Origin of the sequence: Plantactinospora sonchi, assembly GCF_036422035.1 — a bacterium.
Lineage (GTDB): Bacteria > Actinomycetota > Actinomycetes > Mycobacteriales > Micromonosporaceae > Plantactinospora > Plantactinospora sonchi.
In genome coordinates, this window is the sequence record NZ_JAZGQK010000001.1 from 229618 (window position 1) to 344960 (window position 115343).

Consider the following 115343-nt stretch of genomic DNA (forward strand, 5'->3'; position numbering starts at 1 on the left):
TTCGACCGTTACTACGCCTGCGGCAACGCCGTACTGGCGGTCGGTGGGGACCTGGACGTGGCGGAGGCGACCGCGCTGATCGAGCGGCACTTCGGGGACGTGCCGGCCCGGCCGGCTCCGGGGCGGCCGAGTTTCGCCGAGCCGGACCTGACCGGTGAGCGCCGGGAGACGTACACCGACGCGCTGGCGCCGCTGCCCGCGGTGGCGGCGGCCTGGCGGGTGCCGGACCCGATCACCGACTTCACCGGCTACCTGCCGTACGTGGTGCTGGCCGAGGTGCTCACCGACGGCGACGCGTCCCGGCTGGTCGAGCGGCTGGTGCTCCGGGACCGTACGGTGACCAGCGTCGGCGGCTACCTCGGCCTGATGGGCAGCCCGTTCGACGTACGGGACCCGACCGCCCTGGTGCTGCAGGCGCACCTGCCGCCCGGCGGCGACGTGGACAAGGTGCTCCGTACCGTCGACGAGGAGCTGGACCGGGTGGCCTCCGACGGGCTGGCCGCCGACGAACTGGCCCGTACCCAGGCCCGGATGGCCACCCATCTGCTCCGGGAGACCGACGCGGTGCTCGGGCGCGCGTTGCAGATGGCGGTGCTGGAGCAGCAGCGGGCCGATCCGGGACTGCTCGGCGAACTGCCCCGGCTGGTCGGCGAGGTCACCGAGGAGCAGGTGCGGGCGGCGGCCGCCACCCTGCGTCCGCAGCGTCGGGCCGCCGTCGAGGTCGTCCCCGGTGGAGGTGCCCGGTGACCATCCGTACGCTGCCCCCGCTCGGGCCGAACCGCAAGCTGAAGCTGCCCCGGGCGGTCGAGCGGACCCTGTCCAACGGGCTGACCGTGATCGCCATCCGCCGGCCCGCCGTGCCCCTGGTCGAGGTGCGGCTCTGGCTGCCGTTCGGCCGGGCGAACCTGGCCCGGGGGCTGATGCTCTCGCAGACCCTGCTCTCCGGCACCAGCACGATGACCTCGGTGCAGCTCGCCGCCGAGTTGCAGAAGGTGGGCGGCGGGCTGAGCGCCGGACTTGACGCCGACCGGCTGATGGTCTCCGGCACCGGTCTGGTCACCGGGCTGGACCGGATCCTGGAACTGCTCGGCGAGGTGCTGACCGGGGCGACGTACCCGAACGAGGAGGTCGCCACCGAGCGGTCCCGGCTGATCGACGGGATCCGGATGGCCCAGAGCCAGCCGTCCCACCTGGTCCGCCGGGCACTGCTCAAGCGGATGTACGGCAAGCACCCGTACGCGGTGCAGACGCCGGAGCCGGAGCAGGTGGCGGCGGTACGGCCGGCCGCGCTGCGTACCCTGCACACCGACCGGGTGCGTCCGACCGGGGCGATCCTGCTGCTGGTCGGCGACGTGCAACCGGCCCGGGCGTTGGACGCCGCCGAGCGGGCGCTGGCCGACTGGACCGGGGACGGCGCGCCCGGCGAGCTGCCCCCGACGCCGCCGCTGGAGCCGGGGCCGCTGCTGGTCGTCGACCGGCCCGGTTCGGTGCAGTCCTCGCTGCGGATGGCGTTGCCGGCGGTGCCGCGCACCCATCCGGACCACGCCGCGTTGCAGCTGTCCAACCTCGTCTTCGGCGGATACTTCTCGTCCCGCTGGGTGGAGAACATCCGCGAGGACAAGGGGTACACGTACGGGCCGCACTCCACGATCGAGCACTCGGTCGCCGGTTCCGCGCTGGTGGTCGCCGCCGAGGTGGCCACCGAGGTGACCGGCCCGGCGCTGCTGGAGACGGTCTACGAGCTGGGCCGGCTCGCCTCGCTGCCGCCGAAGGAGGACGAGCTGGAGCAGGCCCGGCAGTACGCTCTCGGCACCCTGCAGCTCGGCGTCTCGACCCAGGCCGGGCTCGCCGCCGTGGCCAGCGCGTACGCCGGTGCCGGGTTGCGGCTGGAGTACCTCGCCGAACACGCGGCGCGGCTGGCGAAGGTGACCCGGGACGACGTGGCGGAGGCCGCCGCGACGTACCTGGCCCCGTCCCGGGCGGTCAGTGTGGTGCTCGGCGACGCGGGTCGGATCGAGGCGCCGTTGGCGGTGTTGGGACCGGTCCGGACGGAGGCCGTGGAATCGTGACGTCCCCCGGGGCGCCCGGTCCGACCGCCGAGCCCGGTCCGGAGGACCACCCGCCGCTGGCCCGGTCCACCCTCGACCGGGCCGCCCACCGTCGGACCGACCAGCGCTGGCTGGCGGAGGCCTGGCAGCGGGCCCGGGTGCTCGTGGTGGACGTGGCGGCCGGCGGGCGGACGCTGGTCGGACCGTCGACCGACAAGCCGGAGTTGGTGCTCTTCGGTCCGGAGAACGTGCCGCCGAACGATCCGGAGGCCCGGCTGTTCCTCGGCGTCGAGCCGGACGGGGTGCCGGTGTTCGCGGTCGACACGCCGTTGCCGACGGTCGAGGGGGCCCGGCCGGCGGGGTTGCGCGAGATCGGGCACCTGCTCAGTGACCGGGACGCCGGGCTGCTCACCACCGCGATCGCGCTCTCCAACTGGCACGCGCGGCATCCGTACTCGTCGGTCACCGGCCTGCCCACGACGATCGGTGACGCCGGCTGGACGCGGCGGGACGAGGCGGGGCAACAGCTCTGGCCGCGTACCGACCCGGCGATGATCGTGCTGGTGCACGACGGCGTTCCGGGTCCGGAGGGGCGTTGCCTGCTCGGCAACAACGCGGCGTGGCGGGCCAGCGAGGGCGTACGCCGGTTCTCCTGCCTGGCCGGGTACGTCGAACCGGGCGAGTCGGCGGAGGACGCGGTGCTCCGGGAGGTGACCGAGGAGGTCGGCCTGGTCCCGCACCACATCGGGTACGTCGCCAGCCAGGCCTGGCCGTTCCCCGGGTCGTTGATGCTCGGCTTCTCCGCTCTCGCCGACCCCGACCGACCACTGCGACTGGATCCGGAGGAGATCGCCCACGCCGGTTGGTTCACCCGTCGCGACATCGGCGCCGTGCTGGCCGGGGGGCGGGTCGAGGTCGGCGAGGGGCTTCGACTTGGACTGCCGCCGCCGTCGTCGATCGCGTTGTTCCTGATCCGTCGCTGGCTCGACGAGGCGCGGTGACGCCGCCGCGCCGACGCGGGTCCGACCCGGCCCGATGACGCCGGTGCGACGGGTGTCGACCGTGGCGGGCCGGGGCCGCTGAGCGGGCCGGGGTCGGCGGCCGGACAATCTTGGCCCGCGACCGTCGTTGCCGCGACGATCACGGGCCAAGATCATGGGCCGTCGGGGGCCGGGTGTGGCGTGGTACGCGGCGGGGGAGCCGCCCGACCGACGACGGTCGTCTAGGTGGGTAGGCCGAGTCGTGGACCGAGGGTGCCGGGGCGGGGACCGACGTTCGGGCCGCCCGGCGGTGGGGGCAGGTGCTCGGGCTGTGGGCCGAAGTTGCCCGGCCGCGGGGTCCGGTCGCCCGACCCGGTACGGAGTGGGTCGTCGCGGTGCCGGCGGTCCGGCTCGCCCACCGGCAGCACCTTCACCCGTTGCCGCCCGGACCGTACCGCGCCCACACTGGACAACGCTCGGGCGAGGAGCAGGGCGGCGTCCCGGTCTTCGGCGCGGACGACCTGTCGGCGCTGCTCAGGGGTGGTCTGCTCGTCGCGGAGGCGCTCCCCTTGCGCCCATGCGGCGGCCAGCTCGTCGTCGGCGGCGGCACGGATATCCGTGCGAACGATGAGAAACCGCATGCGTGTCTCCGACAAGACGGTGACGGATGATGAGTCTCTGATTACCGAGTGAAGTCGGTTCGTGGAACTTCCACGTAGCCTCCTGGCCTATGTTCACCCATCCCGGGTCAACGGGCAAGTGAAACGCGCCGATTGGAGTAGTCGCTCGTCCGATCAGGTGACAGTCGGTCACGGTCGGTCCGGAAGCTCCAACGAGGACGGGGCCGCCGGCTCCCGACTGGGAGTCGACGGCCCCTCGGCCCGTGTGGCTGTCGCCCCGACCGCCGCTGGTCTCGCGGTCGGGACGGATGTCTCTACTGCTCGGTCAGCCGACCCGTACGGCGGCTGCGTTGGGCCGGCGGGATCGCCGGGGCCCGACCGGCCGGGTTGCGGTTCGGCCGGGCGGATCGTCGGGCGGCGTTCTCGGCCAGCCAGTCGAGTGTCTCCTCCGGACTGAGCGCCGCGCCCTGCAACCACTCGAAGATCAGGTTGTACGTGCCGATCTCGTTCTGGTCGGTGAGGATCAGGTTCTTCGACTGCCCCTCGATCGCCAGGGTCTCCGGATCCTGCAGTTCGGCGAACCGGTACAGCGAGAACCCGGTGTGCGGCAGGTACCAGTCGGCGATCGTGGTCTCGGCGAGCAGCACCTGGAGCGTGACGTTCGGCAGTACGGCGAGCTTGCGCAACTGGGCCAGCTGCCCGCGTACCACGTCCCGGGGACCGGCCCGGCTGCCCAGCGTGGCCTCCTCGATCACCGCCGAGTAGCGCGGCGGCTCACCGCCCCGGGTGAGCAGGGACTGTCGGGACATCCGGGCGGCCACCTCGGTCTCCGGGTCCTCGGTGTCGTCGTGCGCGGGATCGGTCACCAGCTTGCGTGAGGAGAGGATGCGCACCTTGGCGTACCCCTTGGTCTGCAGCAGGCCGGGGACGATCACCGGGCTGTACTCGCGGATCTCGGCGCAACCGGCCTCCAGCTCCGCGAAGACCTGCTGCCGTGGCGTCATCACCTGGTACGACCGCAGCCAGCTCCGGATGTCGCCGGCCTCGCCGACGATGTTGGCCAGTTCGTCCCGGAGTGGACCGGTCACCCGGTAGAGATCGAGCAGGTCGAGTACGTCCTTCAGGTCCGGCCGACTGCGGCCGTTCTCCAGACGGGACAGTTTGGACGCCGAGGCCCAGCCCACCGCCTCGATGACCTGGTCACCGGTGAGCTTGGCGTTCTCCCGGAGACGGCGCAGTTCCGCGCCGAGCCGGCGTCGTCGCAGGATCGGGCTGGGTTGAGGAGGCACTGGATTCTCGCTATCGATCGCGTCGGGCCCGTGGCGGGCTGGGTGTGGACGGTCCGTTGCGCGCCCCAGCGGAACAGTATGCCGCTGTCATGCACTGTCCGCTGCTGAATCGCCACGGCGTGTCGCAATGGGCGGTGATTGCCTGTTGAAGTGGCTCCGCGCCGTCCACGCTCGACAGCGGTCGGACATTGGGGTTCGGACCACTTTCGATGCCCATGCTCGACGACCTCGCCCCCAGCCCGAAGGGACCCCTCGATGCGAACCGTCCTGCGCCGCCGCGACTTCCGGCTCCTCTTCGCCGGCCTCGCCTTCAGCATGACCGCAGAGTCGATCATGTTGTTGGCGTTGGCCGTCTGGGTCAAGGACCTGACCGGTTCGGACGGCATGGCCGGCGCGACCATCTTCGCGATGATCGCGCCGATGGTCCTCGCCCCGATCGTCGGCTGGGTGGTGGACCGGTTCCGCCGCCGCCCGTTCCTGATCGTCGCCAACCTCGGCACCGCGGTCGTGCTGACCCCGCTGTTCCTGGTCCGGGACCGGGACGACGTCTGGATCATCTACGCGGTCGGCGCCCTCTACGGACTCGGGTACGTCGCGCTCAACGCGGCACTGAACGGACTGCTCAAGGAGATCATGCCCGAGGAGCTGATGGCCGAGGCGAACGGCGCGCTGCAGACCGTCAAACAGGGCTTGCGGCTGGTCGGCCCGCTGCTCGGCGCGGCGCTCTACACCGGGGCGGGAGGCTGGCCACTGGCCCTCGTCGGGGTGCTGGGGTTCCTGGCCGCCGCGATCGCGGTCACCGTGCTGCACGTCGAGGAGCCGAGGCCGCACCGGGCCCGGTTGCGCTGGGTGGCCGAGGTGGGCGCCGGCCTGCGTCACATGACCGCCGAACCCGCCCTGCGCCGGGCGGTGGTCGGTGTCGCGCTCGCCGTACTGGTGATGGGCTTCAGCGAGTCGCTGATCTTCGCGTACGTGGACCGGGGGCTCGGCCGGGAACCCGCCTTCGTCGGCGTGCTGGTGACCGTACAGGGCATCGGCGGGCTGCTCGGCGGCCTGCTCTCACCCGTGGTGGTACGCCGGTTCGGCGAGGTGGCCGCCCTCGCCGTCGGGGTGGCGGTCTTCGCGTCCGGGGCGCTGCTGCTCGCGTACCCGACGCTCTGGCTGGCCTTCGTCGCCCTGGTGCTGCTCGGCTTCAACCTGCCGATCGCCCTGGTCGGGATGGCGACGCTCGTCCAACGTCGTACCCCGGGGTTTCTGCTCGGCCGGGTCGGCGCGGCCTCGGCGGCGTTGATCAGCGGGCCGCAGGCGGTCTCCATCGGTACCGGCGCGCTGCTGGTCGGTGTGCTGGACTTCCGGCTGCTCTTCGTGGCGATGACGGTGGTGATGCTGGCGGCGGCGACCTACCTGTGGGCCGGTCGTCGGCTCAGCCCGCCGTCGCACGCCCGACCCGTCGCCATCCCCGCCCAGGCGGCGCTGGCCAACCGGCCCGCGACCCCCGCCCCGGCCGTGCCGGCGGGGGTGGCGCCGGGCGGCGGCGCGGCCGCCGACCGGTGTTAGGAAGGGCCCCCTCCTATCCAAAAACGATAAAAAGGGGCCCTTCCTTACACGTCAGTTTCCGGCGAGGGCGGCCAGCTGCTTCTTGACGTCGACGATCGAAGGGTTGGTGAGCGCGGTGCCGTCCGGGAACCGGACGGTCGGCACCGTCTGGTTGCCGCCGTTGACGCTCATCACGTACTCCGCGGCCGCCGGATCCTGCTCGATGTCCACCACCTCGTAGCCGATGCCCTCCCGGTCGAACTGCGACTTCAGTCGGTGGCAGTAACCGCACCAGGACGTGGAATACATCGTCAACATCGTCGGGACCTCCGCGGTGTGCGTTCGTCGGGCCAGGTCAGGCCGGTGGGGGCCGGCCGGACATCGGATCGGACGGGATGTCGATCACACAGGCTAAAGGTGCAACGTCGGCGGGGCCTGCCATGATTCCTACCTGTGGCGGCTGACTCAGAGCTGGAACGGATCCTGACCGGGCTCGACCCCGAGCAGCGGACGGCGGTGACCGCGCCGGCCGGGCCGGTCTGCATCCTGGCCGGCGCCGGCACGGGCAAGACCCGGGCGATCACCCACCGGATCGCGTACCGGGTGCGCAGTGGTGAGATCGCGGCCCGGCACGTGCTCGCGGTCACCTTCACCGCGCGGGCCGCCGCCGAGATGCGGGCCCGGCTCGGCGGACTCGGGGTGCCGGGGGTGCAGGCCCGGACGTTCCACGGCGCCGCCCTGCGCCAGGTCCGCTACTTCGCTCCCCGGCTGCTCGCCGGCCGGGAGATGCCCGAACTGCTGGACAGCAAGGTGCGGCTGGTCACCCTGGCCGCCGCCCGGGCCGGGCTGCGTACCGACCGGGCCGCCGCCCGCGACCTGGCCGGCGAGATCGAGTGGGCCAAGTCGTCGCTGGTCGAGCCGGGGGAGTACGTCGTCGCGGCGGCCAAGGCCGCCCGGGACACCCCGTTCGAGCCAGCCAAGGTCGCCGAGGTCTTCACCGCCTACGAGAAGGCCAAACGGGCCAACGGGGTGATCGACTTCGAGGACATGCTCCGGGCGGCGGTCTGGGGGATCGAGGAGCATCCGGACGTCGCCGAGCAGATCCGGACCCAGTACCGGCACTTCGTCGTCGACGAGTACCAGGACGTCAACCCGCTGCAGCAGCGGCTGCTGGACGCCTGGCTCGGCGGCCGGGACGACCTGACCGTGGTCGGCGACGCCAGCCAGACGATCTACTCGTTCACCGGTGCCACCTCCGGCCACCTGATCGACTTCCCCCGCCACCACCGGGACGCGGTGGTGGTCCGGCTGGTCCGCGACTACCGCTCGACGCCACAGGTGGTCGGACTGGCCAACGCGGTGATCAGGCAGGCCAGCGGGGCCGAGGCGCGGCTGCGGCTGGAACTGGTCGGGCAGCGCCCGCCGGGCCCCGAACCGGACGTGCGGATCTTCCCCGACGAACCGGCCGAGGCCGCGGCGGTAGCTGTCCGGTGCCGAGAGTTGATCGCCGCCGGCACGCCGGCCCGGGAGATCGCGGTCCTGTTCCGCACCAACGCCCAGTCCGAGGCGTACGAGAAGGCGTTGGCCGAGGCGGAGGTGCCGTACCAGGTCCAGGGGGCGGAGCGGTTCTTCGAACGGGCCGAGGTGCGGCAGGCGCTGGTCGCGCTCCGCGCGGCGACCCGCAGCACACCGGGGGAGACCCCGCTGGTGCCGGCCGTGGTCGAGGCGCTGACCGCGGTCGGCTGGGCACCGGACCAACCCCCGCCCGGCGGTGCCGCCCGGGAGCGGTGGGAGGCGCTCGCCGCGCTGGTCCAGCTCGCCGAGGAGTACGCCGCCACTCCGGTCGTCCTGCCGATCGGGGAAGCCGCCACCGTGGAACGGCCCTCCTCGCTGACCGACTTCAACAACGAGCTGGCCCGGCGGGCCGCCGCGCAGCACGTACCGACGGTCGACGGCGTGACGCTGGCCTCGCTGCACTCGGCGAAGGGGCTGGAGTGGGACGCGGTGTTCCTGGTCGGGCTCTCCGACGGCACCCTGCCGACCACGTACGCCCGGACAGCCGAACAGGTCGAGGAGGAACGGCGCCTGCTCTACGTCGGGGTCACCCGGGCCAGGGAGTGGCTCTGGCTGTCGTACGCCCTGGCCCGCTCGCCGGGCGGCCGGGCCCGGCGCCCGTGCCGGTTCCTGCCCCAGTTCGACCGCTCCGGTGGACGGTCCGACTCGGCGCGTTCCGGCGCGGGGCGGTCGGACCCGGCGCGTTCCGGCGCCGGCAGGGCCGACCGTCGACGGGTGGTCGTCTCCTGCCGGGTCTGCGGTGCGACCCTGCTCGCCGGTGCGGACCGCAAACTGGGCAGGTGCGCGGACTGCCCGTCGGACCTGGACGAGGGACTCTACGAACGGCTGCGCGAGTGGCGTGGCCGGGTCTCCGGCGCGCAGAAGGTCCCGGCGTACGTGGTCTTCACCGACGCCACCCTGGTCGCCCTGGCCGAACGGCGGCCGTCCCGGTCGGAGGAGCTGCTCGCCATCGCCGGCATCGGCCCCCGCAAGCTGGGCCTGTACGGCGACGCGGTACTCGCGCTGATCGCCGGCTCCGAGGTCGACGACGTGCTGATGGCGGCCGCTCCGGAGGACGGCGGAGAGCCCTCGGAAGAAACTTCTGTAATCCAGCCGTAAATCGTTTGCCCTCGCCCCCGGGTGAGGAATAGCCTCATGGCACACCTCGAGAGCGGCGGCTTTCCGGCTGCTCACGGGGGGTCTGAGTCCGATGTTGGTAACGAGTGAGAGTTAGGAGGCGAGTCCCATGGTGACGAAGACGTATCTCGTCGAGCGGCCGTGGGCGTTGCCTGCTGTCCTCGCTCCGATGTCGGAGGCCAGGTGCATCCTGACCGCCGACACCCCACGGGTTCCGCAGGTGCACCAGGTCCTCACCCAGGCCGAGCTGGGTCAGGCCCGCGTGTCCGCGGAGCGTCAAGGGACCAATGGATTCACGGGCAATGGCATCCAGGGCGCCGTCAAGCGGATGGATGTCAGCGGGGTTCCACCTCGAGGTAGACCGGTCTAACACAGACCAGCCGGCTCACCTCGAGGCCGCGGAACCCGTAAACCGGGATCCGCGGCCTTAGTTTTTTCCGCACTACAGCCGTACGTCGGAACAACGATCTACGAGATCGGAACGAGAGAGAGGTGACCGGGGATGAGTCTGGCGTTGGCCACCCTCGACGCGAACGTCGAGTGGGAGGCGAACCTGCCCTGCCGGAAGTTCGACCCTGACCTGTGGTTCGCCGACTCGCCTGCCGAGCTGGAGCTGGCCAAGTCGCTCTGCGGGGACTGCCCGCTGCGCGTCGAGTGCCTGGCCGGTGCGGTGGAGCGGGCCGAGCCCTGGGGTGTCTGGGGCGGCGAGATCTTCGAGCGTGGCGCGGTGGTTCCGCGCAAGCGGCCCCGTGGCCGTCCGCGCAAGGAGGACGTCGCCCGGGACGCCGCTCTGCGGGTCGAGGCCCAGGCGCGGATGGCGGCCAACGGGCTCGCCGAGTCGCGCAACACGGTCCGGCTGGCGGCCTGACATGAACCCGATCCGTACGTCCGCCGGATTCGCTCCGGCACCCCGCGTCGCCGAGATCACCGCGGCGACGTCGACCAACCCTGCACTGCCCACCCTGAGCGGAGTACCGAAGATGTATCTCATCCACGAAGCGTTGTCCCGGGCCCGAATGCGCCGGCCTCAGGCCGGTCGCACCATCACGAGCACTGAGGCAACCCGTTCTGCCCGTACGATCGCCATCGAAGCCCGTCGCCGGGCGGCGCGTGATCTGGGCAGCCTGTAAAAGACCGTGCCGGCGGGTACGCCGCCGACACTGACGAGCAGCCGAACCGATGTTGACGAAGGGCCCGTCGCGGTGGAGTGATCCACCGCGACGGGCCCTTCCGACGTCGGGGCGTGTCGTGGTCCCGGGCGGACCGGTGGGTTCGGGGCGACCCGCTACGGCACCGGGGCGAAACCGGGCAGCCAGCGTTCCACGATGCCGCGGTAGGGCGCCTTCGCCTCCAGCTGGCAGAGCACCCCGATCGAACCGAGGGTGACCCGGTGGATCAACATGTACGACGGGGGCAGGTTGAGCTGCCGACCGAGTTGGTAGGCAGGCGACCGGGGGTTGGCGATCCGGGCCGCCTCGACCCTCAGCCAGGCCCGGGTGAACCGGAACTCCTCGACAGAGAGCGGCTGCAGGATCGGCATCAGGAAGTCGAGCACCGCCTGGGCGTCGATCGGGTTTTCGACCCGGATGAAGCCCTCCTCGCGCAGACCGGCCACCACGGCGTCGGCTTCGCCCGCCAGGGCCAGCCGGACCAACCGGCCGATCGGTTCCGGATGCCCGCCGGGGAGCCGGGCCACCGCACCGAAGTCGATCACCCCGAGTCGGCCGTCCGGGAGCAGCCGGAAGTTGCCCGGGTGCGGATCCGCGTGCAGCAACCCGGCCCGCATCGGCGCCGAGAAGTGCAGGGTGGCCATCAACCGGCCGGCCTGGTCGCGTTCGGCCTCGGTACCGGAGTTGATGATCTGGGACAGCGGCTTTCCCTCGACCCAGTCCGTCACCAGCACCTGGGGCGCGGACGCCACCACACCGGGGACGAAGATCTCCGGATCGTCGGCGTACGCGGCGGCGAAGGCCCGTTGGCTCTCCGCCTCCAGCTGGTAGTCGAGTTCCTCGCTGATCCGTTCGCGTAGTTCGCTGAGGAGCGGCTTGATGTCCAGGCCGGGCTGGATCGCCCGGAACATGGCGCCGAGTCGGGACAGCTGCTTGAGATCGGAGAGCAGTGCCGGTCCGGCGCCCGGGTACTGCACCTTGACCGCCACCGGCCGACCGGCCGGGGTGCTCTCCGCCTGGGCGGCGGCGCCGGAACGGGCCTTGGTGGCCCGGCGCCGGCCGGCCGGGGCGACCGGGATGTCGGTCTTCCAGACCGCCCGGTGCACCTGCCCGATGCTCGCCGCGGCGGCCGGTTTGTCATCGAATTCGAGGAAGTACGACCGCCAGTCCGGTCCGAGCTGCTCGGCGAGCACCTTGTGCACGGTCGCGGCGGGCAGCGGTGGCGCCGCCTCCTGGAGCTTGGTCAACGCCTGCCGGTACGGTGCGGCGACCTCCTCCGGCAGGGCTGCCTCGAACACCGACAGGGCCTGGCCGAACTTCATCGCCCCGCCCTTGAGCTGCCCCAGGACGCTGAACAGCTGCTCGGCGGTGCGCTGCTGGATCTCGTTCGAGATCACCTCGGAGGCCAGCCCGGTCACCCGCTTGCCGACGCCCAGCACGGTCCGACCCGCGAAGCCGAGCGGCAGAGCGGCGAGCTTGGCGGTCCGGGAGACGGCACGGCGCGGGATGTCGGTCACCAGATCATTGTTACCGACGCGACGGCATTGCGGCCGCCGTCGGCGGGTGGCTCGGGCCACGTCCTGCCAGCGACGGTGCCCGTTTTCGCGGTTGGCCCGTCGCCGAAGGCCGTTTCGGTACGCCGTGGCCGGGATCGTGCTATTGCCGGAAGCCACCACCGCCCGCCCGGCGTGCCCGGACGGGCGGTCCGCCCGATCGGCCCATCCGCCTGTGACCCGGCCTGTGACCCGGGCTGCGGACCCCGCCTGTGACCTGGCCCTGTGACCTGGCCCTGTGACCTGGCCCTGTGGCGCGACCTGTGACCCGGGCTGCGGACCCGGCCTGCGGACCCCGGCCTGCGACTTGGCCTGCGACCCGGGCGCCCGGCGTCTGTCGGCTACCGGCCGTCGTCCGGGTCAGCGGCCGGGGCACCGTGCCGTGCGGGCCGGGATGCCGGGCGGCGGCGACCGCAGCCGCAGGCCGGGTGCGGCGGCCAGGTACGTCGCCGGACCCGACCCGGGCCGGGTATCTCCACCGCCCCACCCACGGTTTCCGGGCTGCCGCCCTCCAGGAAGGCGAGGACCTCGGCGACGCTGTAACCGACCGCGCTGATCAGGTTGGCGGTCAGGCAGGGCTGCGGTGCGGCACCGCCGGCCAGTTGGGCGGCCAGCCCGGGCCAGCCGGGGTCGCGGTCCTGTCTGTGCAGGTCCAGGCAATTCAGACAGGGGGAGCCGTGCGTCGGCACCAGGGGACCGACGATCGGCGTGCCGTCGCGCAGGTCCAGCAGCAGGTGTGCCTGCCGGCGTTGGGCGAAGCCGGTGGCGAGCAGCCCGGCGGGGCGGTCGGCGCCCACCTGGACCACCAGGTCGGCGTGGCCACGCCGGATGGGCCGGGTGTCGGTGCCGGGCATGCAGCGGGCGATCGCGTCCGCGACGGCCGCGGCGCGAGGTCGGCGTACGTCGGCGGCGGGCAGTCCACCGCCTGAGGCGTCGGTCGGCAGGACCGGACCGACCAGGTCGGGGTGGACGTGTCCGATCCCGGCCTGGGCCAGGGCGATCGCGACGGGGGCGGCGAGCCGTCCCGGACCGGTCACCACGACCCGGGCGGCGGCCCGGCGGCGGAGCAGTTGGGCGGGGGTGCCCGGCGTGTCCGGTTCGCGCAGGGCGAGGGCGGCGGCCTCGGCGGCGAGGCGCTGGCGTACCGGCTCGGCCAGGTCGGTGGGGAACAGGGTGTGCCCGGCGACGACCAGTCCCGCTGCCCGCAGGGTGTCGATCAGGGTACGGGCGTCATCCCGGGTGACGTTGACGGTGTCGGCGTGTTCCAGGATGGCCCGCTCACTCCGGGTGCCGTCGAGCAGGTCGAGGAGCCGGGCCGCGGCGGGGTTGGCCACTTCGAGCAGGACCGCACGGCGAGGGTCCAGGCCCAGTTGCAGGGTGTGCCGGTCACGCCAGAGACGGGCGAGGCCGGGCAGCAGGGTGGGGCGGGGAAGCGCGCTTCGGGTCATGGCGTGACACGCTGTCACCGCCGGCTCCGGGGCCGCCGGCTGTTGTCCACAGCACGCGAGCACTGTGCACTGCTCTATCCACAGGTTTCGCGGGTTTTCCACAACCGGCGGGTAACTTCTGTCGCCGCGTGGACATAACGTCCGGTGTCCGTACCGCGACAGCCGTTGAGCTGGAAAGCGGGAAGGGGTGGCGTGTCCGCCACCCCTTCCCGCAGTCTGCGTGCCTGTCGATGTCAGACCTTGGCCTTGCCGAGGATCCGGTTGACGGTCGTGCCACAGACCGGGCACTTGCCCTTGGCCATGTTCATGCCCGTCTTGGAAACCTCGACGTTGCCCTCGAAGTCACGCTTTTCCTTGCACTTGACGCAGTATCCGTTGTAGGTCTGGGCCTTTTCGGCCACGGTGCCCTCCTCGTCTCTTCCGCCGGCTCTCTCAAGCCTGACGTGCGCCCGGCGGCGGGCCACGTAGGCGCCAGCGCTGGGGTTTCTCCACGGTCACCGCTGTGACCGCCGGTCCGCGGACCCTACCCAGATCTGGGCAGTTCCATGTCAGCAATCTGTCGGCACTGTGAGGAAGCCGACGACCAGAGTGTGCATGCCGGAATAGGTCGGATAAGTCAGTTTCGCAGGGACACGCCGGATGAACCGCGTCGAACGACCACTCAGGGGGGCGGAAACACCGGGCCGACATGATCGTCTACCGTGGTCGAGGGCATCCGGCTGGAGTGCTCGGCGGAGCACCCCGGTCAGCCCGCTGTGTACGCGCGGGCGATCATCTTAATGAATTTTTTCCGGACGGTTCCGGGCTAACCGGTATTTTTCCGGCGGCAATCTCCGTGTTGACTCTTGCGGTCCCCTGGTTGGTAAGCATTAGTTTTCCATCGTGAACGAAACCCGGGGCGGCGCGGACCGGTAATGGCGGGGTTGCGCAAGCCGGTCGTCGAGGTACGGCGCAGTCAGCGCCGGCGCCGGACGGTGTCCGCCTATCGGGACGGCGAGCGGGTCGTGGTACTCATCCCGGACCAGTTCTCCCGGGCCGAGGAGAGCGAGTGGGTGGACCGGATGCTCGCCCGGCTGGCCGCCCGGGAGGAGCGGCTCGGCCGCTCCGACGAGGAACTCCTGCTCCGCTCCCGTCGACTCATCGACCGCTACCTCAGTGAACACGGGCGGGCCGCGATCCCGGCGAGCGTCCGGTGGGTGACGAATCAGAATGGTCGTTGGGGTTCGTGTACGCCCGCTGACCGGACTATTCGGATCTCCCACCGGATCCAGGAAATGCCGGACTGGGTGATCGACTACGTGGTGCTGCACGAGTTGGCGCACCTCGTGGTGCCGAGTCACAACGCGCGATTCTGGGCCCTGGTCGGCCGCTATCCGAAGACCGAGCGGGCCCGGGGCTACCTGGAGGGCGTGGCGGCCGCCGCCGGGATCGTGCTGGCCGACTGAACGCTCCGGCGGCGGGCCACGCAACCCGGCGGGCCGACCGCCGACCTCCAGTCCACCGGCGGGGCGTACTAGGGTCGAGCGGTGCCCCGCCGTGTGATCGTGGTGATGCTCGGACCGGTCTCCTGGACGCCGCCGGGGATCGAACCGCCGCGCTGGCGGTCCGCGCTCGCCGAAGACGTGGTCGACCTGGTCGCCACCCTCAACGAGGTGGACGCCGCGATCGGCGTGACCGCCGCCGACCGTGCCCTGGCCGACGCGATCGCCTGGCCCGGCATGCCCGTCTACGAGCTGTCGGCCAACCGGGTGGGCGCGGTGCTCAGCGCCGCCGCCGGGCACGGGTACGACCAGGCGGCGGTCGTCGCCGCCGACGTACCGGACGTACCGGGACTGCTCCTCGGCAAGCTGCTCCGCCCGCTGACCACCCGTACCGTCGCGGTCGCACCCGCCCTCGGCACGGCACCTGGCCTGCTCGGAGTGGCGGCCCGGCTACCGGCGCCGGACTGGCTGCCCGAGGTCGATCTCGACGTCGCCGACGTCCGCCTGATCCGCGGTGCCGCCCCGCGACCGGCCGAGGTCGCGGTCAGCCCGGGCTGGCGTCGGATCCGGGAAGCCGCCGACCTGGCCACACTCGACCCGGCCGTCGAGGGCTGGGACACCACCCGGATGCTGCTCGGCCGCTGAGTCGGCCCGGACCCGGGTCACCCGGTCGAGGACCGGTTCCGGCAGCGGGCCGGACCAGGCGTACCCGGACGGCTGGCCACCTCCGGGTGGAGGCGGCCAGCGACCGGAGGCGCGTGGCCAGCGGACCGGTTGTCCGGGCCTGCCGGAACCGGGACGTGCCCGGGCCTGCCAGACCCGGGACCTACTCGGGCTTACCGGAACCGGAGGCGCCCGGCCCGTCGGACTGGTCCGGGCGACCCTGCTCGTCGGACCGGTCACGACCCTGCTCGTCGGCTTGGTCCCGGCCCGGCTCGGCCGGCCCCGGCTCGCTGAAGTCGAAGTCGTCGAGGTCACCCAGTTCGAGCTGGGAGCGGGCGAAAGCGTCCGGGTCGGCGAAGTCCGACTCACCGGGCAGCAGATCCGGGTGACCCCAGAGGGCGTCCCGTCCGGCGATGCCCCGGTGCTCGGTCAGCGCCGCCCACAGCGCCGCCGCCTCACGCAGCCGGCGGGGACGCAGCTCCAACCCGACCAGCGCGGCGAACGTCTGCTCCGCCGGGCCGCCGGCGGCCCGGCGACGCCGGAACGCCTCACCGAGGCGGTTGACGTTGGGCAGCCGACCCGCGGCGGCGGTGTCCACGACGTGGCACACCCACCCCTCCACCAGGGCCAGCGTGGTCTCCAGCCGGGTCAGCGAGGCCTTCTGCGCCGGAGTGTCCTCCGGCGTGAAGATGCCCTCCATGGCCAGCGTCTGCATCGACTCCGGGTTCATCGGGTCGAGCCGGCCCATGGCCTCCTCGATCGCCTCCCGGTTCACCGTGATGCCGGCCGCGTACATCTCGACGGCGGTGAGGACATGGCCGCGCAACCAGGGCACGTGCTGGAAGAGCCGCTGGTGCGCCGCCTCACGCAGGGCGACGTAGAGGCGTACCTCGTCCTCGGGCAGCTCCAGGCCCTCGCCGTACTCCTTGATGTTGGCCGGCACCAGCGCGGCCGTGCCGGCCGGGCCGAGCGGCAGGCCGATGTCGCCGGCCGAGAGCACCTCGGCGGCGAGCGAGCCGAGCGCCTGCCCGAGTTGTCCGCCGAAGAGTGCCCCGCCGAGCGTGCTGAGCATCGACTGCATCGGCCCGAGCTGCGCCCTGGCCTCCGGCGGAACCAGGTCGCCCATCGCGCCCACCATCCGCCCGGCGACCGGGTCGCAGAGCTTCCGCCAGACGTCAAGGGTCCGGTAGATCCACTCGTTGCGGTTCCACGCCACCGAGAGGTGGATGCCGGAGGGATGCGCCGAGGCGGGCTCGAGCCACAGGTCGGCGAGGCGGAGCGCCTCCTCGACGGCGTTGCGCTCGTACGGCGTCACGGCCGGGTCGCCAGCCGCGGCGAGCTGGCTGGCCGCGACCTGGCGGGCCAGGTCCCAGTTGACCGGGCCGCTGCCCGGCGCGGCGAGCAGTTGCTGCAGCTGGGCCATGAACTGCTGCATCTGCCTCGGGTCGTTGGGGTCGGGCGGTTGACCACCCGGCAGGGCGAAGCCGAACGGAATATCAGGCACCCGTCCACGGTACGCGCGCCAACCCGCCGAGCGCCCGCCCCGGTGTTGCGCCGACGGAGAACCCGGGAAAACCCGGAGACTCTCCACGACCCGCCTCAGGGCAGGCCCGGGTTCACCCGGGGAGCGGATCCGCCCGGGGGAGAGGACGGGTTCACCCGGCAGGCGGCCGGCGGTCGCTCGGTACGCTTCCGCCTATGAGACGTCGCGGTGTCACGGTTCTGCTCGGTGCGGTGATCACCGCCCTGCTCAGCCTCGGTCTGCTCGCCGCCCCGATCCCGTACGTCGTGCTCGGCCCCGGCCCGACGGTGGACACCCTGGGCCGGCAGAACGACAAGGAGGTGATCCAGGTGTCCGGCCGGGAGACCTCCACCTCCGCCGGGCAGCTGCGGCTCACCACGGTCGGTGTCCAGCCCGACGTCAAACTGCTCACCGCGATCGCCGGCTGGTTCTCCTCCGACGAGGCCGTGGTGCCGTACGAGCTGATCTACCCGCCGGGGGAGACGCAGCAGGAGGTGGACCAGCGCAATGCCGAGGACTTCGCCGCCTCGCAGACCAGCGCCGAGACCGCCGCGCTGCGTGAACTCGGCTTCCCGGTGCAGGTGGCGGTCAAGAAGGTCACCGCCGGCGGCGCCTCGGAGGGCATCCTCAAGGCCGGCGACATCATCACCTCGGTCGACGACAAGCCGGTGCCGACCGCCGGTACCCTCACCGGGCTGGTGCAGGCCCGTCCGGTGGGCAGCACGCTCAAGATCGGCTACACCAGGGACGGCGCGGCGGCCAGCGCCACCGTCGTGACCAGGTCCACCGACGGCGGACCGCCCCGGATCGGCGTGGAGGTCGAGCAGCGGCAGCCGCACCCGTTCGAGCTGAAGATCGACCTGGGTGACATCGGCGGTCCGAGCGCCGGCCTGATGTTCGCCCTCGGCATCATCGACAAGCTCACCGCCGACGACCTGACCGGGGGGCGGGTCATCGCCGGCACCGGCACGATCAACGACGAGGGCGAGGTCGGGCCGATCGGCGGGATCCCGCAGAAGCTCGTCGGGGCGAAGCACGCCGGCGCGACCTACTTCCTCGTGCCGGCCGACAACTGCGCGGAGGCGGTCCGCAACGCCCAGCCCGGGCTGCCGATGGCCCGGATCGGCACCCTGCAGGACGCACTCAGCGCGCTGTCGACGATCCGGGCGGGTGGTCAACCGCCGAGATGCTGACCGGGCGCCGCCGTCGGTGTGCCCGGTCAACGGTCGCGGACCTGCCGGTTTCCGTCGTTCCGAACGGCCGTTCAGTGCCCGGCTCGACGGGGGACCGATCGTACTCAGGAATACCCCGTAGTCTAGGTGCCTGATCAGAGCCGGTCACTTCCGAACGTGCGGAGCCAACAGTGGTCATGCGTAGCAGCCCCCTACCAAGAATGAGCCGACGCGGCCGCGTCACGGTGGGCGTACTCCTCGGGGTGTTTCTGCTTCTCACCCTGCTCGGCTGGGGTGTGCAGGCGTGGACCGACTGGCTCTGGTTCCAGGAGGTGGACTACACCCAGGTCTTCTCCGGGGTGCTGGTCACCCGGATCCTGCTCTTCGTCGTGATCGGTCTGGCGATGGCGCTGCTGGTGGCCGGCAACATGTGGCTGGCCTACCGGCTCCGCCCGCTGCTGCGGCCGAACTCCCCGGAACAGGTGACGCTGGAGCGGTACCGTTCGGTCCTGGCGCCCCGGATCGGCGTCTGGCTCGCCGTGATCGGCGTGATCGTCGGACTCTTCGCCGGTCTCTCCGCGCAGACCCGGTGGGGCCAGTGGATGCTCTTCCGCAACTCCCAGAACTTCGGGGTACGGGACCCGGAGTTCAACATCGACGTCGGCTTCTACGTCTTCCAGTTCCCGTTCCTGCGTTATCTGCTCGGGGTCGGCTTCACCGCGGTGGTGCTGGCGGTGGTCGGCTCGCTGGCGATGCACTACGTGTTCGGCGGGGTACGGCTGCAGGGCGTCGGCGACCGGATGACCAACGCCGCCCGCGCCCACCTGACCACCCTGGTGGCGGTCTTCGTACTGCTCAAGGCAGTGGCGTACGTGCTCGACCGGCGGGCCATGCTGCTGGAGTTCAACGAGGGTGTGGGGCTCTACGGCGCCGGCTACGCCGACATCAACGCGTTGCTGCCGGCGAAGGAGATCCTGGCGTACATCTCGATCGTGGTCGCGGTCGCGATCATCGTCTTCTCCAACGCGGTGATGCGGAACCTGGTCTGGCCGGGCATCTCGCTCGCCCTGCTCGGCATCTCGGCGGTGGCGATCGGCGGGATCTACCCGTGGGCGGTGCAGACCTTCGAGGTCCGGCCGAGCGTCCGGGACAAGGAGGCGCTCTACATCGAGCGCAGTATCCAGGCCACCCGGGACGCGTTCGGACTCACCGAGAGCAAGTCGTCGCCGTACAGTGCGTCGAACCTGCGGCCGCCGGAGAACCTGGCCACCGACACCACCGTGCTGCCGAACGTCCGACTGCTCGACCCGCAACTGGTCTCCGAGACGTACACCCTCGCCCAGCAGGTGCGTAGCTTCTACGACTTCGGCGAGAAGCTGGACATCGACCGGTACCAGATCGCCGGCAAGACCCAGGACGTCGTGGTCGGCATGCGCGAGATCAACTATCTGAAGCTGACCGACCAGCAGGGCAACTGGATCAACCGGCACACCATCTACACCCACGGCTACGGCATGGTGAGCGCGCCGGCCAACCGGGTCGTCTGCGGCGGTCAGCCCTACTTCGTCTCCGGCTTCCTCGGCGACCAGCGCCAGGAGGGCTGCTCCTCGGCCACCGAGCAGATCGTCGCGGAGCAGCCGCGGATCTACTACGGCGAGCAGATGGACGACGGCGACTACGCGATCGTCGGCCAGACCGACCAGGACCGGCACGTCGAGTTCGACCGGCCCACGGGCGCGAACGGCGGCGAGCAGACCTACACCTACACCGGTTCCGGCGGGGTGGACATCGGCTCGTTCGGTCGCCGACTGCTCTACGCCGTCAAGGAGCAGGAGCCGAACTTCGTCCTCTCCGGGGCGGTGAACGACAACTCCAAACTGCTTTACGTGCGGAACCCCCGGGACCGGGTGGAGAAGGTCGCACCGTTCCTCACCCTGGACGGTGACCCCTACCCGGCGGTGATCGGTGGCCGGATCCAGTGGATCGTCGACGGGTACACCACCGCCGCCACCTACCCGTACGCCCACCAGGTGAACCTGCAGGAGGAGACGGCCGACGAGCTGACCGGCCTCGGCACCTTCGAGCTCGCCCGGGAGAACATCAACTACATCCGGAACTCGGTCAAGGCCACCGTCGACGCGTACGACGGCACGGTCAAGCTCTACGAGACGGACGACAGGGACCCGGTGCTGAGGGCCTGGAACAAGGCGTTCGGCGGCGACCTGGTGATCCCGAAGTCGCAGATTCCGGCCGACCTCGCCGCGCACTTCCGCTACCCGGCGGACCTGTTCAAGGTGCAGCGGAACCTGCTGGCCCGGTTCCACGTGACGAACCCGGCCGAGTTCTTCTCGGGGCAGGACTTCTGGGAGGTGCCGAACGCCCCGGACGCGCCGGACAGCGGCAAGCGGCAGCCGCCGTACTACCTGCTGACCCAGTTCCCGGAGCAGGAGGCGCCGCGTTTCCAGCTCACCTCGGCGGTCACCCCGGCCGGGCGGCAGAACCTCGCCGCGTTGATCAGCGGGTCGTACGTCGACGGCCAGCCCCGGCTGGAGGTGCTGGAACTGCCCGACCAGACGGCGGTCTCCGGGCCGGTGCAGGTGCACCAGAACATGACCAACAACGCGACGATCAGACAGCAGCTCAACCTGCTCACCTCGAACCAGGCGCAGGTGCAGTACGGCAACCTGCTGTCACTGCCCTTCGGCAACGGCATGCTCTACGTCGAGCCGGTCTACGTGAAGAGCAACCAGCAGAACGCCTATCCGCTGCTCCAGCGGGTGCTGATCTCGTACGGCGACGGTGGCCAGTACGTCGCGTTGGCCAACAGCCTGGACGAGGGGGTCAAGGAACTCGTCCGGCAGGCCAAGGCGGCCGGCACCGGCACGCCGCCGCCACCTCCGCCACCCGGCGACAACACCAACCCTCCGCCGCCGGCCGACGGCACGCCGCAGATGACGCCGGAACTGGCCGCCGCCGCGGCCAAGGTGCAGACCGCGATCGCCGACGTGAAGGCCGCCCAGACCTCGGGTGACTTCGCGAAGTACGGCCAGGCCCTCAAGGCACTGGACGACGCGATGAACGAGTTCCAGGCGGCTCAACGGGCCTCCACGCCCGCCTCACCGGCACCGGGGGGCTCCCCGGCGCCGGGCGGCTCCCCGGCCTCCAGCGGCGGGACGCCGAGCCCGCCACCGCCGTCGCCGGGCGGCTGAGTCGCGAGCGGACAACCCTCGACTGAACTGCGGAAGAGCCGTTGACTGAGCCGTCGGAGAACCTTCGGTCGAGTCACGGAAGAATCGCCACCGGCGGTCGCCCTCGGCGGCCGCCGGTGCCGTTTCCGAAACCGTTTTGCCAACGGCGGGCCGGCTGGGCTAACCTCTACGAGCCGACGCGGGGTGGAGCAGCTCGGTAGCTCGCTGGGCTCATAACCCAGAGGTCGCAGGTTCAAATCCTGTCCCCGCTACTGAACCCGAAACGGCCCCTCGGAATTGTCCGAGGGGCCGTTTTCTGTGCGGCTGTTCCGGCGGGGCGAGGCGATCCGGTGGATGGAGATCCGGGTTTCCTCCGGCAGTTCTGCCCTCGTTTTGCGGGCGATGGGCGGTGTGCGCTAGGGTTAACGAGCCGACGCGGGGTGGAGCAGCTCGGTAGCTCGCTGGGCTCATAACCCAGAGGTCGCAGGTTCAAATCCTGTCCCCGCTACCACGGAGTACAGCCCTTCAGGGATCACCTGGAGGGCTGTTCTCATGTCCTGGTCCGGTCGGACGGATGTGGTCGTCGTACCTGACCGCCGGCACCCTGCTTCTCCGCGATCCACCCGACTGTGGCCCTGATCGGACAGGATCGGACCGGTCGTGCGGAGGGGAGCGAGGCGTGGGCGGACGGTCGGAGACGCTGACCGAACTGGCGGGACTGATCCTCGCGGTGGTTCGGCCGCACCCGGTTCGGGTCGCCGTCGACGGCTGTTCGGCGGCGGGCAAGACGACGCTGGCCGACGAACTGGCGCAGGTGCTGCGTACCCGGACCGGACGGTTGGTGATCCGCGCCGGGATCGACCACTTCACACGCGCCGTCGAGTCGCGGGTCGACTATCCGCTCGATTCCCCCGAGAGCTACTACCTGGACTCCTGGGACAATCCGAAGATCCGGGACCAGCTACTGGTCCCGCTCGGCCCGGGCGGCGACCGCCGGTACCGTACGGCGATCATGGACCTGGCCGCCCGGACCGCGATCGACGCGCCGGTCCAGGTGGCGCCGGACGACGCCGTACTGATCGCCGACGGGGTGTTCCTGCAACGTCCGGAGCTGGACGCGTACTGGGACCTGCGGATCTACGTCGACGTCAGCTTCGACACCGTGCTGCGCCGTGGCATCGCCCGTGACCAGGAGCGGATGACGTCCGCCGCGGAGGCGGAGCGTCGGTACCGCACCAAGTACCTGCCCGGGGAGCGGCGCTACGTGACTGAGGTACGGCCCCGCGAGCGCGCCGAGATTGTCGTGGGCAACGAGGAACCGGCGGCGCCCACCCTCCTGGTACGTGTCCGCCCCGGCCCGCCGTCGTAGCCGCGCTGGCCGGCGTCCCGATCGTCGCCGGGCCGGGCCGGGTCGGGTCGGGTCGCGTTGAGACGTCGGTCGCCGGGTCGGGCCGGGACGTCGCGTACCGGTCGGGTCAACCGGTCTGGTCGCGTCGGCTGCTGTGCCGGTCGGTGAGCGGCTCGGCCGCCGGGGCGGCGTTCGGGGTCAGCAGGGAGGCGATCGCCCCGACCAGCGCCATCGCGATGGCGAGCCAGAACACCACGGTCAGCCCGTCGTGGAACGGTACCGAGATCAGGTTGGGGAAGAACTCCCGGCCGACCAGCGTGTGCGCGTTCGACTCCGGCAGTGCGTCGAGCAGTTGGGGGCCGAGCAGCTGCTGGATCGGGTTGTAGCCGAGGAAGGCGGCGAAGAGCGTACCGACCGGCGGCAGCCCGGCGATGGCGTGCGCGGTGTCGTCCGGCACCCCCTGCGCGGTCAGCCCGGACTCCAGGGTGCCCGGCAGGGAGCCGGCCAGTCCGGCCACCATCAGCGAGAAGAAGACGCCGATCGAGAGGACCATGCCGGCGTTCTGGAACGTCGCCCGCATTCCGGAGGCGGCACCCCGGAGCCGGGCCGGGACACTCGACATGATCATCGCGGTGTTCGGCGCGGCGAAGAGGCCGCCACCGAGACCGTTGAGGAAGACCAGTACCGCGAAGATCCAGTAGTTGAAGTCGCTCGGGATGAGCAGCAGGCCGGCGAAGGAGGCGGCCATCACCAGCAGGCCACCGGCGGCGAAGACCCGGGCGCCGAAGCGGTCGGAGAGCGCCCCGGACAGCGGGCCGGCGGCGAGGAACCCGATGGTGAGCGGCAGCAGGTAGATGCCGGCCCAGAGCGGGGTCTGCTCGTAGTTGTAGCCGTGCAGCGGCAGCCAGATTCCCTGCAGCCAGATGATCAGCATGAACTGCAGGCCGCCCCGGGCGATCGAGCCGAGCAGGCTGGCCGCGTTGCCGCTGGCGAAGGCGGAGATCCGGAACAGCCGCAGCGGGAACATCGGCTCGGCCACCCGGCTCTCGATCAGGCAGAACAGCGCGAGTACGACGACTCCGCCGATCAGCCCGGCCAGTACCCACGGATTGGTCCAGCCCATGGTGTGCCCGCCGTACGGCTGGATGCCGTACGTGATGCCGGCCAGCAGCGCGGTGAGGCCGACCGCGAAGGTGAGGTTGCCCCACCAGTCGACCCGCGCCTTGACCCGGACCCGGTTCTCCCGCAGCGAGCGGTATGCCCAGACGGTGCCGAGCAGTCCGATCGGCACGTTCACCCAGAAGATCGACCGCCAGTTCCACTCGGCGAGCAGACCACCGAGCACCAGGCCGATGAACGAGCCGGCGATGCCGGCGACGATGTTGATGCCGAGGGCGGTACCCCGCTGCCGGGCGGGGAAGACGTCGGTGATGATCGCCGCCGAGTTCGCCATCAGCATCGCGCCGCCGACGGCCTGGAGCACCCGCCAGCCGATCAGCCACAGCGCGCCGCCGCCCCCGTCGAACGGATCGAGGGAGAGCACGACCGAGGTGACGGTGAAGAGCGCGAAACCGGCGTTGTAGATGCGCACCCGGCCGTACATGTCGCCGAGGCGGCCGAGCGTGACCACCAGTACCGCGGTGACCAGCATGTAGCCCATCAGCATCCAGAGCAGGTAGCTGACGTTGCCGGGCTCCAGGGGGTTGAGGTGGATTCCGTTGAAGATCGCCGGCAGCGAGATCAGGACGATCGACGAGTTGATCGTGGCGAGCAGCATGCCCAGGGTGGTGTTGGTGAGGGCGATCCACTTGTAGCCCGGGTGGTCCGCCCCACCGCTCAACGCTCCCCGTACCCGCCCGTTCGGGCGACCGGTGCCGCTCCCGGATCCGGCGTCGGTAACCGATGTCATCGTGTTCCGCTCCCTGGCTCGACCGAAGGCCCGTACTCGACCGGGTTCCGTGCCGGTCCGGCGAGTCGGTCCAGTACCGCAAGTGACGTGACGATCGCCGCCCGCTCCTCGGGGGAGACGTCGGCGAGAAGACCGGCCAGGCGCTCCGCCCGGGCCTGACGACGGCGGGCCACCAGCTCCCGGCCGGCCTGGGTGATCGCCACCGCGACCACCCGCCGGTCGGCGGGGTCGCCGCGTCGCTCGGCCAGGCCGTCCCGTTCCAGTCGGCTGATCAGCTGTGTCATCCCGGGCTGGGTCACCCCCTCGGCGACGGCCAGGTCGGAGATCCGCTGCGCACCGGCCTCGTCGAGCAGGTAGAGCGTCGAGGCGGCGGTGAGACTCAGGCCGTCCGGGGTCGTCAGGCGCCGGAGCAGCCGTAGCAGGCGGTCGAAGCTGGTGACCGTCTGGAGCAGGTCCACCCCGGCGTTGGCGTCGCCTGGTAGCGGTCCGGCAGTGTCGGGCGAGGCGGTGCCCGGCCTGGCAGGGTCGGGCGAGGCGGTGCCCGGTCCGGCAGGGTCGGGTGAGGCGGTGCCCGGCCCGGCCCCGTCGGCGTGGGGCGCGGCGGTCCCGGTCGGCCGGAGGCGGCGCTCCGAAGATCGGTTCGTCACCGGACTTTTTTACATCACGGGCTTATAGAAGTGTCTTATGATCCGGGCCACACGCTGGTCACCGCATCGGCGCCGGTCACTGTCGGGTCGACCGGAGGCGCTGTCCGCCCGTACCGCCCGGAGGTTCCGACCGCGTCCTCGGCCGCGTCGCCAGCGGGACTTGCCCGCAGCACCGAGGATGGGGGTATGGAGATTTTCAGAAAGTGGTGGGTCCGGCTGACAACGGTGCTCGGCGTCGCGGCGTTGACGGTGTTCGTGCCGGCGATGGCCTGGGCCTCGACCGGTCCCGGCGAGCTGGTCCTGGAGGCGGCGCGCCGACGCTCCCGGGGCGGCTTCGGCATCTTCGGTCTGGTGTGCTGCCTGGTCGTGGTCGGCGTGATCGTGGTCGTACTTCTCGTCGTGATGCGCAACCGCCGATCGGGCCGCGACTAGCGGTCGGGCGCGGCAGCCGAGCGACGCGGCTGGCCGCGCGGTCGGGACGGTGACGCGGCTGGCCGGGCCCTCCGGACGGTTGAGGGTCGTCCGGGTGTCCGCGGTGAGCTGGCGGTCCGTCCCGTCCACCCGGACACGGTCGGCCGGCCGTCGGGACGATGGCGCAATCGGCCGGGACGTGACGCGGTCGGCCGGGGCGGCGGTCGGCCGCGATCGGGACGGTGACGCGGCGGCTGGTCGGGCCGTCGGGGACGCCCGGGGGCGTCCGGTCGGTCAGCCGGAGGGGCACGGGGGACGGGCGGCCGCCGGCTAACTGGTCAGCGCGGCGTTCGCCTGACTGATGAAGGCGGCGGCGGCCTCCCGGGGAGTGGCCCGCTCGAACTGGACGTTCTCGGCCGCCTGCAGCAGCAGGGTCTTGACCGTGGAGTGCCCCTTCGGCGGAGGCACCGGAGCCGACCCGAACCGGTCGGCCATCTGGACCCCGAAGGCCGCCGTCAGCCGCATGCTCTCGTCGGTCAGCGACTCCTGTACCACCTTGCGGACGTCGAGGTTGGCGCTCAGGCCGCGTTCGGTACCGAGGATGCTGCCGGCCGTGACGTCGTTCACCAGGAAGTCGATGACGTGCACCACGGTGTCCGGGTGTCGGGTGCCCCGGAAGCCGGCCCAGTAGATCGCGGCCCGGGCCCACTGGGCCTCCGGCTCACCCGGATAGCTGACCACCCCGAGCTTGTCCCGGGTCAGCTTCTGCAGCTCGGGCAACTGGTTCGACCAGACGAACGAGGTCGCCGCCCTGCCGCTGGTGACCAGTTGCTTGGTCACGTCACCACTGTTCGCCGGCTGGATGACCTTGGCGGGCGGGGCCGCGCCGCTGCGCCGGGCGCCCTGCCACATCTCGAACCACTCGGTGAGGTCGTCCTCGGTGAAGCCGACCTGTCGGCCCTCGTAGAGTTCCTTCTGCTGGGACCGCAACCACATCCACAGTGCCTTGTAGTCGCCGGACGGGTCCATGGTGCCCGCCACCTCGCCGCCACTGCGCACGGTCACCTGCTCGGCCCAGTCCAGATACTCCGGATAGGACATCCCGATGCGCGGCTCCGGCAGGTTGAGCCGTTGGAGCAGGCTCTTGTTGTAGATCAGGCCGGGGGTGTTCTCCGCCCCCGCCGCGGCGATGGTACGGCCGCCGACCTGGCTGGACTGGGCGAGCCCGCTCGGGAACTTGCGAAGATCGAGCAGGTCCGCCCGGACGTACTCGGTCATGTCCAGCAGGATGTCCCGCTGGGCGTACTCGGTCAGGTAGTTGTCGTCGATCTGGAAGATGTCGGGCGCGTTGCCGGCCGCGGCCTCGGTGGAGAGCCGGTCGTAGTAGCCGGCGTTCCCCTGCCAGGTGAACGTGAAGCGCACGTTCGGGTACCGCTGGCTGTAGACCTCCAGGGCCTGCTTGGTCAGCGCGGCCCGCTGGTCCCCGCCCCACCAGAAGACGGAGAGCTCGATCCGGTTCTGCCGGGGCGTGACCTTCTCGCTGGTGCAGCCGGTGAGCACGAGCACCGCGGCGAGCAGTGCGGCGCCGAGCCGACGCCGGGCCCGGCCGGCCGGGGTGGAAAGGGGGAGAGGCACGACAGCTCCTGACGGCACCGGTCATCTGCGACGGCAACTGGATCATTTACACAGCCGCCCTTGCCAGGTGTCAACGGTCATCCGGCCGGGATCGTCGACCCGGTTTCCGAGGCTGCGGCCAGGTCGGCGTCCGGGGCCGGCGGCCAGCGGGGTGCTGCCCGGACGGCTCGGGGCCACCCCGGACCCGGCAACACCCCGTGATGTACTTGGGCCCGTGGAACTGCTGCATTCAGGCAAGGTCAGGGACGTGTACGCCGACGGCGACGACCTGATCCTGGTTGCCTCCGACCGGGTGTCGGTCTACGACGTGGCGCTGCCTACCCCGATCCCCGACAAGGGCGCACTGCTCACCGCGCTGTCCCTCTGGTGGTTCGAGCAACTGGCCGACCTGGTGCCGAACCACGTCATCTCGGCGACCGACGTACCGGACGAGTTCGCCGGTCGGGCGATCCGGGTGCGCCGGCTCGACATGGTGCCGGTCGAGTGCATCGCGCGGGGCTACCTGACCGGTTCGGGCCTCGCCGACTACCAGCGGACCGGGACGGTCTGCGGCGTCCCGCTCCCACCCGGACTGGTGGAGTCCTCGATCCTGCCGGAGCCGATCTTCACTCCGACGACCAAGGCACCACAGGGCGAACACGACGAGTCGATCACCTTCGACGACGTCGTGACCAAGGTCGGCGCCGAGACCGCCGAGCGGCTCCGCCAGATCACCCTTGACGTCTACCGGCGCGGCGCCGAGCTGGCCGCCGACCGGGGTGTCCTGATCGCGGACACCAAACTCGAACTGGGCTGGGCGCCGGACGGCACCCTGACCCTCGGCGACGAGGTCCTCACCTCCGACTCGTCGCGGTTCTGGTGGGCCGAGAACTACCAACCCGGCCGCCCGCAGTACGCGCTCAGCAAGCAGTTCGTCCGGGACTGGGCGGTCGGCACCGGCTGGGACAAGACGGGTCCGGCCCCGGAGATGCCGCCCGAGGTCGTCGAGGCGACCCGGCAGCGCTACATCGAGGTCTACGAACGGATCACCGGTCGCCGCTGGTGACCGGAACGGCCGGCACGGCGGGCCCGGCCGGGAGCCCGGTCGCGGGCGGCCCGGCCGGCAGCCGGGTGGTGGGTGGCACGACGGGACCGGGCCCGAGCGGCAGGTCGCGGGCGGGTGGCCCGACCGGCAGGTCGTGCGCGGCGAGGAAACCGGCCACCGACGCCGACCACGGATAGCGTTCCGCCTGCTGGCGGGCTGCCGTGCGACGCTCTCCCGCCGGGCGGGCGGCCAGGGCCAGGACCGCGTCCGCGTACGCCGTCCCGGCACCGGTCGCGGCGAGCCCGGCGGCGCCGAGCACCTCCGGTAACGCGCTCTCCGCACTCGCCACCACCGGCGTACCGCTGGCCAGCGCCTCCAGGGCGGCCAGACCGAAGGTCTCCACCGGACCGGGCGCGATCAGCACGTCCGCCGTGGCGAGCAGCCGGGCGAGGCGGTCACGGTCGGCGACGTACCGGAGGAACCGGACCGGCAGGCCGTGGCGCGCGGCCGTGGCGCGCAGCCGGTCCCGGCGCGGCCCGTCCCCGACCACCAGCAGGACCGCCGGTACGCCCCGGGCGCGCAACTCGGCCAGCGCGGCGAGGGACCGTTCGGGGCGCTTCTCCGGCGACAACCGGCCACAGTGCAGCAGGAGCAGTTCGTCGGTGCCGGCGTGGGCGGCCCGGAGTTCCGGGTCGTACCGGTCCGGGTGGAAGTGCCGCAGGTCGACCCCGAGCGGCACCTGGTGCAGGTCGGGCGCGCCGATCCGGCGGAACTCGGCCGCCGCCCAGCCGGTCGTACAGACGATCCGGTCATGGCTGGCGACGGTACGGGTGTTGAGCCGGTCGGCCAGCCCAACGGCACCGAACCGCCCCCGGGTCGACAGCCGCAGCAGCCCGTCCAGGCTCTCGTGCGACACCATAACGGTCGGAATGCCCTGCTCGCGGGCCCAGCGGCCGGTCCAGCGCAGCGTTGTCCGGTCGGAGATCTCCAGCCGGTCCGGGCGGAGTTCCCGCAACAACCGGACGAGTCGTCGCCGGTCGAGCAGCACCCGGTAGCCACCCATTCCGGGTACGGCCGGGCTGGCCACGGTGACGACCCGACCCTGCCCGGTCAGCTCGTCGCTGTCCTGCCGACCGGGCACCACCAGCACCGGCTCGTGACCGGCCGCGGCGTAGCCGGCGCCGAGCTGCCGCAGCGCGGTACGCAGCCCGCCCGAGCTCTCGGTGACGAAGTTCGCCAGCCGTACGATCCGCCTGCCACCCGTCGTCGCGGACCGACCGTTCACGCGGCGGCCTGCCGGGGCCGGAAGAGCCGACCGGGGCGGACACCGCCGACGCCGGAGACGGGGCCGACGCCGCCGCCGTTCCCGGCCACCCCGGCCCGTACCGCCGCGTAGTGCCCGAGCAGTTCGTCGCCGATGACCGACCAGGTACGGCCACCGACCGCGTCCCGCCCGGCCCGCCCGTACGCCGTCCGGCGCTCCGGGTCGACGGCGAGTTCGGCGACCGCGGCGGTGAACGCGACCGGGTCGTCCGGCGGCACCAGAGCGCCGGTGCAACCCGGTTCGACCAGGTCCAGCGGCCCTCCGGCGGCCGGCGCCACCACGGGCAGTCCGCTCGCCATCGCCTCCTGCACGGTCTGACCGAACGTCTCGTACGGGCCGGTGTGCGCGAAGACGTCCAGGCTGGCGTAGATCCGGGCCAGTTGCCGGCCGTGCCGCGGGCCGAGGAAGAGCGCGTTCGGCAGGGCCCGCCGCAGCGCCGGGGCGGCCGGACCGTCGCCGACCACGACCACCCGGACCCCGGGCAGGGTGCTCGCCCCGGCCAGCAGTTCCACCCGCTTCTCCGCCGCCAACCGGCCCACGTAGCCGACCAGGACCTCCCCGTCCGGGGCCAGCGCCCGGCGCAGCGCCGCACTGCGGTGTTCCGGGTGGAACCGGACGCCGTCGACCCCGCGCTGCCACAGCCAGATCCGCCGTACCCCGTGTTCGTGCAGGGCGGTCGCGGTCGCGGTGGACGGGACGAGGGTCCGGTCGGCCGAGTTGTGCACGTACCGCAGCCACCGCCAGGCGGCCGCCTCGGTCACCCGGACCCGGTACGCCCGGGCGTACGCCGCGACGTCGGTCTGGTAGACGGCGACCGACGGCAGGCCGAGCGCCCGGGCCACCGCCACGCCCCGGGCGCCGAGCACGAACGGGCTGGCCAGGTGCACCACGTCGGTACCGTGCGCGCGCAGCGCCGTGGTCAGTTCACGGCCGGGCAGGCCGAGCCGGAACTGTGGATAGCCCGGTGTCGGCACCGACGGCACCCGCAGCACCGGGTACGGCAGCGCCGCGTCCGGAGAACGCTGACCGGTACGCCCCGCCGGGCCGGCCGCCGGCTGTGGGGCGACCACCATCGGGTGGTGACCACGGCGCACCAGATGCTCCGCCACCCGGACGACCGAGTGCGCCACTCCGTTCACGTCCGGCGGGAACGACTCCGTGACGATCGCGATCCGCATGGGCCCACGGTCGTGCAGGTCTCCGCCGTCCAGGCCACGACATCGTGACCGGCCGGCGAACTGTCATCGACGAAGCGAGACCCCGGCGGCGGTCAGGCTGTCATCGACGAAGCGGGACACCGGCGGCGGTCAGGCTGTCATCGACGAAGCGGGACACCGGTGGTCAGGACCCGGCGTCGGGTACGTCGTCGAGCAGGAAGGTACGCCGCTCGTCCGGAGTGAACGGTCGGGTCGCCCGGGTGTCCGCGGTGGCCAGGAGCCGGTCGACCGGACCGCAGACGTCGCAGCGCCAGACGCGTACCGAGCCGTCGGAGTGCACGGTGGCGATCCGCTCGCCGTCCGGGGCGAAGGTGAACCCGAGCGGCCCGGGACCGAGGGTGCGCAGGGTGACCGGTGTGGTGCCACCGGCGGCCGGCCAGAGCTGGATCCCGGTGAGTTCCTCGCCGCCGAGCAACGCCAGGTGCCGCCCACCGGGCGTGTACGCCAGTCGGGTGGTGGCGTTGCCCTGGCCGGCGGAGGCGAGGACCACGGTCGGGGCGCCGCCGGTCGCCGGCCAGATCCGGATCGTGCTGTCCCGCGCGAGGGCGGCGACCCGGGTGCCGTCCGGACTGAACGACACCGAACTCACCGGCTCGGTCGCGCCGGCCAGCGTCAGCACCGGTCGGTCGGTCGGCGGTCGCGGGTCGTCGCCGGTGACGTCGTGCAGTCGTACGGTGCCGTCGTCGGCGCCGGTGGCCAGCCGGCGGCCGTCCGGGCTGAACGCCGCACCGGTGCCGGCCGGCCCGAGGCGTACCGGCTCCGGCGGCTGGTTGTCGATCCGGTCCCAGAGCGTGATTCCGCCGCCGCCGCTGGTCAGCAACCGTCGACCGGTCGGGTCGAAGGTGATCCGGCTCGCCGGACCGGCCAGGAAGGTGTTCCTGAGTTGGCCGCCGGGCCAGCCCCAGAGTCGTACCGTGCCGGCCGCGTCGAGGCTGGCCAGCCGGGTCCCGTCCGGGGCGAAGGCGACGTCCATCGTCATCCCGGCGTGCCCGGCCAGCACCGCCGGGCCGGTGCCGTCCGGCGTCGGGGAGGCGGTGCCGGTCGGCGAGCCGTTCTCCGGTGGCGGGGAGCCGGCTCCGGAGCTGCCCGGGTCGGCCCTGTCGGTGGCGGGCCAGACCCGGACCGTACCGTCGTAGATGCCGGCGCTGGCCACGTGCCGGCCGTCCGGGCTGAACCGGGCGGCGTGCACGAGACCGGCGTGCGGGCGGAACACGGACGGGTCGTAGGCCCCGCCGACGTCCCAGACCCGGACCGTGCCGTCCTCGCCGACGCTGACCAGCCGACCGTCCGGGGTCAGGGTGAGCGCGCAGACCGCGCCGGCGTGCCCGCGCAGCGGCAGCGGGTCGTTCGTTCCGGCGGTGTCCCAGACCCCGATCACGCCGTAGCTGTTCTTGGTGATCAGCCGACGCCCGTCCGGGCTGAAGACAGCCGGCAGCACCCCCCGGAGCCGGCCGAGCAGCACCGGGCGGTCGCCGCCGGTCACATTCCAGATCCGCAGGCTGCTGCCCTCACCGGCGACGTTGTCGGTGGCCGCCACCCGCCGGCCGTCCGGGCTGAACAGCAGCCCGTCGGCGCTGCCGGTGGAGTCGGCGAGTTCGGTGGGCGGACGCTCCGGTGCGGTCAGGTCCCAGACCCGGGCCGGCCCGGCGACGGTGGCGGCGGCCAGCCGCCGCCCCTGCGGTGACCAGGCCAGCGAGTAGACCCCGCCGCGGCCGGCGTGCGGCAGGACCCGGGCACGCGGTCGCCGGGAGACGTCCCAGATCCGGACCGTACCGTCGCCGTCCCCGGTGGCCAGCCAGCGGCCGTCCGGACTGAACCGGACGTCGAGGACCGCGCCCCGGTGACCGGAGAGCAGGACCGGGCCGCCGCCGAGGTCGGCGGTGTCCCAGAGCCGTACCGCCGGATCCCGGTGCCCGCTGGCCACCCAGCGGCCGTCCGGACTGATCGCCAGGGCGTGCATGTCCCGCCCCGGGTCGGGCAGCGGCACCGGTCCGGACGGCTCGGTCCCGTCCCACCACCACACCGTGCCGTCCGGCGCGGCGACGGCGACGTACCGGCCGTCCGGGGTCAACGCGGCGTTCTTCAGCCGGGTGACCAGGACCCGTCGGGTGTCGAGGATCTGCCGGCTGCCGAGGCCGCGCCAGTGCAGCGTCGCCTGCCGGAACACCGTCTCGGCCTCGGTGTCCGGACGCAGGTCGTACGCCATCCGGGCCAGCATGAACGCCAGTTGCGGATCGCGTGGCAGCTGCGCCCGCGCCCCGGCGACCAGTTGCCGGTGTACGGCAAGATCCCGCTGGTCACGGGCCTGCCCGGCCTGTACGACCGCGACCCCGGCCAGTACGGTCACCACCGCGACGACGCCGGCCAGGGCGCCGCCGACGAGCCGTCGCCGGTTCCGTCGCCGACGTGCCACGGCGTCCTCGGCCGCCCGGCTGGCGTCGAGGAACTCCCGTTCCGGGCCGGTGAGGCTCTCCGGGTGCGCCTGTGCCCAGGCTCGGGCCCGGGACAGCGCCAGCCCCCGGTACAACCCGCCCGGATCGTGGTCGAGGGACCGCCACGACGCGGCGGCCTGGGTCAACCGCCGGTGCACCCGTACGCCGTCGAGGTCCTCCTCCAGCCAGCGGCGCAGTCGGGGCCAGGCGTCGAGCAGCGCCTCGTGGGCCAGCCGGACCGACCGGTCGTCCACGGTGACCAGCCGGGCCGCCGCCAGCCGTTCCAGTACGCCGAGCGTCGGCGGGTCGGTCTCGTCCAGTTCGGAGCGGCCCATCCGGCGGGCGGTGGGCAGTTCGGTCCGGTCCACCCGGTGTGCCGCGTCCGGCTCGTCCCCGGTGCCGATCTCCACCAGTCGGAGCAGCAGGTGGCGGGCCACCCGGCGCTGGTCGACGGTGAACTCCTGCCAAATCCGTTCGGCGCTCTGTGCGACGGCACCGTCCACCCCGCCGGCCGCCCGGTAGCCGGCCAGCGTCACCGCGTTGCCCCGCCGCCGTCGCCACGTCTCCAGCAGCACGTGCGAGGCGACCGGCAGCGCACCGACCCGGCCGGCGACCTGGGCGACGATGGTGGAGACCAGGGCACCCTCGACCATCGCCCCGGCCCGCTCGGCCGGCCGCACCACGGCGTCCCGGATCTGGGTGGCGGTCATCGGACCGATCAGGACCTGGGCGTCGGCCAGCGCGCCGACAAGTTCCGGCAGTTCGGCGCAGCGGCCGTAGAAGTCGGCGCGGACCCCGAGCACCACCCGCAGCCGGCTCCCGGGGGTGTGGACAGCGGTCAGCAGGGCGGCCACGAAGCCGGCCCGGCCGTCGGCGTCCCGGCAGAGTGTGAAGATCTCCTCGAACTGGTCGACGACCAGCCACAGTTCCGACTCCGGCGACGCGTCGGCGAGGAGCTGACGGACGACCAGGTGCAGCCGGGACGGATCGGCGGCCAGGTCGGCACGGAGCGTACCGGCCGGGATCCGCAGCGGCCGGCCGAACTGCACCGCCAACTCGCCGAGCGGGTCCGGTCCCGGCGTCAGCACCAGTACGGCCGGCGCCGGGCCGCCCGCCGCCACCGCGGACGCTCCCGGCGCCGATCCGTTCACCGTCGTTCCCGGCGTCGGGTCGTCCGCCGTCGCTGCCGGGCCGCATGTCGTCGTTCCCGGCGCCGACCCGTTCGCCGTCGCTGCCGGGCCGCCTGTCGTCGCTCCCGGTGTCGGGCCGCCTGTTGTCGCGGCGGGTACCAGACCGGCCCGGAGCACAGAGGACTTGCCGCTGCCGGAGGCGCCGAACAGTGCCACGAACCGCCGGTGCGCCAGTCGGTGCCGCAGGTCGGCGACGACGTCCTCCCGGCCGAAGAACCACTCGGCCCGCTCCGGCCCGTACGCCAGCAGACCCTGGTACGGCATGTCGTCCTCGCCGGCCCGGACCGGATCGGACGGCCCGCCGCCGGTCTCGGTACGGGCGAGGTCCTGCCACCGTGCCGTCCACTCCGCCGGATCCCCGCCGCAGGCGTTGACGTACGCCAGGGTGACGGCGAGGGTCGGCAACCGCCGCCCGCCCGCCGCCTCGGAGAGCGTGGTCGCCGAGAAGTGCGCCCGACGGGCCAGCTCCCGGTAACCCGGGTGGCCGGCCTTCTCCCGGAGCAGTCGCAGCCCGGCCGCGAACTCCATCACCGCGGGGCTGCCCGGCCCCAGCTCACCCTCGGGTCTCGGCACGGCACCCATCCATCCGTACGTCGGTTTGTCCGGGGTTGATTGTCCGGTCCGTCGGCCCGAAGCCGGACAACGAGTCGGCGACTAGACATTGCCTCAACCGGGGTGCGGCAGGCGCCCCACCAGCGAAAAGATCAGGTGATCAGAAATGCGGTTCATCCGTACATCGGTCGGCGGGGTACGGACCCTGGCGGTCCTGCTCGGACTGACCACGGCCCTGCTCGTCGGGACGGCGGCGCCGGCCAGCGCCGCGATCATCACCGTCCAGGACGGCTTCGAGGGGGCCCAGGCGGCGAACTGGAGCTTCACCCACGTGGGTGACGGTGCCGGCGGGATCAGCACCCTGCAGGCCCGTACCGGGGCGCAGGACGGGTTCATCTCGATGCGCAGCGCCGGCTTCTCCTCGGTCGGACGGCGGGTCTCGCTGCCCCCGACGACCAGCTGCACGGCGGGCATCTGGGTCAACCCGGTGCTGGCCAACCAACAGATCAACTTCGAGATCATCGAGCCGAACAGCTTCACGTACGTGGCGCTGAAGACGGTGGTGCTCAGCGGCAGCGCGCCGTACACCTTCATCTCCACCTCGTGGAACCACGGCCCGACGGACGTCCTGGTCCGGGTCTCGCAGATCGGGGTCAACGGTACGACCCTGGGCGCCTGGGTCGACGACCTCGGCATCCTCTGCACCACCTGACTGGTGCAAGGAAGGGCCCCTTCTTATCGCATTCTGTAGAGGAAGGGGCCCTTCCTAACATCCGGGGCGCGCGGTGCCGGGGAGGGAAGTGGTTCAGGGGTGGACGAGTTCCACGTCGAGTTGACCGAGTTCGTCGCGATCGGCGACCACGTCGATCGCGATGATCCGTCCGTTGGCGATGCTGAAGCTGAGCGCCAGGAAGAGCTTGCCGCGCGGCGTCCGGACCACGGCACCGGCGGCCCCGTCGACGTACGCGGGGAGGGCGGCGTTGGCCCCGCCGGAGACGAGGGCGGCGACCCGCTCGGCGCCCCGTACCTCGGCGCCGGCACCGAGTCGGGCCGCCGCCTCGTCGGCGCGCACGACCACGTCGGGATCGAGCAGGGCGAGCAGGGCGGCGAACTCGCCGGCCCGGGCGGCGGCCAGGAACGCGTCGACGATCTCCCGTTGCCGGGACAGGTCCGTCTCCGGGGTCGTCGCCCCGCCCTGGACCCGACGCCGGGCCCGACTGGCGAGCTGGCGGGCCGCTGTCGGGGTCCGTCCGACGATCGGCGCGATCTCGTCGAACGAGACGGCGAACATGTCGTGCAGGACAAACGCGAGCCGCTCGGCGGGGGTCAGCGTCTCCAGGACGACGAGCAGGGCCAGCCCGACCGCGTCGGCCAGCAGCGCCTCCTGCTCCGGGTCGGTCGATCCGCCGGTCGCGGCCGGCTCGACCGGCCGGTCGTGGATCGGCTCCTCCCGACGGGAGGTACGGGACCGGAGCATGTCCAGGCAGAGCCGGCCGACCACCGTGGTCAGCCAGGCGTCGATGTTGTCCACCCCGTCGACGTCCGTGCGACTGAGCCGCAGCCAGGTCTCCTGGACCGCGTCCTCGGCCTCGGCAAGCGAACCGAGCATCCGGTACGCCACCCCGCGCAGCCGGGGTCGGTTCCGCTCGAAGTGCTCGACCAGTACCTCGTTGCCGCTCACCACGTGTTCCTCCCTTTCCCATGGACGACCGTTCCGGGAGCTTTGTGACCGTTGCCACATATGTCACATCCGCCGCTCGGGGTCCGTCGACATGCCGACGGACGAGACCGCGCCGGTGTGACACGACACCGGCCACAGCGGCAAGGAGAAGCTCATGCAGGCACGTCTCGACAACCCGGCGACCCTGCTTCCGGAGGTCCTGCCGGCGATCAACATCATCTACAAGACGACGCACTCCGCAGGGGTCCCGGCCCGGACCCTGGAGCTGGTGCACATGCGGGCCAGCCAGATCAACGGCTGCGGCGTCTGCCTGGACATGGGGGCGCGCAAGGCCAAGCAGAGCGGCGAGACCGACGAGCGGCTGTTCGCGGTGGCGGCCTGGCGGGAGACGCCGTACTTCACCGACGCCGAACGCGCCGCCCTGGCGCTGGCCGAGGCGGTCACCCGGATCGCCGACCGGCCGGAGGCGGTCTCCGACGAGATCTGGGCGGACGCGGCCAAGCACTACACCGAGAAGGAGCTTGCCGCGCTGGTGCTCTGGATCGCGGTCAGCAACATGTTCAACCGGGTCAACGCCGCCGTCCGGCTGCAGGCTCCGGTGAACTTCGGCTGACACCTCCGGTGTCGTCGGCTCCCGGTAACCGGTTCGGCGCTCGGGTGCCGGATCGACAGGCCCCGGTTCAGACGGGTTGGCCGTCTCGGAAGGGAGGCGGCCAACCCGCGGGCGGGTCGGGGGGCAGGCGGGTTGGCCTTCTCGCAAGGAGGCGGCCAACCCGCGGGCGGGTCGGGGGTCAGGCGGCCGGGGCAGGTGTACGTCGACGGCGGATCGCCCGTACCAGGAAGAGGATCCAGCACACCGACGCCACCAGGCCACCCACCACGAACGCGGTGATCAGCAGCCAGGTGTATCCGCCCTCGTTGGAGAAGACGCCGTTGCGGGCGCCGGTGTCCCGGGCCGCCACCTGCTGTCCGGCGGTCATCCCGTCGGGTTCGTCGTAGAGGATGACGTCGGTGCGTTGGTCACCGCCGTCGGCGGCGGCCCAGTTGCCGTACCAGGTGCAGCTTCGCCGGCCACAGTCCTCCCGGACGGCGGTGAAGGTGCCCGCAATGCCGTTACCGGCATTCGCCTGCCAGGCGGGGACCAGGTCGGACATGCCGAAGGTGAATCCGATGGCGGCGATGACCGGAAGCCCGACCCAGAGGAAGAACTTCGTCTGCCAACCGGAGAATTTGTCGAAGAAACTCACGGCGGGTCAGGCTAGTGGACCGGACCGACACGGCGGTGCCCCCTTCCCGCCGGTCCCCAATGGTCCGACGGGTCGGGAACCGGCGGTGGTGACGGAGGCGGGACGACACGTCGACCTCGCCCGGCACTGACAGGTCAGACGACGGGGGCCCCGTTCTCCAGGTAGGCGGTGACACCGTCGGTCACCGCCTGTGTCGCGGCGGCGGCCCGCCGGGCCAGCAGCGGCGAAAGTCGCTGCGCCGCCTCGGCCGGCGTCGACCACGCCCAACTCCGCAGTTCGTCAGCGGGCAGCCGGATTCCCGCAGCCCGCGTGGTGTCCAGGACACCGCCGTCGTAGACGACCATGACGCCCTCGGTACGGCCGGTGCGTGGCGGCACCCAGTCCAACACCAGCAGTCGCCCCGGCGTGACGGAGAGACCGAGCTCCTCCGCCAGCTCGCGTACCGCGGCGTCGTACGGCGACTCGTCGGCTTCCACCGTGCCGCCGGGCAGCTCCCAGTGGTCCTTGTACGCCGGCTCCACCAGCAGGATCCGGCCGTCGTCGTGGCGGATCAGCACAGCAGCGCCCATCCGCTTGCCGGGCAGGGTCGCGGTGTAGTCGCCAGCCGGTGACCTCATCAAAAGAGGCTAACCGGCACCGGCACCGGCGCCGGTCACTCGTCGTCGACCCAGTCCAGGGTGCGGGCCACCGCCTTGCGCCAGTGCCGCAGCTCCCGGTCGCGGTGTGCCGGTTCCATCGCCGGCTCCCACTGCGCGTCGGCACGCCACTGCGCGCGCAGTGTCGCCAGGTCCGGCCAGAACCCGACGGCCAGACCGGCCGCGTACGCCGCACCGAGGCAGGTGGTCTCGCTGACCGCCGGCCGGACCACCGGTACGTCGAGCACGTCGGCGAGGAACTGCATCAGCAGCCCGTTCGCGGTCATCCCGCCGTCGACCCGGAGCCGGCGCAGCGCCACGTCCGAGTCGGCGTTCATCGCATCGACGACCTCCCGGGTCTGCCAGGCGGTCGCCTCCAACACGGCCCGGGCCAGGTGTCCCCTGGTGACGTACCCGGTCAGGCCGGCGATCACCCCGCGGGCGTCACTGCGCCAGTGCGGTGCGAAGAGCCCGGAGAACGCCGGTACGACGTAACAGCCGCCGTTGTCCTCGACGGTCCGGGCCAGCTCTTCGATCTCGGATGCACTGGAGATCAGCCCGAGGTTGTCCCGGAGCCACTGCACCAGCGAACCGGTGACCGCGATCGCCCCCTCCAGGGCGTACGTCGCCGGCTCGTTCCCGATCCGGTAGCCGACCGTGCTGAGCAGCCCGTGCCGGGACACCACCGGGCTCTCCCCGGTGTTGAGCAGCAGGAAACTACCGGTGCCGTACGTGCACTTGGCCTCGCCGGGGTGGAAGCAGGTCTGACCGAACAACGCGGCCTGCTGGTCGCCGAGGGCGCTGGCCACCGGCACCCCGGCCAGTGCGCCGGTGCCGGTGCCGTACACCTCGGCCGAGGAGCGGATCTCCGGCAACATCGCGGCCGGGACTCCGAGCGCGTCGCGCAGTTCCGGATCCCAGTCCAGGGTGCGCAGGTTCATCAGCAGGGTGCGGCTGGCGTTGGTCACGTCGGTGACGTGCCGGCCGGTCAGCTTCCAGATCAGCCAGCTGTCCATGGTGCCGAACAGCACCTCGCCCCGTTCGGCCCGGTCCCGCAGGCCGTCGACGTTGTCCAGCAGCCAGCGCAGCTTCGGCCCGGCGAAGTACGTCGCCAGCGGCAGCCCGGTGCGGTCCCGGAAGCGTTGCTCGCCGTACTCGGCGTCGAGGCGGCGCAGCAGCGGGCCGGTCCGGGTGTCCTGCCAGACGATGGCGTGGTGCACCGGCCGGCCGGTCGCCCGGTCCCACACCACCGTGGTCTCCCGCTGGTTGGTGATGCCGACCGCGGCCAGCTGCCCGGTGGTGACCTCCGCCGTGGCCAGGGCGTCCCGGACGACCTGCTCGACGTTCGTCCAAATCTCCTCGGCGTCGTGTTCGACCCAGCCGGGGCGGGGGAAGATCTGCCGGTGTTCGCGCTGGGCCACGGCGACGATGCCGCCGTCCGCGTCGAAGACGATGCACCGGGAGGAGGTGGTGCCCTGATCGATCGCGGCGACGTACCGGTCGGCGGCGGGGTGATCGGTCATCGCAGCACCGTACCCGGCGGCGTGGGCCACGTCACCCGTCCAGGTACGGCGCGACCCGTCCCGTCGGCGGGGTCGCCGCCCGGGCGGTCAGTTTGCCCCGGTGACCTCTTCCGGCCGCCCGATGACCTCGCCGAGCTGTCGGACGTCGAGCTCGGGAGCAACGGTGTCGACCCGGGCGCTGATCCGTACCGTGGTGCCGTCCGCCCCGCTGCGTACCAGCATCTCGTCGCTGAGCTGTCGGGCGAGCCAGAGTCCCCAGCCGCCGGCCGTCTCGGGCTCCGGGCGCGCGTGCTCGTCCAGCCGGTCGCCGGTGATGCCCGTGCCGGTGTCGGAGACGACGCAGTGCAGCACACCCTCGGCGAACCACAGCCGCAGCCCGCCCCGCCCACCGCCGTGCCGGACCGCGTTGGTGATCAGCTCGTTGACCGCGAGCACGAAGTCGTCCAGGCGCTCGCCGCCGAGACCGACGGCCTCGGCGTGCTGGGCGACGGTGTGTCGGACTTCGGTGACCCGGTCCCGGTCGAAGGTCTGGACGAGCAGCTGGGTGGACCGGGTGGGGGCAGAGACCGCGGGGGAGAGGGGATCTGAGTCGTTCATCAACCATCCCGCCGCTGGTCGTCAGGCCCTTCCGCCGATTCCCCACCTTACGTCAGGGCCGGTGGACTCGCATCCGCGTCACTCACTTCCGGTGTCCGGACGGGCACGGGGTCGTCCGGAATCGTGCGTTGTGGGATCGTCGGGGCGTGCCGGAGTGGGCGACCGACGGGCGGGACGGGGCGACGGACCCCGATCCGTCACAGGACAGTACCGATTCGGATGTTCGGGATACATCGAGCGTTTGGGACGGATCAGGCATCGGGGCCGGCCCGGCGATTGCGCGGGGTGGGCGGGAGACGGCACCCGGCAATCTGCAGGCGCCGCTGTGGCGGTCCATCGCCGTCTACCGGTTCGCCGCCCTGGCGTACGTCGCCGTACTCGCCGTCCGCAACCTGACCGAGTACGCCCACCCGGTGGCCGGCGGTGTGTTGCTGCTCGCGATGGCCGGCTGGACGGTCTTCAGCGGGTACGCGTACGCCGATCACGCCTGGCGGCGCTGGCCGCTGCTGCTGGCCGACCTCGGGGTGGTGCTGGCGGTGGTCGTGGCCGCGCCCCGGCTGGTCGGCCGGGAGGCACTGGGCACCGGAATCCCGCCACCGAGCGTGGCCTGGCTGGCCGGTCCGGTCCTCGCCTGGGCGGTTTCCGGCGGTCGTCGACGCGGGGTGGCCGCCGCCCTGGTCCTCGGCGCCACCGACCTGGCGGCCCGGGAACGGCTCAGCCAGTCCTCGCTGACCGGCGCGGCCCTGATGCTGCTCGCCGGGATCGCGGTCGGGCACTTCGCCCGGCTCGCGGTGGTCGCCGAGGAGCGGCTGCAGCAGGCCGTCGAACTGGAGGCCGCGACCCGGGAACGGGAGCGGCTGGCCCGGGGCATCCACGACTCGGTGCTGCAGGTGCTCGCCCTGGTACAGCGCCGGGGCGCGCACCTCGACGGGGAGGCCGGCGAGCTGGCCCGGTTGGCGGGTGAGCAGGAGGCGGCGCTGCGTACCCTGATCGCGACCAGGCCCCCCGGCGGCCTGGATCGGCCCGAGGTCGACCTCCGGGCGCTGCTCGGCGGTTTTGCCGCGCCGGCGGTCTCCCTCGCCACCCCGGCGACCCCGGTGCTGATGCCGGCCGACGTGGCCGGTGAGGTCGCGGCGGCGGTGCGGGCCGCGCTGGACAACGTGGCCCGGCACGGCGGCGGCCGGGGCTGGGTGCTGGTGGAGGACGACACCGCCGAGGTGACGGTCTCGGTCCGCGACGACGGGCCCGGCATCCCGGCCGGTCGGCTGACCGAGGCGGCCGGTGAGGGGCGGCTCGGCGTCACCCAGTCGATCCAGGGCCGGATCGCCGACCTCGGCGGGACGGTACGGATCGTCTCCGCCCCGGGGGAGGGGACCGAGATCGAACTGCGGGTGCCGCGCGGCCGGCGTCCGGCGGAATCCTGAGCGGACCGTCGACCCTGGACCCGGACCGACCCGACCGGTCGGGAAGCTGCTCGCGCCCGTTCGCGGTACGGCACTACGCTCGGCCCCGTGACCGACGAGCCGACGATCCGGGTGATGGTGGTCGATGACCATCCGATGTGGAGGGAAGGGGTGGCCCGCGACCTGACCGAGGCCGGTTACCTCGTCGTCGCCACCACCGGCGAGGGACGTCAGGCGATCCGGGTCGCCCGGGCCACCCGACCCGACGTGGTGGTGCTCGACCTGCAGTTGCCCGACATCTCCGGCGTGGAGGTGATCCGTGGGCTGCTGGCCGAGCTGCCGGAGGTCCGGGTGCTGATGCTGTCAGCCAGCGGCGAGCAGCAGAGTGTGCTCGACGCGGTGAAGGCTGGCGCGACCGGTTACCTGGTCAAGTCCGCCGCCCCGGCCGAGTTCCTGGCGGCGGTACGCGGCACCGCCGCCGGTGACGCCGTCTTCACCCCGGGGCTGGCCGGCCTGGTGCTCGGCGAGTACCGGCGCCTCGCGGTCGCGCCACAGCCGTCGAACGACGCGAACCTGCCCCGGCTCACCGAACGGGAGACCGAGGTGCTCCGGCTCGTCGCCAAGGGGATGTCCTACCGGCAGATCGCCGCCCGGCTCGGTCTCTCGCACCGGACCGTGCAGAACCACGTCCAGAACACGCTCGGCAAGCTGCAGTTGCACAACCGGGTGGAACTCACCCGGTACGCGATCGAGCAGGGACTCGACGGCTGACCAGGGCCGCGCACCGGCCGTCCCCGCCCACCGGCGGACGGTCGACGGGTGGGACCGACCCGGCGGCGGTACTGGTCACAGGGCCGACGACGACGGTGGCGGGTCGGTCTCGTTGACCGCGAGTTCCTCGGCGCTCGCCCCGCCGCCGGCCGCCCCGGCGTCGTACGCGATCGAGTCGGTCTCGTCGTCGTAGCGCGCACCCTGGTCCGGCTCGACCAGCCGACCGACCGGTCCACCTCCCGGCGCGTCACCCAGCTGACCGTGGTCGTAGATCGACACCGGCGACCGCGGATCCGAGGTCGGCCCGTCGTCCATCACGTCCGCGTCGAGCTGCGCCTCGGCGGCGGCCTCGTCGCTGTCCGCCTCGGCCGCGATGCCCGGGTCCACCGGGCCGGCGAGCGGGTCGTCGATCGCCCGTTCGGGCTGCTCCCGCGTGATCTTGTAATCGAGTGACTCGCCGTCGAGCTGCTCCTCGGCCGTGGTGCCGAACCGGTCGACGGCGAGCGGCCGGTCGGCGGGCAACTGTGCCGGATCCGGGCCGTCCGCCTCACGGCCGGTCAGGACGTCGTCGCCGGCCGTCGAATCGTCGTCGGCGGTACCGGGGAGGCCCTCCGCCTCGGGGTCGGACACCGGCTTCGGGAACTCGCTGTCACGCTCGCGCATGACGGATCACTACCCAATGCGCCACCGGATAACCCGCCCGTTCCGCCCCGGGGTGTATCCGACCCGCCGTCCGGGTCGAAACCGCAGGTCAAGCCGGCGATCGTCGAAGGGCCGCCGGACGGCCCGGTGTCGGACTTGCTGGCGAGCGCCGGACTTGCCAGGTTTCCGCTCGGTCCGGCGTGGTTAATGGGAGCCTCTGATCGAACGGCCGTTGCCCGTAAGCCCACGTTGGAGGTGACCCATGCGCGTCGGCCTCGTCTGCGCACACGCCGGCCCACCGCAGGAGGTCCGCAACCGGCACGCGGGCACGCACCAGCACGTCGCACGGGTCGCCGCCGAACTCGCCGGACGGGGACACGAGGTACGGGTCTACGAGCGCCTCGACGACCCGGACCTGCCGCCCACCAGCGAGATCGCCGGCTATCAGGTGGAACGTGTGCCGGTGGGGCCCTCGCGCCGTACCGCCACCGGCGAACTGGTACCGCACGTGCCCGAACTCGGCCGCTGGCTGACCGAGCGGTGGACCGGGGAGTGGACCCCGGAGGTGGTGCACGGCCACTTCTGGATCGGCGGACTGGCGGCGGCCAGCGCCGTACGGGAAACCGTCATCCCGATCGTGCAGACCTTCCACTCGCTCGGTGCCGAACAGTTGCGCCACCTCGGCCGCGACTACGCCGGACCCGGCCAGCGGATCCCGCTGGAACTCGCCCTGACCCGGGTGGTGGACATGGCGGTGGCCCAGTCCAGCGACGAGGTCGACGAACTGACCCGAATGGGACTGCAACGCGCCTCGGTGGTCGTGGTGCCGACCGGCGTCGACACCGACCTGTTCACCCCGGAGGGCGAGGCGGCCCCCCGGGACGTCCGGCCGAGGATCCTCGCCGCCGGCGGCCTGAACCCCGGCCACGGGCACGAGGACCTGATCCGGGCGCTGCGGCTGGTCGGCGACGCCGAACTGGTGATCACCGGTGGCCCGCCCGGCGGCACGCTCAACAACCACGCCGAGGCCCGCCGGCTGCGGGAGGTCGCCGAGCAGAGCGGGGTGGCCGACCAGATCCGGCTGGTGGGCCCGGTGCCGCACGACGAGATGCCGGCCTGGTACCGCTCGGCCGACCTGGTGGCCTGCACCCCCCGGTACGCCTGCGCCGGGCGGGTGCCCCTGGAGGCGATGGCCTGCGGGGTGCCGGTGGTCGGCTACGCCACCGGCGGCATCGCGGACACCGTGGTCGACGAGGTGACCGGACGGCTGGTCCAGGCCGGCGACATCCGCACGCTGGGCATCACCCTGCGCCGGCTGCTCGCCGCCGACGCGGAGCGGTTCGCGTACGGGCACGCGGCCGTGGACCGGGCGCGGTGCAGCTACACCTGGGACCGTACGGCCAGCGCCCTGGAGCGGCTCTACGAGCGGGTGGTGAGCCGCCGTCAACCGGCGGCCAGTTGACCGTCGCCCCGACCGTCATTGCCCGGTCCCGCTGTGGTGCGGCTCCGACCGGACCCGCTCCGGTTCGGTCCCGGGCTCCGACCGGGGTGCGTCCGGCCCAGTCCGGGGCTCCGACCGGACCCGCTGTCGTCGCCACAGCGCCACACCGACCAGCAGCAGCGCCAGGACCAGCAACACGACCAGTCCGGCGTTGCCGATGGTCTGCTCGATCCGCCGTACCGAGGTGCCGGCGAAGGCGCCGGCGCCGACGTACACCGCCGACCAGGTGACGGCGCCGAGCAGCGAGGCCGGCAGGAAGTGGGCGTACGGTACCCGGGCCATTCCGGCAGCGGCCGGGGTGAGCGTACGGACCACCGGCAGCAGTCGGGTCAGGAAGACCGCCCACGCGCCGTACCGGTGCAGCGTGTGCATGGCCCGGTCCCAGTGCCGGCCGTCCAGGCGACGCAGCAGCGGTGCCTGCCGGAGCCGCTGACCGTAGCGTCGCCCGAGCAGGTAGCCCACATGGTCGCCGGCGGAGTTCCCGACCGCCAGCACGGCCGCGAGCGTCACCAGGACGGGAGTGCTCTCCACCGCCGCGGCCAGGACCAGGGCCACCGTCTCGCCCGGGATGAACGTGCCGACCCCGAGACCCGACTCGCCGAACCCGAAGAGCGCCGCCACCAGCAACAACAGCGGGGCGGGCAGTTCCGACAGGGTGTCGAGCCCACCCGTGATCCACGACATTCGGCGAGTCCCCCGTCGCGTTGTCGGCTGTGTACCGCACCTGCCGGGCCGACCCTACCCGTCCGACTGTCGACGCCGGACGCGTTGACCACCCCGCTCGACGGGGTTAATAGGGGGCCCTTCCTCTACCGAAAGCGATAACAAGGGGCCCTTCCTTGCGCTGGCCGGGTAGGACGGGGTGCTGGTGCTGCGGTTCGGCGTACCGGGTCAGCCCGAGCACCGCGATCAGGGTGATCAGGAAGCCGGCGGTGGCCAGCCACTCCCGGCCCGGCCAGATCCGGTCGCCGAGCAGGAGCAGCCCGACGATCGCGGCCGGCACCGCGCCGGCGGCGTCCATCGCCGCCACCGCGGCGGTGGTGGAACCACGCTGCATGGCCAACCCGAGCAGCAGCTGCCCGACGACCGAGTGGGCGATCAGCAGGTAGAGCAGCGGGTCGCCGAGGAACGCGTCGAGCGAGTGCACCGAGGCGAGTGGCCGGGCGGCGACCGCGGCGGCGGAGAACGCCAACCCGGCCAGCGCGCCGAGCGCCACCGAGCCCGGCGCACCGTGCAGCCGTACGGCGAAGAAGCCGAGCCCGCCGATCACCCCGAGTACGACGACCAGCCCGACCACCGCGGCCGGACCGAGCTGCCGGGACGGGGCCGGGCGGGCGGCCAGCACCAGTGCGGTGATCCCGACCAGGAGCAGTACCAGCAGCAGCACCTCGGCGGCCGGCAGGCGCCACTTGAGCACCAGGACCCCGAGCAGGGCGGTCACTCCGAGCCCGGCCGCCACACTCGCCTGGACCAGGAACAGTGGCAGGTCGCGGCGGGCCAGGAAGGCGAGGGCGAACCCGATGACCTGACAGCCGATGCCCAGCAGGTAGCTGCGGTGTCCGGCGAGCCGGAGCAGCAGCCCGGGGTCGAACGTGTGGCGCAGGGTGGTCCGGGTCGCCGCCACCGACTGGAGCAGGTTGGCGAGGCCGTAGACGATGATCATCGCCGCGAGGAAGCACCAGGCGGTGGACACCCCGCGAGGATAGAGGGTGGTCGGCGTTACCGCCCGGTGGGCCAGCCGAGCCGGTCGAGGAGATCCTGGTGCAGTTTGCCGTTGCTGGCCACCGCGCTGCCGCCCGCTGGTCCGGGGCGTCCGGCCAGGTCAGTGAAGGTGCCGCCGGCCTCGGTGACGATCGGGATCAGGGCCGCCAGGTCCCAGAGCGACAGCTCCGGCTCGACCATCGCGTCGACCGCTCCCTCGGCGACCAGCATGTAACCGTAGAAGTCCCCGTACGCCCGGTTGCGCCAGCTGGCCCGGATGATGTCGAGGATCCCGTCGAGCCGGCCGGACTCCTCCCAACCGTTGAGCGACGAGTAGCAGAAACTGGCGTCGGCGAGCCGGCTCACCCCGGAGACCCGGATCGGCGTCGCCGCCGCCTGGTGCCGGCCGGCGAAGGCACCGAGCCCGGTCGCCGCCCACCAGCGCCGGCCGAGGGCGGGGGCGGAGACCAGCCCGACGACCGGCTGGTCACCCTCCATCAGCGCGATCAGGGTGCCCCAGATCGGCACCCCCCGGACGAAGTTCTTGGTCCCGTCGATCGGGTCGATCACCCACTGTCGGCTGCCGGAGCCGGCGGCCGGGGCGGTGGCGCCGTACTCCTCGCCGAGCACCCCGTCCCGGGGGCGGGTCCGGGCCAGGGTCGACCGGACGGCCCGCTCGACGGCGGTGTCCGCGTCGGTGACCGGGGTCAGGTCCGGCTTCGACTCGACGTGCAGGTCGAGGGCACGGAACCGGGCCATCGAGATCGAGTCGGCGGTGTCGGCGAGCATGTGCGCCAGGGAGAGATCGTCCGCGTACCGGGCCATGTCCGGAAACCTACTCGATCCCGACCAGTCGGTGCGTTAGCATCCGGCGCCGTGACGTCCGACGCCGGGAAACCCGAGTTCACCTCCGAGATGCTGGTCGGCCTGCTCGCCGAGCCGGACCGGCTGGCCACCTTCGCCGCCGTGGTGCTCGGCGCCGGCGACCAGACGGAGATCGTCGTACGGACCGGGCTGCCGGTCCGTACGGTCGCCGCCGCGTTGCGCCGGCTGGAGTCCGGCGGACTCGTCGGGACGGTCGACGGCCGTACGGTCGCGGTTGTCGACGCCTTCCGGGCGGCGGTCCGGGCCCGCCCGCCGGCACCGGCGGACACCGTCGAACCCGATCCCGACCGGGCCACGGCGGCGGTGCTGCGGACCTTCGTCCGGGACGGTCGGATCAGCCAACTGCCGGCGGCGCACGGCAAGCGCCGGCTGCTGCTGGAGCACCTCGTGACGATCTTCGAGCCCGGGGTGCGGTACCCCGAGGCGGAGGTGAACGCGCTGTTGCGGGCCTGGCACGACGACCACGCCGCACTGCGCCGCTATCTGGTCGACGAGGACCTGCTGACCCGTCGGGACGGCGTCTACTGGCGCAGCGGCGGGCCGGTCGACGTCGACGAGACCCCGGAGTAGCGCCGACCCCGGCCCTGTCCCGGCCCGCGGGCGCCCGGCCGTGCCGACGACAACGGCCCGCGGGCGTCCGCGCCGACGACAGCGACCGGCGGGCGGGCGTCCGCGCCGACGACAGCGACCGGTCCCGCCGGGTTTACCTCGGCCGGCCCGCCGGGTACCGGCCACCCGTGTTCGACGGTTTCGTGGACGGGCGGATCGACGTGGGCGAGGTCGAGCTGCGGGTCAGGTACGCCGGCGACGGCCCGCCCGTACTGCTGATCCACGGCCACCCACGGACCGGGGCCACCTGGCACCGGGTCGCCCCACGGCTGGTGGCGCGGGGTTTCACCGTCGTCTGCCCGGACATGCGGGGATACGGGCGGTCCGGCAAGGCGCCCGTGCGCGCCGACCACTCGCAACAGTCCAAGCGGACGGTGGCGCGGGACCTGGTGCGGCTGATGGAGACGTTGGGGCATCCGACGTTCGCCGTGGTCGGCCACGATCGTGGCTGCTACGTGGCACTGCGGATGGCCCTGGACCACCCGGACGTCGTACGCCGGCTGGTGGTGATGGACGGGGTGCCGATCAGTGAGGCGCTGGACCGGTGTGACGCCCGGTTCGCCGCTGCCTGGTGGCACTGGTTCTTCTTCGCCCAGCCGGACAGACCCGAACAGGCGATCATGGCCGATCCGGACGCCTGGTACCCGGGTCGTCCGGAGGTGATGGGCACCGGGAACCACGCGGAGTTCCGCGACGCCGTCCGGGACCCGGCGACGGTCCGGGCGATGCTGGAGGACTACCGGGCCGGGCTCGGCGTGGACCGCGAACACGAGGAGGCGGACCGCCGGGCCGGCCGTACCGTCTCGTGCCCGACGCTGTTCCTCTGGTCGACCCGGGACGACATGGTCGACCTGTACGGCGACCCGCTGAGCATCTGGCGACGGTGGGCGGACGACGTCCGTGGTGCGCCGATCGAGTCCGGACACCACGTGGCGGAGGAGAACCCGGAGGCGCTCGCCGCAGCACTGCTCGACTTCCTGCGCTGAGCCGTCCCGGCCGTCACTCGGTCTCGCCGGCGCGGGAAGCCAGCAACCGGCGGTACGACGCCAACCGTCGTGGGTCGGCGTTGCCGGCCGCGACCCAGGCGTCCAGTGAGCACTCGGTCTCGTCCGGGGTGTGCTCGCAGTTCGGTGGACAGTCCACGGTCCCCTCGACCAGGTCGGCGAAGCCGTGCAGCAGGCTGTCGGCCGAGACGTGGGCCAGACCGAAGCTGCGGATCCCGGGCGTGTCGACGATCCAGCCCGGATGGTGGCGGACCTCGGGCACCGGCGGCAGACGCAACGCGACCGCACTGGTCGAGGTGTGCCGGCCCCGGCCGATCGCGCTGACCGTGCCGACCGCCCGGTCCGCCTCCGGTACCAGCCGGTTGACCAGCGTCGACTTGCCCACCCCGGAGTGGCCGACCAGCACCGAGACCCGTCCGCCGAGCAGCCGGCGCAGCTCGCCGAGATCGGAGTCCGGGCCGACGAGTACGTGCCGCAGGTCCAGTTCGGCGTAGTAGCCGAGCACCCCGTCCGGGGTCGCCAGGTCCGACTTGGTGAGGCAGAGCAGCGGCTCGATGTCGGCGTCGTACGCGGCCACCAGGCAGCGGTCGATGAACCCGGTCCGGGGCGGCGGGTCGGCCAGCGAGCTGACGATCACGAGCTGGTCGGCGTTGGCCACCACGACCCGTTCCAGCCGCCCCTCGGCGGTGGTGTCGTCGTCGTCGGCGGTACGCCGCAGCACCGAGCGCCGGTCGGCGATCCGGACGATCCGGGCCAGTGCCCCGGGTGCCCCGGAGGTGTCCCCGACCAGCGCGACCCGGTCGCCGACCACCACCGAGCGGCGGCCCAGCTCCCGGGCCCGCATCGCGGTCACCAGGCCGACCCCGTCGGCCGGGTCCCCGCCCGCGCCGGTCAGCTGCGGGTCGTCCTCGACCACGCAGGTGTAACGCCCCCGGTCGACCGCGATCACGAACCCGTCGACCGCGTCGGAGTGGCGGGGCCGGGTACGGGTACGCGGACGCGAGGAACGACCGGGTCGGACCCGTACGTCGTCCTCGTCGTACTCCCGCCGTTTGTCTGCCAGTGCGGCCCCCTGTCTCGTTCCCTGCCCGCGCGGTCGGCGGCGCCACGGTACGGGCCGTCTCCGGCTACCGGTGTCCGCCGCCGGCCACCATCGTCGACCATAGTGCCGGGAACTCCGGCATGGTCTTGGAGGTGCACGACACGTCGTCCAACCGGATGCCCGGGACGGCGAGCCCGAGTACCGCCGCGGCGTGCGCCATCCGGTGGTCGGCGTACGTCTCGAAGGTCCCGCCCCGCAGTGGCCGGGGCCGGATCTCCAGCCCGTCCGCCGACTCGGTGACGTCGGCACCGAGGGCGTCGAGTTCCCGGGCCAGCGCGGCCAGCCGGTCGGTCTCGTGTCCCCGGATGTGTGCCACCCCGTGCAGCCGGGACGGGGCGTCGGCCAGTGCGGCGAGCGCGGCCAGCACCGGGGTGAACTCGCTGACCTCGGAGAGGTCGGCGTCCAGCCCGTGGATCACACCGGTGCCGCGTACGGTGAGCCCGTCGGTGCCCAGGGTCACCTCGCCGCCCATCCGCTGGAGCAGCGTACGGAGGGTGTCGACCGGTTGCAGGCTGCTCCGCGGCCAGCCGAGCAGGGTCACCGAGCCTCCGGTGACCAGTGCGGCGGCGAAGAACGGCACCGCACCGGAGAGGTCCGGCTCGATGTGCCAGGCGTGTCCGGAGAGTCGTCCGGGCTCCACCGTCCAGACGTCCGGCACGCTGTCGTCGACGGCGGCGCCGGCCGCCCGCAACATCCGTACGGTCATCCGCAGGTGCGGCGCGGACGGGACCGGTGGACCCTCGTGCCGGACCACGATGCCCCGGGTGAACCGGGCCGCGCCGAGCAGCAGCCCGGAGACGAACTGGCTGGAGGCGGAGGCGTCGATGACCACCTCGCCGCCGGTGACCCGCCCGGTGCCCCGGACGGTGAGCGGCAGGCCGTCACCGGGGGCGGCGTCGATGCGTACCCCGATCGAGCGGAGCGCGCCGAGCAGCGGGCCGAGCGGGCGGGTCCGGGCCTGCGGGTCACCGTCGAAGGTGACCGGGCCCTCGGCCAGCCCGGCGACCGGGGGGACGAACCGCATGACGGTGCCGGAGAGCCCGACGTCGACGTGGGCCGGGCCCTGCAGCGGGCGTGGCCGGAGCAGCCAGCGCTCGTCGTCGACGATCGAGACGTGGGCACCCATCGCGCGCAGCCCGCCGGCCATCAGTTCGGTGTCCCGGGCGCGCAGCGGGCGGCGCAGCGTGGATGGGCCGTCGGCGACCGCGCTGAGCACCAGGGCGCGGGCGGTCAGCGACTTGCTGCCGGGCAACCGCAGGGTCGCGTCGACCGGCTCGGTCGCGGTCGGCGCGGTCCAGGGTTCGCGCAGGCGGGTCACGGTCAGGTTCGCCACGATCACAGTCTGCCCCGTACGCCGGACCGGTCGGTCACCGGCTCGGCCGCTCTCGCCTGCCGGGACGGCGCGACCGGTGGCCGCACACGGGGACCGTGCCCGCCCGCACCGTGGCCCGACAGTGGATTTCGTGCCCTGCCCGCACCTGACCCGGCGGGGATCGTGCCTCGTTGACCGGCGCCGGAACGCCCGGGCCGGGGGCGAACGCGCCGTCGGATCCGTCGTCGGGAAGGCTCCGGACGCCGGACGGGACCGCGCGCAGGGCCGGTGAGGCGCTAGCGTGGCGCCATGTGCGGCAGGTACGCGACCACCCGCAGCGCGGCGGATCTCAGCGCGCTGTTCGAGGCGTTCGACGACACCGGTGACCGGCTGCGGGCCGACTACAACGTCGCGCCCACCGATCCGGTGCCGATCGTCCGGATCTCCGAGCGGGCCGGCGCCTCCGTGCTCTCGGTGGCCCGTTGGGGGCTGCTCCCGCCCTGGGCGTCCGACACCCGGGCCGGCGCCCGCATGATCAACGCCCGGGCCGAGACAGTCGCCACCACCCGGGCGTACGCCCCGTCGTTCGCCCGGCGGCGGTGCCTCGTCCCCGCCGACGGCTGGTACGAGTGGGTCCGCCGGGACGGCGGCAAGCAGGCGTACTTCATGATCCCCCGGGACGGTTCCGTGCTCGCCTTCGCCGGCCTCTGGTCGGTCTGGCGCGGCACCGGCACCCCGATGCTCACCTGCAGCGTCGTCACCACCGCCGCGCTCGGTGAGCTGGCCTCGGTGCACGACCGGATGCCGCTGCTGCTGCCTCGTGACCGGTGGGCGGAGTGGCTCGCCGACGGGGGTGAGCCGGACCGGTTGCTCGCCCCGCCGTCCGGGCGGTGGCTGGGCGGGCTGGAGATCAGGCCGGTGGGGAAGGCGGTCGGTGACGTCCGGAACGACGGCCCCGACCTCGTCGCCCCGGTTTCCGCGCCGCCGCTGCCGCCGTTGCCCGAGCAGCGGGCGTTACCAGAAGAGCCCGAAGTATCGACACTGTTCTGACTACAGAACCGTGTATTCGCCTGCACCGATTTGCCACTATTCGCGGCGGAACGTCGTACCGAGTTTTCGGGACCTTTGCGGTAGGCCCTTGTCACCCCTTCTTCGAGTGCGATAGAACACAGCGCCGGCAGTGGGTGTCGGGCTCGCACCGGGCGAGCGGCACCCACAGGGATTTTGTCGGTCCCACGGGGGAGGTGGGTGAATGACACGGGCGCGCATGCCACGCCCGCATGAGGTTGCCGCGGCACGACGAGACCCGAGATTGATCAGGGCACTCAGTGAGCGGCGCCTGGACGAAGCCTGGCGGACCAGGGGGGTCTGTCAGAGCGTGGATCCTGAGACGTTCTTTCCGGCACCCAACGAGCCGGCCGATTCCGCGGTGGCGTTGTGCCGCACCTGCGACGTGCAGGGCCCCTGTCTGGCCTGGGCGTTGGAGGTGGGGGACTGTCACGGGGTGTGGGGGGCCACCACGCCACGGGAACGGCGGGCCATGCTGGTCGCCTGGCGTGACCAGGTGGACGCCGATCCCGACGCGGTCGACGACGCCGGCCCGCCGGTCCGGGACCGGCTGCTGACCCTGATTCCGGTCGGGTCGGGTCGACGCTGACCAGCCGCACCGGACGCTGACGAAAGTTCGGCCGTCGTCGTACCTCGGGGCGGCGGCCGACGTCGTCGGTGGACGATCCCGACATTCTCTCCGCCGCGCTGCCATACAGTGGCGCGGTGCAGCGGAGTGACGAGATCAACACGCCACGCGGCCCGGCCCGGGTGGACGTCGACCTGCCACGGAGGCGTCCCACGACCCTGCTGGTGCTCGGTCACGGGGCGGGCGGCGGGGTGGACGCGCCGGATCTGGTCGCGCTCCGGGACACGGCGCTCCGGGCCGGGATCGGCGTGGCCAGGGTGACCCAGCCGTACCGGGTCGCCGGCCGTCGTGCTCCGGCCCCCGCCGGGCACCTCGACGAGGCGTGGACGGTGGTCGTCGGCGAACTGCTCCGTCGGCAGCCGGGCGCCCGGACACTGGTCGTCGGCGGTCGGTCCAGCGGCGCCCGGGTCGCCTGCCGCACCGCGCACGCGGTGGGTGCCGCCGGCCTGGTCGCGCTCGCGTTTCCGCTCCATCCGCCCGGCAGACCCGAGCGGTCCCGGGCGGCGGAACTGGAGACCGGCCTGCCGACCCTCGTGGTGAACGGCGACCGGGACCCGTTCGGCGTACCGGCGGCCGGGCCGACCGTCCGGGTCGAGGTCCGGCCCGGCGAACGGCATGATCTACGACACGATCCGCAGGGTACGGCCGAGGTGGTGCTGGGCTGGCTCCGGGAGCGGGGCTGGGCCGGCTGACGGTGCCCGGGGCCGGGCCGCCGACGGTGTCCGCGCCGGAGGGCCGGGCCGCCGACGATGGGCGGCTCTGCCGGCCGACGGGCGGGAGGACGGCCGTGTCCGGGGTGCCGGGGTGATCGTTGCTCCTCATGATGCCGGACACCGTGCGGGGCGCCTGTTCTCCGTACCGGAGCCCGGTTTCATCCTCCCAGGCCCTTCCTGGTCCCAGCGGTGGCGGATCCGTACGGATTTGCCACGGCGGGGGCCAGGGACGGGTGGCTGCCGGAATGCGCCGCTGGTCGGCAGGGTTACTACCTGGCGGAAGCTACCCGAGCGCGCGAGGGGGTTGGACCGGTGTCGACCGAGACACGGAGCCTGGAGTACGGCCGCGAGACGCGGCGCCCCGACCGGAGGCGGAATGGTCCGGCCTCCCGGTCGCCGGTCGACCGGGCCCCGACGTACGCCGGTGCGGGCCGAACCGAATCGCCCGCCCGTCATTTCCGCGTATCCTCGGCGGGACAGCCGAGTGGTGCCGTGGCGGCGTTGCCGCCCGCCGCACCGACTCGGTATCGAGGCGAGGGAGACGCGCGGTTGACACGACCGGAGAGAACGGACGAGCGGACGGACGAGCGTCGGGCCCGGTTCGAGCGTGACGCGCTGCCGTTTGTCGACCAGCTGTACGCGGCCGGCCTGCGGATGACCCGGAACCCGGCGGACGCCGAGGACCTGGTGCAGGAGACCTACCTGAAGGCGTTCGCCGCGTTCCACCAGTTCGAAGAGGGTACGAACCTCAAGGCCTGGCTGTATCGGATCCTGACCAACACGTACATCAACTCGTACCGGCGTCGGCAGCGGCAGCCCGTGCAGGCGCCCACCGAGGAGATCACCGACTGGCAGCTCGCCGAGGCCGAGTCGCACACCTCCAGCGGCCTGCGTTCGGCCGAGACCGAGGCGCTGGACCGGCTTCCGGACAGCGACGTCAAGGAGGCGTTGCAGCAGCTTCCGGAGGAGTTCCGGCTCGCCGTCTACCTCACCGACGTCGAGGGGTTCTCCTACAAGGAGGTCGCCGACATCATGGGTACGCCGATCGGCACCGTGATGTCCCGGTTGCACCGTGGTCGGCGGAACCTGCGCAAGCTGCTTGAGCGCTACGCTGCCGAGCGGGGCTTCACCGCCGCCCCGTCGACCAGGTCCGCGACCGCCGGCCAGGAGGTGTGAGCGAGCATGAGTTGTGGTGAACCGCACGAGACGGACTGCCGTGAGGTGCTCGCCGAGGTCTACGTCTACCTCGACCTCGAGTGCGACGACCAGCGGCGGGTGCTGATCCGGGACCACCTGGACGAGTGCTCACCCTGCCTGCGGGAGTACGGCATCGAGCAGGAGGTCAAGGCGCTGGTCGCGCGGTGCTGCGGCAACGAGACCGCGCCGGCCGATCTGCGCGAGCGGCTCCGGGCCCGGCTCGCCGACATGGTCTTCGGCACCGAGACCCGGGAGTACCTCCCCGACTGACGCCCGGGGCGGGTTGCCCCCGAGGCGGTGGTCGCTGCCGCCGGGCGCAGGCTCGCGGCGGCAGGGCTACGACGCGCCGGACCGGTCGGTCGGGCCCGGGGTGGAGGGCCGGCGCGAGCGGAGCTCGCCGCTGGTGTCCCCACCCCGCCGACCGTCCAGGTCCGGCGTCGTCGTCTCACTCAGGAGTTGGGGCGCTTGCCGTGGTTGGCGGCGCTCTTCTTGCGTGCCTTCTTCTTGCGTGACTTCTTCGCCATGTCGACCTCCCGTCTGTTCAGCGGCACCCGGTAGTGCGGTGTCGTCGCCGAGCGGCGGGGAACAACCCGCACTCCGCCCGCGCCGGGCAATCTTCCCACGACAGCGCCGCAGCCCTGCGCCGCCCGGCGGCGTGGGCCACCGGGCGGCTGCCGGTGGCCCGGGTGACGCGCGGATCGCGGAGTTTCCTGGCGGATCGCGACGGTCCGGGGCCGGCGTCGTCGGCGTGTGTCGGGCACCTGATCGGCGCCGCGGGTCATGGCGGGGCCGGCCGCATGATTGGATACCGTTCGCAGGGCAGGAGCGCCGACCCGGCGCCGACGAGGGAGGGCCGATGGCCGAGGAGATCCGCGCCGAGATGGTGGCGAACGTGTGGAAGGTCGTAACCACGGTGGGTGACACCGTCTCGGAGGGCGACACGCTGGTGATCCTCGAGTCCATGAAGATGGAGATCCCGGTTGTCGCCGAGTCCGACGGGGTGGTGCGTGAGCTGGCCGTCAACGAGGGCGACGTGGTGCAGGACGGCGACCTGATCGCCGTCATCGAGTGAGTCGTCCCCGGTGGCCCGCCCACTGGTCCGGCTCGCCGAGCCGGCAGACTTCGCGGCGATCGCCCGGTTGACCGTTGCCGCCTACCGGGCCGACGGCCAACTGGACGCCGCCCCGGACTACGCGGAGGCGCTCGCCGACGTACCGGCCCGGGCCGGGGCGGGTGAGCTGCTCGTGGCGGTCGACGAGGAGACCGGCGAGGTGCTCGGCTCCGTGCTGTTCGTGCTGCCGGGCACGCCGTACGCCGAACTGTCCGGGCCCGGCGAGGCCGAGTTCCGGATGCTGGCGGTCGACCCTGCCGCACAGGGGCGGGGGGCCGGCGAGGCGCTGGTGCGTGGCTGCCTGGACCGGGCGGCCGCGCTCGGCTGCCAGCGGGTGATCATCTGCGTCCGCGACTTCTCCGCCCCGGCGCACCGGCTCTACGCGCGGCTCGGCTTCGTCCGTCTTCCGGAGCGCGACTGGTCGCCGCTGCCCGGGGTCGAGCTGCAGGCGCTCCAGCTCGACCTCGTCGAGGCGCGGGTACCGGCGCCGAGGGTGTCGGTGCCGCAGGCGGACCGGGCCTGAGCCGGTCGGCCGGGTGTCCCGGCCCGGGGCCTTGGCTCGCCGACCGGACGCAGGGTCAGCCGGTCGGGCGCCCCGGCTCGGGCGCGCCGACGCGGTCGAGCAGCTCGAAGGCGAGTTCCAGGGCGAGCTGTTGCCGCTGTTCGAGGCTTATCTCCGGCTGACGCAACGCGAACAGGCTGCCGTGCACGGCGAAGATCGCCATGGTCGCGCGGAGCTGGTCGCCGGGTGTCGGATCGGGGCCGGCGAGGACGTCGGCGACCCGCAGCAGCCGGTCCCGCATCATCTGGCCCGAGGAGAGCTGCTTGACCACGGTCTGGTTCTGCTCGAAGAAGCGCATCACGGACTGTCCCTCGTTGCCGAAGAACTCCTCCGCGTAACGCCGCAGCGTCGCCCGACGGCTGGCGGCGTCGGTGGGTTGCCGGGCGGCCCAGTCGATCAGCTGGTCCAACCGGTTGATCCGGTCGGCGACGAAGCTGTCGACGATGTCGTCCTTGCTCTTGAAGTGGTAGTAGAGCGCGGCCTTGGTCACTCCGAGTCGTTCGGCGATCTCCCGGAGTGAGGTCTTCTCGTAGCCCTGCTCGGTGAAGAGTTCGAGGGCCACCTGCTGGATACGGGAGCGTGTGTCGCCTGTGCTGCCGGTCACCCCTGACCACCTCTCTAATCGCTTGACGGGCGCCCGGCGCCAACTTACCGTACGGCAGGTAAGATAACTAGCCGGTCGGCAAGTAAGTGAACGGCACTCAGGGGGGAGCTTACCGATGACCGCTACGGCGGATGCGCCGGTGCGCCAGGTCAACATCAGAGTGGTGCTGGGTGGCCTGATGATCGCCATGATGCTGGCGATGCTTGACAACATGATCGTCAGCACCGCGCTGCCAAGGATCGTCACCGAGTTCGGCGGGCTCAACCACTTCACCTGGGTGGTCACCGCGTACGTCCTCGGTTCCACCGTCTCGACGCCGATCTGGGGCAAGCTCGGCGACCTGTACGGCCGCAAGACCGTCTTCCTCAGTTCGATCGTGCTCTTCCTGATCGGCTCGGCCCTCTGTGGCATGGCCGGCTCGAACATGCTCGGCGGCCCCGGCGACGGCATGATCGAGTTGATCGCCTTCCGGGCGGTGCAGGGCCTCGGCGCGGGCGGCCTGATGGTCGGCGTGATGGCGATCATCGGCGACCTGGTGCCGCCCCGGGAGCGTGGCCGCTACCAGGGCATGATCGCCGGCATCATGGCCATCGCCATGGTGGCCGGGCCGCTGGTCGGCGGGTTCATCACCGACCACCTCTCCTGGCGCTGGGCGTTCTACGTCAACCTGCCGCTCGGCGGGGTGGCCCTGCTCCTGCTGGCGACCCGGATGCACCTGCCGAAGTACCGCACCGAGCACCGGATCGACTGGCTCGGCGCCGCGCTGCTCTCGGTCGGCATCACCGCGATCGTGCTGGTCACCACGTGGGGCGGCAACGAGTACGACTGGGGCTCCGCGCAGATCCTCGGGCTCGCCGCGCTCGCCGCGGTGACACTGGTCGCCTTCGCGCTCGTCGAACGTCGGGTGGCGGAGCCGATCCTGCCGCTGTGGCTCTTCGCCAACCGCAACTTCGCGGTGATCTCCGTCATCGGCTTCCTGCTCGGCTTCGCGATGTTCGGCGCGATGAACTTCCTGCCGCTGTACCAGCAGACCGTGCAGGGTGCCTCCGCGACCAACAGCGGCCTGCTGCTGCTGCCGCTGATGTTCGGCATGCTGGTGGTCTCCATCGTCGTCGGCCGGACGATCACCAAGACCGGGCGGTACCGCTCGTTCCCGATCATCGGCGGCATCGTGATGACCGTCGGCATGGGGCTGCTGACCATGCTCGACGTCGGTACGAGCAAGGTCGAGTCCTCGCTCTACATGGTGGTGCTCGGCGTCGGCATGGGCTTCCTGATGCAGACCTCCATGCTGATCGCGCAGAACAGCGTCGAACAGAAGGACCTCGGTGCGGCCAGCGGCGCCGCCACCTTCTTCCGGTCCATCGGCGGATCGTTCGGCATCTCGCTCTTCGGCGCGATCTTCGCCAACCGGCTCGCCGACTCGTCCGCCGGGGCGATGATGGGCGGCGGTGGCGAGGGCGCCGGGGTGGACCTGGAGGCCCTGCGCCGGCTGGCACCGGAGCAGCAGCTCGCCGTACTCGGTGGGCTGGCCGACGCGATCGGCGCGGTCTTCTGGTGGGCGGTGCCGTTCGCGCTGGTCGTCGCGGTGCTGGCCTGGTTCATCAAGGAGATCCCGCTGCGCGGCTCCAACGACGCGCCCGCCGCGACCCCGGAGGAGCAGGCGGAGACCGCCCTGGCCAGTCCGCCGGTGCGCTGAGCCCGGGCACGGTGTACCGACCTCACCCGGCAGTCCTGACCGCCTCGGTCAGGACTGCCGGGTGAGGCGCTGCCACATCCGACCCCACAACTGGCCGAAGCGGCGGGGCCGGGGCACGGTCCGCCCGGCCGGCGGCGCGGCGAGCAGCTGCCGGGCGGCGGCGAGGACGGCCGGCTCCGCCTGTGGGGTGGCGAGCACCAGCCGGGCCAGCGACCGTTTGATCGAGACCGACCGGCGCTGGGCCACCTCGATCGCGTCGGTGAACCGCGCGGCGACGACGTCGGCCACCTCGGTACGCACCGAGGGATCCATCCAGGCGGCCGTGACCAGGGCGAACAGCGCCGCCTCGGTGATCCAGTCCTCGACGCCCCAGACCAGGTCCAGCAGCACCCGGCGACGGGTCGACTCCGACCACGGTTCGTCCGTGCGGTGGTGCAGCAGACCGAGGCAGGCCCAGACCTGGACGGAGCGGTGCCACAGCGTCGGGTCGTGCTCGGCCAGGGCGCGACCGAGTTCGGTCGGTGGCGCCCCGGGCGGATGGGCCAGCAGCCCGAGCAGGTCGTCGAGGTCCAGGGTGGCCAGTCCGACCGCGGCGTCGTAGGCGGCCGGCGGATGCGGCCAGGCGGGATGGGCCAGGTGCCGGATCCGCTCGACCGCCGAGTCGGAGGGCGCCGGTACGGCCGGCACCGGTGTCGTGCCGTCGTACCGCCACAGTTGGAGGGAGACCTGGCGACGTGGCTGCCGGAGATCGGGCTCCGGAACCTGGTCGACGGTGACGGTCACGTCGGGGATCGTGGTGAGCAGCGCCCGTACCGCGCTCGGCGGTTCCGGTGCCGTCATCCGCAACTGGCCGCCCCCCTCGGGCTCGGCGGCGGCGAGCACCTGACGCAGCACCGCGACCACCGCCTCGGTGGCCGGCGGGATCCGACCGAGCCACGACTCGCCCTGGCAGCACTCGGCGAGGTCGCTGTGCTCGTGGGAGTCGTCCGGATGGTCGCGGGCGAAGTCGGCGAGGGCGACCAGGTGGTCGAGGTTGCCGTCCCGGCGGTAACGCAGCCGGTGGCCGGTGTGCACCGCGCAGTCGAACGTCGGGTCCCGGGCGAGTGCCCGGTCGACCCAGTCCAGTGCCTCGTCGAGCCGGCCGTGGTCGGCGAGGGTACCGGCGATGTCGGCGTACACGGAGAGGTCGTCGGGGTCGTGGTCGACGGCCCGGCGCAGCGCCGCGAGCGCCTCGGCGGTCCGGCCGGCGCTGCGGTAGGCGTAGCCCAGCCACACCTCGGAGAGCTTCGACGGCAGTTCCCGGGCGCCCTGACTGGCCCAGTCGACGGCCAGGGTGACCGCGCCGACCCGGCGGGCCAGCGCCGAGGCCGCGCCGAGCAGCAGCCCGTGTCGGGGATGCGCGGCGACCGCGTGCCGGGCCAGCCGCAGGTACGGCCAGAGCGGCTCCCGGGCCTGCTCCGGTACCGGGTCCGGGACGCCGGCGCAGACCTGCATCAGGACCCGGGCGATCCGGTCCGGGTCGAGATGTCCGGCCAGTTCAGGGGCGCTCACCCAGGGCACGCCAGCCCAGTCCGCCGACGGGGCGTGGCCGGTGGCGGCGGCGAGCAGTTCCAGCCCGTCGCCGGGGCGGCCGGCGGCCGCGAGCAGGTGGGCGCGGGCCACCACGGTGCCGATGAAGGGGTGCTGGTCGAGGGGGAAGAGGTCGACCCCGCCGTCGGCCCGGGCGGCCAGCTGGGCGAGCGCCTCGTGCACCTCGGGCATGGTCGGGGCGTACGCGATCGCGCCGGCGAGGTGGCCGGCCGCGTGTCGCAGGTCCCCTTCGTCCAGCGCCAGCCGGGCCAGCGCCAGCTCTCCCTCGGCCGACAGCCGGGGATCGTCCGTTCCCTCGGGCACCGACTAGACCCTCCGCCGTACGTGGTTTTTCCCCTGGGTTGGGGAGCCTAGGGCATGGCGAACGACCTTGGTGATCTACTGCGCAAAGCTGATCGCTAGATTGCTTGAACGGCTCGAATCGTGCAACCCTGAGCATGAAACGCGCGGAAACCGAGCATGGATCCGAGCGGCCCGCAGCATGTCCCGAGCGTGACGCCGGGCAGGAGGAGGTCATCGTGGCGCAACCAGGTGCCGGTATGGCGGCGGACGTCAACGAGCAGCCGGCGGGCTACGCGAGGCTGCTGGAGCCGTCGTCGCTGACCGCGATCGCGCAGGTGGCGGCCGTGATCGCCGAGCGCCGGCCGAAGCACGTGGTGTTCACCGCCCGGGGCACCTCGGACCACGCCGCCCTCTACGCCGCGTACCTCACCGAGATCCGGCTCAACCTGCCCGCCGGCCTGGCCTCGCCGAGCGCGATCACCCTCTTCGGCGCCCGACCGGACATGTCCGAGGCACTTGTCATCGGGGTCAGCCAGAGCGGCGGCTCACCGGACCTGACCGAGGTGCTCCGGGTGGCCCGCGCCTCCGGTGCGCTGACCCTGGCGGTGACCAACAACCCCGACTCGCCGCTCACCTCGGCCGCTGAACTCGCGATCGACGTCGTCTCCGGGCACGAGCGGGCGGTCGCCGCCACCAAGACGTACACCGCCGAACTGCTCGCCCTGCTCCTGCTGGTCGAGGGGATCCGGGCCGGTGACGGCCGACTGCCGGCCGACGAGCGGGCCGCGCTGGACACCCTGCCGGACCTGGCCGAGCGGACCCTCGCCGACCCGCTGCCGGGTCAGCTGGCCGCCCGGTACCGGTTCGCCGACCGGATGGTCACCACCGGCCGGGGGTACGCCTACCCGACCGCCCGGGAGGCCGCGCTGAAGCTGATGGAGACGTCGTACCTGCCGGCGCTCGCCTTCTCCGGCGCCGACCTGCTGCACGGCCCGTTGGCCATGACCGACCCGGACGTCCCGGTCCTCGCCGTGGTCGGAGCCGGACCCGGCGGTACGGCGATGCGCGAGGTGGTCACCAAGGTCGGCGAGCGGCGGGCGGACCTGGTCGTGGTCGGCCCGGCAGACGTGCCCGGCGCCGCGGCCCGGATGCCGGTACCGCAGGTCGACGAGCGCTATGCGCCACTGCTGGACATTCTGCCGGTGCAGCGCCTCGCCCTCGCCCTGGCGCTGGCCCGGGGCGAGGACCCGGACGCCCCGCGCGGGCTGCACAAGGTCACCTCGACGCTCTGAGTCGGTCCGCCGGCGCGGTGCGACCGAGGTCACGTCGCGCTCTGGCGCCTTCTCCGGTACCCGCCGTGGTGGTGGGCATGGCAGGCTTGCCCCGTGTCCACGCTGCGTGATCTCGCCGAGGAGCACACCGCTCTGCGTCCGGTCGACATCGACCATCTGCACCGGGTGGCCGGCGAATGGCAACTCCTCTCCGACCTGTCCTTCGCGGATCTGCTCCTCTGGGTGCCGGTCAGCGGGACCGACGCCTTCGTCTGCGTCGCCCAGGTGCGGCCGACCACCGCCCCGACGGCGTACCAGGACGACCAGGTCGGTCGGATCGTCGGCGGTCCGGAGGTGGCACACCTGGCGATCGCCTACACCCAGGGCCGGATCTGGCGGGAGGGCGACCCGGTCTGGTACGGCGACACCCCGGCCCGGCACGAGGCGATCCCGGTACGGCTGCGTGCCGGCGACGGCGAGTCCGGCGAGGTGATCTCGGTGGTGGGCCGGGACACCAACCTCTCCACCGCCCGGACCCCGAGCCAGTTGGAGCTGAACTACCTCACCACCGCCGACGATCTCGCCCAGATGCTGTCGGACGGGACGTTTCCCCCCGCCCGGCACCCCGGGGAGACCACCACCGCCCCCCGGGTCGGCGACGGCCTGATCCGGCTCGACGCGCAGGGCAAGGTCACCTACGCGAGCCCGAACGCGCAGTCCGCGTACCGGCGGCTGGGTTTCGCCTCGCACCTGGTCGGTGAGGACCTCGCGGCACTGAACGGCCGGCTCGCCGCCGACCCGCTGGAGGGGACCGAGGCGGCGAACCGGGTGCTCGCGGCGCTGCGCGGTGAGGCACCGCCCCGACGGGAGATCGAGGCGCGCGGCGCCACCGTGCTCACCCGGGCGCTGCCGCTGATGCCCGCCGGAGTGCCGATCGGCGCGCTGGTCCTGGTCCGCGACATGACCGAGGTACGCCGCCGCGACCGCGCCCTGATCACCAAGGACGCGACCATCCGGGAGATCCACCACCGGGTGAAGAACAACCTGCAGACGGTCGCCGCGCTGCTCCGGCTGCAGGCCCGCCGGGTCGGCATCCCGGCGGCCCGGGCCGCCCTGGAGGAGTCGGTACGTCGGGTCGCCTCGATCGCGCTGGTGCACGAGACCCTCTCGATGTCGAGCGACGAGGCGGTCGAGTTCGACGGCATCGTCGACCGGGTGGCGGCGGCCGCCGCCGAGGTCGCGGCGACCGAGGTACGGGTCCGGATGAGCCGGCAGGGCAGTTTCGGGGTACTGCCGGCGGAGATCGCCACGTCGTTGGTGATCGTGCTGAACGAACTCCTGCTCAACGCGGTCGAGCACGCCTTCCCGCCACCGGCCGAGAGCGGCTCCCGCCCGGCCGACGCCGGCAACCCCGCCGATGCCGGCAGCCCGGCCGACCCGGGGCCGGCCGACGCCGGCCCGGCCGGGCCGGCCAACCGGCCGGCCGAGGAGACCACCGCCCAGCCGGTGACCGAACCGCCCGAGGTGGTGGTCTCGGCGCACCGCTCCCGCAAGCAGTTGCACGTGACGGTCGCCGACAACGGGCGGGGCCTGCCGGCGGACTTCGACGCCGACCAGGGCAGCCGACTCGGCCTGCAGATCGTCCGGGCGCTGGCCACCGGGGAGTTGCGCGGCACGATCGAACTGCGCAACCGGGACGGCTGCGGCACCGAGGCTCTGCTCGTGGTTCCGCTGGTCCGCTGACCGTCGACGGTCAGCCGGCCCGGGTCAGCAGTGCCACGGTCAGACCGGGGACCGTCCACCGTCCGTCCAGGCGGAACCGGGTACGCAGCGGTTCCGCCTTCGCCGCCGCGACCCCGGCGAGCGGATCGGTCCGTTCTCCCCAGATGAGCAGCCAGACCCGGTCGACGGAGTCCAGACAGGTGGCGGGTACGGGACACTCGCTGGGCCAGAGATCGGCTCTGCGTACCGCGTCCTGCCGCAGCAGCACGTCCCGGGGGCGGTCACGACGCAACTCGTACGCGATCGCCACGTCGAGGAAGGCCCATCCGCTGCGCGGCGAGTAGACGATCCCGTCACCGGGCCGCTGACCGGCCGCGATGATCCGGGCCGCCGCCGGGTAGTCGACCTCGGCACTGCGGGGCGTCTCGTGGGTCCGCCGGACCGCACGCTGCTCCGGTGCGCCGACCAGGCCGGTGACCAGCACGATCGCCACCCCGGCGGGGAGTCGGAGCGGGGCGAGTGTGGTGGCCGCGAGCAGACAGCAGAAGGGCAGTACGAACAGCAGGTAACGCGGCACCCAGAGCGGGGTGAGTTGCCCGCCGACGAAGAGCAGTGCCACCGGCAGCAGCACGGTGACTGCGAGTACCGGCCGCCACCGGCCGGCGCCGGCCAGCCCGACGGCGGCCAGCCCGAGCAGCACGCCGCCGAGGGTGCTCGCCTGGGTGAGGGTGGCCGGCAGGTCGACCAGATCGCCCGGCCCGGGCCGTTCCACCCAGTTGAGCTGCCGGCCCTGTTGTCCACGGCCGAACACCGCCAGCGGCGCCAACAGCACCGCCGCCGCCGCGACCGCGATCGACCATCCGGCGACCCGGCCGCCTCCGTGCTGCCCGCCGGGGTTCTCCCGGCCCTCGCCGTACTGCCCGCCGGGGTCCTCCGGGCCGTCGCCGTCCTGCCCGCCGGCGGTCTGGCCGGTCCGCCGGGTGCGCCAGTCGAGTGCGACGGCGGCCGCGTGCCCGGCGACCACGCTGACCGCGAAGAGGTTGGCCAGACCCAGTCCGACCACGGCCACGGCGTAGCCGGTCCACCGCAGCCAGCCCGGTCGGTCCAGGGCCCGGACCAGCAGCAGGGTGGCCAGCACCGCGAGCAGGCTGGCGAACGCGTACGGGCGGGCCTCCTGGCCGTACCGGGACGTGCTGGGCAGTACCGCGAAGAGCAACCCGGCGAGCAACCCGGTACGGGCACCGAACAGCCGGGTGCCGAGGACGGTGGTGAGCCCTGCGGTTCCGGCCATGCCGAACGTGGACGGCAGGCGCAGGGCGGTCACCGAGTCGCCGGCGACCGCGATCCAGGCGTGGACGAGCAGGTAGTACGGCGTGCTCACCGCGTCGATGTGGCCGGCCAGCCGCAGCAGGTCGCCGACCGGTCGGGTCGCCGCGCTCCAGGTGGCCAGCTCGTCCCGCCAGAGTGGGGCCCCGTCGAGCTGGACGGCGGTGATCAGCAGTGTCGCCAGGGCCGGCCACAACCAGAGCGCCTGGCGGAGCCGATTCGGCGCGGGACCGCCCACTACCGCCGCCTCGATTACCTGTCCGGTCGGGATCCCGGTTCGCGACCCGCCGCCCGCGTGCCCGGGGGACTGTCTGACAGGGCGCTGTCTGTCGCATTTGCCCTGGTACGAGGAATAGTAGCGTGAACTCCGCCACAGCGGGTCCGCCAGTCGGGATCCCCGCCGGCGACTGTGGTCCGGAGGATATGGATGTGGGACCATGACGGGTATGACCGCCGCCGTGCGCCGTTTCGCGAGGCCGGGTTTCACCTCCCGTCGCCACGTCGACTACGGCCGCGTTCGCAGCGCGATCTGTCCGGCCCACTGACGTCGCCTGGACCTTTCCGTCCCGGGCGCGCACCGCGCCGGCCCTCTGACACGTCGTCGTCGACACCGTCGCCGGCCCGATCGGCCGAACGCCGTCGGTTGCGCGCCCGTTCCGCCGCACCCGACAACGGAGGACGCCGCGATGGCGGTCAGCAGTACCCCGGCCCGACCCGGCGCCACAAGCGACCCGGCGGCTGCTCCGGCCCGGCCGGCCCGGCCGGCGCGCCGCCCGCGTGGTGAGGGGCAGTGGGCGCTCGGACACCGTGAACCGCTCAACCCCAACGAACGCAGCAAGCGGGACGACAACCCGCTCAACGTACGGGCCCGGATCGAGAGCATCTACGCGCACCGGGGCTTCGCCTCGATCGACCCCGCCGACCTGCGGGGACGGTTCCGCTGGTGGGGGCTCTACACCCAGCGCAAGGCCGGGATCGACGGCGGACGTACCGCCGTGCTGGAGCCGCACGAGCTGGAAGACGAGTACTTCATGCTCCGGGTCCGGATCGACGGCGGGCAGCTCAACCTGGCGCAGTTGCGCGTCGTCGCCGAGATCTCCCGCGAGTTCGCCCGGGACACCGCCGACATCACCGACCGGCAGAACATCCAGCTGCACTGGATCCGGGTCGAGGACATGCCGGAGATCTGGCGCCGGCTGGAGGCGGTCGGGCTGCAGACCACCGAGGCGTGCGGCGACTGCCCCCGGGTCGTGCTCGGCAGCCCGGTCTCCGGCGTCGCCGAGCGGGAGCTGCTCGACCCGACCCCGGCGATCGACGAGATCGTCCGGCGGTATGTCGGCGACCCGGCGTACTCCAACCTGCCCCGCAAGTTCAAATCGTCGATCTCCTGGCTGGTCGACACGCCGTACGAGGTCAACGACATCGCCTTCCTCGGCGTCGAACACCCGGACCACGGGCCCGGGTTCGACCTCTGGGTCGGCGGCGGGCTGAGCACCAACCCGATGCTGGCGCAGCGGCTCGGTGTCTGGGTGCCGCTGGACGAGGTGCCGGACGTCTGGGCCGGCGTGGTCGGCATCTTCCGCGACTACGGCTACCGGCGGCTGCGGCACCGGGCCCGGCTGAAGTTCCTGGTCGCCGACTGGGGCGTGGAGAAGTTCCGCGAGGTGCTGGAGAAGGAGTACCTCGGCCGGAGCCTGCTGGACGGTCCGGCGCCGGAGCTGCCGGGCAAGCCGATCGACCACATCGGGGTGCACCGGCAGCGGGACGGGCTCAACTACGTCGGGGCGGCGCCGGTGGTCGGCCGGACCTCCGGCACCCAGCTCGCCGAACTCGCCGACGCCGCCGCCGAGCACGGCAGCGGCCGGGTCCGGCTCACGCCGTACCAGAAGCTGCTGGTGCTCGACGTGCCGCCGGAGCGGACGCAGTCGCTGGTGGTGGCGCTGCGCCGGATCGGTCTGGAGCCGTACCCGTCGGTCTGGCGGCGGGACACCATGGCCTGCACCGGCATCGAGTACTGCAAGCTGGCCATCGTCGAGACCAAGGCCCGGGGCCAGGAACTGGTGGCCCGGCTGGAGGAGCGGCTGGCCGGTGTCGACGTGGGCGAGAGCGGGCTGAGCATCCACATCAACGGCTGCCCGAACGCCTGCGCGCGGACCCAGACCGCCGACATCGGGCTCAAGGGCCAGCTGGTGGTCGGACCGGACGGCCGCCAGGTCGAGGGATTCCAGGTGCATCTGGGCGGCGGCCTGGGCATGGCGGAGGGCCAGAGCGCCGGCTTCGGCCGCAAACTGCGCGGCCTCAAGACCACCGCGGAGGAGCTTCCCGGGTACGTCGAGCGGCTCACCCGCCGCTACCTGGCCGGGCGCACCGCCGACGAGAGCTTCGCGAACTGGGTCGTGCGAGTCGACGAGGAGGAACTGCGATGAGTGGTGACACCCGAGCCGCGCCGATGTACTGCCCCTACTGCGGTGAGGAGGACCTGCGGCCCCACGCCGAGTCGCACGGTGCCTGGGAGTGCCGCGCCTGTGCCCGGGTCTTCACGGTGAAGTTCACCGGGCTGCTCGCCGCTGCCGTCTCGACCGAGGGGAACCCGTCATGAGTCCGGTTGTGGCAGCCAACCTCGGCCTGGTGAAACTCGGCCCGCAGGCGCCGGCCGACCCGGCCCGGCGTAGCCCGGAGGAGCTGCGGGCGCTGGCCGAGCAGGCCAACCGTGAGCTGGAGGGCGCGCCGGCCCAGGAGATCGCCCGGTGGGCGGCCGAGGAGTTCGGCGACCGGTTCTGCGTGACGAGTTCGATGGCGGACGCCGTCCTCGCCCACGTGGTCTCCCGGGTGGCCCCCGGCGTCGACGTGGTCTTCCTCGACACCGGGCTGCACTTTCCGGAGACGCTGAGGGTACGCGACACCGTGGCCCGGACGCTGCCGGTCAACGTGCGCTCCATCCGGCCCCGGCAGACCGTCGGCCAGCAGGACGGCGAGTACGGCCCCCGGCTCTTCTCCCGGGCACCCGACGAGTGCTGCGGGCTGCGCAAGGTGGAGCCGCTGGAGCGGGCGCTGGCCGACTACGACGCCTGGGCGGCCGGGTTGCGCCGTGACGAGTCGCCGACCCGGGCGAACACGCCGGTGGTGGGCTTCGACCCGCGTCGCGGCAAGATCAAGGTGAATCCGATCGCGGCGTGGACCCAGGCCGACGTCGACGCGTACATCGCCCGGTGGAACATCCCGGTGAACGAGCTGTTCCGGCAGGGCTACACCTCGATCGGCTGCTGGCCCTGCACCCGGCGGACCAAGGCGGGGGAGGACCCGCGGGCCGGCCGGTGGGCGATGTTCGAGAAGACCGAGTGCGGTCTGCACGTCTGACCGACGGATCGGACCCGGTCGTGCTGGTGGCGCACGGCAGCCGGGACCGCCGGGCCGCGGTGGCGACCGAGGCGCTCGCCCGCGCCGTCGCGGCGGCCCGGCCCGGCCTGCTGGTGCGGGCCAGCTACCTCGACCATGCCCCGCCGCGGCCGGCCACCGTGCTGACCGAGTTGGAGGCCGCCGGCCATCCGGCGGTGGTGCTGGTCCCGTTGCTGCTCACCGCGGCCTATCACGGCCGGGTCGACATCCCCGACGCCGTCGTGGCGGCCCGGAGCGCCGGGCTGCGGATCCCGGTACGGATCACCGGGGTCCTCGGGCCGACCGGGGGTGGGCCGCATCCCGAGTTGCTGGCCGGGCTCTGCCGTCGGCTGACCGAGGTCGCCGGACCGTTGTCGGCCGGTGGTGACGACGCGGTGGACGGTGTGGTGCTGGCCGCCGCCGGCACCCGGGACGCCGCTGCCCGGCGTACGGTCGAGCGGGCGGCTGAGGCGCTCGCTGCCGTGTTGAACGTGCCGACCCGGGTCGGGTACGCCTCCGCGTCGCCGCCGACCGCTGGCGCCGCCGTGGCGGAGCTACGGGCGGCCGGCGCCCGACGGGTGGCGGTGGCCACCTACTTCCTCGCTCCCGGGCGGCTCTACGAGACGGCGATGGAGTCGGCGCGGCAGGCGGGTGCGGTCGCGTTGGCCGCGCCGCTCGGGGACGCGCCCGAATTGGCCCGTCTGGTGCTGGCTCGGGCTGATGAACCCCACCACTCAGCGTGATCAACGATACCGAGGGTTACGGAGCGTGTGCGGGCCGCCGAAACCTTCCCGGTTGATTGGCGGAGCGTGTGCGTGGCGATCAGATCTGTGATGGTGTTCTCACGATCGGGACCGTGACGGGCACCTATGGTGAATCATCTTCTCGTGCCGTTCGGCAGAGGTTGGGCAGAATGAATTCTTCTCGATACTCGTCGTATTCGAAAAGCAGAACGTCCCGGGGGAGGGGATCCCCCGGGACGTTCGTTGCTTCGGTGCGGTCGATCAGTCGATCAGGCGGAGTGAGCGCGCAGGACCCGGAGGCCGCCGCGGCGCTTGACGGCGCGCCGCTCTTCTTCGCTCATTCCGCCCCAGACCCCGGCGTCCTGACCGGATTCGAGGGCCCACTGCAGGCACTCGTCGGTCACGGAGCAACGCCGGCAGACGGCCTTGGCCTGCTCGACCTGCAGCACGGCAGGGCCGGACGTCCCGATCGGGAAGAACAGCTCCGGGTCCTCGTCGCGGCAGGCAGCATGGTGGCGCCAGTCCATGGCGGCAACACTCCTCATTCTGGGTGGGCGGCAGTGCTTGCTGGATCTTTCTTTATGCGTCTGCGGTGTCGATCACGACGGTCGTGGCCATCGCTTCGGCAGCCGAGAGCAGGCTTTGTGTTTGTGGAACCCGCGGAGGACCCTCGCCGTCGGGCGCGTCCACGCAATGTTCCGGTAACTCAAGTTCGCTTGTGAATACTTTCACGAACTCCCGCGATGTCAAGGGTAACGCCCGGAAAAACTCTAGGCAGGTGAGACAGGTCACGACCCATTTGTCCGGATCCCCGCCCTTGTCGGAACCCGGTGCGCCACAGCCGAGAATCAATATAGTACAGTCCACCCGACATTGCTGGCATTTCCGGCACCGTCCTGGTCCGTCGCTTCGAGCTCGTCTGTCGGTCGCTGTACCCCAGCGTCAGCAGATTACTCTTAGTGCGGCCGTGACAGATGTGAATCGCACCTTGTCCCGCTCGCCGAGGTAGTCGCCGTCCACCTGGAACGCCTGCGGACGCTCGGACACCAGGGTGAACTCGTCCAGGTCGTGCAGCCGCAGTATCTGCCGGCCGCGCGGGTCCGGTTGGCGGGCCAGCATCTGGCTCACCATCCGAGTGGTGCTCGGCACCCGCAGCCGGCGGACGGCCAGCACGTCCAGGCCGAGGTCGAACGAGGCGTCCGGATTCGGATTCACCTCGCGTCGCCCGACGTAGGTCCAGGGTGCGGTGTTCTGGATCACCACCGTGGCGAGTTCGGCCTGCGCCGGCTCACCGGGACGTTCCAGCGTGATGGTGGGGTGCCGGCGTTCCGCGCCGAAGAGGTACTGCTCCGCGATGGACCGGAGATAGAGCGTGGGGGTGGAGACCCGGCCCCGGCGGCGGGCCCGCTCCACCCGGTTGATCACCGCGGCGTCCAGCCCCAGCCCCGCGCAGAAGGTGAAGTACCGGTCGTCGGCACGACCGAGGCCGATGGTGCGGGACCGTCCGAGCCGCAGTGCCTCGAGGATCACGCTGGTCGCGTCCGGCCACTGGCTCGGCAGGCCCAGTGCCCGGGCGAAGACGTTGGTCGAACCACCGGGGACCGGGGCGAGGGCCGGCCGGCGATCGGCCGGCGGCGGCGCGTCGCCGTCGCCCGGCGTCCCCGCCATCAGCCCGTTGACCACCTCGTTCACCGTGCCGTCGCCACCCAGCGTCACCACGAGGTCGACACCCTCCCGGACCGCCGCCCGGGCGAGCGCCATCGCGTGCCCACGCCGTCGGGTGTACTCGACGGTGAGGTCGACCTCGCTGCGGAGCGCGCGGACGAGCACGTCCCGGCCCCGTCCCGTGGTGGTGGTGGCCTTCGGGTTGACCACCAGGATGGCCCGCATGGGCGGCACTGTACCGCGCGCCGCCGAGTATCGTGGCGGCCGTGACAAGCGACTCCGAACCGCTCCCCGGCCAACTGCTCGGGGCGGTGTGGCTGCTCCGCGCCGAGGCGGTCGGGCTGGCGCTACTGGTGGTCTTCCTGGTGTACGAGACAGTCACGGCGACCGCCACCGATCTGGTCAACGCGCTCTTCGTCACCGCGTTCGCGGGGATCGGCGCGGCCGTACTGTGGGCGCTGGCCGTCGCGCTGGGCCGCCGCCGGGCCGGGGCCCGGGCTCCGGCCATGGTGCTGCAGCTCATGCTGCTGCCGATCGGCTACTACATGCTGCAGGGCGGACTGGGCTGGCTGGGCAGTCCGTTCATCGTGCTCGGCCTGCTGGTCTGCGGCCTGCTGTTGAGTCCGCCGACGAACCGGGCGCTCGGCTTCGGCGTGGAACGGCGCTGATCTCCGGCCGCTGATCCGGCCGTCGGCGCGGGCCGGCAGCCGACCCCGATCCGGTCCCCTCGACGGGTGGACCGGCGGCGCCCGGACCGCCGCCGGGCGGGGCGGCGACCGCTTCAGACTCCGCCGGACCGGCGGGTGAGCAGTGTGATCGTCGCGCGACCGTCGGACACCACGGCCGAGGCCGAGGTGGTCAACGCGGTCAACACCTTCCAGGCGAAGGACGACTCCGCCGGCAGCCGGGATCCGCGTACGGTCGGGACGGCGACCTCGACGGTCAGCGCGTCCTCGGTCACCGCGAACCGGCAGTCGAGTTCGGCGTCCCGGGTCGCGACGGCGAGCAGCATCGCGCAGGCCTCGTCGACGGCGATCCGCAGATCCTCGATCTCGTCGAGGGCGAAGTGCAGCCGGGCGGCCAACCCGGCGGTGGCGGTACGCAGCACGCCCAGGTAGCCGCCGTCAGCGGGCACGGTCAGGAGGACGACGTCGTCGCCGGTCGTCGATGGCGTGGTCAGCGGTGTCACCAAAATAATCCCCCGTACGGGACTCTACCGGACCGTCGCGTGCCCGGCTGTGCGCGTTCACCTGCCGGGGCGGCGGCTCTGCGTCAACGGCACGCGCCACGGCTCCGCGCCGCGACGGCGGCCGGCACGCCCGCCAGGCGTGCCGGCCGGATCGTCGCCCCGGGTGACCGCGCCGATGACGCCCTGGTGACGACGTACCGGCGGGCGCCGACCGGGAACTCAGGCCTGCTTGGTCTCCCAGAAGATCTTCGCGATCTCGTCGATCTTCTGCAGCAGCTCGTCGGCCTTGCTCGCGTCGGTGGTCGCCTTGGTGCCGCCACCACCGCCGGCCAGCTTGGTGGCCTCGTTGAAGAGCTGGTGCAGCTGCGGGTACTTCTCGAAGTGCTGGGGCTTGAAGTAGTCGGTCCAGAGCACCCAGAGGTGGTGCTTGACCAGCTCGGCGCGCTGCTCCTTGATGATCAGCGCCCGGGTACGGAACTCGGGATCGGTGTTCGCCTGGTACTTCTCGTCGATCGCCTTGATCGACTCGGCCTCGATCCGGGCCTGGGCCGGGTCGTAGACGCCACAGGGCAGATCGCAGTGCGCGCTGGCGACGATGCGTGGCGTGAAGATGCGCGGAAGCCGCATGGGATCCTCCATAGCAAGTCTGTGATGATCCAGGACGACACTACTCCTGCGATATGTCTCCCAAGGGGCGGAGGTGAAACTCGGTGTCCCCCGACATCGCCGCAGACGGGAGCCGTCCCCGGGCGCCCCTTTTCGCCGTTCTGGTGGTGGGCCCGTCGATGGTGCCGACGCTCCGGCACGGTGACGCGGTGCTGGTCCGGCGCGGTGGCCGGGCTGTCCGGGCCGGCGATCTGGTGGTCGCCGAGTTCCGTGGCCGACCCGGACTGCTCGTGGTCAAGCGCGCGGAGCGCGCCGTCGACGGTGGCTGGTGGCTGCGCGGCGACAACAGCTTCGTCACCGACGACTCGCGGGCGTACGGAGTGGCCGACGTGTGGGGCCGGGTGGTGCTGCGGTACTGGCCACGTCCACGGTGGTTCGGTCGCCGGGCGGGACGCGGCGATCGGGTTACCAATCGGTAAGTCATCCGTTACCAGTTGGTAAGACCCCTGCGCGGCACCAGATCCGCGACCCGCCACTATGCTCTGTATCTCATAACCGGGTGACCCCCGCACCGCTGCCGGCGATCGCCGATCTCGCGTCCAACCGGCCGCCTCATCTGCTCGACGATCCTGGAGTCACCATGTCATCCCCTGCCGTGGACCCGCCATCTCCTGTCGTGGATCCCACCGACCCGGCCTTCGCCCTGCACCGTGGCGGCAAGCTGGCGGTCGCCTCGACCGTTCCGCTGACCACCCGGGAGGATCTCTCCCTCGCGTACACCCCGGGGGTCGCCCGGGTCTGCGAGGCGATCGCCGCCGACCCCGCCCTGGTCGACGAGTACACCTGGGTGTCGCACACCGTCGCGGTGGTCACCGACGGCTCCGCCGTACTCGGGCTGGGCAACATCGGGCCCCGGGCCGCGATGCCGGTGATGGAGGGCAAGGCCGTGCTGTTCAAGCAGTTCGGCGGCGTGGACGCGGTGCCGGTCTGTCTGGACACGCAGGACGTGGACGAGATCGTGGCGGTGGTGACCGCGCTGGCGCCGTCCTTCGGTGGGATCAACCTGGAGGACATCAGCGCGCCCCGGTGCTTCGAGATCGAGCGTCGGCTCGACGAGGCGCTGTCGATCCCGGTCTTCCACGACGACCAGCACGGCACCGCCGTGGTGGTGCTCGCCGCGCTGCGTAACGCGGCCACGCTGCTCAACCGGAAACTCGGTGACCTGCGGGTGGTGGTCAGCGGCGCCGGCGCCGCCGGGGTCGCGGTGACGAAGATGCTGGTGGCCGGAGGAGTGAACCCGGCCGAGGTGGTGGTCTGCGACTCACGCGGCATCCTGCACCGGGACCGGACCGACCTGACCGCGACCAAGGCCGAACTGGCCGAACTGACCAACTCGGCCGGACGGGCCGGCGGCATGGTGGAGGCGCTGCGCGGCGCCGACGTGCTGATCGGGGTCTCGGGCGGACAGATCCCGGAGGAGGCGCTGGCCGGGATGACCCCGGGCGGCGCCATCTTCGCGTTGGCGAACCCGACCCCCGAGGTGCACCCGGAGGTTGCCGCCCGGTACGCCGCCGTGGTCGCCACCGGACGCAGTGACTACCCCAACCAGATCAACAACGTGCTCGCCTTCCCCGGCATCTTCCGGGGCGCGCTGGCGGCCCGGGCGGTCCGGATCACCGAGGGCATGAAGGTGGCGGCCGCGGACGCGATCGCCGCGGTCGCCGTCGAGGGGGAGTGGGACGGCACGACCGCCGTCGCCGCCGGGCAGTTGCGGGCCGACGCCATCATGCCGTCGCCGCTCGACCCGAGGGTGGCGCCGGCGGTGGCGGACGCGGTGGCCGAGGCGGCCCGACGGGACGGCGTCGCCCGGGCCTGACCCGTCGGCGCCAGCTCGCGGCGCTGTCCGGGTACGGCGTACGCGTGTAACGTGTCGATCATGCGTGCCGCGTACGCCTCGAGGTTCGACGCCGACGATCCGCTCGCCGCGCTGGTGGTCGGCGAGCGACCCGAGCCGACGCATCCGGACCCGGACTGGGTGACGGTGGAGGTCCGGGCCAGCTCGCTGAACCACCACGACCTGTGGTCGCTGCGTGGTGTCGGGCTGGCCGCGGACCGACTGCCGATGATCCTCGGCTGTGACGCGGCCGGCGTCGACCCGGACGGCAACGAGGTGGTCGTCTTTCCGGTCGTCCCGGATCCGGCCGACCCGCGCGGGCTGTCGCTGCTCTCCGAGCACCATCCGGGCACACTGGCGGAGCGGGTCGCGGTGCCCCGGGCCAACCTGGTGCCGAAGCCGGCCGGGATGTCCTTTGTCGAGGCGGCCTGTCTGCCGACGGCCTGGTTGACCGCGTACCGGATGCTCACCACCCGGGGACGGCTGGCCGACGGCGGATCGGTGCTGGTCCAGGGGGCTGGCGGCGGGGTGGCCACCGCGGCGGTGGTGCTCGCGGTCGCGCTCGGCAAACGGGTGTACGCGACCAGCCGCGACCCGGCGAAGCGGGAGCGGATCGCCGCGCTGGGCGCCACGGCGGTGGCACCCGGGGCGCGGCTGCCGGAACGGGTGGACGTGGTGATCGAGACGGTCGGCGCGGCGACGTTCGACCATTCGTTGAAGTCGGCCGCTCCCGGGGCCCGGATCGTGGTCAGCGGAGCCACCGCCGGTCACGAGCCGACGGTGAACCTGCGTCGGGTCTTCGCCATGCAGTTGGAGATCCTCGGTTCGACCATGGGCACTGCGGCGGAACTCGCCGAGCTGCTCGACCTCTGCGTGGCACGGGGGATCAGGCCGGTGATCGACGGGGTGCACGGCTTCTCCCGGGTCGACGAGGCGTTCGCCCGCCTGCACTCCGGTGGGATCTTCGGCAAGGTGGTCCTGGACCACACCACGTAGTTCCAGCGTTCGCCCGGCCGGGACGGGGGGCGTGCGAGCGTGCCTGACCCGTCGGCCGGGTGGTGCCCTCGGAGACGCGCGGCGGCGGCAGCGAGGGTGACGGTGAGCGCGGCCTGCTGTTCGGGCGCGCCCGGACACGCGCGGCGGCGGCATTTGAAAATCCGGACGTTTTGCCAGCAATCGAAACGGACACCGGGGCAGGAAAAGCCGTCGAAAAAGCGCTGGTAAGTCGGCCTAAAGGCGGACTTCAAGAAAACTAAAGGTTGGGTTTGTCCCCATTTTTTCGCGCCTCCGACCCCTTGGGTACGGCGGGTACAGTCGTCCCGTTCCGCCCCGCTGATCGCGGACGATGTGTACGGCGAAGGAGTCGGGATCTTGAAGAATTTCTCACTGTCAGGCCAGAATAAGCGACGTCAATCACGATCAATGCGAGGAACGCGCCGGCGTTCCTGGCGTACCCCTCGTTCCCTGGTGGTGGGCTCGGCAACGTTGGGGATCATCCTCGCCGGAATCGGCGTCGCGGTCGCGAGCAGTGGTGACGGGTCGGTGACGATCACCAAAGCCGGTACGGTGCTGGACGGCCGGAAGATCGACGGATACGTGCACATCAAGGCCGACGACGTCACGATCAGGAATACCGCCGTCAGGTACGGGGGAGCGCACGCCGTACGGATCTTCGAGGGTGTTACCGGGGCGCTGATCGAGAACACCACCATTCAATGCACCAAGCCGCGGACCAATGGTCTCGTATTCGGCAACTACACGGCCCGGAAAGTGCAGGTCACCGGATGCCGGTTCGGCTTCCTGCACTCGGCCGACGCGCCGGCGACCATTGTCGACTCGACGTGGAACGGCGAGCCGGTCGCGGCCGGCGAACTGCCACCCGACCAGGACGAACCGGCCCCGTCGGAGCCGAGCCCGACGCCCGGTGCCAGCCCGGGCGGTACTCCGTCGAGCGAGGCCAAGCCCGGGGCGGGGGCGACCAAGACCACCGCTCCGAACCTCGCCATCCCCACGTCGTTCCCGGGCCCGGACAACACCGGGGTGCCCGCCGGCACGAAACTCAAGGCCTCCGGCTCGCTCAAGCTGGCCCAGGACGGCGTGGTGGTCAGTGGACTCGACATCAAGGGCTGCGTCACGGTCACCGCGCGGAACGTCATCATCCGGAAGTCCCGGATCACCTGCGACAGCAACTACTCGATCCGCACCGACGGGGCGGACAACCTCCTGGTCGAGGATGTCGAGATCGACGGAATGGGTCGGAACTCGGCGGCGGTCTGCTGCGGCGAGTACACGCTGCGGCGGGTCGACATCAGCAACGTCATCGACGGTCCCCGGCTGGGCAGCGACGTGGTCGTCGAGAACTCCTGGATCCACCACCTCAAGCGGCAACCCGGTTCACACAACGACGCGCTGCAGACCACCGGCGCGTCCAACATCGTGGTCCGGGGCAATTCGCTGGAGGCGTACAACCCGGTGACCCGGGACCCGTTCAACGCCTGCCTGATGATCGGCTCGACCACCGGGCCGGTCGTGGAGAACCTCGTCTTCGAGGGCAACTACTGCAACGGCGGGAACTACTCGATCGGCGTACGGGCCGATCTCAACGCCGTCAACATCCAGCTGCGCGCGAACGTGTTCGGCCGCAACTACCGGTACGGCGTGATCGCCCGACCGACCCAGCGCGGCCTCACCTGGGACCGGGCGACGAACCTCTTCGTCGACACCCGCCGACCCGTGGTGGGGTGATCCGCTCCGGCGGGGTGCGACCGGTCCCGGCCGGCCGTACCCCGCCGGGCCAACCGGTCGGCCCCGGACCGGACGGTGTTCCGGTCCCCGCGCCCGGCGTCACCCCGTGCCGTGGTGTCGCCGGGCCGGCACGCTCAGAGGTGGTCGTCGAGGGTGGCGAGCCCGCCCCGGACCGCCTGTTCCGGCAGCCGGCGCTTCGCTCGCGGATCGCCGTACAGTGTCCAGCGCAGGAACTCGACCGTGGTGCCGGCCACCACCGCCAGCGCCCGCTGGTCCCGGCCGAGCAGCGCCTGGCCGTGGTCGCCGTCGGGCAGCGTCAGCATCGCCTTGGGCCAGGGCACCCGGTCGTACGCCGCCTTGCCGGCCCGGTACGACACCACCTGGTCCAGCGCGCCGTGCACGAAGAGCTGGGGTGCGGCGGTGCCGGCGAACGCCGTACCGACGCCGAGGGCGGTGCCGGCCAGCACGATGCCGGCGTCGAGCCGGGCGTCGCGGCCGGCGGTGAACAACCCGATGGTGGTCACCCCGCCCGCCGAGTGGCCGGCCGCGGCGACCCGGTCCGGGTCCAGGTGACCACGGAACAGGTCACCGGACCGGTCGGCCAGGGCCAACAGAGCGGTCAGCACGTACGACGCGTCGGCCGGCTGGTTGACCACGTCGAGCACCTGCACACCGCCCCGGGTGCCCCGGCTGGTGTGCGGATAGGTCGGTGCCGCCACCACAAAACCCGCCGCCACCCAGCGTACGAGCAGGGCGCGGTAGTCCTCCGGACGCCCGGTCAGGCCGTGACTGAACAGCACGACCGGGAAACGCCCCGCCGCCACCGGCGCCTCCGACGTCGGCGTGCCGCCGGCCGAGCCCGGGGCGGGATACCAGACGGTGACCGGCAGCGGCCGGTTCCCGCCCCGGTTGAACGCCAACTCGCGTACCCCGACTCCGAAACGCCGGGACGGTGCGACACCGCTGGTCGGCCCGGCGTCGGCCGGGGAGGGACTGGTCGCCGCCGCGCCGGTCGGTCGGGTCGTCGTCGGCCGGCCCGGGCCGCCCGAGCAGCCGGCGAGGCCCACGACCAGCGTCGCGGTCAGGAGGGCGCCGGTCAGGACCGGGCGGGCGGGACGTCGGCGCATGCCATTGATTGTGCCCGGCCGGTACCGGGTCAACCGGGGTCCCTTCCTATACGGAAGGCGATAAGAAGGGGCCCTTCCTTTCAGCCGAGCAGGTCGGTGAACTCGGCCTGCCCGGGTGACCGGGCGTCGGCCCGGAGCGCGGCCAGCGCGCCCCGGTCACCGTAGAGCGTCCAGCGCAGGAACTCCGTCGTCACCGCCACGGTCCGGTCGAAGCCGGGACGACCGGGGGTGAGGAACTCGCCGTGCCCCCGACCGGGCAGCGTGACGAACGCCTTCGGCCAGGGCACCTGCTGGTAGGCGCCCCGACCCCGGGTCAGCGGCACCACCGAGTCCGCGTCGCCGTGCAGGAAGAGCTGCGGCGCTGCCGGCCCGCCGTAGCTGGCACCGGGCATGCCGGCACCGGCGATCACGATGCCGCCGCGCAGCGACTCCGGGTGGCCGGGGGTGAAGAGACCCGCCGTCGTGTAGCCACCGGCCGAATGACCCGCCGCGCCGATCCGGTCCAGCGCCAGGTGCCCGGCGAACCGGTCACCGGCCTGCCGGTCGAGGAGTTGGAGCTCGTCGAGGGCCCGCCAGGCGTCCGACGGCTGTCGGCGGATGTCGGCCCGGTCGAACCGGGGCGTACGCGCCTTCGTGCCCGGGTAGGCCGGCGCGGCGACGACAAATCCGGCGGCCGCCCAGCGGGTGGTCAACGGGGCGTGCATCTCGGGCAGGCTGTGCAGGCCGTGACTGAAGAGCACCACCGGAAACCGGCCCGAGGCCACCTCCGCGTCCGGCACCAGTGTCGGCGTACCGGATCCGGTCGGTGGTGCTGACCGGGCCGGGTACCAGACGGTGACCGGAAGTGGGCGGGCGGTGCCGCGGCCGAGATCGAGCGTACGCACGCCGACCGCGTACGTTCGATCCGGCGCCGCACCCGGCAGCGCCATCGGAGCTGGCGCGGCGACCGCCCACCCACAGGCGGTGAGCGCGATCGACATCAGCAGGGCGGTCAGCCCCGCGACCAAGGGGTGGACGCGCACAGCACCGACGGTAGACGGCGGTACGCCGTACGAGGTCAGCTTTCCGGGCGTCCCGTTCGGCCGCCCGGACGGTTTGTCCCGCCGTACGCCGTCGGTTCGGGTTGTCCCGACGACCCGGTACCGTCCGGTCGCTCAGGTGGGGGACGTTCGCGCTGGTCGGCGTTCGCTATCGTGCTCGGCATGGCTGATCCACATCGTGACCCCAGCGGCAACACGGAGGCGTTCCGGGCCTTCGCCCACTCCGGCGAGGCGCCGGCAGCCGCACCGCCGTCCAGGCTGCCGCTGATCATCGGCGTCGTGGTTGTCGTCGCCCTGCTGATCGTGCTGATCGGCTGGCTCGCCCTGGGCTGAGGCCCCGGAACTCCGACGCCCGGTGGGCGGGATCCGGTCGGTGGCGGGCTCCCCCGACCGGTGCGTCACGTCACCGGTCGGCCGACGATCAGAGGTCGTCCTCGTCGTCGAGCCGGGCCAGCCAGGTGGCGAACCGCTCGATCGGCGTCTCGAACTCGGGGTTGAGGTCGACAAAGTCGCTCAGCCGGGCGCCGAGCCACTCCAGGGTCACCGTCTCGGTCCCCCGGCGCTCGACGAGTTCCTCGATGCCTCGGTCGGTGAAGTACACGACGTCCTCTTTCGGATTATGCGACCCGCGCCGGTGACCGGATCGGGTGCCCGGGACCGTTGTTGACGGTCCCGGGCACCCGGACAACCGGTCAGGGACGCGGCAGCGCGGCCTCGATCAGCGCGGCCTGCTCGACGTCGTGCATCTTGGCCGAGCCGACCGCCGGAGCCGCCGCCGCCGGGCGGGAGATCCGGCGCAGCCGTACGCCCTCCAGGTGCTCCAGCAGGTTGAGTGCGACGAACGACCAGGCGCCCTGGTTGGCCGGCTCCTCCTGGACCCAGGCGAAGTCCTCGGCGTTCGGGTACTGCGCCAGGGCGGCCCGGAGCTCCTCGACCGGCAGCGGGTAGAGCTGCTCGACCCGGAGGATCGCGGTGTCGGTGATGTCCCGCTCGGCCCGCGCCTGTGCCAGGTCGTAGTAGACCTTGCCGGAGCAGAGCAGCACCCGCTTCACCGCCTCCGGCGCCGGGCCGGTGACTCCGGTCGTGCCGGCGCCGTCGGCCAGCACCGGCTGGAAGGTGCCGGTGGTGAAGTCCGCGACGTCGGAGACGCAGAGCTTGTGCCGCAGCAGCGACTTCGGGGTGAACACCACCAGCGGCTTGCGCTTCGGCGAGAGGCCCTGGCGGCGCAGCAGGTGGAAGTGGTTCGCCGGGGTGGTCGGGATGGCGACCCGCATGTTGTCCTCGGCGCAGAGCTGGAGGAACCGTTCCGGACGCCCGGACGTGTGGTCCGGACCCTGGCCCTCGTGGCCGTGCGGCAGCAGCAGCGTCACCGACGACTGCTGGGCCCACTTCACCTCGCCGGACGAGATGAACTCGTCCACCACGGTCTGCGCGCCGTTGACGAAGTCACCGAACTGCGCCTCCCAGAGCACCAGCGCCTCGGTGTTCTCGACCGAGTAGCCGTACTCGAAGCCCATCGCGGCGTACTCGCTGAGCAGCGAGTCGTGCACGAAGAACCGGGAGCGGTCGCCGGTCAGCGCGGAGAGCGGGTTGTGCTCGGCGCCGGTCCGGGAGTCCACCACGACCGCGTGCCGCTGTACGAAGGTGCCCCGCCGGGAGTCCTGCCCGGCGAGCCGGACCGTCACCCCGTCGTGCAGCAGCGCGCCGAACGCGATGATCTCGCCGAAGCCCCAGTCGATGTTGCCCGACTCGGCCATCTTGGCGCGTCGGTCCAGCAGCTGCTGGATCCGCTTGTGCGGGGTGAAACCGTCCGGCAGCGTCACGTGCGCGCTGCCGATCGCCCGGAGCACCTCGGCGGTCGTCGCGGTCTCGACCTCCGGCTCCGGCTCCGGCTGCCGGCGGGGCCGGGCGGCGGGCCGCGCCGACGAGGCGGCGTCCCGGGTGGCCTTGAAGACCCGCTCCAGCTGCGCCTGGAAGTCGCGGAGCAGCTCCTCGGCGTCCTCGACGGTGATGTCGCCCCGACCGATCAGCTCCTCGGTGTAGAGCTTCCGGACCGAGCGCTTCGAGTCAATGATCTTGTACATCAGGGGGTTGGACATCGCCGGGTCGTCGCCCTCGTTGTGCCCGCGCCGCCGGTAGCAGACCATGTCGATGACGACATCCTTGTTGAACGCCTGCCGGTACTCGAAGGCGAGCCGGGCGACCCGGACCACGGCCTCGGGGTCGTCGCCGTTGACGTGGAAGATCGGCGCCTGGATCATCCGGGCCACGTCACTGCTGTACAGGCTGGACCGGGAGTACTCCGGCGCGGTGGTGAAGCCGACCTGGTTGTTGACCACCACGTGCACGGTGCCGCCGGTGCGGTAGCCGCGCAGCTGGGACAGGTTGAGTGTCTCGGCGACCACACCCTGGCCGGCGAACGCCGCGTCGCCGTGCACGGCCACCGGCAGCACCGTGTAGCCCTCGAGCTTCAGGTCGATCCGGTCCTGCTTGGCCCGGACGATGCCCTCCAGCACCGGGTCGACCGCCTCCAGGTGCGAGGGGTTCGCGGTGACCGAGACCTTGGTCGAGTGCTCGCCGTCCGGGGTGGTGAACTTGCCGGCCTGGCCGAGGTGGTACTTCACGTCACCGGAGCCCTGGGTGGAACGCGGGTCCAGGTGGCCCTCGAACTCGGAGAAGATCTTCTCGTACGGCTTGCCGACGATGTTGGCCAGCACGTTCAGCCGGCCCCGGTGGGCCATGCCGATGACAACCTCGTCGAGGTCGTTCTCGGCGGCCGACTCGAGCACCTCGCCGAGCAGCGGGATCAGCGACTCGCCACCCTCCAGCGAGAAGCGCTTCTGGCCGACGTACTTGGTCTGCAGGAAGGTCTCGAACGCCTCGGCGGCGTTGAGCCGGTTGAGGATGTGCTTCTGCTCGTCCCGCGCCGGCTTCTCGTACTTGCGCTCGACCCGCTCCTGAATCCAGTGGCGCTCCTCCGGGTCCTGGATGTGCATGTACTCGACGCCGACCCGACGGCAGTACGAGTCCCGCAGCACACCGAGGACCTCGCGCAGCTTCATCTTCTGCTTGCCGGCGAAGCCGCCGACCGGGAAGGTCCGGTCGAGGTCCCACAGGGTCAGGCCGTGCTGGCGCACGTCGAGGTCCGGGTGCTTGCGGATCTTGAACTCGAGCGGGTCGGTGTCGGCCATCAGGTGCCCGCGCACCCGGTACGCGTGGATGATCTCCAGCACCCGGGCGTTCTTGTCGATCTGCCCCTCGGAGCCGACCGCCACGTCCCGGACCCAGCGGACCGGCTCGTACGGGATGCGCAGCGAGGTGAAGATCTCGTCGTAGAAGCCGCGCTCGCCGAGAACCAGTTCGTGGACGATCTTGAGGAACTCGCCGGACTGTGCGCCCTGGATGATCCGGTGGTCGTACGTGCTGGTCAGCGTGATGATCTTGCTGACCGCGAGTTCGGCGAGAGTGTCCTCGGACATGCCCTGGTACGGCGCCGGGTACTCCATCGCGCCGACGCCGATGATCGTGCCCTGCCCCACCATCAGCCGGGGCTGCGAGTGGACCGTGCCGATGCCGCCCGGGTTGGTCAGCGAGATCGTCGTCCCGCCGTAGTCCTCCATGGTCAGCTCGTTGCGCCGGGCCCGCCGGACGATGTCCTCGTACGCCTGCCAGAACTGGCGGAAGTCCATCTGCTCGCAGGCCTTGATCGACGGCACCACCAGGGTACGGCTGCCGTCCGGTCGGGCCAGGTCGATCGCGATGCCGAGGTTGACGTGCTCCGGCCGGAGCACCGCCGGCTTGCCGTCGACCTCGGTGAACGAGTTGTTCATCTCCGGGTGCTCGGCGAGCGCCTTGACCAGTGCCCAGCCGATGAGGTGGGTGAAGCTGACCTTGCCACCCCGGCCCCGGGCCAGGTGGTTGTTGATGACGATCCGGTTGTCCACCAGCAGCTTGGCCGGTACGGCCCGCACGCTGGTCGCGGTCGGCACCGAGAGCGAGGCGTCCATGTTCTGGACGATCCGGGCGGCCACTCCGCGCAGCGCGACGGTCTGGGCGCCACCGTCACCGGCGGCCTTGGCCGGGGCGGCCTTGGGCTTGGCCGGCGCCGCCGGCTTCGCGGCGGTCTCGGTGGCCTTCGCGGTCTCGGACTTGGCCGCAGCGGCGGCGGGCTTCGCCGGCTGAGCCGTGGCCGGCGCCGCGGTCGTCGCCGGGGCGGGCTTCGCCGCCGGGGCTGCGGCCGGCTTCGCCGCGGGTGCCGCGGTCGCGGCCCCCGCCGGGCGCTCGGTGGCGGTCTGGCTACCCTGGGTGTTCTTCGGGGCCTCGGTCGTGGCTGCGGCCGCGCCGTCCTGCCCGGCCGGGCGGTAGTCGGCGAAGAAGTCGTGCCAGGCCGAGTCGACGCTGGTGGGGTCGGCGAGGTACCGCTGATACATCTCCTCGACGATCCACTCATTGGGGCCGAAACCCGCCAATGGATTTTCCTGCGAAGTCTGCTGGGTCGACACGGCCGGTAATCGCCTCTTTCACGCGGGTTGTGTGTCACGCGGTTTCTGCCACCCGTCCGGGGGGCTGAGTCGAAAGACGGGTCCAAGGCTACGCCGTGCGTTAACCGTCAGCATTGTCGCATCGGGGCCGTGTCGCGTTTCACAGGTTTTGCGAGTTCTCCGCCGTACTGGGTCTGACTCGACCGTCTCCCCACCACCACGCCCGTCGTCCCGGCTGGCCGGGCGGGCCCCCGCTGATCCGTCCGGGGGGTGGCGAGGGCAGTCGCGCCGTTCTGTCCCGACGTTCGGTGAGGGCCACCCCCGGTTGTCCCGGGCGGGTGGCGACGACCGCCGACCCACCCGGGACGTCGGAGTCAGGAGATGTCCCGCTTTCGCATGATCAGTGTCCCGATCACGCCGGTCACCACCGCGTACCCGATCATGACCACCGCGCCGGACCAGCGCGGCGGGGTACCCGGCAGATCCGTGCCGGTGGTCATCAGCTGCGAGGCCAGCGACGGGACGAGGAGCTGCAGGTTGTTGATCCAGTCGCCGAACCGCTGGGCCAGCTGGGACAGGAAGATCCCCGCGCCGATGTAGCCGGCGAGGTAGAGCAGGATCCCGGTGACCGTGGCACCGATCTGGCTGCGGATCAGCACCCCGAAGCCGACCCCGAAGATCGCCCAGAGCAGGTACGCCAGCCCGTTGAGCAGGATGGCCTGCCACACCGCGCTCTGGTCGAGCTGGTTGCCGAGGCCGAAGCCGTCGAGCATCAGCGGGGTGACGATCAGGTTGAGCGCGGTGGTGACGAGCCAGAAGAGCACGCCGAGCAACGCCGCCGCCACCAGCTTGCCGAGCACCACGGCGGTCCGGTGCGGCGTGGTCAGGAACGTCGTGGTGGCGGTCTGGTGCGCGAACTCGCTGGTCACCACGATGACGCCGAGCAGCATGACGATCAGCAGGCCGAGCAGCTGCCCGTTGGTGTAGAGGTTTGCCGCGATGTTCAGCGGGTCCGCCGCCACCGCCAGCTGCGCGGCCTGCTCGGGGGTGGGCTCCGGTGCGCCGACACTCGCCGGGTCGACCAGGAACTGCGACGAGATGTAGTTGATGAACAGGGTGATGCCCCACAGCGGCAGGCTGATCAGGGCGAAGATCCACCAGATGTTGATAGTGCGGATCTTGAGGAGTTCGGCTCGGACCAGCCTCATCGGATAGCCGCCTTTCCGGACGTGAGTTCCAGGAAGACGCCCTCCAGGTCGGGGCGCTCGGTGGTCAGCTCGTGCAGTTCGACCTTTGCCGCCAGGGCGGCCCGACCGACCGTCGGCGCGTCGACGCCGTCGACCAGCAGGGCACCGTCCTCGGTCCGCTGCACCTGGGCGTCGTGCTCACCGAGTGCGGCGACCAGTTCGTCGGCCTGCGGTGTGCGTACCCGGACCCGGGCGCTCTCCGCCATCGAACCGATAACGGTCTCCACCGGGCCCTGCCGGACCAGCCGGCCGGCCGCGATGATCACGACGTCGTCGGCGAGCAACTGCATCTCGGAGAGCAGGTGACTGGAGACCAGCACCGTACGCCCCTGGGCGGCGAGGTTGCGCAGGAAACCCCGCATCCACCGGATGCCCTCCGGGTCGAGCCCGTTCGCCGGCTCGTCCAGCATCAGCACCTGCGGATCGCCGAGCATCGCGGCGGCGATACCGAGCCGCTGCCGCATCCCGAGCGAGTAACCCTTGAACTTCCGCTTCGCCGCCGGGGTGAGCCCGACCAGTTCGAGTGCCTCGTCGGCGCGCTGCTTCGGCAGGCCGGCCGCCGCACAGATCACCCGGAGATGGTTGATGCCGGTCCGGCTCTTGTGCGCGCTCGACGCCTCCAGCACCGCACCCACGTGCCGTACCGGATCCGTCAGGTCCGCGTACCGCCGGCCGCCGATCGTCGCCGTGCCCGCGGTCGGCGTGACCAGGTTGAGCAGCATGCGCAGGGTGGTCGTCTTGCCCGCGCCGTTCGGCCCCAGGAACCCGGTGACCCGGCCCGGTTCGACGGTGAACGACAGATTGTCGACCGCCCGGACGTTGCGGTAAACCTTGGTGAGTCCTGACACCACTATCTGGCCGCTCGCGGCCGCAGGGCTTGGTTGCCCGTCGGACATCTCTCTCCCCTCGTGTGACGCCGCCGTGACCCGGCCGCGCACCGTTGCCCAGCGTCGACGGTGCGGTTCGCACGGTCAACCGGAATGATCCCGCAGCCCCGCCTCATCCCCGGGCACGAGCCCGTCCTCCTCTGGTACCAGACGCTCTCGTCCCGAGGCTCGCTCCGATCCCTGGCCGACAGCCCGCCCCGATACCGGGACCGGTGCCCGCCGCCAACCCTGGACCGGTGTCCGCACCGCTTTGCGGCCGCTGGCACCGACCGCCGACCGGGGCGGAAACCCGTGACCGCAGCGTTCACCGTATCGACACGCGGCCAACCGACGGCCGACACGTCGACGGCAGTACCGACGCCTACACAGACACCATGGCCGTTCTGCTCACCGCTGGCCCGGATGCCGCGACCAGCGGATACACCCTGTCGATCGCCGAAGGTGCGGCACAGATCGCCGCCGCGCAAAGACTCCGGTACGCCGTGTTCGTCAACGAGTTCGGGGCCCGGCTCTCCTCGCCGACGCCCGGACTGGACTCCGACGAGTTGGACCCGTACTGCGACCACCTGATCGTCTCGGAGGACCGGACCGGGGCGGTGGTCGGGACGTACCGGATGCTGCCGCCGGACCGGGCGGCGGCGGCCGGCCGGCGCTACGCCGAGGGGGAGTTCGACCTCTCGCCGCTCGCACCGCTCAGGGACGATCTGGTGGAGATCGGCCGGTCCTGCGTCGACCCGGCCCACCGGTCCGGTGCCGTGATCAATCTGATGTGGGCCGGCATCGCGCGGTACCTGCACCTGCGGGGACTGCGCTGGCTCGGTGGCTGCGCCTCGGTACCCCTGGACGACGCCGGGGTGACGGCGGCCGGGGTCTGGGCGGAGGTGTCCCGGCGGCACCTGTCGCCGCCACCGATGCGGCTCCGGCCGCACCGCCCCTGGCTGTCCGAGCCGGCCGCGGCGGCCGCGCTGGCGAGGTCCGGCGCGGAGACGCAGACCCGTGGCCGGGTGCAGATGCCGCCACTGCTCCGCGGCTACCTGCGGCTCGGCGCCTGGGTGTGCGGGGAACCGGCCTACGACCCGGAGTTCGATGTGGCCGACCTCTACGTCCTGCTCTCGCTCGACCGGATGCCCGACCGGTACCGCCGGCACTTCCTCGGCCCGGACCAGTGAACGACGCCGTACGGTGCGCCCGCCCGACCTCGCCGACCGGACCGGCGAGGTCGGCGGACGTCCCGTTGAACCCGGCACCCGCCTCCGTGAACCCGTCGAACATGACTCTGACGGCTGCCCCGTCGAACCCGACGGCCGCCCGGGTGGGGGTGTCGACCGCCCCGGCCGCGGTGCCGGTGCCGGTCGGGGAACGGGCCGGCTCGCTCTGGCGACCGCAGTCGAACTGCGGGCAGGGCTGCCTGCCCGGTCCGGGTCAGACCCCGCGCGTCTCCGGCTCCCGGCAGGTCGGCCGGATGGCCGCGCTGCTCGGGGTACTGCTGCTCGGCGCGGCGCTGGTACCCGTACTGCCGGTGCTGTCCCGGTCCGCCCGGCAGGCCGCCGGACGGCGGTGGGCCCGTGCGGTGCTGGCGGCCTTCGGGGTCACCCTCCTGGTCCGGGGTGAACCGCCCCGCCAGCGGGCGCTGCTGGTGGCCAACCACGTGTCGTGGTTGGACGTCGTCGCGGTTCTCGCCGTCGCTCCGGCTCGGATGCTGGCCAAACACGAGGTGCGGCGGTGGCCGCTGATCGGACCGCTCGCCGCGCGGGGCGGCACCCTCTTCGTGGACCGGACCCGGCCACGGGCCCTGCCGGGCACGGTGGCCCGGGTCGCCCGGGCGTTGCGTTCGGGCGCGGTGGTGGCGGTCTTCCCGGAGGGTACGACCTGGTGCGGTGTACCCCGTCCGGCTGTCGGCTGCGGCTGGTCCGGACGGTTCCGGCCGGCGATGTTCCAGGCGGCGGTCGACGCGCGGGTGCCGGTGGTGCCGGTACGGCTGAGCTACCGGGCCGGGTCGGCCGGCGCCACCGCCGCGCCCGCGTTTCTGGCCGAGGAGACCCTGCTCGATTCGGTACGTCGGGTGCTGTCGCTGCGGGAACTGGTGGTGACCGTGACCGTCACCGCCGAGTTGTCGGTCGAACCGCCCGCCGACCCGCGATCCGTCACCGTGGCGGCCCGACGACGGCTCGCCGAGGCCGCCGAGGTCGCGGTGCGGGCGGCTGCCGGTGCGGTCGCCGGGCAGCCGGACACGGCACCGGGCGTCCCGGTGGTGCCGTCTCCCGCCCGCGCGGCGGATCCACGACGGCCGGTGGCGGCCGGGGCACGTCAGGTCGGCGGCCGTGGCGCGAGGGGAACGGCCCCACGCCACCACGACCGGCGTCGCCACCCTGTCCGACACCGGCCCGCCGACCGCTGATCCGGCGTGGCGGCAACAGCCCGGGCGAGTCGGCTCGGGCGCGACCTAGGCCGCTTCCCCCGACGCGGGCCGGGCGCGCGGAGAATCGCCCGGCTGCGGTCGGCGACCCCACAACACCAGGCCGGTGAGGAGCATCGCACCGCCCAGAGCGACCATCCCCAACGCCGTCGCGGTCCGCACGCCGCCCTCCAGGTGACCCGCCACGATCCACCCACCGTCAATCCCGAACGCCAGCACCATCACGCCCTGCGGGATCACCGGGATCCACCCCACCGTCAGCAACACCAGCGCCCACGCCGTCGCCTTGTTCTCCCGGTACCATTCCGCGTCCCACTTCAGCGGGATCACCGTCTCCGGCGGCCGGCTCCGCTGGCCGGCCGCGGCGAGCACCTCGGTCCCGCGCCGGGCGAGGCGCTCGTCGGCCAGCCAGACGCCACCCCAGCAGACCGCGGCACCGCACAGCAGCCCGACCAGCGGCGTCAGCGGCGCCATCCCCGGCGGGCCCCAGACCGCCAGCGCGAGCACCGGCGCCGCGGCGAGCAGCCCACCCCCGGTGGCGACCAGCACGCTGACGATGTCGGTCGGATTGTCGGCCGAGGTGGGATGCCGGGGGTCGGCCGCCGGGCGCACCCGCAGCAGCGACACCCACACCGGTACCGAGGCGCCCGCGCCGAGCAGGGCCGGCAGGGTGGCGACCGCGACCAGCGCGTCGACATCGGGCGCGAGGGCGACGCCGGCGACGGTGAGCAGCACCCCGATCGGGGTGACCAGAACCAGCCACGCCAGGACCCGCCCACGGACCTCGGCACGTTCGCCGTCCGGTGTGGTGAGCGGCAGCCACAACGCGGTGCCGTCCAGCCCGACCAGCCCGGCCGACATCGCCGCCGCGCCGAGCACGGCGAGCGGTCCGGCCCACGGCAGCAACAGCTCCACGTCGGACAGCAGCGGCGCGCCGGCGAGCAGCGCGCCGTACACCACCGCGAACGCCAGGTACTGCAACCGCAGCGGATGCCGCAGCCAGGCACGCAACTCACGCCCGGCGACCGCCCGCGTCGCGGCCGGCACCCATCCCAGCCATCCGGGCCGGGTACGCCCGACTTCGGCCGGTGATGCCCCGCGCGTCGCGGCCGGCCCGCTGTCGGCCCGGCGGGGGAATGGTACCGCGGCGGTCCGGCGCGGCCGGAACGGCACGCCGGCGGTGATCATCCTTCGGACGAGCAGGATGTACGCGACGGCGCAGAGCAGCACGACACCGGCCAGGGCCGCCATCGTCCACACTCCTCGGCCGGCTGGCCCGGTCACGGCGGACAGCGGCCAGGCGCTCGGCACGTACGCCATCGCCCGGACCACCTCGTCCGGTGCTCCGACCAGCAGGACCGTCACCCAGGGGAAGACCGCCCAGAGTGACCCGGCGACACCCATCGCCGTCCCGGTGAAGACGCCGGTGAGCAGCGCCCCGGCCGGCCCGCCGGCGTGGCCGACGACCTCCAGCGCGATCGCCGAGCCGATCAGCCCGAGCAGCCAGAGCAGCACCGCGCCGGAGGCCGCGACGAGGAGCGCGACCGGGCCGTGACGGGCGGCGTGCACCGGCAGCGCGGCGAGCGCCACCAGCGAGACGGCCGGGCCGATACCGATCGCCGAGGCGGCGAGCAGACCGATCGCGGCCGGGACACCGCCGATCGGCTCCAGGCGCAGGTGGGCCGGGCGGACCCGGCCGTGACCGCCGCCGAGCAGCAACGGCAGCACGATCCAGCCGAGAACCCACGCCCCGACCAGCAGGGCGAGAGTGTGCTGGTCGCCGCGGAGCGCGTACCGGATCAGCCAGGCGGCGGCGAGCAGCCCGGTCAGGCCGGCCACCGTGGGTCCCGGATGCTCACGCAGCGAGCGACGCAGCATGGCCGTCCGCATCCGGGCCGGCACCGCGATCTTGCCAAGAGTGCCGCCCAGCGGGCCGGGGGCGGAAGGATGCGCGCTCATCGTGACCCGGTCAGCCAGTCCAGGCCGGCGCTGCCGGAGGCGTCGGCGCCGACCAGTTCGACGAACCGGTCCTCGAGGCTGCCGCCGGCGGCGACCTCGGCGACCGGCCCGGCGGCCACCACCCGGCCCTGATGGATCACGGTGACCTCGTCGCACATCTGCTCGACCAGCAGCATCGAGTGGGTGGACAGCACACAGGTGCCGCCGCCGGCCACGAACCGGCGCAGCACGCGGCGGATGGTGGCAGCGGAGACCGGGTCGACCGCCTCGAACGGCTCGTCGAGGACGAGCAGCCGGGGCGCGTGCAGCAGCGCCTGGGCGAGACCGAGCTTCTTGCGGGTACCGGTGGAGCAGTCGGCGAGGGCGGTGCCGGCGCCCTTGGCCAGGCCGAGCACCTCGATCAGCTCGGCCGTCCGGTCGGCGGCCGCGACCCGGTGCAGCCCGCGCAGGCCGGCGCTGTAGCGCAGCAGCTCGGCGCCGGTGAGGCGCTCCGGGAAGTCGAGGCCGTCGGGGAGCACGCCGGTCAGCGCGCGGGTCAGGCCGCGGTCGCGCAGCGCGTCGTGGCCGAGGATCCGGATCTCCCCGGCATCCGGGGTGACGAGTCCGACCGCCATTCCGATGGTGGTGGACTTGCCGGCGCCGTTGGGGCCGACGATGCCGTGGAAGGTGCCGGCACCGACGGTCAGGTCGAGGTCGTTCACCGCGCGATGTGCCGCGAAGGTCTTCACCAGGCCGCGGATTTCGAGTGCTGGGGAGGTCACGCGCGGAGCATAGGTGAAGATCGTTAGCGGCGGTGGGGTGCCGGGCGCCCTGTCCGTCGCCAAGAGTCGATTCCTCGCCGAGCTGGCACCGGCTGCCGAGTCGATCATCCACGGGTTGGGCTGCGGGTGGGCCCGGCGGCGCGGTCGGCCCGCACCTGGGCAGGAGGGCCGCGGATTCCGCTGTCGCGATGTATCGCGTTATCGTGGCGGTGCGGGTCCCGGCACGGGACGGCGCGCAGTGGGCGACCGGAGAGCACCCGGGCGAGGGCGAAACCGGAGCCGGGGTGGAACGGAGAGCGCCATGGCCTGTCGGACGGCGGACGGCGCCCGACGACCCGTCGTCAGCCCCGTCGACGACCGCACCGCTGCGGGCGGAGTGGACCCGGCATGACGCCCGTCTTCGGACACGGCCGGCTGCGCCTGTACCTGCTCAAGCTCCTCGAAGACGGACCGAAGCACGGGTACGAGCTGATCCGGCTGCTGGAGGAGCGGTTCCGGGGGCTCTACACGCCCAGTGCCGGCACCATCTATCCCCGGCTCCAGCGGATGGAGACCGAAGGACTAGTCACCCACCACGCGGCGGGCGGCCGGAAGGTCTACGAGATCACCGACCCGGGGCGGCAGGAGCTACGGCAGCGGGCGGACGAGCTGGCCGCGCTGGAGGCCGAGATCCGTACCTCGGTGGCCGATCTGACCAGGCTGGCCGGGGAGATCAGGGCGGGGGTACGCGACTCCCTCCGGGACCTCCGACAGGAGCTACGGTCGGTGGCGCGGGAAACCCGACGGGCCGGCCGGAACACGCCGTCCACCCCGCCGCCGGGCGGTGCCCGGTCGACCGGGAACGGCCGCCCGGCCGGCCCGGAGGCGGGGAGCGACCCGGGCGACGAGTTCGAGCAACGGCTGCTCATGTTCGTGGCCGAGGCGCGGGCGCTGACCCGGAGCCGGCGGTTCACCGACAGTCAACTCCGTACGGCGATCCGACTGCTCGACGGCGCACTGGACGGGTTGCGCCGGCTGCTGCGCTGAGCGTACGGTGACCGGAAACCTCTCAGAACGCCCAATACGGCCGTCACGGCTCTCAGGCAGTTTTCAGGGGATGCTCAGCCGAGCCGCAGCGCGGGCGCGGATGATGGCCTGATGGCAGCGACAACCCAGAGCGAGGCTCGACTACTCGTCGTCGAGGACGACCCCAACATTCTCGAGCTGCTCTCCGCCAGTCTGCGGTTCGCCGGATTCGACGTGGCCACCGCGACCAGCGGTAGCGCGGCGGTGACGGCCGCCAAGGAGCGGCGACCGGATCTGGTCGTGCTGGACGTCATGCTGCCCGATCTCGACGGCTTCGAGGTGATCCGACTGCTCCGCGAGGGCGGTGCCCGTACCCCGGTGGTCTTCCTCACCGCGCGGGACGCGACCGACGACAAGATCCGGGGGCTGACCCTGGGCGGCGACGACTACGTCACCAAGCCGTTCAGCCTGGAGGAGTTGACCGCCCGGATCCGGGCTGTGCTGCGGCGTACCGCGACCGGTGAGCACGCCCCGTCCCGGCTGACCTTCGCCGACCTCGAACTGGACGAGGAGACCCACGAGGTGCACCGGGCCGGAAAGCGGGTGCAACTCTCGCCGACCGAGTTCAAGCTGCTGCGCTACCTGATGCTCAACGCCAACCGGGTGCTCTCCAAGGCGCAGATCCTGGACCACGTCTGGAACTACGACTTCCGGGGCGACGACAACATCGTCGAGTCCTACATCTCCTACCTGCGGCGCAAGATCGACACGACCCAGCCCCGGCTGATCCACACGCTGCGAGGGGTCGGATACGTGCTCCGCAAGCCGGCGGCGTGAGCGCGACCCTGGCCCTGAAGGGACGGCTGCGGGCCGTACCGCTGCGGGTCAAGCTGGTCGCCGCCGTCCTCGTCCTGGTCGCCGCCGCGCTGGTGGTGATCAGCGTGATGACGGCGTTCTTCCTGCGCAGCTACCTGGTCGGCAAGATCGACGACGAGCTGGCCAGCTACGCGCACCAGCCGGAGACCGCCTTCGAGCAGCTCCAGCGGGACTCCCGGACCGGCACCAGCGGGCTCCCCACCGACTATCTCGTGGTCTTCGTCAACGGCGTCAACGGCACCAGGCTGCACGACAAGCAGCTCAGCACGGCGAACCTGCCCGGCACCCTGAACAACCCCGAGTGGTACCAGAAGCACGCCGACGAGGACGTCTTCACCGTCAGCTCGGTCGACCACCGGTACCGCTGGCGGATGATGATCGTGCAGCTCGGCGACGGCGTCTATCTCGCCGTCGGGCAGAACCTCACCGACGTCGACCTCGCGGTCAAGGAACTGGTCTGGATCGACGTCCTGGTCGGCGGTTCGGTCCTGATAACCCTGGCGGCGGCGGGCGCGGCGATCGTCCGGACCAGTCTGAAACCGCTGGTGGAGATCGAACGGACCGCGGCGGCGATCGCCAGTGGTGACCTGTCCCGACGGGTGCCCGACCCGGAACCCGGGGAGGTCGAGGCGAAAACCGAGTTGGGACGCCTGTCCCGGGCGCTGAACGCCATGCTCGCGCAGATCGAGATGGCCTTCACCGCCCGCGCGGCCTCCGAGGCGGCGGCGCGTACCGCCGAGTCGACCGCACGGAGCGCGGCCGACGCCGCGCAGGCGTCGGAGGCCCGGGCCCGACGGTCCGAGGAACGGATGCGGCAGTTCATCGCCGACGCCTCGCACGAACTGCGTACCCCGCTGACCACCATCCGGGGCTTCGCCGAGCTCTACCGGCAGGGCGCGGTCGGCAGTCCCGAGGACACCGCCCAACTCATCCGCCGGATCGAGGACGAGGCGGCCCGGATGGGCCTGCTCGTCGAGGATCTCCTGCTGCTCGCCCGCCTCGACCGGGAACGACCACTCAACCTGGCCCCGGTGGAGCTGCCGGTGCTGGCCAGCGACGCGGTGCAGGCGGCCCACGCGGTCGCGCCGGAGCGGTCGGTCACCCTGGACATCGAACCGGGTTCCGGGGCGCTGGTGGTCCTCGGTGACGACGCCCGGCTGCGTCAGATCATGGGCAACCTGATGACCAACGCGCTCACCCACACGCCCCCGGACGCGTCGGTGACCCTTCGGCTGCGAAGGGACCGCGACAATGCGATCATCGAGGTCGCCGACACCGGGCGCGGGCTCACCCCGGAGCAGGCGGAGCGGGTCTTCGAACGGTTCTACCGGGCCGACGCGGCGCGGACCCGTCGGGCCGGTGGCGGGATCAGCACCGGACTCGGGCTGGCGATCGTCGCGGCCCTGGTGGCCGGGCACCAGGGCACCGTCGAGGTCGGCGAGACCCCGGGCGGAGGCGCCACCTTCCGGGTGCTGTTGCCGTTGGTGCCGGAGAGCGACGAGGGCTCCGAAGCGGGGTCCGAGTTCGGGTCGGGGCCGGCGGAACAACCGGGCCACCCCGAGTCGATCGACGTAGAGTGATTCCCAGGCAATATCCAGGTGGGTTCCAGGTGGATCGCAGAGCAGGGGAGCAGGGTAAGGGCATGAGCGAGTTCGAGACCGACCCGCAGCGGCGGCCGGCAGACGCCGACCGCGAGCTCTCGCATCCCACCGCCGAGCTGCCGCGCGACGACCGCGGGCAGACCGCCGAGCTGCCGCGTGACGACCGCGCGCAGACCGCCGAACTGCCCCGCGACGACCGCGGGCAGTCCGACGCCGGTGCGGCCACCCCGGGCACCAGCTCCGCCGCCACAGACAGCGGTTCCACCGCCCAGGCCCCGCCGGCCGCCGGTACCGTCCCGGGCACGCCGTACGGCGGCACGACGCCCGCGTACGGAGCCACGACGCCGGCATCCGGGCAGCCGTACGGAACCTCGGCACCGGCCTCCGGTCCCGCGTACGGCGGTGTGACGCCGGCGTCGGGACAGCCGTACGGTCCCGGGCCGTACGGCGCGGCGCCCGCCTCCGGGCAGCCGTACACCCTGCCGCCCACCGGTCAGCCGGCCAGCCCCTGGCAGGCGCCGCACGGCGCTCCGCAGCACCAGCACCCGGGCTGGGCGGGTCACCACCCGACCGGGCATCCGGGCCCGCACGGACCGGGCGGCGGGATGCCGCCGCACCAGCCGTACGGCGGCCCGGTCCCACCGCCGTGGGGCCCTCCGGGCGGCACCAACCCGACCCCCGGACGCCTGGGCAAGTTGGTGGCGGTCGGCGCCACCGCGCTGGCCCTGATGGTCGGCTCCGGCCTCGCCGGCGGGGCGATCGCGCTGGCCCTCGACGATTCCGGCGGGGTCACCAAGACCTACAGCGCGGCGCCGGTGATCAACTCGGCCGACCTGCCGAAGATCGCCGCCCAGGTACAGAACAGCGTCGTGTCGATCAGCACCTCCAACGCCGAGGGATCGGGCGTGGTGATGAGCGCCGACGGTTACGTGCTGACCAACAACCACGTCGTCGCGAGTGCGACCGGCAACCAGGTCCAGGTGTTCTTCGCCGACGGCACGAAGGCCACCGCGGAGATCGTCGGCACCGACCCGAAGACCGACCTGGCCGTGATCAAGGCGCAGGGCGTCTCCGGCCTGAGCGCGGCGAAGTTCGGCGACAGCGACGCCATGCAGGTCGGTGACACCGTGCTGGCGCTCGGCAGCCCGCTGGGCCTGCAGGGCTCGGTGACCGCCGGCATCATCAGCGCCCGCGAACGGACCATCCAGGCCGGCGGCGACGAGCAGGGCAGCCCGTTCGAGCGTCCGCAGCAGGGCGGCGGCTCGATCTCCGGGCTGCTGCAGACCGACGCGCCGATCAACCCCGGCAACTCCGGCGGCGCCCTGATCAACACCAACGCCGAGGTGATCGGGATCAACACCGCCATCGCCACCGCGGGTCAGGGCACCGGCAACATCGGTGTCGGCTTCGCGATCCCGAGCAACAAGGCCAAGGCGGTCGCGGAGGCGCTCCAGCGGGGCGAGAAGGTCAGCCACCCGTCGCTCGGCGTCTCGGTCAACACGGCGGAGAACGGCGGGGCGCTGGTCGGTGGGGTCGTGGCGGGCAGTGCGGCCGACAAGGCCGGCATCCAGCAGGGTGACGTGATCACCCAGTTCGGCGACAAGAAGATCAACGACTCCAACGACCTGGTCGCCGCGGTGCAGGCCGGCAAGGTCGGTGACCAGGTGCAGGTGACCTACACCCGAAACGGGGCGCAGACCACGGCAACCGTGACGCTCACCGAAACGTCCTAGAGACAGGCCGTACGCTTTCGGGCTGATCTTCCGTACGCGGAAGTTGAGCCTCTCCCAAGAGCGGCGGGCGACGTGACCAAGGGGGTTGGTCGGGTCGCCCGCCGCTTCCTTTTCCGGGCCGTTCCCCCGCCGGTACGCCGCCCCACCGGGCCGGAGCCCTCGGCGGCCGGTGCCTTCACCTGATCGGGGTGAACCTGGCTCACCCGGGCCGGAGTGAACATGGGGAGTGCTCTGCGGCAGCACCGACCGGGCTCGACCGGGCCTGGGGAGATCCGCCAGCCACCGGGGGAGGAACGGCGATGAGTACCGGAGTGAGCATGGTCCGCCGTGATGCCGAGATCCAGCAGGACGTGCTGGCCGAACTCTCCTGGGACGCCCGGGTGCGGGCCAGTGAGGTCGGCGTCTCGGTGGCTGCCGGCATCGCGACCCTCTCCGGTTCGGTGGACAGTTACGCCAAGAAGTGGGCGGCGGAACGTACGGCACACCGGGTCCGAGGGGTGCGGGCGGTGGCCAACGACATCGCCGTACGGCTGCCCGGTGACGCCCAGCGCACCGACACCGACATCGCCACGGCGGCCAGTCGGGCGCTGGAGTGGGACGCCGACGTACCCGTGGAGAAGCTCGACGTCACCGTCGCCAACGCCTGGCTGACCCTGCGCGGCGAGGTCGAGAAGGGATTCCAGAAACGGGCCGCCGAACGGGCCGTACGTCGGCTCACCGGCGTCCGCGGCGTCACCAACCTGATCGCGGTACGACCGGTCGGCGTCGCCCCCGGAGCGGAGCTTGAACGGGACCTGCGCGGCGCCCTCGCCCGGCGGGCCGGCCTCGACGCCGATCTGATCGACATCGAGGTGACGGACGGGACCGTGGTGCTCAGCGGCGAGGTCCGGTCCTGGAAGGAGCGGTCGGAGGCGGAACGCATCGCCTGGGCCGCTCCGGGAGTCGGCGCCGTCGAGATCCGGCTGAGCCTGGCGGGCTGACCCGGCCCCGTCCGGCGTCCAGCATCCGACCTGCCGGCCCTGCGGGAGGCCCCAGTGACCAGTAATCCGTCCGATCGGCAACGTCAGGTCCGTCCGCTGCGGATCGCGATGGTCGTCCCGCCCTGGTACGAACTGCCGCCACCCGGTTACGGCGGGCTGGAACAGGTCTGCTCGGCCCTGGTGGACGCGCTCGCGGCCAAGGGACACGAGGTGACCCTCTTCGGTGCCGGCACCGGAACCCGTACCGCTGCCCGGTTCGTCGGGACCGTGCCGGAGGTGCAGTACCACCGACTCGGCCAGGCGTTGCCGGAGCTGGCGCACGTGGCCCGGGTCAACCGGATGATCTCGCCGGACTCCTTCGACATCGTCCACGACCACACCACCGTCGGTCCGTTCGCGGCGGCCGAACGGTCGGTGCCGACCGTGACCACCGTGCACGGCCGGCCCACCGGCGAACTGCGGGAGGTGCTCGGCGACCTCGACCCCGGGGTGGGGCTGGTGGCGATCTCCCACACCCAGCGCCGGCTCGCCTCCGAACTGCCCTGGACCGCCACCATCCACAACGGCATCGCCAGCCGCAACATCGTGAGCAAGTCGGCGCCGGGACTGGGCCCGGTGCTGTGGCTGGCACGGTTCAGCGCGGACAAGGGCCCGGACCTGGCGGTCGACGCGTGCCGGGCGGCCGGCCTGCCGCTGGTGCTGGCCGGCAAGTGCGACGAGCGCTCCGAACGGCAGTACCTCGAACAGGTCATCGAGCCGATGCTCGGGCCGGACGTGACGGTGCTGCGCAACCCGGACCGCGACGCGACCGTACGACTCATGCTCGCCGCCCGCTGCCTGATCATGCCGATCCGCTGGGAGGAACCGTTCGGCATGGTGATGGTGGAGGCGATGGCGTCCGGTACGCCGGTGGTGGCGCTGAACCGGGGCGCCGTGCCGGAACTGATCCGACCGGGAGAGACCGGCCTGATCTGCGAGGAACCGTCGGAGTTGGCGTCGGCCCTGCACGACGCCGTGCGGTTGGACCCGGCGGCCTGCGTCGCCCACGTACGGCGCGAGTTCTCCGCGGAGCGGATGGCCGACGAGTACGAGCGGGTCTACCGCGCCTGGCTGGTGCCGGGTCCGGAATCCGCCGAGCCCGCCTCGGCGCCCTCCGTCGGCGCGTGGTGACCTCCGCGACCCGCCGCACGCCGGACCGGTGACCTCCGCGACCCGGTCGTCCCCTGCGGACATGCTGGCCTCCGCGACCCGGTCGTCCCCTGCGGACATCCTGGGCCACGGCCGCCGGTGACCGCAGTGGTCCGGGCTCCCGGCGCGGCCGCGACCCGACCGGGTCGGTTGTCGGGTAGTGGACCCGCTGTCGCCGGCGCCGGATTTACGGCTTATCCTGCGGGCCGCAACGACCCGTGGAAGGCAGGGAGCCGGTGGCCGTCGTCGAGAGCCGGGTGAGCGTCTGGGAGGCGTTGGCTGGTCGCGCCCCTGGGCAGCCGCTGGGTCCGGCCGAGCCCGGGGTGTGGTCCGCCGTCGTGGACCGGCTCAACCCGGCCCGGGCCCGACCCGTACTCCGGCCCGGTATCGAGTGCGCCGAGCTGGTCTCGGCACGCGACGTGCCGTACGTGATGCTCCGCTCGCCGGACTCCGGCGGCGATGCCCGGTACCTGCGGCTGTCACCGGAGGAGTGGCAGCTGGCCCAGCTCATGGACGGCTCACGTACGGTGGCCCGGCTGGTCGCCGAGTTCGCCCGGATCGCCGGTCGACTGGCGCCGGAGCAGGTCACCCGGGTCGTGGCCGACCTGGCCGGCAACCGGATGCTGGCCGAGCTGCCGGTGGACGCGTTCCGCCCGCTGGACCGGGTACGCCGGCGGCCGTGGCCGCTGCGGCTGGGACGGGGCCTGCTCGCCGCCGCCCGGGGCCGGCGGAGCGTGGTCGTCGACGTCGACCCGCTGATCGGGTTCCTGTACCGGGCCGGTGGCCGGCTGCTCTTCACCCGGGTCGCCGCCGCCCTGCTCGGCCTGGTGGCGCTCGCCGGGATGGCCCTCTTCGGCTGGACGTGGTGGGCCGGGGAACAGTCGCTGTTTCTCACCGAAGGTTCGTACGCGGCCGGCGCGGCGGTGCTGCTCGGGCTCAACATTCTCGCGTTGGCCTGCCACGAGCTGGGTCACGCCCTGGCCACCCGGCACGCCGGTCGGCGGGTGCCGGCCGCCGGCTTCCTGGTCTACTTCGGCATCCCGTCGGTCTTCGTCGACACCACGGACGTGTGGATGGCGGGCCGCCGGGCCAGGATCCTCACCACCGCGTCCGGACCGGCCGCCGGCCTGGTTCTCGCCGGCCTGGCCCAGCTCGTCGGCCTGCTGGTGCCGGAAGCCGCGCCGTGGACGTTCAAGCTCGCCTTCGCCTGGTACCTGAACGCGCTGTTCAACCTCAACCCGTTCCTGGCGTTGGACGGCTACTACCTGCTGATGGACTGGCTGGAGATCCCGAACCTGCGGGCGCGTGGGCTGGCGTTCGTCCTGTCCCGGCTGCGTCGTCGCCCGCCCTCGTGGGCGCAGCTCGACCGGGAGGGCCGGATCGTCGCCCTGTACGGCGGGGTGGCGGTCTGCTGGCTGGTGATCGCGGTCAACCTCGGTTGGCGGATCTGGACCGACCGGGTCGCCGGGTTGACCCTCGGGCTGTGGCGTTCCGGCTGGCCGGCCCGGCTGCTGCTGGTCGTGGTCGTCGCCGGGCTGGCAGCGCCGCTGGTCTACCTGGTGGCCGGCTGGCTCGCCCGGCAGGTGCGCCGGGCCCGGGCCCGGTGGGCCGAACGGCGCCGCCGGGCCGACCTGCCCCGGCGGCTCGCGGCGCTGCGCCGCTCGCCGCTCGGCCGGCTGCCCACCCCGGCGCTGGCCGGGCTGGCGGCCCAGGCCGGCTGGGTACGACCACGACCGGGTCAGCAGTTCGGCTTCGCCGGTGCCGCCCAGTCGTTCGTGCACGTGGTCGTGGACGGCACGGTGGAGGGTCGGCGGCCGGGTGACCCGGGTGGACTGGTCCGGCAGCGTCTCGGCCCGGGTGGCATGGTCGGGCTGGCGAACGCCCTCACCGGAAGCCCGGCCGGCCTGGACTGGCACAGCGCCGGCAGTGACCTGCTCGCCCTGCCCGCGTCGGCGGTGGTCGCCGCCGTGGGCCCGCTGCCCGGCCCGCCGCCGGGTGACCGGGTCGCTGCGGAGGCGCTCTTCGGCGAGGCCCCGGCGTTGCGCGGAATCACCGCCGAGGACCGGCTCGGCCTGGTCTCCGGTGCCCGGGTCGCCACGGTCGACCCCGGCGACCCGGTGAGCCTGCTGACCCCGCACGAGGCCGTCGTGGTGGAGTCCGGCGTGGTGGAACTTCCCGACGGTACGCAACTGCGCCGGGGTACGGTGATCGGCCCGTCCGGTGAGGGTGAACCGGGTACGGTGGCGACCGCCCGTACCCCGGTCCGGATCTGGACCGTACCGGCGGTGTCCGGCCTGTCGCTGATGCTCGGCGCACCCGCGGCGGCGGCCGGACCGCCGACCCTGACCGCGGCGGCGGCCGGCGCTGGCGGCGCGGCACCCCGGGTGGGCGTCCACCCGGGAGCCGACTATCCGCCGCTGCTCGCACCGCCCGGGCCGCCACCACCGGAGGCCGACCACGACGTGGACCGACGGTTCGAGCGGAAACTGTGGTGGCTGCTCCTGTTCTTCCTGCTGCTGGCCCTGCTGTCCAGCGCGGCCAACCTGGTGCCCGGGCCGGCCTGGGCGGAGATGCCCGACGACCGCGCCCTGTTGGCGGTGCAGCACGGCCGGATCGAGGCCGTGGTGGGCGGTCGGAGCGTCACCCTGACCGAGGGCGGCCGGGTCTACGTCCGGGACGGCGACCAGATCCAGGTCGCCAACCGCTCCCAGGGCAGCCTCACCTTCCGGGGCGGTGCGACGGCGCTGCTCTGCGCCGGTGCCCGGACCGGAGTCGGTCCACTCTGGAGCGACGGGGTCCGGCCGGTCACACCGCACGGCCGGCTCACCCTCGACGCCGGCCGGGTACTGGCCGACACCGGCAGCCCCAGCGCCGCGTTCGCGCCCCTCGCCCTCGCCGTCGACCGGACCGCCGGCGGGATCGTCAGCCGGGGCGCCGCCCGGTACGCGGCCTGGGCACGCGGCATCGAGGTCTCGTCCGGCGAGGTGCGGGTCTCCGGCGTACGTCAGGAGGGCAGCGGCCGGAGGCTCGACTGTGGCGGTGGCACGCCGCCGGACGGGACGGAGCCGGTCCGGCCGGTCACGCCCGACGAGCCGGTGCCGACCGGGCTGGCGACTCCGTCCCCGTCCCCGACGCCGTCGGTCACCCCGTCGGCGACCCCGTCCCCGTCCCCGACACCGTCGGTCACCCCGTCGGCCACCGAATCGCCCCGTACCCCGGCGACCAGTGCTGCACCCGGCACCCCGCCCCGGACGACCGCCCCCCAGACCACGCCATCGACCAGCCCGCCCCGGGACACCACCGATCCGACCATCTCCGGCCTCTCCGTCAATCCGGCCAGCATCTCCCGGCCGTCCTGTGGTCCGGACGGTACGGCTGTCGTGAGTGGACGCGTCGCGGACAACGTCACCCCGGCCGGCGAGATCGAGGTGTCCGGAACATGGGCCCTCGGGCAGGCGGGCGGAGCCGTCGCGGTCAACCGCTCCGGAGCGTCGTTCGACGGAGACCTTGTGGTGCCGTACAGCCGCGACAACAGCGACGGTGGCACGATCACGGTCACCATCAGCGCGGTCGACGCCGCCGGCAACACGGCCAGTGCGACGGTGACCGCCGTGCTCGAACCGTGTGGTACACCCGTACCCCAGTGAGGAGTTGTCGTGCTCTGTTGGTTCTGTCCGAAGGCGGCGCGGGGTGGGTGCCGGTTCTGCGGTCGCGGCGTCTGCGAGGACCACGCCCGGTTCGGTCCGTACCTGCTTCAGGTGCACCGCTCGGAGGCACGGGGTCGGGCCGAGGGCCTGGTGGTCGAGGACGCCGTGCAGTGCGGCACCTGCCGGCCCCGGCCCCAGCCGGTGCCGATGCCCGAGCTGGACTGAGCGACCCGGTCGGTCGACGCCGTGTCCGCCGTGGCGGGTTCCGGACGTGCCGAGGGTCGGAGGTGGCGGACCGGGGTTAGCGTGGGACGGGTTGATGCCGGGAGGTGGCCACGGTGAGTGACTTCGACGTCGTACTGGAACGGCTCCTCTCCGATCCGATGTTCGCCGCCGCGCTCTCCGCCGAACCGGACGCCGCCCTCGCCGGCTACCGGCTCGACGCCGACGAGGTGGCCCTGCTCCAGCTCCAGTTCGGTACCGACCCGGGCGGACAGCACGAGGTCGAGAGCCGGACCAACCAGTCGAGCCTGTTCGGCATGTTCACCCCGCTGGTCGGCTTCGCCGGGGCGGTGTCGGTGGTCGACGACCTCCACGCCTCCGGGCCGGGCCGGGCCGATCCGGCGCCGCCCGAGGTCCCGGCCACGGTCCCGGTGGCCGGTACGCCGGTCGGTGGGCTGGCCGGTCTCGGTGACGAGATCGGTCGCTCGATCGAGTCGGCGACCGACGCCGCCCTGGCCGATCCCGCCGGTGGTCTGGCCGGCGCGGTCACCGGTGCGGCCGGCGCCGAAACGGGATTCGGCAGCGCCGGTCCCGCGCCGGTCGGGTCGGCCGATCCGGCGTCCGGGACCTGCCTCGGCGCCGGGCAGCCTTCCGCCGTGGTCGGCTTCGGGTCGGCCGAGCCTCCGGCCGTGGCTGGTTTCGGAGTGGCCGAGCCTCCGGCGGTGGTCGGCTTCGGAGTGGTCGAGCCTCCGGCCGTCGTCGGCTCCGGGGGCGCCGAGCCGACAGCTCAGGCGGGTTTCGGCAGCGCATCCCCGCCGGACATGCCGGCGCCGTCCGTCGACGCGCCGGCCGTACCCGAGGGCTACCGCACCCGGGTGGACGTCGACGGCGACGGGGAGTGGGACCGGCACAGCCTGCGGGGGCGGGCTGACGGCGGGGTCGACATCCTGGTCGACGCCGACCGGGACGGCCGTACCGACTTCGTCGGGCACGACCTGGACGCTGACGGGCTGGTCGACATCAGCGAGTACGACCGGGACCGCGACGGATTCTTCGAGGATCGGATGTACGACGACGACGGCGACGGCTGGATGGACCGTGTGGTGCGGGCCGAGCCGCCGTCCGACTCCGGGTCGTGAGCCGGCTGTCCGACTCCGGGTCGTGAGCCGCCGCACCCGCGATCCGGCACGCGGCACGGCGTTCCATCGATCGGCATGGCATCATGCCGTCCGGCGCACCGTACGTGGCCGCCCGGCGCAGCGGGACTGGCGCATGGACCGCTGGCCCGGCGAGGATGGCGACAGGAGGTGGTCGCCGTGGTAAGTATCGCCACCGACCAGTTGACGAAGATATTTCCCGACGGCACCGTCGCGGTCGACAGGGTGAGCATCGAGGTCGGCTCCGGCGAGTTCGTCGTACTGGTCGGTCCGACGGGTTGCGGCAAGTCGACGATCCTGCGCCTGGTCGCCGGGCTGGACGAGCCGACCAGCGGGCGCGTCCTGATCGACGGTCGGCCGGTGGAGCCGGGCGCCGGCCCGGACCGTCGGTTGTCGATGGTCTTCCAGGATTACGCCCTCTATCCGCATCTGACGGTGGCCCAGAACATCGGATTTCCGCTCACCACCGGCGGGGAGTCCCCGGTCGATCCCGCCCGTCGGGTGGCCGAGGTCGCCGCGCAGCTCGGCATCACCGAACTGCTGCACCGCCGGCCCCGCCAACTGTCCGGCGGGCAGCGCCAGCGGGTGGCGATGGGCCGGGCCATCGTCGGCGACTCGCAGGCGTTCCTGCTCGACGAGCCTCTGTCCAACGTGGACGCCGGATTGCGGGCCGAGTTGCGCGCCGAGGTGGCGGCGCTGGCCCGGCGGCTGGAGCTCACCACCCTGTACGTCACCCACGACCAGGTCGAGGCGATGACCATGGCGGACCGGGTCGCGGTACTGCGTCGGGGTGTGCTCCAGCAGGTCGGCCCGCCGGACGAGGTGTACCGCGACCCGCACACCCTGTTCGTCGCGGCCTTCCTCGGTACGCCCCGGGCGAATCTGCTGCAGGCCGCCGTCTACGCCACCGACGAGACGGTCGTACTCGATCTCGGATCCCAACTGCTCGAACTCCCGCCTGACGATCCCCGGGTACCGGCCCTGCGGAGCCGACACACCGCACGGGTGACCGTGGCGCTGCGGGCCGACGCCCTGACCCCGGTCCCGCCCGGTACGGCGAGTGGTACGCCGGTGGTGCGGGGGACCGTCCGCTTCGTCGAGAACCTTGGGCACCAGGTGTTGGTGCACGTGACGACCGGTACGGTGCCGACCTCGAACAGTCAGGCCCGGTTGGAACACCCCGACCCCGACCAGCCCCTCTCCTCGGTGCTCGCCGACGAGTTGCCGTCCGGGCATCCGGTCCGGGACCGACTGACCAGGATGATTCCCCACCAACGCGCCGCGCCGCAGCCGGCGACGGCCCGCACCGAGTACGGCTTCTATCCCGTCTACGACCCGGAACTCGGTGGTGAACCACCGGTCGCCGGCGAGCTGGTGGTCCGGATGCCGGCCGCGGTCCTGCCCCGGCGCGGCGAGCCGGTCAGCCTCGCCGTCGACCTCGATCAGCTGCTGCTGTTCGACGCGGCGGGCGACCGGATCCGTCTGGACTGAGCGTCGGCCGCTGCCGGGCGACCGGATCCGTCGGGACGGGGCGTCGGCCCGTGCTGCGGGCGACCGGATCCGTCGGGACGGGGCGTCGGCCCGTGCTGCGGGCGGGTTCCGCCAGGCACGGGTCGGCCGCCGTCGGGATGACACGGGCAACTGACCCGCCGCGTTCAGTCCTGCTCGGTCGTGAGCTGGGCGCGGGCCCGCATCAGCGCGAAGCCGAGCAGGTTCAGGCCCCGCCAGCGGGCGGGGTCCCCGGCCCGCGGGTCGTCGGCGGCGAGACCGATGCCCCAGATCCGGTCGATCGGGCTGGCCTCCACCAGCACCCGCTCGCGGGTACCGAGCAGATAGGCCCGCAGCTCGGGGTGCTGACCGAACTTCGCCAGGTTGCCGGCGACCACCAGGTCGAACCGGTGGGCGTCCCAGACCGCCTGTTCGAAACCTCGTACCCGCTGCCCGAGGGCCTTGGCCGCGCCCGGGGTCGGTGCGGTCAGTACCTGCCGTGCGATCGGCTCGTCACCGAAGAGCCGGGCCTTCCCGGCCATCATGTAGTGCTCGGCGGTGGCGTACCGGACGCCGTCCACAGTGAACGGGGACGGCCACCACTGGCTGAGGCAGCCGGCTCCGACGCCGCCGTCGCGCCCTGGCTGGTGTCCCCAGAAGAAGACGTACCTGATCGGTGTGCCGTCGGCGACCAGTCTCCGGAGTTCCTCGACATCGGTGGGCAGGGCAGCGGCGGTGGACATGTCGGACAGGGTGGCACACCCTGCCGGGCGCCGGCCACGCGACAAGACCGGCACCCGGCGTACGGGTCACGCCGCCCCGGCCAGCTGCACCAGGGCGTCGTCGAGGAGTCGGGCGTACTCGGGGGTGATCGACCCTTCGTCGCGTCGCACCGCGACCTTGTCGCGCAGCAGGGTCACCTGCCCCGGCAGGTCGGTCGGCTCGGCCCGGAGGTTGCGCAGGTGGTTGCGGAGGTCCACGCCGGCGTGGTCGCGGATCGCACTCGCCGCCAGACCCTCGGTGACGATCCGGTCCAGGCTGGCCATCACCTCGTTCACCGACGTCGTGGCGCCCGGACGTCGCACGGTTGCCGTGGCCGGCGCGGTGGCCGTGGCCCTGGCCGTGGTCGGTGTCGGTGCCGCCGCCGGACCGTCGGAGGGTACGCGCGCCGTCGGCGTCCCGCCCGGTCCGGTGCTGCTCGCCCCGCCGGTGCCGAGACCACCGCTTGGCGTGCCACCCGGCCCGGCACCCAGGGTGGCGGTCACGATCACGACAGCGGTGAGCACGACCAGTGCCGCCGCGGCGACGACCAGCACCCGGCCGGGATGCGACGGCTGGTGGCTCGGACCCGACGCTCCGGACTCTCCGGCCGCCGGGTCACCCGGTCCGCCACCCGGCGGCGAATCGAACCGTGCGGACGGTCCCGGCGGCGGGTCGGACGGCGGCACGGAACCGGGCGGCTCCAGCCGGGTCATCGGCGGGACGACGGGCGTTGACGGACCGGCCGCCACCGACAGACCGGCCGGCGCCGGCGAGACGGCGTCCGACGGTGGGACAACCGGCGCCGACGGGCCGGTGGACACCCGTGTCCCGGGCGCGGCCCGGCCGGTCACCGGCCCGGCCCGGTCGACCGGAGCACGGTGCGGACCGGCGTCGCGCAGCTGACCACGGAGCGTCTCACCGACCTGCGCGGCGGTCGGGCGGGCAGCCGGGTCGCGGGCCAGGCACCGCAGACAGACGTCCGCCACCGCGGCCGGCACGTCCGGTACGCCGTCGAGCGTCGGTTCGGCCCCGGACTCCAGCGCCCGGGTCAGCTCCTCCCAGGTCTCGGCCGGAAACGGCACCCGGCCGGTCAGCGTCTCGTGGAGCAGCACACCCAGCGAGTACGTGTCGGTCGCCGGCTGGGCCGGCAACCCGTCCAGCCGCTCCGGGGCGACGTACGCCGGGGTGCCGAACGTCTCGCCGTCCTCGTCCTCGTCCGGGGCGCCCACGTGGGTGGCGATACCGAAGTCGAGCACCTTGGCGCCGGTCGCGGTCATCATGATGTTGGCCGGGGTGATGTCCCGGTGCACGATGCCCAGCCGGTGTGCCGCGGCCAGCGCCTCGGCCACCTGGGCACAGATCTCCACCGCCGTCGGCCAGGGCAGCGCGCCAGCGGTGAGTTGTGCCTTCAACTCCTCGCCGGTGAGCAGTTCCATCACCACGAACGCGGTGAGTTCACCGTCCGGGCCGAGGGCCTCGCCGTAGTCGTGCACGGCGGTGACATGCGGATGGACGAGTTGTGCGGCGGCCCGGGCCTCGTCCCGGACCATCTCCCGGAACTTCGTGTCGGCGGCGAGTGACGCGGCGAGCACCTTCACCGCCACCACCCGGTCGAGCACCTCGTCCCGGGCCCGCCAGATCACCGACATGCCGCCGGCACCGATCCTGTCGATAAGACGATATCTCCGGGCGAGCAGGCCGCCCGCCTGCAACGCTGCCATCGTTCGTCGCACCTGCCTGGAAGAGTTGGGGGATTACATCAGGCCGTGTGGGGGGTCGTACCAGGCTGCGTGACATAGATACTCCTGTCAACGACGGCGCCCGGGGCGGGGCCGGGGTGACCTGTGACCGGATCACGCCCGACCGCCCGGAGCAGGCCAACCGGCCCCACCCCACCACCCACGGCCCACCGCCGCCGACCGCGTCCCAGGTGGCCCGATCCTGTCCGTGGGGACCGCTGGCGCGGCCGGGTGGGCAGCCCGTGCCAGGATGAATGACATGGTCAGGGGTCCGGTGGCGTTCGTGCTCGGCGGCGGTGGAGTTCTCGGCGCCGTCGAGGTCGGCATGCTGCGGGCACTGTTCCGGGCCGGCATCCAACCCGATCTGGTGCTCGGTACGTCCATCGGCGCGGTCAACGGCGCGCTGGTGGCCGCCGACCCGAGCGAGGCGGTCACCAACCGGCTCGTCCGGCTCTGGGCGTCGCCGGAGGCGGCCGAGGTCTACGGCGACTCGATCGCCCGGCAACTGCGCCGGTTCGCCGCCCGTACCCATCTGCACTCGCCACGCCCGCTGCGTCGGCTGCTCGAAACCGAACTCGGCGAACACACCACCTTCGCCGACCTCAAGGTGCCGTTCCGGTGCTGTGCGGCCAGCATCGAACGCGCCGCCGAACACTGGTTCACCAGCGGCCCGCTGGTGCCCGCGGTGCTCGCCTCCGCCTCGGTACCCGGCCTGCTGCCCCCGGCCCGGATCAACGACGAGCACTACGTCGACGGCGGGATCGTCAACTCGATCCCGATCGGCGAGGCGGTGCACGTCGGCGCCAAGCAGATCTTCGTACTCCAGGTGGGGCGGATCGAGCGTCCGCTGAGCCCGCCGCGACGCCCCTGGGAGATCGCCCAGGTGGCGTTCGAGATCGCCCGACGGCACCGGTTCGCCCGGGAGATGTCGGCGCTCCCCGACGACGTGGACGTGCACGTGCTGCCGACCGGCGGACTCGGACCCCGGGACGACACCCCGTGGGCGTACCGGGACATGGCGGCGGTCGGGCGACGGATCAGCCGTGCCTACACGGCGTCCCGCCGCTATCTCACCGAACACGTGGACCTCGACTGATGCCGTTGCCACCGAGGTGGGTCCGGCGGCTCCTGCTCGCCCCGGGCACGGTGCTGCTCGCCGTACTGGTGGTGAGTCTGCTGCCGGTGTGGCTGATCATCGCGGCGGCGGCCTCGCCGCTGGTGCCCGGCTACCTCCGCCCGTTGCGGCTGCTCTGGCTCGGCATCGTCTACCTGTGCTGGGACGCCGCCGCGCTGGTCGCCCTCTTCGGGCTCTGGGTCGGCTCCGGGTTCGGCTGGCGTGGCCGGTCCCCGTCGTTCCAGCGGGCCCACTACCTCCTGGCCGGGTGGTTCCTCACCTTCCTGTTCTGGCAGGCCCGGTGGACCCTGCGGCTGAGCATCGACGTGGTCGGCACCGATCCCGACACCGCCCTGCCCGGCCGTCCCGAACTGGTGCTCTGCCGGCACGCCGGCCCCGGCGACTCCTTCATCCTGATCCACGCGCTGGTGAACTGGTTCAAGCGGGAGCCGAGGATCGTCCTGAAGGACACCCTGCAGTGGGATCCGGCGGTGGACGTGCTGCTCAACCGGCTGCCCAACCGGTTCATCACGGCACGGGAGCGACGGGCCCGACGGCTCGGCCGAACCGAACGACCCGGCGCCCCCCGGGAGTCCCTGGTCGAGCAGATCGGGCACCTCGCCCAGGGTCTCGACGAGAACGACGCCTTCGTGATCTTCCCCGAGGGTGGCAATTTCACGCCCCGGCGTCGGCTCCGCGCGATCGACCTGCTGCGTTCCCGGGGTCTGGAGAAGATGGCGGAGCGGGCCGAGGCGATGCGGCACGTGCTCGCCCCGCAACCGGGTGGCGTACTGGCCGCCCTGGACGCCGCACCGGGAGCCGGCGTCGTTTTTGTCGCGCACACCGGGCTGGACCGGATGGTCACCGTCACCGACGTGTGGCGGGAACTGCCGATGGACAAGCGGATCGTGATGCGGTTCTGGTCCGTACCGCCGGAGGACGTGCCGACCGGGCGGCAGGAACGCATCGACTGGCTCTTCGACTGGTGGGCGCGGATCGACGCGTGGATCGACGCGCACCGCGCGGACACGGATCCACAGTAGGGTGCCCGGCGTGGACCAGATCTGCGTCGTGACGACGGTGGTGGATGCCCGGGCGGTCGCGGACGTACTCGCCGCCGCGGCGGTCGCCAGTCGGCTCGCGGCCTCCGCCCAGGTGACCGGACCGGTGGAGAGCACCTACTGGTGGGAGTCACGGCTGGAGACGACCCGGGAGTGGACGGTGCGGTTCAAGACCGCACCGGACCGGGTCGAGGCCCTCGTCGACCAGGTGCGGGCCGCCCACCCGTACGAGATACCGGAGATCCTGGTGAGCTGGGTCGAGGGCGGCAACCCGGACCACACCGCCTGGCTGCACGAACAGACCCGGCCGTAGCGGAGCCGAGGGTCCGGAGCGGCTCCACACCGCGTCCGGGTACCTGCCCGGGATAGGTACGCGCACTCTGTGTACCGCCGCCGGGCCGTCGGAGCATGACGGCATGACCGAAGGCGTGCACGCGTACCCCTGCCCGCTGTGCGGGGCCGGAGCCAACCTGGCGACCGGATGCCCGGGCTGCGGTCGGGGACCCGACCCGGCCGCGGCCGAGGTGATCCGGCTCGACGCGGAGATCGCCGCGCTGACCGTCCGGGTGGCCCAGGCCAGGGAGACGTACCACACGCTCGACACCACACTCCGGCAGACCCGGCAGCGCCGGGACACGCTCGCCGGGCAGGTCCGTAGCGCTGTCCTGGTCGCGCTGCGGGCCGCCAGCCAGCCCGGTCCGCCGGCGCAGCCGGTTCCGACGCCGACGGGCACCGCGTCCACCGGCGGTCCGGCCGCGTTCAGCGGGGGCGGCCGGGCCGCCGACGTGGTCCCGGCACCGGTACGCCGAGAAGCCTCCACCCGGACCGTGCAGAACGTGCTCTTCATCCTCGGCGGCCTGCTGGTCGGAGCGGCCGCGATCGTCTTCACCGTGGTCGCCTGGGCCACCGTCGGCATCGCCGGACGGGCCGCGATCCTCGCCGGGCTGACCGGGCTGGCGCTGGCCGCGCCGATCCTGGCCCGGCGCCGGGGACTGACCGCCACCGCCGAGACCTTCGCGGCGATCGGCCTGCTGCTGGTGCTGCTCGACGGGTACGCCGTCTGGGCCGTCAACCTGTTCGGGGTGGCCGGGTTGCCCGGGGCCCGCTATGCCGCGTTGGTCACGGGGGTCAGCGCGGTCGTGGCGGCCGGCTACCGGCGGCTGACCGGGTTGACCGCACCGTGGTTCGCCGGGCTGCTGCTGGTCCAGCCGGTGGCACCGCTACTGGCGTTCGACGCCCGGGTCGGCGCGACCGGCTGGACGCTGGCGTGCGCCGCACCGGCGGCGGTCAACCTTCTCCTGACCCGGGGGCGGGATGGCGACGGACCGGCGGGCCTCGACCTGGCCCGTCGGTCCGTCGCGTGGTTCGGCTACGGGTTCGCGGTGCTCGCCTCGGCGTGCTGCGCGCTGCTGGCCCTGGCGCTCACCGACGGCCCGGGTGCCGTCTTCGCCGGTGTTCCGCTGCTGGTGCCGCCACTGCTGCTGATCGCCGGCGCGGTACTGACCCGGCACCACGGGTTCGGGGCGGCCGCCGGTGGACTGTTCGTGGTGGCGCTCGGCGGTGCCCTGGTCCGGGCGGTGGTGGAACTCGACGGACCGGGGCTGGTCGGCCCGGCGGTCGTCTTCGCCCTGCTCGCCGGCGGGGTGCTGGCCGCCGCCCGGTTGCTGCCGTCCGGGGTACGCCCCGGCCCGTACGCCGGCAGTCTGGTCCTGGTGGCGGCGCTGGCCGTCCTGGCCGGGGGAATGGCGCTGGTGACGGCGCTCGCCACCGCGGTGCAGTCGCAGCCGTTCGGGCAGGCCGACCTGAGCACCGAAACCGGCCCGTTCGACTGGCAGTTGCCGGTGGCGCTGCCGATCCTGGCCGGCACGCTCGTGCTCCTGCTGCCGGCCCGGGGACGGTGGCCGGCCGCGCTGGCCGGCGGGGTGCTGACGGTGCTGGCGCTGCCGACGGCGGTGCCGCTGCCCTGGTGGGCGATCGCGCTGCTGAGTCTCGGCACGGCGGCGGCACTGGCCGTCGGCGCGGTCCGACCCGACCGGCCGGGATGGGTGGTCGGCACGCTCTCCGGGGCCGCCGTCCCGCTCGCCGGACACGCCCTGCTGGTCGGCGGGGCCCGGCCGGCCGGCGCTGCCGGCGTTCTCGCCGGCATCGTGCTGACCGGGGCGGTTGTCGCGGTGACCGCCGCGCGGGGCCACTCCGACCAGGCCGGTCCGGCCCGCCTGGTCGGCGGGCTCGCGGTCGGGGTCGCCGTGCTGGGCACGCCGGGTGCGGTGGTCCTCGGCCTCTTCGCCGCCGACGTACCGCCGTGGTGGCAGGCCCGGGCGGCGCTCGCCGTCACGGTGCTGCTGACCGCCGGGGTGCTGCTGGCCGCCGTCCGGACGACCCGGGCACCCGTGGTCGCCGCGTCGCCCGGCACCGAGGACCGCAACAGTGCCGCCCGGGGTGCGGTCGGCGACTACCTGCGGTACGCGGGTGCGGCGTTGTCGCTGGTCGCACTGGTGGTCGGCTTCTCGCCGGCCCTGTCCGGAGTCGCCGAACCGGCCGGGATGTACGCCGCCGGGACGTTGCTGGCCAGCGTCGCCGTCGGGGCCGGGGTACGCCCGTCGTGGTGGCCGGTCAACCGGCTCGGGGCGGGTACCGATGGGGAGCGTCTTCCCGTCGTCGTGTTGTCGATGGCCTCGCTGGTGTCCATGCCGCTGCTGCTGCTCCGGGTCGTGGTCGCGGTGCTGCCGGCGGTCGTGGCGATCTTCCTGACGCCGTACGCCTGGCTGGGCCGGATCTGGTCGGGGCCGCCGGCCGGCGTCGGGCTGGGGCCGGACGACTGGCGCCCCGACGTACCGGCGGCGGTGGCGCTGTCGCTGCTCGCCGCGACGGCGGCGGTGGCCGGTTGGGCGTGGCGGGGTACCGCCCGGGCGGCGACGGTGGCCGCCGTACCGTTCCTGGCCGCCACGGTACTGACCGGGCTCGCCGCCGCCGGTGCGCGGTGGCCGACCGTGCCGGCGCTGGCCCTCGCCGGTGGACTGGCGGCGCTGCTCGGCTCGGCACTGTCCGCGACGGTCGGCCGGGCCGGCCGGGTGGTCGTGCCGCTGGGGGTGGCGCTCACCGGAGCGGGCCTCGCCGGGTTGCTGCCGACCCGGGCCGGCACGCTGGTCGGGCTGGCCCTGCTGGTCGCGGCCGGGCTGGTGGCCGGCATGGTCGGACGGGACCGGTACGTCCGGGTGTCGGGCTGGCTGGCCACGACCTCGGCGGCGGTGCTGCTGGCGGTGGCCGCCCCGCTCGCCGTGGACCAGCCGCTGCGGGTCGCCGCGCTGCTGGTGCTCGGCGTCGCGGCGGCGTCGCTGGCCGGCGGGGTCGTCCTGCGGGGGACGTCCCCGGCCACGACGGTGGTGCCGCCCGGCGCGACCCCGGCCGCCGGAGTCACACCGGTCGACGCCTCGCGGCGGGCCGAGGGGGTCGCCGCCGAGGCGGCAGGGCACGTCGCCGCGCTGGTCGCGCTGGTACTGACCGCCGGGGAGCTGCGGTACGCGGCCGCGGTCTGCACGCTGTGGGGAGTGGCGCTGGGCATAAGGGCGCTGCGTCCGGCGGAGCCGGGGCACCGGCGCTGGTCGTACGCCGCGACCGCCGGCGGCGCGGAGCTGGTCGGGATCTGGCTGCTGCTCGCCTCGGCCCAGGTGGCGTTGGTCGAGGCGTACACCCTGCCGGCGGCGGTGCTGGCGGTGCTGGTCGGGTGGCTGGCGGCGCGGGCCTGGCCGGGGCTGAACAGCTGGATCGGGTACGGCCCGGGGCTCGCCGCCGCACTGCTGCCGAGTCTGGTGTCGGTACTGGTCGCCGACGGGCAGCCGGAGCGTCGACTGCTGCTCGGCGCCGGTGCGCTGGTGACCGTGCTGATCGGCGCGCGGTGGCGGCTGCAGGCGCCGGTGGTGCTCGGCGGTGTGGTGCTGGCCGTGCAGGCCCTACGGGAGATGGTCGCCGTCTGGGACCGGCTGCCGCGTTGGATCTTCCTCGCCGTCGGCGGCTTCGCGCTGATCAGCCTGGCGATCACGTACGAGCGTCGGCGCCGGGACCTGCGGCGGCTGCGTAGCGCGGTCGGTCGGATGAGCTGACCGCGACGGCGGTGGCCGGTCCGGAAGGGGTGCTAGCCCTACCCCGGATACGGGGGTTTCCGGGGTTACTGGGTGCATCTGATCCGAGGAGGCTTATGGATATTGCCGTCCACCGGCGTGGTCGAAATGCACCTGATTGGAGATGAAACATGGCGATCAGCGCGCTGGCTGAGCCAGCCGTCCGACGTGGTAGCGACTACTCTCAGTTATCTCGTCGGATCAGCCAGGCCGGTCTGTTGGAACGGCGCACCGGCTGGTACGTCGCCCGGATCGCCCTGACAGTCGGGCTCTTCGTCGCCGGCTGGATCGCTTTCGCGGCGGTCGGCGACTCCTGGTGGCAGATGCTGGTCGCGGTCTTCCTGGCCTTCGCCACCACCCAGGTCGCGTTCCTCGGCCACGACGCCGGACACAAGCAGATGTTCCGGAACCGGCGGGCCAGCGAGATCGCCGGTCTGATCGCCGGCAACCTGGCGACCGGACTCAGCTACGGCTGGTGGATCGACAAGCACAACCGGCACCACGCCAACCCGAACCACGAGGACGAGGACCCCGACGTCGGGGCCGGTGCCCTGGTCTGGACGCACGAGCAGGCGCTGGGGACCCGGGGCTTCGGGCGGTGGATGGCGCGCCGGCAGGCGTACCTCTTCTTCCCGCTGCTGTTGCTGGAGGGGCTGAACCTGCACGTGTCGAGCATCCGGGCGCTGCGCGGTACGCCGATGCGGCACCGCCGGGTCGAGGCGCTGCTGCTCCTGGTGCACACCGCCGCCTACCTCGGAGTGCTTTTCACCGTGCTGTCCCCGGGCCGTGCGCTGCTGTTCATCGCCATCCACCAGGGGCTGTGGGGGCTCTACATGGGATGCTCGTTCGCGCCGAACCACAAGGGCATGCCGGTGGTGACCGCCGAGGACGAGCTCGACTTCCTGCGTAAGCAGGTACTGACCTCGCGCAACGTACGCGGCGGAGTGGTCGTCGACTTCCTGCTCGGCGGTCTCAACTACCAGATCGAGCACCACCTGTTTCCGAGCATGCCCCGGGTCAACCTCCGTCGGGCCCAGCCGATCGTCACCCGGTTCTGTGCCGAGCAGGGCATCCCGTACGAG

Annotated in this window: 97 protein-coding genes, 2 tRNA genes and 2 pseudogenes (2 of these 101 only partly in view); 59 read left to right on the forward strand and 42 right to left on the reverse strand. The window is 72.6% G+C overall.

Features of this window, described 5'->3' with window-relative positions; all coding sequences use genetic code 11:
- The 3 genes in view from V1633_RS01060 to nudC are tightly spaced (each overlapping or abutting the next) and all read left to right on the forward strand, a layout consistent with a single transcriptional unit that may run on beyond the window.
- Positions 1 to 747 carry the 3' portion of a M16 family metallopeptidase gene (locus tag V1633_RS01060; RefSeq protein WP_331212174.1) on the forward strand. 567 nt of this gene lie to the left of the window's left edge, so only the last 747 of its 1314 coding nucleotides appear in the window; its start codon lies beyond the left edge, outside the window; it ends in the stop codon at positions 745 to 747.
- Complete coding sequence (locus tag V1633_RS01065; RefSeq protein WP_331212175.1) at positions 744 to 2069, forward strand: M16 family metallopeptidase; 1326 nt, start codon at positions 744 to 746, stop codon at positions 2067 to 2069. The genes V1633_RS01060 and V1633_RS01065 overlap by 4 nt, the downstream gene beginning before the upstream one ends.
- Positions 2066 to 3049, forward strand: coding sequence for an NAD(+) diphosphatase (nudC, locus tag V1633_RS01070; protein WP_331212176.1), 984 nt, complete (start codon positions 2066 to 2068; stop codon positions 3047 to 3049). Before V1633_RS01065 ends, nudC begins: the two co-directional genes overlap by 4 nt.
- Before the next feature lie 386 nt (positions 3050 to 3435).
- Here nudC and V1633_RS01075 read toward each other — a convergent pair.
- Together V1633_RS01075 and V1633_RS01080 are read right to left on the reverse strand one after the other, a co-directional pair.
- Positions 3436 to 3669: pseudogene (locus V1633_RS01075) on the reverse strand (hypothetical protein); the annotation flags it as partial.
- A gap of 293 nt (positions 3670 to 3962) precedes the next feature.
- Positions 3963 to 4937 carry a helix-turn-helix domain-containing protein gene (locus V1633_RS01080; protein ID WP_331212177.1) on the reverse strand — a complete coding sequence of 325 codons (975 nt, stop codon included), beginning with the start codon at positions 4935 to 4937 and terminating at the stop codon, positions 3963 to 3965.
- A gap of 255 nt (positions 4938 to 5192) precedes the next feature.
- Here V1633_RS01080 and V1633_RS01085 point away from each other — a divergent pair, with 255 nt between their 5' ends.
- Positions 5193 to 6494 carry an MFS transporter gene (locus V1633_RS01085; protein ID WP_331212178.1) on the forward strand — a complete coding sequence of 434 codons (1302 nt, stop codon included), beginning with the start codon at positions 5193 to 5195 and terminating at the stop codon, positions 6492 to 6494.
- 51 nt (positions 6495 to 6545) lie between these two features.
- On the opposite strand, the gene V1633_RS01090 is transcribed toward V1633_RS01085, so the two are convergent.
- Positions 6546 to 6791 carry a mycoredoxin gene (locus V1633_RS01090; RefSeq protein WP_331212179.1) on the reverse strand — a complete coding sequence of 82 codons (246 nt, stop codon included), beginning with the start codon at positions 6789 to 6791 and terminating at the stop codon, positions 6546 to 6548.
- Positions 6792 to 6926: 135 nt separating this feature from the next.
- Here V1633_RS01090 and V1633_RS01095 point away from each other — a divergent pair, with 135 nt between their 5' ends.
- Positions 6927 to 9146: an ATP-dependent DNA helicase UvrD2 gene (locus V1633_RS01095; RefSeq protein WP_331212180.1), complete on the forward strand. Its 2220-nt coding sequence runs from the start codon at positions 6927 to 6929 to the stop codon at positions 9144 to 9146.
- A gap of 520 nt (positions 9147 to 9666) precedes the next feature.
- Entirely contained in the window at positions 9667 to 10032 is a 366-nt protein-coding gene (locus V1633_RS01105) for a WhiB family transcriptional regulator (protein ID WP_331212181.1), read from the forward strand.
- A gap of 417 nt (positions 10033 to 10449) precedes the next feature.
- Here the strand turns inward: V1633_RS01105 and V1633_RS01110 are convergent, their stop codons facing one another.
- From V1633_RS01110 to V1633_RS01120, 3 genes are all read right to left on the reverse strand, one after another.
- Complete coding sequence (locus V1633_RS01110; RefSeq protein ID WP_331212182.1) at positions 10450 to 11850, reverse strand: ABC1 kinase family protein; 1401 nt, start codon at positions 11848 to 11850, stop codon at positions 10450 to 10452.
- A 377-nt stretch (positions 11851 to 12227) separates the two neighbouring features.
- Positions 12228 to 13334: a PqqD family protein gene (locus V1633_RS01115; protein ID WP_331212183.1), complete on the reverse strand. Its 1107-nt coding sequence runs from the start codon at positions 13332 to 13334 to the stop codon at positions 12228 to 12230.
- A 233-nt stretch (positions 13335 to 13567) separates the two neighbouring features.
- A complete protein-coding gene (locus tag V1633_RS01120) occupies positions 13568 to 13735 on the reverse strand; it encodes a DUF5679 domain-containing protein (protein WP_165436864.1) in 168 nt (55 codons plus the stop codon).
- 513 nt (positions 13736 to 14248) lie between these two features.
- On the opposite strand from V1633_RS01120, the gene V1633_RS01125 reads away from it, so the two are divergent.
- Entirely contained in the window at positions 14249 to 14779 is a 531-nt protein-coding gene (locus V1633_RS01125) for a M48 metallopeptidase family protein (protein WP_331212184.1), read from the forward strand.
- Between the two features lie 81 nt (positions 14780 to 14860).
- The gene (locus V1633_RS01130; protein ID WP_331212185.1) at positions 14861 to 15460 is read left to right on the forward strand and encodes a hypothetical protein; all 600 of its coding nucleotides are present in this window, start codon (positions 14861 to 14863) and stop codon (positions 15458 to 15460) included.
- 181 nt (positions 15461 to 15641) lie between these two features.
- On the opposite strand, the gene V1633_RS01135 is transcribed toward V1633_RS01130, so the two are convergent.
- Positions 15642 to 16982: a zinc-dependent metalloprotease gene (locus V1633_RS01135; RefSeq protein WP_331212186.1), complete on the reverse strand. Its 1341-nt coding sequence runs from the start codon at positions 16980 to 16982 to the stop codon at positions 15642 to 15644.
- A gap of 194 nt (positions 16983 to 17176) precedes the next feature.
- Between V1633_RS01135 and V1633_RS01140 the strand changes: the two genes are divergently transcribed.
- The 5 genes from V1633_RS01140 to V1633_RS01160 all read left to right on the forward strand — a co-directional run bounded on the left by V1633_RS01140 (position 17177) and on the right by V1633_RS01160 (position 22729).
- A complete protein-coding gene (locus V1633_RS01140; RefSeq protein ID WP_331212187.1) occupies positions 17177 to 18193 on the forward strand; it encodes a YlbL family protein in 1017 nt (338 codons plus the stop codon).
- A gap of 200 nt (positions 18194 to 18393) precedes the next feature.
- Positions 18394 to 21381, forward strand: a complete 2988-nt coding sequence (locus V1633_RS01145) for a UPF0182 family membrane protein (RefSeq protein WP_331212188.1) — start codon at positions 18394 to 18396, stop codon at positions 21379 to 21381.
- Between the two features lie 177 nt (positions 21382 to 21558).
- Positions 21559 to 21632: transfer RNA gene (locus tag V1633_RS01150), tRNA-Met, on the forward strand.
- Positions 21633 to 21794: 162 nt separating this feature from the next.
- A tRNA-Met gene (locus V1633_RS01155) sits at positions 21795 to 21871 on the forward strand.
- Positions 21872 to 22039: 168 nt separating this feature from the next.
- A complete protein-coding gene (locus tag V1633_RS01160; protein WP_331212189.1) occupies positions 22040 to 22729 on the forward strand; it encodes a nucleoside/nucleotide kinase family protein in 690 nt (229 codons plus the stop codon).
- 106 nt (positions 22730 to 22835) lie between these two features.
- Here V1633_RS01160 and V1633_RS01165 read toward each other — a convergent pair whose 3' ends face one another.
- Positions 22836 to 24617 (reverse strand): MFS transporter, encoded by a 1782-nt coding sequence (locus V1633_RS01165; protein ID WP_331212190.1) that lies wholly within the window; start codon positions 24615 to 24617, stop codon positions 22836 to 22838.
- A complete protein-coding gene (locus V1633_RS01170) occupies positions 24614 to 25264 on the reverse strand; it encodes a MarR family winged helix-turn-helix transcriptional regulator (RefSeq protein WP_331212191.1) in 651 nt (216 codons plus the stop codon). Before V1633_RS01170 ends, V1633_RS01165 begins: the two co-directional genes overlap by 4 nt.
- Before the next feature lie 186 nt (positions 25265 to 25450).
- On the opposite strand from V1633_RS01170, the gene V1633_RS01175 reads away from it, so the two are divergent.
- On the forward strand, positions 25451 to 25696 hold the full coding sequence (locus tag V1633_RS01175) for a hypothetical protein (RefSeq protein ID WP_331212192.1): 246 nt from the start codon (positions 25451 to 25453) through the stop codon (positions 25694 to 25696).
- Positions 25697 to 26005: 309 nt separating this feature from the next.
- Here the strand turns inward: V1633_RS01175 and V1633_RS01180 are convergent, their stop codons facing one another.
- Positions 26006 to 27310: an ABC transporter substrate-binding protein gene (locus V1633_RS01180; protein WP_331212193.1), complete on the reverse strand. Its 1305-nt coding sequence runs from the start codon at positions 27308 to 27310 to the stop codon at positions 26006 to 26008.
- A gap of 214 nt (positions 27311 to 27524) precedes the next feature.
- Between V1633_RS01180 and V1633_RS01185 the strand changes: the two genes are divergently transcribed.
- On the forward strand, positions 27525 to 28355 hold the full coding sequence (locus V1633_RS01185; RefSeq protein WP_331212194.1) for a phosphoribosylaminoimidazolesuccinocarboxamide synthase: 831 nt from the start codon (positions 27525 to 27527) through the stop codon (positions 28353 to 28355).
- On the opposite strand, the gene V1633_RS01190 is transcribed toward V1633_RS01185, so the two are convergent.
- From V1633_RS01190 to V1633_RS01200, 3 genes are all read right to left on the reverse strand, one after another.
- Positions 28336 to 29619 carry a glycosyltransferase gene (locus V1633_RS01190; protein ID WP_331212195.1) on the reverse strand — a complete coding sequence of 428 codons (1284 nt, stop codon included), beginning with the start codon at positions 29617 to 29619 and terminating at the stop codon, positions 28336 to 28338. The two genes, V1633_RS01185 and V1633_RS01190, sit on opposite strands and share 20 nt — an antisense overlap.
- Positions 29616 to 30836: a glycosyltransferase family 4 protein gene (locus V1633_RS01195; RefSeq protein ID WP_331212196.1), complete on the reverse strand. Its 1221-nt coding sequence runs from the start codon at positions 30834 to 30836 to the stop codon at positions 29616 to 29618. The genes V1633_RS01190 and V1633_RS01195 overlap by 4 nt, the downstream gene beginning before the upstream one ends.
- A 163-nt stretch (positions 30837 to 30999) precedes the next feature.
- Positions 31000 to 35070, reverse strand: a complete 4071-nt coding sequence (locus V1633_RS01200) for an nSTAND1 domain-containing NTPase (protein WP_331212197.1) — start codon at positions 35068 to 35070, stop codon at positions 31000 to 31002.
- 145 nt (positions 35071 to 35215) lie between these two features.
- Between V1633_RS01200 and V1633_RS01205 the strand changes: the two genes are divergently transcribed.
- Positions 35216 to 35761, forward strand: a complete 546-nt coding sequence (locus V1633_RS01205; protein ID WP_331212198.1) for a hypothetical protein — start codon at positions 35216 to 35218, stop codon at positions 35759 to 35761.
- Between the two features lie 93 nt (positions 35762 to 35854).
- Here the strand turns inward: V1633_RS01205 and V1633_RS01210 are convergent, their stop codons facing one another.
- Positions 35855 to 36730, reverse strand: a complete 876-nt coding sequence (locus V1633_RS01210; RefSeq protein ID WP_407951935.1) for a sigma-70 family RNA polymerase sigma factor — start codon at positions 36728 to 36730, stop codon at positions 35855 to 35857.
- A 154-nt stretch (positions 36731 to 36884) separates the two neighbouring features.
- Here V1633_RS01210 and V1633_RS01215 point away from each other — a divergent pair, with 154 nt between their 5' ends.
- Entirely contained in the window at positions 36885 to 37343 is a 459-nt protein-coding gene (locus V1633_RS01215; RefSeq protein WP_331212199.1) for a carboxymuconolactone decarboxylase family protein, read from the forward strand.
- Positions 37344 to 37521: 178 nt separating this feature from the next.
- Here the strand turns inward: V1633_RS01215 and V1633_RS01220 are convergent, their stop codons facing one another.
- The 4 genes from V1633_RS01220 to V1633_RS01235 form a co-directional block, all read right to left on the reverse strand.
- Complete coding sequence (locus V1633_RS01220; protein ID WP_331212200.1) at positions 37522 to 37977, reverse strand: hypothetical protein; 456 nt, start codon at positions 37975 to 37977, stop codon at positions 37522 to 37524.
- 134 nt (positions 37978 to 38111) lie between these two features.
- Positions 38112 to 38594 (reverse strand): NUDIX hydrolase, encoded by a 483-nt coding sequence (locus V1633_RS01225; RefSeq protein ID WP_331212201.1) that lies wholly within the window; start codon positions 38592 to 38594, stop codon positions 38112 to 38114.
- 35 nt (positions 38595 to 38629) lie between these two features.
- Entirely contained in the window at positions 38630 to 40135 is a 1506-nt protein-coding gene (glpK, locus tag V1633_RS01230) for a glycerol kinase GlpK (protein ID WP_331212202.1), read from the reverse strand.
- 87 nt (positions 40136 to 40222) lie between these two features.
- Positions 40223 to 40732 (reverse strand): ATP-binding protein, encoded by a 510-nt coding sequence (locus V1633_RS01235; protein ID WP_331212203.1) that lies wholly within the window; start codon positions 40730 to 40732, stop codon positions 40223 to 40225.
- Positions 40733 to 40878: 146 nt separating this feature from the next.
- On the opposite strand from V1633_RS01235, the gene macS reads away from it, so the two are divergent.
- The gene (macS, locus tag V1633_RS01240; protein ID WP_407951936.1) at positions 40879 to 42156 is read left to right on the forward strand and encodes a MacS family sensor histidine kinase; all 1278 of its coding nucleotides are present in this window, start codon (positions 40879 to 40881) and stop codon (positions 42154 to 42156) included.
- A gap of 114 nt (positions 42157 to 42270) precedes the next feature.
- A complete protein-coding gene (locus tag V1633_RS01245; RefSeq protein WP_331212406.1) occupies positions 42271 to 42906 on the forward strand; it encodes a response regulator transcription factor in 636 nt (211 codons plus the stop codon).
- 75 nt (positions 42907 to 42981) lie between these two features.
- Here V1633_RS01245 and V1633_RS01250 read toward each other — a convergent pair whose 3' ends face one another.
- Positions 42982 to 43569 (reverse strand): DUF5709 domain-containing protein, encoded by a 588-nt coding sequence (locus V1633_RS01250; RefSeq protein WP_331212204.1) that lies wholly within the window; start codon positions 43567 to 43569, stop codon positions 42982 to 42984.
- Positions 43570 to 43810: 241 nt separating this feature from the next.
- Between V1633_RS01250 and V1633_RS01255 the strand changes: the two genes are divergently transcribed.
- Positions 43811 to 45010: a glycosyltransferase gene (locus tag V1633_RS01255; protein WP_331212205.1), complete on the forward strand. Its 1200-nt coding sequence runs from the start codon at positions 43811 to 43813 to the stop codon at positions 45008 to 45010.
- A gap of 15 nt (positions 45011 to 45025) precedes the next feature.
- Here the strand turns inward: V1633_RS01255 and V1633_RS01260 are convergent, their stop codons facing one another.
- The 3 genes from V1633_RS01260 to hisN form a co-directional block, all read right to left on the reverse strand.
- Positions 45026 to 45733 carry a DedA family protein gene (locus V1633_RS01260; RefSeq protein WP_331212206.1) on the reverse strand — a complete coding sequence of 236 codons (708 nt, stop codon included), beginning with the start codon at positions 45731 to 45733 and terminating at the stop codon, positions 45026 to 45028.
- Positions 45734 to 45839: 106 nt separating this feature from the next.
- Complete coding sequence (locus V1633_RS01265; protein ID WP_331212407.1) at positions 45840 to 46712, reverse strand: hypothetical protein; 873 nt, start codon at positions 46710 to 46712, stop codon at positions 45840 to 45842.
- Between the two features lie 56 nt (positions 46713 to 46768).
- The gene (gene hisN, locus V1633_RS01270) at positions 46769 to 47575 is read right to left on the reverse strand and encodes a histidinol-phosphatase (protein ID WP_331212207.1); all 807 of its coding nucleotides are present in this window, start codon (positions 47573 to 47575) and stop codon (positions 46769 to 46771) included.
- Positions 47576 to 47626: 51 nt separating this feature from the next.
- Here hisN and V1633_RS01275 point away from each other — a divergent pair, with 51 nt between their 5' ends.
- Entirely contained in the window at positions 47627 to 48205 is a 579-nt protein-coding gene (locus V1633_RS01275; RefSeq protein WP_331212208.1) for a DUF2087 domain-containing protein, read from the forward strand.
- A gap of 167 nt (positions 48206 to 48372) precedes the next feature.
- Positions 48373 to 49230, forward strand: a complete 858-nt coding sequence (locus V1633_RS01280) for an alpha/beta fold hydrolase (protein ID WP_331212209.1) — start codon at positions 48373 to 48375, stop codon at positions 49228 to 49230.
- A gap of 13 nt (positions 49231 to 49243) precedes the next feature.
- On the opposite strand, the gene rsgA is transcribed toward V1633_RS01280, so the two are convergent.
- Both rsgA and aroA read right to left on the reverse strand, forming a co-directional pair.
- Entirely contained in the window at positions 49244 to 50197 is a 954-nt protein-coding gene (gene rsgA, locus V1633_RS01285; protein WP_331212210.1) for a ribosome small subunit-dependent GTPase A, read from the reverse strand.
- Positions 50198 to 50375: 178 nt separating this feature from the next.
- Positions 50376 to 51683, reverse strand: a complete 1308-nt coding sequence (gene aroA / locus V1633_RS01290; protein WP_331212211.1) for a 3-phosphoshikimate 1-carboxyvinyltransferase — start codon at positions 51681 to 51683, stop codon at positions 50376 to 50378.
- A 288-nt stretch (positions 51684 to 51971) separates the two neighbouring features.
- On the opposite strand from aroA, the gene V1633_RS01295 reads away from it, so the two are divergent.
- From V1633_RS01295 to rsrA, 5 genes are all read left to right on the forward strand, one after another.
- Positions 51972 to 52712: an SOS response-associated peptidase gene (locus tag V1633_RS01295; RefSeq protein WP_331212212.1), complete on the forward strand. Its 741-nt coding sequence runs from the start codon at positions 51972 to 51974 to the stop codon at positions 52710 to 52712.
- 202 nt (positions 52713 to 52914) lie between these two features.
- Positions 52915 to 53319 (forward strand): WhiB family transcriptional regulator, encoded by a 405-nt coding sequence (locus V1633_RS01300; RefSeq protein WP_331212213.1) that lies wholly within the window; start codon positions 52915 to 52917, stop codon positions 53317 to 53319.
- Positions 53320 to 53435: 116 nt separating this feature from the next.
- Positions 53436 to 54050 (forward strand): alpha/beta hydrolase family protein, encoded by a 615-nt coding sequence (locus V1633_RS01305; RefSeq protein WP_331212214.1) that lies wholly within the window; start codon positions 53436 to 53438, stop codon positions 54048 to 54050.
- A gap of 333 nt (positions 54051 to 54383) precedes the next feature.
- Positions 54384 to 55247 carry a sigma-70 family RNA polymerase sigma factor gene (locus V1633_RS01310; RefSeq protein ID WP_407951937.1) on the forward strand — a complete coding sequence of 288 codons (864 nt, stop codon included), beginning with the start codon at positions 54384 to 54386 and terminating at the stop codon, positions 55245 to 55247.
- Between the two features lie 6 nt (positions 55248 to 55253).
- Complete coding sequence (gene rsrA / locus V1633_RS01315) at positions 55254 to 55538, forward strand: mycothiol system anti-sigma-R factor (protein WP_331212215.1); 285 nt, start codon at positions 55254 to 55256, stop codon at positions 55536 to 55538.
- Positions 55539 to 55717: 179 nt separating this feature from the next.
- Here rsrA and V1633_RS36880 read toward each other — a convergent pair whose 3' ends face one another.
- The gene (locus tag V1633_RS36880) at positions 55718 to 55792 is read right to left on the reverse strand and encodes a 50S ribosomal protein bL37 (protein ID WP_369814844.1); all 75 of its coding nucleotides are present in this window, start codon (positions 55790 to 55792) and stop codon (positions 55718 to 55720) included.
- A gap of 332 nt (positions 55793 to 56124) precedes the next feature.
- On the opposite strand from V1633_RS36880, the gene V1633_RS01320 reads away from it, so the two are divergent.
- Positions 56125 to 56340, forward strand: a complete 216-nt coding sequence (locus tag V1633_RS01320; RefSeq protein ID WP_331212216.1) for a biotin/lipoyl-binding carrier protein — start codon at positions 56125 to 56127, stop codon at positions 56338 to 56340.
- A 10-nt stretch (positions 56341 to 56350) separates the two neighbouring features.
- Positions 56351 to 56902: a GNAT family N-acetyltransferase gene (locus tag V1633_RS01325; protein WP_331212217.1), complete on the forward strand. Its 552-nt coding sequence runs from the start codon at positions 56351 to 56353 to the stop codon at positions 56900 to 56902.
- A 55-nt stretch (positions 56903 to 56957) separates the two neighbouring features.
- On the opposite strand, the gene V1633_RS01330 is transcribed toward V1633_RS01325, so the two are convergent.
- A complete protein-coding gene (locus V1633_RS01330) occupies positions 56958 to 57545 on the reverse strand; it encodes a TetR/AcrR family transcriptional regulator (protein WP_331212218.1) in 588 nt (195 codons plus the stop codon).
- Positions 57546 to 57660: 115 nt separating this feature from the next.
- Between V1633_RS01330 and V1633_RS01335 the strand changes: the two genes are divergently transcribed.
- Complete coding sequence (locus V1633_RS01335; RefSeq protein ID WP_331212219.1) at positions 57661 to 59244, forward strand: MDR family MFS transporter; 1584 nt, start codon at positions 57661 to 57663, stop codon at positions 59242 to 59244.
- A 48-nt stretch (positions 59245 to 59292) separates the two neighbouring features.
- Here the strand turns inward: V1633_RS01335 and V1633_RS01340 are convergent, their stop codons facing one another.
- On the reverse strand, positions 59293 to 61137 hold the full coding sequence (locus tag V1633_RS01340; RefSeq protein WP_331212220.1) for a tetratricopeptide repeat protein: 1845 nt from the start codon (positions 61135 to 61137) through the stop codon (positions 59293 to 59295).
- Positions 61138 to 61373: 236 nt separating this feature from the next.
- On the opposite strand from V1633_RS01340, the gene V1633_RS01345 reads away from it, so the two are divergent.
- Both V1633_RS01345 and V1633_RS01350 read left to right on the forward strand, forming a co-directional pair.
- The gene (locus tag V1633_RS01345; protein ID WP_331212409.1) at positions 61374 to 62408 is read left to right on the forward strand and encodes an SIS domain-containing protein; all 1035 of its coding nucleotides are present in this window, start codon (positions 61374 to 61376) and stop codon (positions 62406 to 62408) included.
- A 93-nt stretch (positions 62409 to 62501) separates the two neighbouring features.
- Complete coding sequence (locus tag V1633_RS01350; protein ID WP_331212221.1) at positions 62502 to 64130, forward strand: histidine kinase N-terminal domain-containing protein; 1629 nt, start codon at positions 62502 to 62504, stop codon at positions 64128 to 64130.
- A gap of 10 nt (positions 64131 to 64140) precedes the next feature.
- Here V1633_RS01350 and V1633_RS01355 read toward each other — a convergent pair whose 3' ends face one another.
- Positions 64141 to 65673, reverse strand: coding sequence for a glycosyltransferase family 39 protein (locus V1633_RS01355; RefSeq protein ID WP_331212222.1), 1533 nt, complete (start codon positions 65671 to 65673; stop codon positions 64141 to 64143).
- Between the two features lie 448 nt (positions 65674 to 66121).
- Here V1633_RS01355 and V1633_RS01360 point away from each other — a divergent pair, with 448 nt between their 5' ends.
- The 4 genes from V1633_RS01360 to V1633_RS01375 are packed head-to-tail and all read left to right on the forward strand — an operon-like array spanning position 66122 to position 69553.
- Positions 66122 to 67861, forward strand: coding sequence for a nitrite/sulfite reductase (locus V1633_RS01360; RefSeq protein WP_331212223.1), 1740 nt, complete (start codon positions 66122 to 66124; stop codon positions 67859 to 67861).
- On the forward strand, positions 67858 to 68034 hold the full coding sequence (locus V1633_RS01365) for a hypothetical protein (protein ID WP_331212224.1): 177 nt from the start codon (positions 67858 to 67860) through the stop codon (positions 68032 to 68034). Before V1633_RS01360 ends, V1633_RS01365 begins: the two co-directional genes overlap by 4 nt.
- The gene (locus V1633_RS01370; RefSeq protein ID WP_331212225.1) at positions 68031 to 68792 is read left to right on the forward strand and encodes a phosphoadenylyl-sulfate reductase; all 762 of its coding nucleotides are present in this window, start codon (positions 68031 to 68033) and stop codon (positions 68790 to 68792) included. Before V1633_RS01365 ends, V1633_RS01370 begins: the two co-directional genes overlap by 4 nt.
- Positions 68774 to 69553 (forward strand): sirohydrochlorin chelatase, encoded by a 780-nt coding sequence (locus tag V1633_RS01375; protein ID WP_331212226.1) that lies wholly within the window; start codon positions 68774 to 68776, stop codon positions 69551 to 69553. Before V1633_RS01370 ends, V1633_RS01375 begins: the two co-directional genes overlap by 19 nt.
- Before the next feature lie 269 nt (positions 69554 to 69822).
- Here V1633_RS01375 and V1633_RS01380 read toward each other — a convergent pair whose 3' ends face one another.
- Both V1633_RS01380 and V1633_RS01385 read right to left on the reverse strand, forming a co-directional pair.
- A complete protein-coding gene (locus tag V1633_RS01380) occupies positions 69823 to 70080 on the reverse strand; it encodes a WhiB family transcriptional regulator (protein WP_130464821.1) in 258 nt (85 codons plus the stop codon).
- 415 nt (positions 70081 to 70495) lie between these two features.
- Positions 70496 to 71443 carry a diacylglycerol/lipid kinase family protein gene (locus V1633_RS01385; protein ID WP_331212227.1) on the reverse strand — a complete coding sequence of 316 codons (948 nt, stop codon included), beginning with the start codon at positions 71441 to 71443 and terminating at the stop codon, positions 70496 to 70498.
- Positions 71444 to 71484: 41 nt separating this feature from the next.
- On the opposite strand from V1633_RS01385, the gene V1633_RS01390 reads away from it, so the two are divergent.
- Positions 71485 to 71886, forward strand: a complete 402-nt coding sequence (locus V1633_RS01390; RefSeq protein ID WP_331212228.1) for a hypothetical protein — start codon at positions 71485 to 71487, stop codon at positions 71884 to 71886.
- 113 nt (positions 71887 to 71999) lie between these two features.
- Here V1633_RS01390 and V1633_RS01395 read toward each other — a convergent pair whose 3' ends face one another.
- Both V1633_RS01395 and sodN read right to left on the reverse strand, forming a co-directional pair.
- Positions 72000 to 72407, reverse strand: a complete 408-nt coding sequence (locus tag V1633_RS01395; protein ID WP_331212229.1) for an ATP-binding protein — start codon at positions 72405 to 72407, stop codon at positions 72000 to 72002.
- 219 nt (positions 72408 to 72626) lie between these two features.
- On the reverse strand, positions 72627 to 73034 hold the full coding sequence (sodN, locus tag V1633_RS01400) for a superoxide dismutase, Ni (RefSeq protein ID WP_331212230.1): 408 nt from the start codon (positions 73032 to 73034) through the stop codon (positions 72627 to 72629).
- An 83-nt stretch (positions 73035 to 73117) separates the two neighbouring features.
- On the opposite strand from sodN, the gene V1633_RS01405 reads away from it, so the two are divergent.
- From V1633_RS01405 to V1633_RS01420, 4 genes are all read left to right on the forward strand, one after another.
- Positions 73118 to 73492 carry a S24/S26 family peptidase gene (locus V1633_RS01405; RefSeq protein ID WP_331212231.1) on the forward strand — a complete coding sequence of 125 codons (375 nt, stop codon included), beginning with the start codon at positions 73118 to 73120 and terminating at the stop codon, positions 73490 to 73492.
- Positions 73493 to 73653: 161 nt separating this feature from the next.
- Positions 73654 to 74889, forward strand: a complete 1236-nt coding sequence (locus V1633_RS01410) for an NAD(P)-dependent malic enzyme (protein ID WP_331212232.1) — start codon at positions 73654 to 73656, stop codon at positions 74887 to 74889.
- A 51-nt stretch (positions 74890 to 74940) separates the two neighbouring features.
- Positions 74941 to 75903 carry a zinc-binding dehydrogenase gene (locus V1633_RS01415; RefSeq protein ID WP_331212233.1) on the forward strand — a complete coding sequence of 321 codons (963 nt, stop codon included), beginning with the start codon at positions 74941 to 74943 and terminating at the stop codon, positions 75901 to 75903.
- 426 nt (positions 75904 to 76329) lie between these two features.
- A complete protein-coding gene (locus V1633_RS01420; protein ID WP_331212234.1) occupies positions 76330 to 77652 on the forward strand; it encodes a hypothetical protein in 1323 nt (440 codons plus the stop codon).
- Positions 77653 to 77786: 134 nt separating this feature from the next.
- Here the strand turns inward: V1633_RS01420 and V1633_RS01425 are convergent, their stop codons facing one another.
- A complete protein-coding gene (locus V1633_RS01425; protein WP_331212235.1) occupies positions 77787 to 78779 on the reverse strand; it encodes an alpha/beta hydrolase family protein in 993 nt (330 codons plus the stop codon).
- Between the two features lie 80 nt (positions 78780 to 78859).
- The gene (locus V1633_RS01430) at positions 78860 to 79801 is read right to left on the reverse strand and encodes an alpha/beta hydrolase family protein (RefSeq protein WP_331212236.1); all 942 of its coding nucleotides are present in this window, start codon (positions 79799 to 79801) and stop codon (positions 78860 to 78862) included.
- Between the two features lie 180 nt (positions 79802 to 79981).
- Between V1633_RS01430 and V1633_RS01435 the strand changes: the two genes are divergently transcribed.
- Entirely contained in the window at positions 79982 to 80152 is a 171-nt protein-coding gene (locus tag V1633_RS01435; RefSeq protein WP_331212237.1) for a hypothetical protein, read from the forward strand.
- Positions 80153 to 80240: 88 nt separating this feature from the next.
- On the opposite strand, the gene V1633_RS01440 is transcribed toward V1633_RS01435, so the two are convergent.
- The 4 genes from V1633_RS01440 to V1633_RS01455 form a co-directional block, all read right to left on the reverse strand.
- Positions 80241 to 80420, reverse strand: a complete 180-nt coding sequence (locus V1633_RS01440; RefSeq protein ID WP_331212238.1) for a DUF6104 family protein — start codon at positions 80418 to 80420, stop codon at positions 80241 to 80243.
- A gap of 91 nt (positions 80421 to 80511) precedes the next feature.
- Entirely contained in the window at positions 80512 to 84321 is a 3810-nt protein-coding gene (locus V1633_RS01445) for a multifunctional oxoglutarate decarboxylase/oxoglutarate dehydrogenase thiamine pyrophosphate-binding subunit/dihydrolipoyllysine-residue succinyltransferase subunit (protein WP_331212239.1), read from the reverse strand.
- A 353-nt stretch (positions 84322 to 84674) separates the two neighbouring features.
- Entirely contained in the window at positions 84675 to 85508 is an 834-nt protein-coding gene (locus V1633_RS01450) for an ABC transporter permease (protein ID WP_331212240.1), read from the reverse strand.
- Positions 85505 to 86443: an ABC transporter ATP-binding protein gene (locus V1633_RS01455; protein ID WP_331212241.1), complete on the reverse strand. Its 939-nt coding sequence runs from the start codon at positions 86441 to 86443 to the stop codon at positions 85505 to 85507. The genes V1633_RS01450 and V1633_RS01455 overlap by 4 nt, the downstream gene beginning before the upstream one ends.
- A 365-nt stretch (positions 86444 to 86808) precedes the next feature.
- Here V1633_RS01455 and V1633_RS01460 point away from each other — a divergent pair, with 365 nt between their 5' ends.
- Together V1633_RS01460 and V1633_RS01465 are read left to right on the forward strand one after the other, a co-directional pair.
- The gene (locus tag V1633_RS01460) at positions 86809 to 87603 is read left to right on the forward strand and encodes a GNAT family N-acetyltransferase (RefSeq protein WP_331212242.1); all 795 of its coding nucleotides are present in this window, start codon (positions 86809 to 86811) and stop codon (positions 87601 to 87603) included.
- A gap of 101 nt (positions 87604 to 87704) precedes the next feature.
- A pseudogene (locus V1633_RS01465) lies at positions 87705 to 88736 on the forward strand (lysophospholipid acyltransferase family protein); the annotation flags it as partial.
- 141 nt (positions 88737 to 88877) lie between these two features.
- Here V1633_RS01465 and V1633_RS01470 read toward each other — a convergent pair.
- Together V1633_RS01470 and V1633_RS01475 are read right to left on the reverse strand one after the other, a co-directional pair.
- Complete coding sequence (locus tag V1633_RS01470; protein WP_331212244.1) at positions 88878 to 90809, reverse strand: hypothetical protein; 1932 nt, start codon at positions 90807 to 90809, stop codon at positions 88878 to 88880.
- A complete protein-coding gene (locus V1633_RS01475) occupies positions 90806 to 91570 on the reverse strand; it encodes an ABC transporter ATP-binding protein (protein ID WP_331212245.1) in 765 nt (254 codons plus the stop codon). The genes V1633_RS01470 and V1633_RS01475 overlap by 4 nt, the downstream gene beginning before the upstream one ends.
- 387 nt (positions 91571 to 91957) lie before the next feature.
- Here V1633_RS01475 and V1633_RS01480 point away from each other — a divergent pair, with 387 nt between their 5' ends.
- The 10 genes from V1633_RS01480 to V1633_RS01525 all read left to right on the forward strand — a co-directional run bounded on the left by V1633_RS01480 (position 91958) and on the right by V1633_RS01525 (position 105470).
- Positions 91958 to 92596, forward strand: coding sequence for a PadR family transcriptional regulator (locus tag V1633_RS01480; protein WP_331212246.1), 639 nt, complete (start codon positions 91958 to 91960; stop codon positions 92594 to 92596).
- A 111-nt stretch (positions 92597 to 92707) separates the two neighbouring features.
- Complete coding sequence (locus V1633_RS01485; protein ID WP_331212247.1) at positions 92708 to 93412, forward strand: response regulator transcription factor; 705 nt, start codon at positions 92708 to 92710, stop codon at positions 93410 to 93412.
- A complete protein-coding gene (locus V1633_RS01490; RefSeq protein WP_407951938.1) occupies positions 93409 to 95031 on the forward strand; it encodes a sensor histidine kinase in 1623 nt (540 codons plus the stop codon). The genes V1633_RS01485 and V1633_RS01490 overlap by 4 nt, the downstream gene beginning before the upstream one ends.
- A gap of 62 nt (positions 95032 to 95093) precedes the next feature.
- Positions 95094 to 96785 carry a S1C family serine protease gene (locus V1633_RS01495; protein WP_331212248.1) on the forward strand — a complete coding sequence of 564 codons (1692 nt, stop codon included), beginning with the start codon at positions 95094 to 95096 and terminating at the stop codon, positions 96783 to 96785.
- A gap of 299 nt (positions 96786 to 97084) precedes the next feature.
- Positions 97085 to 97765 carry a BON domain-containing protein gene (locus V1633_RS01500; protein WP_331212249.1) on the forward strand — a complete coding sequence of 227 codons (681 nt, stop codon included), beginning with the start codon at positions 97085 to 97087 and terminating at the stop codon, positions 97763 to 97765.
- Positions 97766 to 97819: 54 nt separating this feature from the next.
- Positions 97820 to 98935 (forward strand): glycosyltransferase family 4 protein, encoded by a 1116-nt coding sequence (locus tag V1633_RS01505; protein WP_407951939.1) that lies wholly within the window; start codon positions 97820 to 97822, stop codon positions 98933 to 98935.
- A 254-nt stretch (positions 98936 to 99189) separates the two neighbouring features.
- Positions 99190 to 102600, forward strand: coding sequence for a cyclic nucleotide-binding protein (locus V1633_RS01510; protein WP_331212250.1), 3411 nt, complete (start codon positions 99190 to 99192; stop codon positions 102598 to 102600).
- A 9-nt stretch (positions 102601 to 102609) separates the two neighbouring features.
- The gene (locus tag V1633_RS01515; protein ID WP_331212251.1) at positions 102610 to 102825 is read left to right on the forward strand and encodes a hypothetical protein; all 216 of its coding nucleotides are present in this window, start codon (positions 102610 to 102612) and stop codon (positions 102823 to 102825) included.
- 113 nt (positions 102826 to 102938) lie between these two features.
- Positions 102939 to 103961 (forward strand): hypothetical protein, encoded by a 1023-nt coding sequence (locus tag V1633_RS01520; protein WP_331212252.1) that lies wholly within the window; start codon positions 102939 to 102941, stop codon positions 103959 to 103961.
- Between the two features lie 177 nt (positions 103962 to 104138).
- The gene (locus V1633_RS01525) at positions 104139 to 105470 is read left to right on the forward strand and encodes an ABC transporter ATP-binding protein (protein WP_331212253.1); all 1332 of its coding nucleotides are present in this window, start codon (positions 104139 to 104141) and stop codon (positions 105468 to 105470) included.
- Positions 105471 to 105634: 164 nt separating this feature from the next.
- On the opposite strand, the gene V1633_RS01530 is transcribed toward V1633_RS01525, so the two are convergent.
- Complete coding sequence (locus tag V1633_RS01530) at positions 105635 to 106210, reverse strand: NADAR family protein (RefSeq protein ID WP_331212254.1); 576 nt, start codon at positions 106208 to 106210, stop codon at positions 105635 to 105637.
- 66 nt (positions 106211 to 106276) lie between these two features.
- Complete coding sequence (locus V1633_RS01535; protein WP_331212255.1) at positions 106277 to 107950, reverse strand: serine/threonine-protein kinase; 1674 nt, start codon at positions 107948 to 107950, stop codon at positions 106277 to 106279.
- 277 nt (positions 107951 to 108227) lie between these two features.
- On the opposite strand from V1633_RS01535, the gene V1633_RS01540 reads away from it, so the two are divergent.
- The 5 genes from V1633_RS01540 to V1633_RS01560 all read left to right on the forward strand — a co-directional run.
- Positions 108228 to 109064, forward strand: coding sequence for a patatin-like phospholipase family protein (locus V1633_RS01540; protein ID WP_331212256.1), 837 nt, complete (start codon positions 108228 to 108230; stop codon positions 109062 to 109064).
- A complete protein-coding gene (locus V1633_RS01545; protein ID WP_331212257.1) occupies positions 109064 to 110125 on the forward strand; it encodes a 1-acyl-sn-glycerol-3-phosphate acyltransferase in 1062 nt (353 codons plus the stop codon). The genes V1633_RS01540 and V1633_RS01545 overlap by 1 nt, the downstream gene beginning before the upstream one ends.
- 10 nt (positions 110126 to 110135) lie before the next feature.
- Positions 110136 to 110456, forward strand: coding sequence for a divalent-cation tolerance protein CutA (gene cutA / locus V1633_RS01550; RefSeq protein ID WP_331212258.1), 321 nt, complete (start codon positions 110136 to 110138; stop codon positions 110454 to 110456).
- Positions 110457 to 110559: 103 nt separating this feature from the next.
- Positions 110560 to 114243: an SCO7613 C-terminal domain-containing membrane protein gene (locus tag V1633_RS01555; protein ID WP_331212259.1), complete on the forward strand. Its 3684-nt coding sequence runs from the start codon at positions 110560 to 110562 to the stop codon at positions 114241 to 114243.
- Between the two features lie 149 nt (positions 114244 to 114392).
- Positions 114393 to 115343, forward strand: the 5' portion of a protein-coding gene (locus V1633_RS01560) for a fatty acid desaturase family protein (protein WP_331212260.1). Its footprint extends 84 nt past the window's final position; the window shows 951 of its 1035 coding nt (coding positions 1-951); its start codon is at positions 114393 to 114395; the stop codon falls past the right edge of the window.

Bases quoted from the DNA above. Each gene is read 5' to 3' on its own strand.
- V1633_RS01085 (WP_331212178.1), top strand. From the start codon at position 5,193: ATGCGAACCGTCCTGCGCCGCCGCGACTTCCGGCTCCTCTTCGCCGGC.
- V1633_RS01090 (WP_331212179.1), bottom strand. From the start codon at position 6,791: ATGTTGACGATGTATTCCACGTCCTGGTGCGGTTACTGCCACCGACTG.
- V1633_RS01105 (WP_331212181.1), top strand. From the start codon at position 9,667: ATGAGTCTGGCGTTGGCCACCCTCGACGCGAACGTCGAGTGGGAGGCG.
- V1633_RS01115 (WP_331212183.1), bottom strand. From the start codon at position 13,334: ATGACCCGAAGCGCGCTTCCCCGCCCCACCCTGCTGCCCGGCCTCGCC.
- V1633_RS01125 (WP_331212184.1), top strand. From the start codon at position 14,249: ATGGCGGGGTTGCGCAAGCCGGTCGTCGAGGTACGGCGCAGTCAGCGC.
- V1633_RS01140 (WP_331212187.1), top strand. From the start codon at position 17,177: ATGAGACGTCGCGGTGTCACGGTTCTGCTCGGTGCGGTGATCACCGCC.
- V1633_RS01145 (WP_331212188.1), top strand. From the start codon at position 18,394: ATGAGCCGACGCGGCCGCGTCACGGTGGGCGTACTCCTCGGGGTGTTT.
- V1633_RS01165 (WP_331212190.1), bottom strand. From the start codon at position 24,617: ATGACATCGGTTACCGACGCCGGATCCGGGAGCGGCACCGGTCGCCCG.
- V1633_RS01175 (WP_331212192.1), top strand. From the start codon at position 25,451: ATGGAGATTTTCAGAAAGTGGTGGGTCCGGCTGACAACGGTGCTCGGC.
- V1633_RS01195 (WP_331212196.1), bottom strand. From the start codon at position 30,836: ATGCGGATCGCGATCGTCACGGAGTCGTTCCCGCCGGACGTGAACGGA.
- V1633_RS01205 (WP_331212198.1), top strand. From the start codon at position 35,216: ATGCGGTTCATCCGTACATCGGTCGGCGGGGTACGGACCCTGGCGGTC.
- V1633_RS01215 (WP_331212199.1), top strand. From the start codon at position 36,885: ATGCAGGCACGTCTCGACAACCCGGCGACCCTGCTTCCGGAGGTCCTG.
- V1633_RS01225 (WP_331212201.1), bottom strand. From the start codon at position 38,594: ATGAGGTCACCGGCTGGCGACTACACCGCGACCCTGCCCGGCAAGCGG.
- glpK (WP_331212202.1), bottom strand. From the start codon at position 40,135: ATGACCGATCACCCCGCCGCCGACCGGTACGTCGCCGCGATCGATCAG.
- V1633_RS01235 (WP_331212203.1), bottom strand. From the start codon at position 40,732: ATGAACGACTCAGATCCCCTCTCCCCCGCGGTCTCTGCCCCCACCCGG.
- V1633_RS01245 (WP_331212406.1), top strand. From the start codon at position 42,271: ATGGTGGTCGATGACCATCCGATGTGGAGGGAAGGGGTGGCCCGCGAC.
- V1633_RS01250 (WP_331212204.1), bottom strand. From the start codon at position 43,569: ATGCGCGAGCGTGACAGCGAGTTCCCGAAGCCGGTGTCCGACCCCGAG.
- V1633_RS01255 (WP_331212205.1), top strand. From the start codon at position 43,811: ATGCGCGTCGGCCTCGTCTGCGCACACGCCGGCCCACCGCAGGAGGTC.
- V1633_RS01260 (WP_331212206.1), bottom strand. From the start codon at position 45,733: ATGTCGTGGATCACGGGTGGGCTCGACACCCTGTCGGAACTGCCCGCC.
- V1633_RS01265 (WP_331212407.1), bottom strand. From the start codon at position 46,712: ATGATCATCGTCTACGGCCTCGCCAACCTGCTCCAGTCGGTGGCGGCG.
- hisN (WP_331212207.1), bottom strand. From the start codon at position 47,575: ATGGCCCGGTACGCGGACGATCTCTCCCTGGCGCACATGCTCGCCGAC.
- V1633_RS01295 (WP_331212212.1), top strand. From the start codon at position 51,972: ATGTGCGGCAGGTACGCGACCACCCGCAGCGCGGCGGATCTCAGCGCG.
- V1633_RS01300 (WP_331212213.1), top strand. From the start codon at position 52,915: ATGACACGGGCGCGCATGCCACGCCCGCATGAGGTTGCCGCGGCACGA.
- rsrA (WP_331212215.1), top strand. From the start codon at position 55,254: ATGAGTTGTGGTGAACCGCACGAGACGGACTGCCGTGAGGTGCTCGCC.
- V1633_RS01320 (WP_331212216.1), top strand. From the start codon at position 56,125: ATGGCCGAGGAGATCCGCGCCGAGATGGTGGCGAACGTGTGGAAGGTC.
- V1633_RS01335 (WP_331212219.1), top strand. From the start codon at position 57,661: ATGACCGCTACGGCGGATGCGCCGGTGCGCCAGGTCAACATCAGAGTG.
- V1633_RS01345 (WP_331212409.1), top strand. From the start codon at position 61,374: ATGGCGGCGGACGTCAACGAGCAGCCGGCGGGCTACGCGAGGCTGCTG.
- V1633_RS01360 (WP_331212223.1), top strand. From the start codon at position 66,122: ATGGCGGTCAGCAGTACCCCGGCCCGACCCGGCGCCACAAGCGACCCG.
- V1633_RS01365 (WP_331212224.1), top strand. From the start codon at position 67,858: ATGAGTGGTGACACCCGAGCCGCGCCGATGTACTGCCCCTACTGCGGT.
- V1633_RS01370 (WP_331212225.1), top strand. From the start codon at position 68,031: ATGAGTCCGGTTGTGGCAGCCAACCTCGGCCTGGTGAAACTCGGCCCG.
- V1633_RS01380 (WP_130464821.1), bottom strand. From the start codon at position 70,080: ATGGACTGGCGCCACCATGCTGCCTGCCGCGACGAGGACCCGGAGCTG.
- V1633_RS01385 (WP_331212227.1), bottom strand. From the start codon at position 71,443: ATGCGGGCCATCCTGGTGGTCAACCCGAAGGCCACCACCACCACGGGA.
- sodN (WP_331212230.1), bottom strand. From the start codon at position 73,034: ATGCGGCTTCCGCGCATCTTCACGCCACGCATCGTCGCCAGCGCGCAC.
- V1633_RS01410 (WP_331212232.1), top strand. From the start codon at position 73,654: ATGTCATCCCCTGCCGTGGACCCGCCATCTCCTGTCGTGGATCCCACC.
- V1633_RS01420 (WP_331212234.1), top strand. From the start codon at position 76,330: ATGCGAGGAACGCGCCGGCGTTCCTGGCGTACCCCTCGTTCCCTGGTG.
- V1633_RS01425 (WP_331212235.1), bottom strand. From the start codon at position 78,779: ATGCGCCGACGTCCCGCCCGCCCGGTCCTGACCGGCGCCCTCCTGACC.
- V1633_RS01435 (WP_331212237.1), top strand. From the start codon at position 79,982: ATGGCTGATCCACATCGTGACCCCAGCGGCAACACGGAGGCGTTCCGG.
- V1633_RS01450 (WP_331212240.1), bottom strand. From the start codon at position 85,508: ATGAGGCTGGTCCGAGCCGAACTCCTCAAGATCCGCACTATCAACATC.
- V1633_RS01455 (WP_331212241.1), bottom strand. From the start codon at position 86,443: ATGTCCGACGGGCAACCAAGCCCTGCGGCCGCGAGCGGCCAGATAGTG.
- V1633_RS01460 (WP_331212242.1), top strand. From the start codon at position 86,809: ATGGCCGTTCTGCTCACCGCTGGCCCGGATGCCGCGACCAGCGGATAC.
- V1633_RS01470 (WP_331212244.1), bottom strand. From the start codon at position 90,809: ATGAGCGCGCATCCTTCCGCCCCCGGCCCGCTGGGCGGCACTCTTGGC.
- V1633_RS01480 (WP_331212246.1), top strand. From the start codon at position 91,958: ATGACGCCCGTCTTCGGACACGGCCGGCTGCGCCTGTACCTGCTCAAG.
- V1633_RS01485 (WP_331212247.1), top strand. From the start codon at position 92,708: ATGGCAGCGACAACCCAGAGCGAGGCTCGACTACTCGTCGTCGAGGAC.
- V1633_RS01495 (WP_331212248.1), top strand. From the start codon at position 95,094: ATGAGCGAGTTCGAGACCGACCCGCAGCGGCGGCCGGCAGACGCCGAC.
- V1633_RS01500 (WP_331212249.1), top strand. From the start codon at position 97,085: ATGAGTACCGGAGTGAGCATGGTCCGCCGTGATGCCGAGATCCAGCAG.
- V1633_RS01530 (WP_331212254.1), bottom strand. From the start codon at position 106,210: ATGTCCACCGCCGCTGCCCTGCCCACCGATGTCGAGGAACTCCGGAGA.
- V1633_RS01535 (WP_331212255.1), bottom strand. From the start codon at position 107,950: ATGGCAGCGTTGCAGGCGGGCGGCCTGCTCGCCCGGAGATATCGTCTT.
- V1633_RS01540 (WP_331212256.1), top strand. From the start codon at position 108,228: ATGGTCAGGGGTCCGGTGGCGTTCGTGCTCGGCGGCGGTGGAGTTCTC.
- V1633_RS01545 (WP_331212257.1), top strand. From the start codon at position 109,064: ATGCCGTTGCCACCGAGGTGGGTCCGGCGGCTCCTGCTCGCCCCGGGC.
- V1633_RS01555 (WP_331212259.1), top strand. From the start codon at position 110,560: ATGACCGAAGGCGTGCACGCGTACCCCTGCCCGCTGTGCGGGGCCGGA.